Genomic DNA, 115343 nt, shown 5'->3' with positions numbered 1-115343 from the left:
GAACCTGAAGCTCCTGCTGTTCACCGGCGACAGCAGGCGCAACGTCGCCCATGTCGTGGCGCTCGTCGGCATGGACGGGGTCGTCCACAAGGACAACGCCTGCTCGACGCTGATCAGGGCGATCCGCGCCGTCGCGGCCGGTCAGCGCTTCTACGACCCGTTGATCGGCGGCGAGAGCAGTGTGGTGCTCTCCCGGCGTGAGTTCCAGATCCTGGAGCGGATGGCGAAGGGCGACAACAACGGCGAGATCGGCCGGCACCTGGGGCTCACCGCGAACACGGTTAAGTCGTACGTGCAGACGTTGCTGACCAGGCTCGATGCCCGCAATCGGCTGGATGCCGTGCTCAAGGCCCAGCAGGCGGGTCTGCTGTAGGCGTGGGGACCCAGGCCCGCAGCGTGCTCCCGCCCTCCTCGTTCGCGGCGAAGGTCATGCGGCCGCCCACCCGTTCGAGGCGCTCGGCGAGTCCGCTCAGGCCCAGTCCTCGGTCGTCCGGCCCCCGATCGTCCGGGGGCCCCGGGAGGCTGACCGCACCGTCGTCGGCGACCGTGAGGACGACCCCGTCGTCCGTGGCGTACATGCTGACCAGCACGGAATGCGCGCCGGCGTGCTTCTCCACGTTCAGCAACGCCTCCCGCGCCACCTTCAGCAACGCCTCGCTCCGGGCCGTGTCCAGCCGCGGGAGCTCGCCGAGCACCACGAGATCCGCCGCGACGCCTGCCCTGGCGGCGAAGTCGCGGCAGTCGCCCCGGATCGTGATGGCCAGGCCCTTGTCGGCGGGGGTGTCGTAGAGCGACCGGGTCTGTGACCGCAGCTCCGTCGTGGCGTGCTTCGCCTGTTCGACGGCAACGCGCAGACGCTCGCGCGCGGGGCCCTCGGGCAGCAGGGCCTCGACCGACATCAGTGCGGCGCGCAGGCCGAACAGCGTCGCGCCCACCGAGTCGTGCAGGCGGACCGCCAGCCGCTGACGCTCGCTGTAGACCGCGACCTCCGTCATCTCGCGGGCGCCGTCGGCCACCTCCATCGCCACCGCGGTCTGCCGGGCGAGCATCAGGAGCTCCTGACGGTCCCGGTCGGCCCACGGCTCGACCGACCGGCGCGCCGCGTAGAGCACCCCGTACAGCCGATGCGCCCGTACCACCGGCGCGGCCATCACCGCCCGAAGACCCTCGGCGCGGACCGGGTCGTCGAAGTCGTGGGTGATGGCGCGCGACGCGCAGTAGTCCGGCACCGCGACCGTCCGGCGCAGGACCGTGGCCTGCCCGCCGAGGCCGATCTGCGGTGCGACGACCAGGCCGTTGAGCTGCTCGGTGCGTCCGCCCACGACGGCGCGGACCTCGACGGTCTCGTCGTCGCCGACCCGCTCCGCACCCGCGGCCAGATCGGCGCCGAGCCGTCGGTGGACCACCTCCGCGGCGTGCCGCAGCGCCGCCGTGCTGTCGAGCAGCGACAGGACCGTGACGAAGTCCGGGTGGATGTCGCCGGCAGCCATGCGGGCCACGCTCCTTCGTGCGGGAATGCCGCTCGACGCGTGACACTACGCCCTGCACGGTGCCGGTCCGCGGGCCGGACGGTGGGACCGGGCTGCGCCCGAACACCCCGGACTCCCCGGTCGGCCGCACCGCCGGGCCCGGTCCGGCCGCTGTCGACCGGCTGGTTCCGCGGGGCGTGCTGCACAACGGGTCACGCCGACGCCCGGCGCCGGTCGACCCGGGCGCCGGTCGGACCCCGGGATCGCCGGTCCTCGCGTCGGGCCGCCGATGTGTCACGAAGTGACACACGCCACTTCCTCCTCCGATGGCTAGCGTCGGCCGGCGGATGGAACGAGCTCGGAGGTGGGCATGGACGGCCTGATCATGGATCGGCCGCTGCTGATGAAGCAGCTGCTGTGGCGCGCGGAACGGGTGTTCGGGGACAAGCGCATCATCTCCCGGACCGGTGACGGCGAGGATCTCAGCTACACCTACGCCGAGTACGCGGTGCGGGCGCGCAAGCTCGCCCAGGCGTTGACCGCCCTGGGCGTGCAGCCCGGCGACCGGGTCGGGACGCTGGCCTGGAACACCCACCGCCACTACGAGGCCTACTTCGGCGTGCCGTGCATGGGCGCCGTGCTGCACACCGTGAACCTGCGGCTGTTCGACGAGCAGATCGCCTACATCATCAACCACGGCGGCGACCGGGTGTTGCTGATCGACCCGGACCAGATCCCGCTGCTCGAGCGGCTCGCCCCGGACCTGCCCGGCGTGCAGGCCTACGTGGTGCTCGCCGACACGGTGCCCGAGACCACGCTGAGTCCCGTCCACTCCTACGAGGAGCTGCTCGCCGCGCAGGACGGGAAGCTGGAGTTCCCCGACTTCCCCGAGACGACCGCGTCCGCGATGTGCTACACGTCGGGCACGACCGGGGACCCCAAGGGTGTCCTCTACAGCCACCGGAGCGTGGTGCTGCACACCCTGGCGCTGTGCCTGCACGGGTCGATCGGGGTGCGCGAGGAGGCGATCTTCCTCGCGATCAGCCCGATGTTCCACGCCAACAGCTGGGGCATCCCGTTCGCCGCCGCCCTGCAGGGTGCGACGCTGGTGCTGCCCGGTCCGCACCCCGAACCGAAGCACTATCTCGAGCTGATCGACCGGCACAAGGTCACCCACGCCGTCGGCGCAGTGACCATCGGCGTGATGATGCGCGACCTGCTCGAGCGGGACGACCCGCACTACGACGTGTCCTCGCTCGACGTCCTCTGGCTGGGTGGTCAGGCCCCGCCCCGCGGTCTGATGAAGTGGTTCGCCGACACCCACGGCGTGGTGGTGCCGCAGGGCTGGGGGATGACCGAGGCCTCGCCGCTGGTCACGTTCACGGCGTTGAAGAGCAAGCACGACCACGTCCCCGAGGACGACGTGTACGACGTGCGTGGCAAGCAGGGTCTGCCACTGCCGCTGTGCGAGGTCAGGGTGGTCGACGAGGGCGGCGACGACCTGCCGTGGGACGGCAAGGCCGTCGGCGAGTACCACCTGCGATCTCCGTGGATGGCCAGTGCCTACTACGACGACCCGCGCAGCCCGGCCAGCTACGACGCGCAGGGCTGGTTCAAGACCGGCGACGTCGGCGTGATCGACCCGGACGGCTACGTCCAGCTGACCGACCGGTCGAAGGACCTGATCAAGAGCGGCGGGGAGTGGATCTCCTCGGTGGAGCTGGAGAACTCCCTGATGGCGCACCCGGCGGTGGCCGAGGCCTCGGTCGTCGCCGTGCCCCACGACAAGTGGCTGGAACGCCCGCTGGCCTGCGTAGTGACCCGCGCACCGGTCACCTCCGAGGAGCTCACGGCGTACCTGCTGGAGCATTTCGCCCGGTGGTGGATCCCCGAGGAGTTCCTGTTCGTCGACGCCATCCCGAAGACCGGGGTGGGCAAGTTCGACAAGAAGGTCCTGCGGGCCAGGTTCGGCGAGGCCGACGCCCGCGAGCGGTACCGCGCGGAGGCATCGCGATGATCATCGTCGACTACCGGTGCGAAGCATGCGACGGCGTCAGCGAGCACTTCGTGTCCAACCCGGCGCCACCGACGATACAGTGCCCGGCCTGCCGCGCACCCGCCAGGCGCCGGTTCGCCGCCGTGGGGCTCTCCGGTCGGGCGGCACCGCCGAGCGAGCGCAGGCCGGCCGCGTCCGACCGCGCGCTGTGTCTGGACAACCGCGACGTTCCAGGGCTCTGCCACATGACGCCCGACGCCGCACGCACGTGGGTCGCCAGGGCCAGGGGGGACAACCGCAGCCTCGACCGGGAGCTCGAACGCCAGGAGCGCTCCCTGAAGGAGACCGTCGGGCCCGTGGCTGACCCGGTGTCCCACGACCACGGACACGCCCACGGGACAGGGCACGGACACACCCACGCGGCACCCGCGGCAGGTGCCGCCGGCACCGCGTGAGCGCGGCCCGCCGATCGGACCGACAACCGAAGGAGTACGACCATGGGTGACAGGCTTGCCGGCAAGGTTGCGCTGATCAGCGGCGCGGCACGAGGCCAGGGTGCCGCGCACGCGGCACTGCTCGCCGCAGAGGGCGCACGACTGGTGATCGGCGACATCCTCGCCGACGAGCTCGCGGCGGTGGCGGAGACGCTCACCGCGAAGGGCCACGACGTCGTCGCGCACGTGTTCGACGTCCGCGACGAGGACGGCTGGAACGCCGCGGTGGCGCTGGCCGAGGAGCGCTTCGGCCGGCTCGACATCCTGGTCAACAACGCCGGGGTGCTCGACATGGCCGGTGTCGAGGCGACCACCCGGGAGTCCTGGGACCGCATCATCGCGACCAACCAGACCGGCGTCTGGCTCGGGATGAAGGCCGTCGCGGGAGCGATGCGCCGGGCCGGTGGCGGTTCCATCGTCAACACCTCGTCGATCTACGGCCTCATCGGCAGCGGTGGCGCCACTGCCTACCAGGCCACGAAGGGTGCGGTCCGGCTGCTCACCAAGACCGCGGCCATCGAGTTCGCGGGCGCCGGGATCCGGGTCAACTCGGTCCACCCCGGCATCGTCGACACCCCGATGGTGTCCGAGGACGTACCCGAGGAGGTCATCCCGATCATCGTCGGCGCCACGCCGCTGCAGCGGATGGCGCGCCCCGAGGAGATCTCCTACGGCGTGCTGTTCCTGGCTTCCGACGAGGCGTCCTACGTCACCGGCTCCGAGCTCGTGATCGACGGCGGCTACTCCACGCAGTGACCCGACCGGACGCCCAGGCGCCCGGCCCATCAGCGCACGACCAGTGATCGGCTTCGGCCGGAGAACGGAGAACAGCGGTGGCGATCGAAATCGGAGTGTTCCACAACGGAGCCTCGGACCTTCCTGTCAAGAACGTCCAGTACGACGGCGAGGCGGTGGCCGTCAACGACGGTGACCTGCCCGCGACGCACACCTCGGCCCAACGCACCATCGTCAACCAGGTGCGCCAGGGCATCCTCGCCGACCAGCTCGGCTTCGACTACTGGTTCCAGACCGAGCACCACTTCCAGCCCGAGGGTGCCGAGCTCAGCCCGAACCCGCTGCTCGCCGAGGCGGCCATCGCGTCGCGGACGAAGAACATCCGGCTCGGCCAGGCCGCCAATATCGTCACCTGGCACCACCCAATCCGGATCGCCGAGCAGGCTGCGATGCTCGATGTGATCAGCGGCGGGCGGTTGGAGTTCGGGATCGGCCGCGGCTACCAGCCGCGGGAGAACGAGGTGTTCGGCTGGGCCTACGGTTCCACGATCCAGGACCAGGAGCGCAACCGGGCCTACTTCGAGGAGGCCTACGACATCATCATCAAGGCCTGGACCGAGGACTCGATGTCGCATCACGGCGAGTTCATGTCGATCCCGCCGTCCTACACCAAGTGGGGTCACAAGCAGACCCATGCCTACTTCAGCCAGGAGGGCATGGGCCGCACGCTCGAGCAGGTTCTCAAGCTCGGCGCCCCGGACATGTACTCCGCCGGCAACCCCGTGCAGGCCACCACCACCAAGCTGCTGGAGATCCCGGTCTACCCGCAGCCGCTGCAAAAGCCGTACCCGCAGATGTGGGAGCCGCTGACCAGCCCCCGCTCCATCCGGTTCGCCGCCGAGCGGGGCATCAACGGCTACTTCATCGTCGAGCCCAACTCCCGGCTGAAGCAGAACATCGACCTCTACCACGAGGAGGCCGAGAAGGCGGGCTGGCCCGACCGCCAGAACCGCGGCGAGTTCAAGCGCGGCTGGGACGCCGAGCGTCGCCGCGGCGTGGTGACCTGCCGCTACATCCACTGCGTGGACAAGGGTCTCGGCGACATGGACCGCGCCGCCCGCGGGCTGGAGCTGCAGTGGGACTACTACGGCCCGTTCGGTTTCGCCGCTGTGCTCGCCGAGGCGGACGAGCCCTTCTACGACCTCAACACGAAGGTGACCGCGCAGATGCTGCGGGACAAGAAGGTCGCCATCCACGGCTCCAAGCAGTACGTGATCGACTCGATCATGGAGGTCAAGGAGCAGTGCGGCTACGACGACTTCATGTTCCACACCTGGTTCGAGAGCGGCGGCTTCCAGGGTGAGGAGATCGAGGCGCAGATGCAGTACTTCGCCGAGGAGATCATGCCCGTCCTGCACCGCGAGTGCGGCCGGCTCCCCAAGGAGCCCAGCAGCGTCGACCTCGACGTGGCGCCCCGCGTCCCCGTCACCGCCTGACCCGGCAAGGAGACTGAACGATCATGGCTACACCCGGAACGGCCAAGCGGATGTGGGCGCTCGACTCGCCCACCTTCACCGTCGACAAGTCGCTGCTGTTGCTCGGGGCGAGCGGCGAGTGCACCATCCCGATGCCCGCCTACCTGATCGAGCACCCGAAGGGCCTGGTCCTGTTCGACACCGGCCTGGTCCCGGCCGCCGCCACCGATCCCGAGGGGGTCTACGGACCGCTCGCCGAGCACCTCGGGCTGAGCTTCCTGCCCGAACAGACGGTGGACGCGCAGCTCAAGGCGCTCGGGTACAAGCTGTCGGACATCAAGTACGTGATCGCCTCGCACACGCACTTCGACCACACCGGCGGGCTCTACCTCTTCCCGGACGCCCAGTTCTACGTGGGCGAGGGCGATATGAGGTTCGGGTTCTGGCCCGACCCGGCCGGGGCGGGGTTCTTCCGGCAGGCCGACATCGAGCCGCTGCGCGGCCGTAACGTGCTTGAGGTGCCCGGTGTCGACCACGACGTGTTCGGCGACGGGAGCATCGTCATCCTGTTCACCCCGGGCCACACCCCGGGTGAGCTGAGCCTGCTGGTTCGCCTGCCGGGTCGCAACTTCATCCTCACCGGCGACACGGTGCACCTGCGGGACGCGCTGACCACGATCGCCCCGATGCCCCACGATGCGGACACGGTCCAGTCACTGCGATCGATCCGCCGGCTCAACCTGCTCCGCGACTCCGCCGACGCCACCATCTGGATCAGCCACGACCCGGAGGACTGGGCCGAGTTCAAGCACGCCCCGAACTGCTTCGAATGATCGTCCGCCGGAATCCGTGTCCCGGAAAGGGACACGGATTCCGGCCGCAATCGGTATAATCTTTCCGCGCAGTACCGGTGACGGACGCCCGCTGGACGCCCGATGGACGCGGAGAGTGATCGATGACGATCCTTCAGCACGCGGTGGCCCACGAGCGTGAGGCGTTCCTCGAGGGCCGCACCCCCTGCACGATGCGTCCGGAGATCGCCGTGTCCTGGCGTCGCTGTTCCTACCTCGACGTGCCGGTGGACACCATGACGCCACGCTACGCCCCTGACTTCGATCACGAGGCACCCCTGGTGCGTGCCGCCCGTCCCGTGCTCGACCACGTCAACGAGCGGCTCGGGGACCTCGGCATCTCCTTCCTGCTCACCGACGCCTCGGCGCGCATCCTCGACCGCACCTCGTCGAACGCACACCTGCTCGGCCGCCTCGACGCCGTGTCGGCGGCCGAGGGATTCGTCTTCGCGGAGGGCGAGGTCGGCACCAACGGGGTCGGCACCGCGCTCGAACTCGGCCGGACGGTCCGGGTCGACGGCCACGAGCACTACGCGGAGGACCTGCACGAGTTCACCTGCGTCGGCGTCCCGATCCGGAGCGCCGACCGCAGGCTGCACGGCCTGCTCGACGTCACCTGCGCCGCCGACCACGACAACTCGCTCGTGGTGTACATCGCCGAACAGACCGCACAGCAGATCGAGCAACGGCTGTGGGCGCAGCAGTCGGGAGCGGAACGGGCACTGCTCGACCGGTTCGTGGCGGCCTCCCGACGCGTTCGTCACGACTTCTTCGTGATCAGCGAGCGGTTGCTGATCAGCTCACCCCGTGCGGCCCAGCTGCTCGACGGAAGCGAGCAGGCACTGGTCTGGGATCAGGTCAGCCGGCTGCTCCGGTCGCCCGAGGAGTCCGAGGCCGAGCTGGAGCTGCCGGACGGTCGGATGATCGTGATGCACGGCGAGTCCATGCGCGACGGTGGCGACGAGATCGGCGCGATCGTCGAGATCCGTGAGGCGCCCCGCACCGAGCCGGGTTCCACGGGCGACCGGAACCGGCCGGCCTCCCTTCCCGGCCTCGTCGGCGCCGACGCGGCGTGGCTTCGAGCGTGTCACGAAATCGCCGCACGCGCGCGCGAGCGGGTCGTCGTCGTGTCCGGCGAACCGGGCGTCGGGAAGACGGCGGTGGCCGAGGCGGTTGATCGCCACCTTGGTGGCGGCGGTCCACTGGTCGTCAAGGACGCCGAATCGATGACGGTGGACGGCCCGTCGGCCTGGATGGCGAGTCTGCGGTCGGATCTCGACAGCATGCCGGGCACCATCGTGGTGAGGCACGTCGACGGGCTCTCGCCCGCGGCGTTGCGCGCCCTGACATCGCTCTTGCACAGGGGGCACGCGCAGGGATGGCGTTGCCTGGCGACCGCCGGCACCCAGACCCCTCCGATGACGGCCGGCCACGATGACCGCCGGTGTGCTGTGGTCGCGCTGCCGCCACTGCGCAACCGGACGAACGACATCCCGGCACTTGCCCGGTCGTTCGCCGCGCCGGCGCGGTTGGCACCCGAAGTCGTCTCACTGCTCATCCGGACCCCGTGGCCCGGCAATACGCGCGCCCTGCGCCACGCGGTCGACCAGGCGCTGACCGTCGCGCGGGGGAGCGAGGTGCACGTCGGCGACCTTCCCGACGATCTGCGTGCCCGGGCGTACCGCCGCCGCATGAGCCGGTTCGAGCAGGCCGAACTCAGCGCGATCATGGACGCGTTGAGCGAGGCGGCCGGGAACAAGAAGGCCGCGGCGTCGCTGCTGGGGATCTCCCGCTCGACGCTCTACCGGAAGCTGGATGCGGCGGGACTCGATCTCACCTAGGTCTCGCGGATCACAGCGGGATCGCCAGGTCCGTCGCGCAACCGAGCAGCCGACTCTTTAAGCTGACGGCGGGTACAGGATGGACGGCGTGTTCCTCCTCGTTGCGGTCCTGTCCCGCTTACGGCAGGGACGGAGTTGAGTGTGGACGGCTTGGATCCATCGGCCACCCGCGGTGTTGCGAGCGAGGCCCCGATGTACGGTCGTCGACAGCCGAGGCTGCCCAAGGCGTCGGACGTGCTGGCAGATCGGTTGCGCGGGCAGATCCTCGGCAATGAGATGCGGCCGGGCGAGCCCCTGCGGTCCGAGGCCACCCTCATCGCCGAAACAGGGTTCAGCCGGGGGACCGTGCGCGAGGCGTTGCGGCTCCTCGAATCCGACGGACTGATCGAGATCCGGCGTGGCCCACACGGCGGCATCCGGGTCGCAGAGCCCGACCTGAGTCAGGTCACCCGCTCGCTCGCCCTGCTGTTGACGCTGTCCGGAACGACGATGCGGGCGTTCTCCGAGTTCCGCCAGCTCGTCGAACCCGCGGCGGCGGCCGCCGCAGCGCGCACGGCGACCGAGGAGCAGCGCGGGTGGCTGCTCGCGCTCGCGAACGCGGGATCGCCGCGCAACGGTTCGTGGGAGCCGTCGATCGAGTTCCACGAGGCACTCGGGGTGTGCAGCAACAACGAGATCGTCCGTCTGGTCATCGCGGCGTTCGGACAGGAGCTGACCTGGCACGTTCCCGGAGAGCAGCTCTCCCTGCGGGACATGGAGGAAACGCGCCGCGCTCACCGGAGCATCGCGCAGGCAGTGGCGGCAGGCGACGCCGACCGCGCATCGAAGGCGATGGTCCGTCATCTGCAACAGTTCGAGCGCGTGCTGGCCGCGAACGGCCGGCTGGACCAGCCCGTCCTACCCCCGGAGCGGTGGCTGTCGACCTGAGCTCGACCGAGAGGGGCCCCGCCGGTGGCCCCTTTGCCGCGGGCGAGGTTAGCGACGGCTCACGTATAGGCTTCCTGGGTCACGGATCCGAGGAGTCGCAAGTGGGGGCCTGCACATGCCTGTCGTGAACGGGAGCGAAGGCAGCCTGTCGCTACGGAAGTCCGCGTTGCTCCAGGCGGCGGCCGACCTGTTCGCCGCCAGGGGTTACCACGCGGTCAGCACCGATGACATCGGCCGTGCTGTCGGGATCTCGGGTCCGGGCGTGTACCGCCACTTCGCGAGCAAGGTCGAGTTGCTGACGACGCTCTGCGACGCGGCGATGGACCACCTCCTCGACGGATCTCGGGCGATCGTCGAGTGTGATGGCGCCCGCCCAGCAGCAATCGCGCGGCTCGTCGAGTTCCACGTCCAGTTCGCGGCGAACGAGCGAGCACTGCTCGCGGTCTACCTCCGTGAACAGCGGGAGCTGCCGGTCCGAGAGCTGCGACAGCTACGTCGCCGCCAGCGGGAGTACGAAGCTGTCTGGCGCAGGGCCATCTCAGCGGAACGTGCCGACCTGGCCGAGCCTGACGTCCGCGCAGTGGTCAAGGTGATGCTGTCGATGCTGAACGGAACGGCGCACATCAGGGACAGCATTCCGCGGGCGCGCCTCGTCAGACTACTGGAGCAACTCGCTGCAGGTGCGCTCGGCGGTGTCGGGATCGACATCGGCAGTGGGCTCGCGGCCGGCTGAACCATCTGTCCGTCCGCCCTCGGGCGGCAGGCCGAGCTCGTCGAGGATCCGGTCGTTGTGCTCGCCGAGTGCGGGGACGGCGCCCATCGGCAGCTCGATGTCGCGGAAGGTCATCGGTGGCAGCAGACCGCGGATGTCGCCGGCCTCGGTCGCCACGGTGCGCCAGCGGTCCCGTTCGCGCAGCTGCGGGTGCTCGACCATCTGCGCGGTGGTGTTGATCTGGGCGGCCGGGATCCCGGCGGCGGCGAGGCGCTCCTCGAGCGCGGCGGTGGTCCATCCGGCGGTGTGCGCGGCGAGGGCGGCGTCGCACTGGGCACGGTGCCGGACCCGGTCGATGTTGGTGGCGAAGCGGGGGTCGTCGGCGAGGGCGGGGGAGCCGAGGACATCGCAGACCAAGGCGCGCCAGCCCCGGTCGTTCTGGACGCCGATGAGGATCTCGCCGTCGGCTGTCGGGTAGGCGTCATAGGGGGTGATCGCGGCGTGCGTGGCTCAGGCCCATGCGCGGGATCTGGCGGCCGCCGTAGAGCTGCATGTACATCGGGTGGCCCATCCGCTCGACCGCGGAGTCGAACATCGACACGTCGATCACGGCGCCTTCCCCCGTCCGCTCGCGTCGGAGCAGCGCGGCCAGGACCGAGGTGGTCGCGTAGAGGCCGGCGGCGATGTCGGCGCTGGGGACGCCGGTCTTGGTCGCGGTCTCGGGGGTGCCGGTGACGGCGGCCATCCCGGACTCGGTCTGGACGAGCATGTCGTAGGCCTTGCGGTCCTTGCGCGGGCCGCTGGTGCCGTAGCCGGAGATGTTGACGACGATCAGGCGCGGGTCGGCGGCCCGGAGCGTCTCGGCGTCGAGCCCGAGCCGGTCGACGACGCCGGGGGCGGTGTTGTGCAGGAACACCTCGGCACGGGCGACGAGCTGCCGCACGACGTCGCGGCCACGTCCGGACTTGAGGTCGACGGCCAGCGACTCCTTGCCGCGGTTGAGCCAGACGAAGTGCGTGGCCAGCCCGTGCACGGCGTCGTCGTAGCGGCGGGCGAAGTCGCCCTCCCCGGGACGTTCGATCTTGACGACGCGGGCGCCGAGGTCGGCCAGGTGCCGGGTCGCGATCGGCCCGGCGACGGCCTGCTCGAGCGCGACGACGGTGACGCCGGCCAGGGGCAGCTCCGGTGGGAGGGTCACGACAGGGCCAGCGCCTGCCGGACCAGGCCGCCGCCGATGATAAGGCGCTGGATCTCGCTGGTGCCCTCGTAGAGCCGCAGCAGGCGGACGTCGCGGTAGATCCGCTCGACCGGGATCTCCTTCATGTACCCGGCCCCGCCATGCACCTGCACGGCGAGGTCGGCGACCTTCCCGACCATCTCGGTGCAGAACAGCTTCGCCGCGGACGGGGCGATCCGCCGGTCGGTGCCGTCGACGTAGGCGCGGGCGGCCTCGCGGACCATCGCCCGCCCGGCCATCACACCGGTCTGCATGTCCGCGAGCATCGCCTGGACCAGCTGGAAGTCCCCGATGCGCTGCCCGCCCTGGGTGTTCTGCGCGGCGTAGGCGACCGACTCGTCGAGGGCGCGCTGTGCCGTCCCCACGGCGAGCGCGGCGATGTGCACCCGGCCGCGGGCCAGCGAGGTCATCGCGGCCTTGTAACCGGCCGCCTCGTCCCCGCCGACGAGGGCGTCGGCGGGGACCCGTACGCCGGTGAACGCGACGTCAGACGTCGTCGAGCCCTCCTGGCCCATCTTGGCGTCCTTCGGGCCGACGGTGACGCCGGGCGCGTCCGCGGGCACGAGGAACACGGCGATGCCGGGGGAGCCGGGCGCCGCGTCGGCGTGGCGGGCGAAGACGACGAACAGGCCCGCCGAGGACGCGTTGGTGATGTACTGCTTCTGCCCGTCGATCACCCAGTGGTCCCCGTCGCGGCGGGCCCGGGTGCGCAGGCCGGCGGGGTTCGAGCCGGCGCCGGGGTTCGGTGAGGGGCGAAGGAGGCGACGACCTCACCGGAGGCGATCCGGGCGAGCCACTCCTTTTTCTGCGCTTCGGTGCCGAAGCCGACAAGGACCTGCCCGGCGATGCCGTTGTTGGTGCCGAACATCGAGCGCAGCGAGAGCGACGTGTACCCGAACTCCATCGCGAGCTCGACGTCCTGGGCCAGGTCCAGGCCGATGCCGCCCCACTCGGACGGGATCGCGTAGCCGAACAACTCCATCTCGGCCGCGGCCCGGCGGAGATCGTCGGGGATCCGGTCCTCGCGCATGATCTCGTTCTCGCGCGGGACCACCGCCGATCGGACGAAGTCGCGGACCTGCTCGTGGATGTAGGCGAAGTCCTCGGCGGACACCTCGGAGGTCGACGGCGCTGGCTGGCTCATGCGTCGATGATCGTCCGGAATCCGCTGCGTGTCCAAGACCAGTGTGGGGACTATTGTTTCAGATGTCGCATCAACGATAGGTGTGTGAGATGGACGCGCAGAAGCTGCAGGTCTTCGTCGCGGTCGCCGAGGAGCTGCATTTCGGTCGTGCGGCGGATCGGCTGCATCTGGCGCAGCCCTACCTGAGTCGTAGCGTCCGGGCATTGGAGGCCGAGCTCGGCGCGGACCTCTTCCGGCGGACCACCCGTAAGGTCGAGCTGACGCCGGCCGGAACGGCGCTGTTGCCGCACGCGCGTGCGCTGTTGGCCCGCACCGACGAGGCGCGCGGGGCGGTGGCGGCCGCCCGGGACGGCCGCAGCGGCCGGGTCCGGATCTCCTTCGCGGGACCGTCGGCCCACGTGGTGGTCGGCCAGCTGCTCGCGCGGTGCGCGAGCAGCACCCACTGATCGACCTCGACCTCCGGCCCGGCCGCTACGGCACAGCGGCCGTGGCCGAGCTGTTCGACAACGAGTCGGACCTGGCGCTGACCCGCTTCGCCGAACCTCCGCTCGGGGTCGCCAGCCGCAGCGTTGCGCGTGATCGGTGCGTCGTCGCCGTCCCCGTCCGGCACCGGCTGGCCGACGCCGGCGAGGTGCGGATCGCCGACTTCCGTGACGAGCCGTTCGTCGCCTTTCCCGAGTCGTTCGGGTCCGTCGTTCGCGCGACGCTCGTCGAGCGCTGCCAGGCGGCCGGATTCGCCCCGCGGTTCGCGCAGCCCGCACCGGACTCGTGGACGGCCACCGCACTCGTGTCCGCCGGGTCGGCCTGCACTTCACGACGGCCAGCGCGGTCGTGCACCTCCCGCTCGACGGCGTCCGCGTGCGCGAGATCGCCGACCCGCTGCCCCCGGTCGACGTGTACCTCATTTGGCGCCGCGACGACGACTCATCTGTCCTACGCCGGGTCCTGCGGACCTCGGAGGAGATACTTCCCGGACACTGATGCCGCTTCCGCAATAGTCGGCCGGCAAGTGGTCTTGGATCTGGATCGCCCAATCGTGGGCACGATGGGCCGAGGCCGACCCGCTCGTCGCTGCCGCCGCCGATCCTGAACCTGGACCCGGACGTACCTCACGCCGCCTTCCACCACTACGCCGACCTGCTGACCGACGAGAAGAAGAACGCGGCCCTGCGTCGCCTGCGGGCCTTCCTCGCCACCGACGTCGCGCCGGTCGTCGAGCGGGCCTGGGAGGCCGCCGAGAGTTCCCGACGGAGATCGTCGCCAGCTTCGCCGGGCTCGACCTGGCCGGCGCCGCCTTACACCGGCCCTGTCTGGTCAGCGCCCGCTCTTCGCTCTCGTGACCGCTGATGACCGCTTCGAGATGCTCGGGGCAGACGATGAACTCGACTTGCCGGCTGCGCAACTTCGACGTAGCGAACTCGGATCGGGGCTGGCTGCAGTGCAGTTCCTGGCACGGCTTGTGCTGGAGAGCCTCCTCGATCTCGTCGAGGGTCATGGCGAACCCGGGTCGCACCCTCACGACGTATGCGGCTGCAAGCCTCATGGTCAGTCGCCGGTGGGGATCCGGTAGGTCTGCAGCTTGCGGTACAGCGTTGTCCGGCCGATGCCGAGTGCCGCAGCCGCCTGCGTCCGGTTGCCGCCGAAGCGGTGCAGGGCGCTGACGATCGCGTCACGCTCCGCGGTCTCGATCATGCCGAACCCGCGCAGCGGAGCCTGCTGCATGCGCGGTGGCAGGTCGGCCGAGCTGATGCTGCGGCCGGCCCGGCGGCGCGCCAACTGTTCTACGGTCCGCCGTAGCTCGGCGAGGTTGCCGGGCCACGGCCAGCGCATGAGGACTTGCAGCGCGTCCGAGGTGAACCGGGTCTCCCGCTGGCCGGGTGGGAGGCCCGCCACGATCTGGAGGACGATGCGCGGCACTTCGGCGGACATCTCCGGTAGCGAGGGCAGCCGAACCGTCGTGCACAGCGCCGCGACCACGGCCGCGACGTCGTGGTGGGCGGTGTCCAGGTCGACGGTGAGCGCGACCGGCACGCTCGAGTCCTCGATGGCGGTCCTGATGCGGCGCAGATGCTCGGCCGGCGCGTCGTGGACATGGTGGAGCACGACGGCGGGGGCGCCGGTCTCGGCGAGGGACTCCGGGCAATCGGTCCGGGCAAGGTCGACGACGACCGGCGGCGCCCCGGTCGCCCCGGTCGCCCCGGCCAACGCCGCCATCGCCGCGGTGAGCTTCCCGCTGCCCGCGGGACCATCGACGGCCAGGACCTCCCGGAAACCGACCGCGCTCCTGAGTTGGTCGGAGATGTCGGGAACCGGATGCAGGGGCGCCTGCGGCGCCGCCCTGCGGTGTCGCCGCCGATGGTCGGAGGGCCGGTCGGGTTCGGGGCTGCGCGGTGATTGGAGCAGTCGCACGCAGAAGGCCGGGCCGGTCGGACCGACACCGTCGACGCGCTCCACGAGGGCGTCAGCCCGGCCGCCCGCCAGCCGGATCACGCGCCGGTGCCGGCCCGCGCGCAGTCCGGACTCGGCGAGGTCGCACCAGAGCAGGGCGTGGGTCTCGGGCGTGACGTGAACGAGCCCGGCGGTGTTGGCAAAGGCCGTGTTCTCGGTGACGACGATGACCGGCTGCCGATCGGTGCGTGTGGCGAGCAGGAAGGCCTGGATCAGCGTGCGTTCGTGAGCGCCCAGCATCGCGGTGAGGTTGCCCTCGATCTGGCGCCCGACGTCGGTGGCCATCGCCGGCATCAGCGCGCTGGCGTGATCGGACCGGCAGGCGAGCGCGAAGGTGCCCAGCAGCTGCCCCGTGAACGGCTCGAAGATCGGTGTGCCGGCGCAGGTCAGCGGTCCGAGCAGCTCGCTGTAGTGCTCGGAGCCGTGGACCAGCAGTGGGCGGCGCTCGCGCGCGACCGTGCCCAGGCCGTTGGTGCCGATCGAGGTCTCGGAGAAGTCGAACCCCTCCGCGGCACACGAGTTGTCGAGGATCCGCAGCTGCTGGGGCTCCCCGGCGCGGCGCATGATGATTCGCCCCTGGTCGTCGCTGAGGAACATCGCCACGCGGGCGTCACCGAGGTCGTCGCCGAGGCGGTCGAGTACCGGTGCGGCCGCCGCGTGCAGCCGGGGTGCCATGTCGTGCACGTCGGCGACGTAGGGGATGTCGTGCCGGCCGATCGGCACCTCGGCGCCGACGCAGCGCCGCCAGCTGCGCTCGATGACGTCGCGGACACCGGACTGGGCGACCGGCGTCGCGAGGAGTCCCTGTGCGAGGAGCCGCTCGAGCGCCTGCCGGGTCTGTGCCTGGTCGGGCAGCATCTGTTGGGCTGGCCCGATATCCGCGGTGTTCGGGATCGGTGTCGGTTCATCTGCCACTGCCGCTCCTCGTCGTCGAGTCGGCGGGATCGAGGCATCCGAGGGGTGTCCCGATCTTTCATGATAGCCGGGCCAGTGACGCCGACCACACGGTCGTCGTCACTGGCCCGATCAGGTGGCTCGGCGACCGTCAGGCGGCCGCGGTCTCCTTACTCTTCTGCTCGAAGCCCTCGTAGCCGTTCTCGGCAACCTCGCCGAGTTTCTGTCGGTAGGCGCCAATCCCAGCCATGTAGAACATGACCGAGCTCTTCTTGCCCGGGATGTTCTGGCCGAAGATCCAGGACTCGACCTTCGGGAACAGCGTGAAGTTGGCGATCTCGTTGCAGGTGGCGGTCCAGCCGTCCTCCGCGGCCTGGGTCGGCTCGACGGTCCGGATGCCGTTGCGCTCGGCGTCGCCGATCAGGTCGCCGATCCATTCGACCTGGGCCTCGATGCTCGGCGGCAGGTTGGTGAACGGCCCGTTCGGGCCGAGGATCATGAACATGTTCGGGAAGCCGGACTTCGCCACGCCCAGGTAACTGGTCGGGCCGTCGGTCCAGTGCTCGTCGATGTGCTTGCCGCCGCGGCCGCGCAGGTCCATCGCCCGGTAGTTGCCGTCGACCGCGTCGAACCCGGTGGCGAAGACCAGGACGTCGAGCTCGTGGACGACCCCGTCGGCGGTGCGCACGCCGGCCGGTGTGATCTCCTGGATCGGGTTGTCCGTGATCGAGACCAGCGAGACGTTGTCGCGGTTGTAGGTCTCGTAGTAGCCCTCGTTGCACAGCGGGCGCTTGGCGTACAGGTCGGTCGGGGTGAGCGTGCGGGCGGTCTCCGGGTCCTGCACGATCTCGGCGATCTTCGAGCGGATGAACGCCGCGGCGTGCTCGTTCGCCTCCGGGTTGATGGCGATGTCGGCGAAGGTGCCGAACATGAACCGGAAGCCGTTGCCCTTGTCCCAGTTCTCTTGGAAGACGCGCTGGCGCTCCTCCTCGGAGACGCTCATCGCCTCGACGCCGCTTTCCTGGAAGCCGAAGGCGACCACCGAGCTGCGGACCTGGTCCCAGATCGCGTCGAAGTTCTTCTTCGTCTCGTCGACCTCGCCTTGGTTCACCGGGCCGTTGCCGGACGGCACGCAGTACTGCGGCGAGCGCTGGAACACCGTCAGGTGTCCCGCCGACTTTCCGGCGGCGACGATGAACTGGGTGCCGGTCGAGCCGGTGCCGATGACGCCGACCCGCTTGCCGGTGATGTCCAGGTCCGCGGGCCAGGCATTCGTGTGCACCGCCCGGCCGGCGAAGGTGTCGATGCCCGCGATTTCGGGGATGTTCGTCTTGGCCAGCAGGCCGAGCGCGTTGACGACGTAGCGGCTGGTGACGGTTGCGCCGTCGGCGGTGGTCACCGTCCACAGGTCGGTGTCTTCGTCGAAGGTGGCCCCGGTGACCTCGGTGTTGAGCCGGATGTCGCGGCGCAGGTCGAATCGGTCCACGACGTGGTTGAGGTACTTCTCGATGGCCTCCTGCTCGAGGTAGCGGGTGGTCCAGTCCCATTCCTGCAGGAGGTCCTTGTCGAAGGAGTACCGGTAGACGAAGCCCTCGGTGTCGGACTTGGCGCCGGGGTAGCGGTTGAAGAACCAGGTGCCGCCGACGCCGCCGCCCTTCTCGAAGGCCTTCACGGTCAGGCCGAGCTCGTTGCGCAGCTTGTGCAGCATGTAGATGCCGCCGAAACCGGCGCCGATGACGACGGCGTCGATGTCTGGGGTAGTGGTGGTGCTCATGAGGTGCTCCTGGGGATGCCGGTGAGTGTGGTGACAGGCGTGGTCGCGCTCAGCTGCGGTACCACGCGGCGATCGCGGCGATCTCGGCGTCGGCCTCGGGCGCGGTCCCGGCCAGGAACAGGTAGACGTGCTGCATGCCCTCGGCGACGGTCAGGGTGACGTCGACCCCGGCGGCCTTGGCCCGCTCGGCGAGCCGAGTGGCGTTGTCCAGCAGGGCCTCCGCTCCACCGGCGTTGATGTAGAGCCGGGGGAAGCCGGTGAAGTCGGCGTGCAGCGGGTTGGCCAGCGGCGTCGTCGCGGGCACGGCGCCGCCCGCGAGCACGCCGGCGATCATGCCTTCGAGCAGCGGAACGGTGATCAGAGCGTCGCTGGCGCCGTTGGTCACCAGGGTCTCGCCCTTGTTCTCCATGTCCAACCACGGGGAGAACGCGATTACCCGGCCGGGCAGCGGCCTGCCCTGCTCGCGCAGCGACAGTGCGATGGCGACGGCCAGGTTGCCGCCCGCCGAGTCGCCGATCGTGGTGATGTCGGCCGGTGCGATGCCGCGCTCGATCAGCGCGGTGAAGGCCGCGACGCCGTCCTGCACCTGCGCGGGGTGCGGGTGCTCGGGGGCGCGGCGGTAGTCCAGGACGAAGGTGGTGACACCGAGCGCCTTGGCCACGTGCGCCGCGAGCTTGCGGTGGCTCGACGCGGAGCCGACGGCGAACCCGCCGCCGTGGGTGTAGAGCAGCACCTGGGTGGTGTCCGCCCCGGCGGGCAGCGCCCAGATCCCCGGGACGCCGCCGACGGTGTCCTCGCGGTAGGTCACGTCCTCGGGCTCGCGGGTGGACTGGTGCCACTCGTCGAAGATGCTGCGGAACAGTCGCATGGTCAGATCGGGCGTGGTGGCGATGATGTTCGACCAGTCCGCGTAGAGCGCCCGCAGCGCCTCGGACTCGGGAGAGGTGGACGTCGGCCGAACCGACGGAGCCGCTGTCATGTGGTCCTCCTTGACCTTCGGCGCGAGCCCACTCGTGCTTGAGTAGGGCTCACATTGTGACTTCTGGCTCATACTGTGGCGACCGTCCCGCCGCCGCAGTTGTTCCAATGTGGAACGCTGCGCTGCGCTGCTGCGCTGCGCTGCGCCGATCCGAGCGGTCTCCGTCGGTCACGTGCGCCTGTGAGGCGACGGCGTTACGTATGCCATCCGCAGCGGCAGAGGTGCCCGGAAGGGCTCCCAACGCTCGGCCGGGTGGGCGAGCGGGTCGGCAATCCCCCAGATCACTGCCGGGTGGTGCACGAGGCCGAGATGGGTGGTGTAGACCCCGATGTTCTCGGTGCCGGGCGCCAGCCGATCCAGGCAGGTGCCCCACACGTCGATGCCATTAGGCGGCGAGTAGATCGACGTCGCCGGCATTGGCAATGCGTCGAGGACACCCTCGAAGGGAGGTCCCATCGCTCGACGTGGCGGCGGACATAGCGGTCGAACAGTGCGTGGGCCGGCCCTGCTCGGCGCGGGCCAGCCGGAACGGGCTTCCCACGCCCGTCGGCGATCCAGCGGAGGACCTCGACCTGCCGGGCGTTGAGGGGTTCGGTGCGTCGCACCACGACTTCGTACCGGAGCCCCGGCCCGCGCCAGCACCGTGCTCGCCGGAGGGCCGGTAGGACCGGCATCGCTGTGGCCATGATCGGGCGGCCGGTGAGCTGCCGCCTTGATCGCTCACGCGCTCGGACGATCGAGATGTCCGTTTGCGCGCCCGCCGGGGCGCTGCGGTCGGGCACCCCTCCTCCGTACGCTGGCCGCCGGATCGATCGAGGTAATGGGGTGGCGATGGGGCGGTTGTTGACGAAGCGCGGCGCGGCACGGATCGGCGGGCACGGTCGCGGTTCAGCGTCGTGGCTCCGGGTGTCGACGACGTGACCGCCACCGGTCGGCTCGATGGGCCGGCTGCCGCCGCGCAGCGCGAGAACCGGGTTCCGTCGGTGGTGCTGGGGGCGGCGCGCGCGGGCTCGGTCCTCGGCCTCGGGGCTGCGGGCAGGGTGGACGTCGAGCGGGGCTGCGTTGCGTCCGCGCAGGTGCCCTACCGGGTCGGGTCGATCACCAAGACCTTCACCGCCGCCGTCGTTCTCGGCCTGGTGCAGGACGGCGTGCTTGCGCTGGATGCCCCGGTGAGCACGTATCTCGCGGGAACGCCGTTCGGTGAGGTGCCGCTGCGGGCGTTGCTGGCGCACCGGGGTGGTGTCCAGCGGGAGGCGCCAGGGGACATGTGGGAGTCGATGCGGGGTCCAGATGCCTCGACGCTGCGCCGGGCGCTGCCGCGCGCGGAGCTGGTGGACCGGCCCGGCGCCCGGTGGCACTACTCGAACCTCGGCTACGCGTTGCTCGGGCTGGTCGTCGAGGAGGTCACCGGCGACTCCTGCGCGGCGCTGATCAACCGGCGGCTCCTCGCGCCGCTCGGGCTGTCGGCAACGGTGTGGGCTCGGCCAGAGGGTGCGGCGTGCGGGTACCGCGTCGATCCCTACGCCGACGTGGTGCATCGCGAGCCGGACATGGACCAGGGCGCGGTCGGTGTCGGCGGGCAGCTCTGGTCGAACGCCGCCGACCTGCTGACCTGGGGGGACGCGCTGGCCGGTGGCAGGCCGGACGTGGTCGCCCCGGCGGTGGTGGAGGCGATGCACACGCTCGAGGTGATGGTCGACCGCACGGCGTGGACGTCGGGCTGGGGGCTCGGTTTGATCCTGGAGCGCCGCGGTGATCGGGTACTGGCCGGGCACACGGGCGCGATGCCGGGGTTCCTGGCTTCGCTGTCGCTGGACCGGGCCACGCGGTCGGTGGCGGTGGCGCTGTCGAACGCGACCCGGGGCGCGGCGGTGGGAGCGCTGTCGGCCGATCTCGTGGACGCGGTCATCGACGGCCGGGTGGGCGCGGAGCCGGAAGGCGATGCGGCGCCGTGGGTCCCGTTGCCCGAGGTGCCGGCCGAGCTGGACGGGATGCTCGGTCGTTGGTGGTCGGAGGCGGCGGAGACGGTGTTCACCTGGCGTGCCGACGGGCTGCACGCGCTGATGGTCGGCGCTCCGGTCACCAGCGAGACGCGGTTCGAGCGGCTCGACCGCGACATCTACCGCGCTGTTGCGGGCCGCTTCACGGGCGAGCGACTCACCGTGCGCCGGGATCCGGCGGGGGAGGTGGCGGCGCTGGAGTGGGCGACCTACCCGTTCACGCGGACGCCGCGCTGAGCAGGCGGAGCCTGTCGAGGGCGTCGGTGGTCGCCGCCGAGCGTGGCAGCTCGCCGAGGCGGAGTCCGATCGCGGCGAAGCGGCGCAGCACCCTCGGGGTCACCCCGGTCGCGGTGTCCGTGGCGGCTGCGAGGTCGGCGCAGGCCTGATCGATCTCGCCGAGGCGCAACAGCGCGTCGATGCGGTCGAGACGCCAGATGACGCGGTTGCGCACGAACTGGTGGGGGGAGGTCCGTTCCTGCTCGGCCAGCGGTGCCAGGGCCCGGTCGGGCTGGTCCAGGTCGAGCAGGCACGAGCCCCGGTGCCCGTCGAGCGCGGCCCGGTCGAACACCGACAGCCAGCGGTGGGCGTCGGGGTCGTGCCCGTCGGGGTCGTGCCGCTCCAGTTGGGTGCTGGCCTGGTCGAGCAGGTCCAGGCACAGGTCGGTCTCGCCGAGGCGGGCGTGGGCCCGTGCTCCGATCGCCATGGCGAAGCCGGTGAGGCGGTGGTTGCCGCTGCGCCGGGCCCAGCCGATCGCGCCGTAGGCCCGCTCGACGCCGAGGGCGGGGTCGCCTCCGTAGGTGGCGACGAAGGACAGGTTCGGTCCCAGGACGAACGCGGCGAGGGCCGGGTCCGTGGCGCGCTCGACCCAGCCGCGGGCGGTGCCCAGGAGTCGTTCGGCCTGGCGTGGGCGGCCGTGGTCGAAGCTCATCCATCCTGCGAGCTGGTGAGCTTCGGCGATCGAGGAGTACAGCGGCGTCCGCGCGTCACGCCCGACACCGGGCAGAACGCGTTCCGCGGCGAGGGCGTGGGAGACGAGCGTTCCAGGGTCGGCGCGGTCGTTCATGGCGTGGTCGCCGTTGCGGACGGTGTCGATCACCTGCCGTAGCCGGGCCGGTGCGTCGTCGGGTGACAGGACAGGCGCAGCCGACGCGGGACGGCCGCCGTGGTCGTCCTCGTTCACGACCCCGCGGCCGAGGCGTTCGATGGCGCCCTCGGCCTCCAGCGCACGGTCCAGCTGCGTGACGAGGTCGGCCTGCGGCCGCCGGTCCGCCTTCTCGATCTTGCCGATGAGGTCTCCGCTGACGTGGACCAGCCTGCCCACCGCGGCCAGCGACAGGGAGCGCCGCTGCCGCAGAGCGCGCAGTTCGGCTCCGAACAGCGCCGCCGGGGACGCCTGCGGGTCGAGTGCCCGCGGCCGGTTCGCCACTGCAGCCCACCTCCCGCCGCTTGCCACGCTCCATACCGGCGTCGACACCGTACGCGACGGACGACGAGGGAATGGCGTGTTCGCGCAAACGCGTATCGCAGGGCGGTCGCGGGCCCGGGGCCCTGGTCAGGTGCCCGTGTTCGCGGCCCAGGTCGTGCGCAGGGGCCACCGGGGACCGGTTCTGGGGTCGTGGTGCCAGACATGGGTGCCCGCGGCGGTGGCGGTCACGCCGAAGTCTGTCCATTCCGGGCGCCCGAGGTCGTTGTACAGCTCGCCAGCCGCATCGAGCGCGTGTACGAGCGGGGTCGGGCCTGCCTCCCGCGTGTCGTGACGGCCGTGTCGGTGGGACGCGTGCGCGATCTCCGCCCACGAGCCGTCCGGAGCCTGCAGGTAGGTGGCGGCGCCCGTATCGGTGGAGCGCACCGCGCGGGTCGTGCCGCGCGGCAGGTGCAGCTGCGCGAGCAGGACCAGCGGGTCGTCGTCGTTGGCAAGCAAGGTCGGGGCGACCGGGGTGCTGCCCGAGGCTACGAGCCCGCCGGTCGGGCCGGCCGGCCGCCGGACGGCGCGACGGGTCGCCGCCACCCGCCGTGCGGGGAGGGGGCCGGTCCAGGCGAGGAAGCGTCCCACCAGCGACGGTTCCGCGGACGGTGCCCCTGGATCGGTGCTCGGGCGGTCGAACAGGATGTGCCCGCCGCCGCCCAACCCTCCAGTGAGGCGGGCCAGCAGCCGCCCGCCCGGCCGGACGTGGTGCACCCACACGGCAGGGACGTCGTCGGACTCGTAGCCGACGAGCACGCGGTCGAACGGTGCGCCGTCTCCGGAGAGCGGGACGGGCAGGCTGCCGTCACCCGGGCGTACTGCCACGTCCAGGTCGCGCTCCTCGAACCGGCGGGCCGCGGCCCGGAGCAGGTCCGGGTCGATCTCGACGCCGACGACCCGCCCTGGGCCGAGCCAGTGCGCGGCGAGCGCGGTCGTGTAGCCGCAGCCCACGCCCAGCTGCAGAAGCCGGTCGCCGTCGTCGACCCCGAGGGCCTGCAGACTGCGCACGGTCAGCTCCGGCGGCGGGGAGGCCGCGACCGGGTGCTGGTCGCCCCACACGTCGAGTTCGGACAGCGCGATGGTCAGCCCGGCGTCGGAGTACACCCGGCCCAGCCAGCCCGGCGCCTCGGGTTCGGTGCCGGGGTCGTTGGGTTGCCAGTGCCCACCCCTCGCGGGGCGGGTGTAGTGCGCGGGCACGAAGTGATGCCGCGGCACGTCGAGCAGCGCGGCACGCCAGCGGTCGTCGCGCAGCGCCCCTCGACGGACCAGGCCGTCGACGAGACGCTCGGCGTAGCGACGCCACTCTGCATCGGTGGGGCCGTTCATGCCGAGGCTCCGGTCGACGCCGGCAGGTGGATCTCGCCGTGGTCCCCGGCGCCGGTAGACACGTTCACGGCGACGAGACGGGCATGGCCGGGTGGGCGGGCAGAGCACCAGTGCCAGTTGGCGAGGTACTCGGCGATGGCCTCGCAAGTCGGGGGACGGTCGAACAGGCGGTCCAAGTCGCGGAAGGCGAGCCGGTCGGCGATGTGCCGCTCGATCTCGGTGCGCATGTCGTCGTCGACGACGACGCCCGGGTAGACCAGCGTCGTGCTTTCGAACACCAGCTCCGCGGTGAAGTCGTGGCCGTGCGGTCGCCCGGCGGGGTTGCCGGACTCCAGCCCGCGCAGCGAGAGGGCCGCCGGGAACGACACGCGCACACGTCCCCGGAATCGGGGAGCCGTGTCCACGGCTGGGCCCTCGTCGCGGCTGGGAGTCGAGCCGCCGATCAACCTCACGCGGCCCGCCTTCCCCGATCGCGATCCGCGACCGCGCGGAGTGTCGGCATCTGGCGTGACGAGAGTGTTTCCGCCGGCCGAAGGCGGTCGACCATGGTGTACGTCGGCGTCGTCTGGCCCGGCTCCCACCGCACCTCGAAGATCCACGTCATCAGGCCGTCGGCCAGGAACGTCGTGGCGACCTCCTTCGCTGAGTCGAGCGATTCCCGTTCCGCGCGCCGCGCCTCGTCCCTGACGATCACCCCCTTGTCCCTCTCGACGACCCGGCCCTGGATCTCGTAGCGTTGCTCCACGGCACTCAACTCCCATCACCCGACCGGCTCCTGTGTGGCTGGTCCCGTGCCAGTGAGCCCGGCGGCACGGTGGAGGTCCATAGGGCGGGCCCGGACAGCGACAATGTCCGATTGCGGCACTGAATCGGTCTGCGTGAGCCCGCTTCCCGCCGGTCGTGAGGGCCCGACATCCGCCAGCGCGTGGGCCGTACAAGGGGGCACGAGGGGCAACAGTGATGCCCGCCGATCTGCCCCCTCCGGTCAGCCTGGCACCAGGGCGAACAGGGCGCCGGCGAGCAGGAACGGTCCCATCGGCATCGTGCCGGGGCGACGTCCGAGGATGCGTAGGACGAGCAGGACGGCTGCTGCTCCCAGCCACCCGACCGCGGTCCCGGTCACGACGGCCGACCATCCCTGCCACCCCATCGCCATGCCGAGCAGGCCGCCGAACTTGACGTCGCCCGAGCCGAGACCGCCGCGCGACGCGAGTGCGACGAGGAGGTAGGCCAGCGCCACCAGGAGGGCGGCGGCGAGCGCGGTGAGGAGGTTGCTCCAGCGTTCGGTGACGGCCGCTTCGAGGACGAGCAGGCCGCCCAGTACGCCGTAGCTCGGAAGGACGAGACGCCCGGGCAGCCGTCGCTCGAGGAGGTCGATCGCGGCCAGGACGACACCGACGCCGGCGAGGAAGCCGAACGCGACGAGTTCGATCCCATCGAAGCGCACGGCGAGGATCCCAGCGGCGAGTCCGGCTGCCGCAGAGCAGCCGCTCACCGACCGCCAACGGGGAGATGATTCGCGGTGTGCAAGCAGGCGCGGGATCGCCACCGCGGCGATCGTTCCGCCTAGCAGAGCCCCGGCGAGGGCCCAGCCCGCGATTCCCCAGGACACGAGGGGCACTGCCTCCTCGGCGAGGACGAGCGAGTCGCTGTGCAGCATGCCTCTGGTCCTATCGGGTGAACATCGTCGCTGACCCCTTCCGGACCGTGAAGTCCGTGTTCACGCACTTCGTCGTCCGTGCAGGTCATGGGTGTACACGTGGTCAGTATCGCCCGATGATCGGTGTTCGAGGTGGCCCGCGGGGAGGTGCTCGATGGTCGGCAGATCCAGGTCCGTCCTGGTGGTAGCTCTCGCCCTGGTGGCCGGGTGCTCGATGGGCACGCCGCCCGACGTCACCACTCCGTCCTCGACGCCGCCGGCGGCGCCGCCTCCGCGGGCGTCGCCCACGCCGTCGGCCGACGAACTCGCGGGGCAGGAGGCGCTCGCGGCGTACCGCGGGATGTGGGAGGACTTCGTCGTCGCCGGGACCACCTCGGATTGGCAGTCCGCGGAGCTTGGGCGGCACGCCACCGGCGTCGCGCTGACGAACCTGTCGCGTGGTCTCTACGCGGACAGCGCGAACGGTCTGGTGACCCGTGGCGAACCGTTGCTGTCCCCGGAGGTGTCGTCGGTCGAGCCCGTCGACGCTCCGGTCCGGGTCGTCGTGACCGACTGCGGCGACTCGACGAACTGGCTGAAGTACCGGGAGGAGGACGACTCGCTCGCCACGGAGGGTCCCGGCGGGCGACGGCTGATCAACGCCGTGGTGGAGCGGCAGTCGGACGGCTCGTGGAAGGTCTCCGACTACGGCGTCCAGGAACTCGGATCATGCTGACGGCCCCGACCGCGATCGCCGCGCTGGCCGCTGTGGTCGGCATTCTCGCTCAGCCGGCGCCGGAACCGCCGCCGTCGGGCGACGGCTGGGGTTCGGTGTCGTGCTCGGAGACCCCGTCCCCGGCCTGCGATCTCGACGCCGGCTCCGGCGGGGGGTCAGCGCCGTCCCCCCGATCCGATCGGGACGGTCCCGGGGGATCCGGCCCACGGGACGGCGGGGGCGCGGGCGGCGCGACCCAGCCCGTGGACGGGGTGCGCTGCTCGTATGTGATCAGCGACTACGAACCGCCCGGAGGCGGGCTGGTGCCCGCGTCGTTGCGCTCGTCGGAGCGACGGCCGCCGGCGGTGGTCGTCGTGCCGGTGGTTGCCGCGTGGCGTGAGCAGCAGCCCGAGCCCGGTGAGGAGGGCGCCTGGTACCTGTGGCGGTGTTCGGGGGACGGATTCCGGGACTCGCTGTACCGGCCGCCGGTGTGGATCCCGGACGGCGAGCAGGCGCCGGGTGTGGCAGGACCGTCACCTGCCGAGCTGGCCGCGCAGGCCCGGGAGCGTCTGCGGTTGCCTGGTCCGGCGGTAGCGGCGAGTCCGTTGGGCGACCAGTTGGTGAACCTGCCGACGTGGCTGTGGCTCGACGGCGACTGGGCGGCGATCGAGGCGACGGCCTCGGTCCCGGGGGTGTCGGTGACGGCGCGGGCGGTGCCGGAGTCGGCGACCTGGGTCATGGGGGACGGCAGCGAGGTCGTCTGCCGGGGCCCTGGTACCCCGTACGCCCCGGGGGTCGACGCGGCGTCGCCGTCGCCGGACTGCGGGCACACCTACCGGCTCTCGTCGGCCGGCGAGCCCGGCGAGGTGTTCACGGCGTCGGTCACGGTGAGCTGGACGGTCACATGGGCGGGCGCCGGGGACGGCGGCACGTTCCCCGACCTGACCACCACGGGGGAGGCCGCGTTCCGCGTCGCGGAGTCCCAGGCCCTGGTCACCGGCGGCGGTTGACCTCGGACAGCACGGCAAGTGGACGGCAGTACAGCAAGCGACAGCAGTAGCCATATCGCGACGACACGACGCACCGGACGGGCGGGTGGTGCGGCGGTCCGGCGCGCCCTCGTCACGACCGGTCAGGAGGTCCGGAGATGCGAACGACCCTTCCTCCTCGCGAGCCCCGCGAGGACGCGCCGCACGCCGGTGAGTATCCGGGGCCCGACCCGTGGTCCTCGACATCCCGTCCGGCTGCGCCGGCCGGGCGGCGCAGCGTGCCGCACCTACTGCTGGGGGTACTGCTCGTGCTGGCCTGCGCGGTCGGTGCGCTCGCTCTGACGCTGCAGTTCGGCGGCAGCCGGCCGGTGCTCGCCACCGCGCGAGCGGTGACCATCGGGCAGGCCCTGACGGCCGCGGACCTGCGGCAGGTCTCCCTGCCCGCGGACTCCGACGTCCGCGCGGTCGACGCGGACTCCGCGGCGTCGCTCATCGGGCGACCGGTCGCGGTGTCGCTCCCCGCGGGCGCGTTGCTGACGCCGGAGTCGTTCGGCGGAGCCGGCGCTCCGCCGCCGGGCCAGGCGATCGTCGCGGTCGCGCTCGATCCCGGCCGGCTGCCGCTGGAGGTGGCGTCCGGTGACCGGGTCTCGGTGGTCGCCGCACCGACCGCGGCGAACGGTGGAACGGAATCCGAGCGGGCCGTGCCGCGGTCGTGGCCGGGCGTGGTCGCGAGCGTCGAGCCGTCGGACACCGGCCAGCTCACCGTCGTGTCGGTGCAGCTGCCCGAGGGGCCCGCCCGCGAGATCGCCGCAACGCCGGCGGGCCAGCTGGCCGTCGTGCTGATGGCGGCGGGTGGGTGATCGGGGTGCTGGTCGCGGTGGCGAGTGTGAAGGGGTCGCCCGGGGTGACGACCCTGTGCGTCGCGCTGGCGGCGTGCTGGCCCGACCCGGCCGGAGCGGTCGTCGTCGAGGCCGACCCCGCGGGGGGAGATGTCGCGATGCGCTTCGGCCTGGCGCAGTCGCCAGGGCTGCTCAGCCTCGCCGCCGCCGCTCGTGGCGGGGTAGCCGGAGGGCGCGGCGAGGACGCGCAGCTGCTCTGGCGGCACGCCCAGGCCCTGCCCGGGAACGTGCTGGTGGTCGCGTCCCCGCCGGACGCCGCTCGCGCCCGTGGCGCGCTCGCCGTACTCGCGGCCCCCGACCCGGCCGGCGGGCTGGGTCCGCTGCTCGCCGCCGCCGCGCACCCGGGCGCGGTGGTGGTGGCCGACTGCGGCCGGGCCGACCCGGGATCGCCGGTGATGCCGCTGCTGCGGTCGGCGGACGTGATGGTCCTGCTGACCGGCGCGCATGCCGACGAGCTGGCGCATCTCGCCCGTCGAATCCCGGAGATCGGGGCGTGGTCGCGGCATCCGGTCCTGCTCCTCGCGGACCGGGACAAGGACCGGGGCCACTCGATCGCCGCAGTGGCCCGCGAGCTGGGCGTCGCGCCGCTGGCCCGGGTCCCGTTCGACCCGCGGGGCGCAGCGGTGCTGTCCGGGCGACGCAGCGTGCTGCGCTGGCACCACAGCGGGCCCGGCCGGTCCCTGCTGGGCCGGTCCGCGCGGGAGATCGCGGACCTTCTGGCGCCCGGCGCCCCCGCTCCGACGACCGTCGGGCGGCCGGAGCGAGCCAGGCGGCGTGCGGCCGCGCGCCGCCAGAACGACTCGAACGTGGCTGGGAGGGCGTCATGACCGACAGCGGCGAGACCCGGCGGTCGAACCCGGCGGGACGCAGCGACCATGCGGAGCCGGGGGCGGTGGTGCCGCTGCGCGATCGCGGCGAGCGCCGGAGCGGACTGGTGCCGTTCGCCAGCGGCACGTTCGACGACGCGCGGGAGTCACGGGGGCCGGCCGAGGCGGCGGAGCGGCGGCTGCGGGAACACGTCCGCTCGGTCCTGGCCGCCCAGCTCCCGGGCCGGGTGGAGGAGCAGCGGCGACGCACCGGCGTCCGCACGACACCGGAGGGGCACCGGGCCCTGGCGCGGGAGATCGTCGACGGCGCGGTGAACGCGTTCGCGGAGCGTGAGCTGACCGCCAACCGGCCGCTGGTGTCGCCCGAGAGTGAGCGGCGGGTCGTCGCCGAGGTGGTCGACGAGCTGTTCGGAATGGCCGGGCTGCAGCCGCTCCTCGACGACCCGCGGATCGAGACGATCAACGCCAATCGGTTCGACCGCGTCTTTGTCCAGTACGCGGACGGGCTGCGCAAGCGGGTGGGCCCGATCGCGCGGTCCAACGACGAGCTGACCGAGCTGGTGCGGCTGCTCGCGGCCCGCGCGTCGAGCCAGGAACGGCGGTTCGACCACGGCAGCCCGTCGGTCAACCTGCAGCTTCCCGGTGGGGAGCGGCTGTTCGCGGTGATGGCGGTGACGGCGGGCGGCGTCACCTCGCTGTCGATCCGCCGACACCGCTTCCCGCGCGTCACGCTCGACGAGCTGCGTAGGCGCGGCACCGTCGACGAGGTCCTGATCCGGTACCTGCGGGCGTGTGTGGGCGCGCGGAAGAACCTGGTCATCGTCGGCGGCACCGGCGAGGGAAAGACCACCCTGCTCCGCGCCCTGGCCGCGGAGATGGACCCGATGGAACGCATCGTGACCATCGAGGACGCCTTCGAGCTCGGCCTGGACACCGACCCGGACGTGCACGCCGACGTGACCGCGTTCCAGGCCCGCGAGGCCAACGTCGAGGGCGAGGGCGCGGTGACCCAGGCCGACCTGGTGCGGTGGGCGCTGCGGATGTCGCCGGACCGGGTCATCGTCGGGGAGATCCGCGGGCCCGAGGTCATCCCGATGTGCAACGCGATGAGCCAGGGCAACGACGGCAGCATGGCCACGCTGCACGCCTCCAGCTCGGCGATCGCGTTCACCCGCCTCGCCTCCTACGCCGCGCAGGGCCCGGAGCGGCTGCCGCTGGAGGCGACCAACCTGCTCGTCGCCGGGGCGGTGCACTTCGTCGTCCACCTCGCCCGCGTCCCCGGCAGCCGCGGCACACGAGTGGTCTCGTCGATCCGTGAGGTGGTCGGCGCCGACGGCCCACAAGTCGTGTCCAACGAGATCTTTCGCCCGGACTCCGAGCGCCGTGCTCGTCCGGTCGCCGGGGCGATCCGCTCGGACACGCTCGATGACCTCGCGGACGCCGGGTTCGACCCGATGCTGCTCACCCGAGTCAGGGACGGGTGGCCGTCATGAACATCTCAACGCAGCTCACGCTGCTGTCCCTCGACCTACCGACCGCCGGTGTGGTCGCGAACCCGGGCCGGACCGCGGTGCTCGCCCTGCTCGGCGCCGGGGTCGGGCTGGGCCTGTTCCTGGTGTTCCTCGGCATGATCCCTCGGCAGCCCGTCCCTTCTGCTGGTGCCGCGTTCGCCACTTGGCTGCGCGACCGCGGGTGGAACCGCCGCGAGGTGGTCGCGCGGGCCGGGAGCGCGGTGCTCGCCGCTGTCGTCACGGCGGTGCTCACCGGGTGGGTCGTCGGGGCGGTGCTCGTCGCCGCGGGGTGCTGGTTCCTGCCGCGGGTGCTCGGGCCCGACGTCGGGCACGCGCAGCGGGTCGCCCGCATCGAGGCTGTCGCCACCTGGACCGAGATGATCCGCGACACCCTGTCTGCGGCGGCCGGGCTGGAACAGGCGATCCTCTCGACGGCCCCGCTCGCGCCCACACCGATCCGCGAGGAGGTCGCCGCGCTGGCGACGCGCCTGGACCGCGGCGTGCGGCTCGTGCCGGCGCTGCGGCTGTTGGCCCGCGACCTCGCCGACCCGACGGCGGATCTCGTCGTCGCGGCGCTGGTGATCGCCGCCGAGCAGCAGGCCCGCCAGCTCACCGACCTCCTCGGGGCGCTCGCCGCGACCGCGCGGGAACGGGCGTCGATGCGGATGCGGGTGGAGGCCGGTCGGGCCCGGTCCCGTACGTCGGTCCGGGTCGTCGTCGGCACCACCACGGCGTTCGCGGTGGCCGTGGTGCTACTTAACCGGCCCTACCTCGCCGCGTACGACTCGGTGACCGGCCAGGCCGTCCTGCTCATGGTCGGCCTGCTCTTCGCGGCCGGGTTCGGATGGCTCAGATCGATCGCGGTCGTCCCCGAGGCTGGAAGGTTGATCTCGGACGACGGCGACGAACCGGGTGGCCCCGCATCGCGCGATCCTGTCGGATCCGGACGGGCCACTGGGCGCGAGTTGGAAGGCAGGCCCGGATCATGACCGGCTGGGGGAGCCCGTCCGGTTCGACGGCGCTGGGCTCGACGCTGCTGGGCACGACGACGCTGTGGGCGGTCCTGCTCGGAGCCGGGTTCGGCGCTGGTCTGTGGGCGCTCGCGGTCTGGGCCCATCCGCCGCGGCCGACGTTGGGTCAGCTACTGGCGCGCACCCTTGACGCCCCGGCAGAGCCCGAGAACATCGGGTCGCCAGGTGGCCGTTTCGCCCGACTCCTCGGCCCGCTGATCGTGGCGCAGCATCGCGCGGGGTTACCCGGTGCGCGCGTAGCCGCGGATCTGCGTATCACCGGCACACCCGTCGCGGAGCACCTCGCGCGCAAGGCGCTCCTGTCGCTGGCCGGGTTCGTGACCCCGACGATCGTCCAGCTCCTGCTCGCGGCGGCCGGCATCCCGTTCGGCGCCGAGCTGCCGCTGATCGGCGGGGTCGTGTTCGCCGCGCTCGGATTCCTGTGGCCGGAACTGCGGGCCCGCGGGCGCGCCGCGGAGATGCGCGCGGACTTCCGGCACGCCCTGTCCGCCTACCTCGACCTCGTGTGGATAACCCTGGCCGGTGGCGCCGGGGTCGACAGCGCGCTCACCGGATCGGTGACGATCGGGCAGGGCTGGGCCTTCGATCGGCTGGCCGGCGCGCTGTCGACCGCCCACCTGACCCGGGTGACCGCGTGGACGGCGTTGCGGCGTCTGGGCGAGGAGATCGGCGTCGACGAACTCGCCGAGCTGGCCGGTTCTGTGAGCCTCGCGGGGACCGAGGGCGCCCGGGTCCGGGCCAGCCTCGCCGCCCGGGCGGGTTCTTTCCGGGCGCACCAGATCACCGACGCGGAGGCCAGGGCGCAGTCGGCCACCGAGCGCATGTCACTGCCGGTGATGCTGCTGTTCCTCGGCTTCCTGACCTTCATCACCTACCCGGCGATCGGCCAGATCCTCAACGGGCTCTGAACAACCGCCACGGCTCTACGACAGGAGGACGACCATGAACGAGAAGCCGGACCAGGAGCCGCGCCACCTGGCCCCGGAACGAGTGGCGGCGCGCTGGTGGGACGCGTTGCTCGTCGACCTGCGCGGGCGGTGGGCGGCGGTGCGGCGGGACCCCGACGCCGGGTACTCGACCGAGACGGTCGTGGTCACCGGGCTGCTCGTCGTCGCGGCCCTGATCGTCATCGCGATCATCATCGCCAAGGTCACCGAGGCGGCCAACGGGATCAGCCTGGTCGGCGGATGACGACGGCGGGTGGTGTGCGACAGCGGCTCCGACAGGTCGTGGACGATGACCGGGGCTCGGCCACCGCGGAGCTTGCGGTGGCGACGCCGTTGCTGCTGCTGATGTTGATGCTGATCGTGCAGTTCGCGCTCTGGTCACACGCCTCGCACGTCGCCCAGGCCGCCGCCGCGCAGGGGCTCGGTGCCGCCCGCACGGTGGCGGGTACCGGTGCGGACGGGACCCGGGAGGCGAGCGAACTGCTCGCGCAGCTCGCCGGCGGGCCGCTGGCCGCACCCCTCGTCGAGACCACCCGCGACGCCACGTCGGTGACCGTCACCGTGAGCGGCACGGTCACCCCGGTCGTGCCGTTCCTCGTCCTCCCTGTTCGGGCCGTCGCCGTCGGACCGGTCGAACGGTTCACCTCCGACGAGCGGCCGATCGCGTGAGGTCGCAGCCGCAGCGCCCGGGAACCGCATGGACACGGGGGTGGACAGGGTGGTGGCGCGCCGACCGCGGCTCGGCGGCCACCGAGCTGACGCTGCTGGCCCCCGTGCTGGTGATGGTTCTGGTCCTCGTCGCCGTGGTCGCCCACCGGGTCGTCGACGCCCGGCTGCGCCTGGACTCCGCCGCGCACCAGGCCGCCCGCGCGGCCAGTATCGAACGGAGCGCGGCCGGCGCCGAGCGTGCGGCCGACGACCTCGCCGCGTCAGCGCTCGGCTCGGCCGGACCGAGCTGCGCCGACCTGAACGTCGCGACCGACACCTCGGGCTTCCGCGCCGGTGGCACGGTCACCGTCACCGTGTCCTGTTCGGTCGATCTCACCGGCGGGCTCCTGCTCGGGGTCCCCGGACGCACCGAGGTCACCGCGGCAGCCACCGAGCCCGTCGACTCCTTCCGATCAGCGGTCGCACCATGAGTCCCAGGTCGCGGCTCCGTCCGTGCGGCACCGTCTGGTGGCGAGCCGACGACGGGCGCGTCACCGCGTTCGTCGTGGTGCTGATGACCGGGGTCCTCGCGCTGGCGGGTCTCGGTCTCGACGGTGGACTCGCCCTCGCTGCCAAGGTCCGCGCCGTCGGGCAGGCCGAGGCGGCGGCCCGCGCGGGTGCGCAGGCCATCGATCTCGGCACCTACCGCGCCACCGGGCGACTCGTCCTCGTTCCGGACCTCGCGGTCGCCGCCGCCCGCACCCAGCTCGCCGCCGCGGGTGCCGAGGGCGAGGTCTCGCTGCGCGACGGCGGTGTGGTTGTCCGGGTCACCGCGACCCATGTCCCGCGCCTGCTCGGGCTGGCCGGGGTCACCGAGCTGACCGTGTCCGGAGAGGCACGGGCCGTACCGCAGGGCGGCGTGGGCGTCGCGGACCCGTGACCGTCCGGGCTGCCTGATCCCCGCGCCAGACCGAGATCCGACCAGTCGAGAGGAGCACACGATGGCCCGACCGTCACGGCCCGAGAGCCGACCCCGCACGCGCCGGCGAGCCGGTCGCGTGATTCGCGGTGCGTCGGCCGCCGTACTGCTCGCCGTCCTGGTGGCCGGGGTGCCCTGGGCGCTGGCCCGCTACGTCGGCTGGCCGTTGCCCGAACGGCTGCCCACCGGCACCGAACTGGAACTGCACCTGTTCGGCCCGTTGAGCAGCGGCCTGCTCCTGGACATCCTCGCCTGCGCCTGTTGGCTGGCGTGGGCGGCGTTCACCCTCGACGTGGTCCGCTGCACCGCCGCGTTGCTGACCCGCGGCACCGGGTACGTCCGGGTGCCGAGCCGGGTGCGCCTGTCGCCCACGCACGCCCTGGCCGCCGTACTCGTCGGCGCGGTCGTCCTGTCGATCCTCGGCAACCGGCTTCCTCTGCGTGACGCCCGCTCGGCCGCCGTCGCGTGGCCCGTCGCGCTGACGGCCGGACCCGCCCGGCCGGAGGCCGGGCCGCTGATGCCGGTCGCGTTCACGGTGCCTGACCGGACCAGCACCGAACACACAGACGCCGCGCACACGGGCAAGGACGCTGAGCCGGAGTCGGCGCACTCGGTGGTCGTCCGCGTCCCGGACCCCGTCACCGGCGTCCACGACTCCCTGTGGCGGATCGCCGACCGCACGCTGGGCAGCGGGGCCCGGTGGCCGGAGATCTTCGAGATCAACCGCGGCAAACCCCAGCCCGGCGGTGGCACCTTCACCCGCCCCAGCCTGATCTTCCCGGGCGAGGAGCTCGTCCTGCCGCCCGGAGAGGTCGACGGGCTTCCCGACGAGCGACCTCCGGCAGGCCCGGATGTTCCACCCACGACACCGACCCCCACCCAGGAACCGATGCAACCGCTGCCGACCGGGCCGTCGATCCCCGGGCCGTCGATCCCGGAGACGGGGAGCCCCGTCCGCCCGCCGGCGGGCGGAGACGAGCACGCCGATACCCGCGGCGGCGCTCCGGCGCTGATCTGGGATCCCGTCGCGTTCGCCGGACTCGGGCTGGCCGCGGCGGTCAGCGCGGCCCTAATGGCGGCCCGGCGCCGACACCGGCGCCGCTACCGTCCGGGCAGCGGGCGGCGCGACGACCTCCCGGCCGCACCGGTGGTCTACCAGCTCCGGCTGGCCCACCTCCGCGCCGACCAACCGGATCCCGACGAGCCGGACCCGGAAGGTGATCCCGGTCCTGACGACGACCCCGACCCCGGACGCGACGAGGACGACCAGCTCGCGAGCACCGACACCAGGTCCGGCCCGGCCACGCCCGCGGCCGGGGGAGCGACGCCGGGCGAGGACGCCCAGCGGATCGCGCTGGCGGCGGCAGGCACCCGCGGCCTCGGTCTGGCCGGCCCCGGTGCCCCCGACGCGCTCCGGGCGCTGCTGCTGACTCTGATCGCCGGAGTCCTCGACGGGGCGGTGGACCAGCGCCCGGACCTCGACGAGGGCGGCCCCGTCGTCCGCCTCCTCGTTCCGCGCGAGGACTCTATCGGCGTCCTCGGCTCGACAGGGGACCTTCCTTCCGGGATCGAGGTCCACGACACGCTGGACGGCGCGCTCGACGTCCTGGAGTCCGAGTCCGTCGCCCGTGCGGCACACCCGCCGACTGACCACACCATGCCCGTCCTCGTCCTGGTCGCGCGCATCGCCGGTGACAACGCCCGGCTGCAGGCCGTCCTCGACAACGGCTCCGACTTCGGGATCAGCGCGCTCTTGCTGGGCCAGTGGCGATCGGGCAGCACGGTGCACGTCCGACGCGACGGCACCGTCACAGCGACCGGCCCGGGCCCGTGTGCCGCGTTGCGCGGCACACGTCTGCTCACCCTCGACCGCGATGCCGCCGTCCGCATCGTCGAGCTGTTCCATGACACCGCGTCCGGCACCGCCGCGCCGGACCGGAGCGCCATCGGCGCGAAGGTGGCGGATTCTCTCGAGATCGGTCCGCCGTCCATCGAGGAGCGCAACGATCCGCCTTCCTCGACCGAACATGCGCCACTCCGCGCTCCGGCCCACGTCGCCCGCTCGACGGACGAGCCGACGTTCGGCGTACTCCCGCTCCGGCTCGTGGTCCTCGGCCCGCCCCGACTGCACTGGCGTCCCCGTCGCGATCCGGACAGTTCTGACCCAGCCGGCTACGGCTCGCACGAGGTCGAGGCGGAGGTGGAGATCACCGGCCGCCTGCAGCCTCGGGCACGGGAGCTGCTCGTGCACCTGGCCCTGCACCCCGACGGAGTCGGCCGTGAGTCCGTCGCGGCCGCGCTGTGGCCCGGCAGCTCGCCCGGCCGCACAACCAACTCACTCAACACCGCACTCACCCGGCTGCGTCAGACCCTGACCCAGGTCACCGGCGAAGAGGTCGGCGACATCGTCCGCAACAGCGACGGCCGCTTCTGCCTAGACCCCGATCTGGTGGACGTCGACTACTGGCGCTTCGACGCCGCGGTGACCGCCCGACGCGCCGCCGGCACCGACGAGGAGCGCATCGACGCCGACCAGCTCGTCGTCGAGACCTACGGCGGCGAGCTCGCCGAGGGAACGCCCTACCCCTGGATCGAGATCGCTCGCGAGGCGGTCCGGCGCGACGCCATCGACTCCGCCGCGGCGCTCGCGCGAGCGCTCGTCCCGCGCGACCCGCAGCGCACTCTCGACCTCCTGGAGATCGCCAGGGCCTTCGACCCCATCAACGAGATGATCTACCGCGACATCATGCGGCTGCAGAGCCGACTCGGGCGGCTGGATGCCATCTCCCGGACGCTGGCGCTGCTGACGGCCCGGCTCGGCGAGATCGGCGATCAGCCGGACGCCGACACGATCGACCTCGCTCGGCGTCTCCAGTCGCGGGGCGCCGCCGAACAGCACGTTCCCCGGGGCGCCGACGACAGTGGCAGCGTGCCCCCGGGCGGTACGGCTCGTGCCGGTTGAACCCCGCTACACGATGCGGAGCTCAACCACTCGCGGGAAGATCACACACCTCATGGTCGCAGCCGTCCGGCTCCCCGGTCTGGAGACGGTGGAACTCCTGCGCGTTCGCCACCACGTGCGCGTTGTGTTCCGACCAGCCCACCACCTGCCGCACCCTGTCGAGGAAGTCGGCCGCCTCGGGGAGCAACTCGTACCGCACATGTCGCGGGAAGACGTCCGGCAGTTCCTGACGGGCGACGAGTCCCTCGGCCACCATCTTGTGCAGCGTCCTGCTCAGGATGCGGTCGTGCAGGACCGTCGCCTTTCCCCGCCAGTTCTCGTCGATCGCGTAGGAGTTGACCGTTGTGAGGATCTTCGACCTGCGCATCGGGCCGCCGGCCAGCGCGACCATCACCGGTATCGTCCACTTGTCGCCGAAGATGTGCTTGACGGCAGCCGCGTCCCGCAGGAAACATCTGTCATCGGGTTTCATCGTTCCTCCGTTGCCTCGCCTCGCCGTCCCCTTCGTGGGTCTTCCCGGTACCGGCCCGAACGGATGTCGGCCGTTCGGCCCGAAGGGATCACCGTTCCTGGCGGGGTGCGTCGCCGTGGGCGAACGGACAAGGTTCACTCGAACAGACCAGCGCGGGACGGTTGCTGCTCCGTCGAGAGTGGACGGACGCTGGAGATCAACACCGATCGTCGTGGCCGCCGTTGGGGGTTCACCTGGGGGATCCGCTAAGGGATCAGTTCGTGGTGGAGGCCAGGACTGATCCCGTCCGTGGTGCACCTCGGGCATGTCAGGACGTCCACAGACGGATCACCTGGTGTCCCAGACTCGCCTCCCCTCAGGAGTAACTTCACATCGGGTCGGGCTGCTTCGTTCTCTTTATATCTTCATATCTGCCTCTCCCTCATTTCTTTCTTATTCTCCCTCCTCAAATCTCCTGCTTCCTACTACTGCTTCTCTCGCTATTCTTCCTCTGTCGATGTCATGTCGGACTGGTCGCCGCGGTCGGGCTGCATTCATACCTTCCCATTGGTCGCCGGCGTTCCCGGTGAAGATGGGCTGTTCCGCAGGGCCTGGATTGAATTCGCGGATATCCTTAAAGAGTCTTGAAATGGCGCGGAAAAGTGTTGAAGAGTGGGCGCGGCAGAGCTATATTTAGGTCGTCGCAGAGGCAGCCCCCGACCCTGGGGAATGCGTCGACCGTCGTAGGATCGACGAGTTTCGACCCGATCGCCTCGGTTTCTGCGCCTCACCGGAAACGCGAAAGGACTCGTGCCGTGCCCACACCCGCCGAAGCCCCCGCCCCAACCACCGCACCGACCGGGCGCCCCGGCCGCCTGCCCAACGGCGAGCTGCGCCGTCAGGTGGCGGTCCACCTCGACGAGGCGCCCACCGACACGTTCACGGCCGGGGAGGTCGCCCGGGCGTTGAGTCGGTCGTCCGGGGCCGTCGCGAACGCGCTCACCGTGCTCGCCGCGCACGGCGAGGCCGAGCTGGTCTCCGAGCGGCCCGCCCGCTACCGCGGCACCCCGGGCACCGGGCGCCTCGCCTCCGTGCCGCCCGCCCCGGCCCGCCCGGCCGCACCCCGCCCGTCCACCCCGGCCCCGACCCCGGCCCCCGCCCCGACGGCGGGACCCGCCGCAACCACCACTGGGGCTGTCGCGACGCCCGACGACGCGCCCGTGACGGGGCCGGTGGCGCGTCCGAACGGGCAGCTCTACCACCCGCGGACGGTGGCGGGGGTGCCGGACGTGACGGCGCTGCGGAAGTTGCGCGCGGCCGGGGTGCCCGCCCTGCTCTACGGCCCGCCCGGGACCGGAAAGACCTCGGTGGTCGAGGCGGCCTTCGGTGACCTGATCACGGTGCCCGGTGACGGTGACACCACTGTCGCGGACATCGTGGGCGAGTACACCCAGACCCCGGAGGGCCGTTACGTGTTCGTGCACGGCCCGCTGATCCGGGCCATGCGCGAGGGCCGCCCGCTGTTCGTCGACGACGCCACCCTGATCCCCCCGAACGTCCTCGCGACGCTGTACCCGGCGATGGACGGGCGCCGTCAGGTGATCGTGAAGGCCAACGGGGGCGAGGTCGTCGATGCCGCCGAGGGGTTCTACGTGGTGGCCGGGCACAACCCGGGGGTCCACGGCGCGGTCCTCACCGACGCCCTGTCGTCACGGTTCTCCGCGCAGATCCAGGTGTCGTCGGACTATGACCTCGCCGTAGCGCTGAAGGTCGACCGGCGGGCCGTGCGCGCGGCCCGGAACCTCGCAACCCGGCAACGGCGAGGCGAGGTCGGGTGGGCCCCGCAACTGCGGGAGCTGATCGCGTTCGACCGCATCGCGAAGGTCCTCGGTGTCGAGGCGGCCGCCGGGAACATCGTCGGGGTCGCCCCGGAGGAGGACCGCGAGATCGTCGCCACCGTGGTCCGCGACGCGTTCGGCGTCGAGTACGCGCCGCTCGCCCTCGGCACCCGCATCTGACCGACCACACCCGAACCCCCGGAGGAGCCCGTCATGAGCGCCCACCTGATCACCGACCCGACCACCGACCCCGACACCCCGGCCGTCGCCGTCACCGACCCGGCCTGGCTCGTCCTGTCGGCCGCCATGACCGACGAGGTCCCGGTCATCGCCGACCGCGACGACCTGCTGGTCACCATCGCCCCCGGTGCCGGGCGGGGCGCCCCGGCATGTTTCCTGCCGACCCTGGCGCGGATCGAGGTCAACGGCCACCACCTCGGCGGGGTCGACCCCGCGACGGTCACCCCACACCGGCTTGGGGACCGGGCCCGGTACGGGCCCGCATGGGGCCTGCTGGTGCACGAGTGCGCGCACGCCGCGCACTCGGTCTGGGAACCACCCCCGGGCGCGCCCCCGGGCGCGGCGGCGGCGGCCGAGGAGCTCGAGGAGTCCCGCATCGAGGCCGTGCAGGTCGCACGCCGCCCGGACGACCGGCGCTGGTTGCGTGCTTCGGCCACCCACCTGATCCTCGACGAGTCCGGGCTGACCGACCCCACCCGCACCCTCGGCGTGAGCCGCGCGGACGCCGGACGGGCCGCCGCGCTCCTGCTCGCCCGGGTCGACGCCGGGATCCTCAACCCGGACGAGGTCGAGTCGGTCGCCCGAGTCGTCACCGACGTCCTCGGCGAGGACACCCTCGCCACCCTCCGCGAGATATGGACGGCCGCGCACGCCACCCCGGACGACGACGCCGAGGCGATGATCGACCTCGGCCGCCGGTGGTGCGACGCCCTCGGCGTCGACCCCGACGCCGGGACCGACACGGCCCCCGGGACACCGGACGGTGCCCCCGGGACCGGAGACGGGACGGGCCCGGCCGTCGGGCCGTCGCCGATGAGCGGCGCGATCTCCGACGCGCTGCGCCGTATCGATGCGGCCGTCGCCTACGAGCCGGTCCCCGGTGCCGCCGACGGCACCCCCGCAACGTCCAGCGCCCCTGCCACCGGCCCGGCGGGTGACCCGGCCGCCGGGGCCGCCGCAGCCCGGGTGTTCGGCCCCGCCACCGACGACGGGACCGGAGCGGCGACCACCGGCGCCCCCGGCGGTGGGGCCCGGGACGTCATCGCGGGCACCCGCGCGCCCACCGCCGACGAGCGCCGCGCCGCGCGTCAGGTCGGCCGGGTGCTGGACACCGCCGGGGTCCGGGACCGGGTCGCGACGCGCACCACCTCGGCGATGCCGCCCGGGCGGCTGCGGATGCGCGGGGCGCTCGCCGCCGACGCCCAGCGCGCGGCCGGGGCGATGCCGACCGCGGAGCCGTTCACCCGCACCACCCGCCGCGCCGTGCCGACCCCGCCGCTGCGGCTGGGCATCGCGTGCGACGTGTCCAGCTCGATGCGCGAGTTCGCGCGACCGGTCACCTCGGCGGCGTGGATCCTCGCGAACGCCGCCGCCCACACCCGGGTCCCTGCCACCACGGCCACGGTCGCCTTCGGCGAGGCGGTGCACGCGATCACCCGCCCAGGTGCAGTACCGGACCGGGTGACCCGGTTCCGCGCCCCGGACGGGTACGAGGTCATCGACGAGGCCATCGCCGCCCTCGACGGCGCCCTCGGGCTGGCCTCCCCGGGCGCGGCGCGGCTGCTGGTCGTCGTGTCCGACGGCATCTTCTGTCCGACCCCCCGCGCGGCCGCGCAGGCCCGGGTCGACCGGCTCCGCGCGGCCGGGTGCGGGGTGCTCTGGCTCGCCCCGCGCGGACCCGTCGAGCCGCTGAACGGTGCCACCGTCCTCCCGCTCACGGACCCGGCAACCACCGCGCGAGAGATCGCCCGCGCAGCCACGGCTGCCCTCCGCGCGACCCGCTGACCGTTCCCGGTGCCGGACCGCCCGACGGGGGTCCGGCACCCCGTACCTCCGACAACCGAACCCGGCCGACCCGGGCGCCACCGGTTGGCACCGCCGCACACCTGCGGCACCTCCGCGCCCGGATGGCCCGGGACGTGGCGGTTCATGTTGGGCGTGCCCGCCGCCCGCGTGGTCGTCACCGACGACCCCGCCGCCGTTACGGCCGGACACGCCTGGCACCTGCTCGCCGTCCGTGACCCCGACGACCCCGCCACCATCTAGCGTTCATCCCCGAGGTCGGGCTGGGTGGGCTTCCTTTCTCCTCGACGAATGCCCCGACTGCACTGCGCCCGGGTGCCCATGACGACGGTGGCCGGGCTGGTCGACCTCGGCCGGTACCCGCCCCGTCCCGCCCGGGGAGGCGGACCCCGACGACGAGGGCGACCGTCCGGACCTGCCGGAGGATTTCTTCGGCGACCCCGGGCACGGCCCACACTGCGAGATCGGCCGGTCTCATCGGTGACTGAACGCCCGCACGGACCACGCCTCGACCCGGACCAGCTGGAACGGTGGTCCGGGTCGGAGCGTCGGGCGTCGCCGGGTCCCGACGGCGACTCGGAGCTGGACACGTCGACGACGTGGGCGTGCCTCTCGTGCAACCGGTCTCCCCGGTCGGGGTGACGCCGATCAGGCCGGGACCGGAGTGAACCTCAGGGTCGTAGCGCCTTTCGCGGTCACCGACAGCTCGAGCCGGCCTTCCACCGCGATCGCGGTTGCGCGAGTCGTCTCGGGGGACTGACCAGCTTCCAAGGTGTCGAACCAGCGGATGAACTCCGGGATCGTGCCGATGCGCGCGACGCGCTGGTGCAGTGCCGTCTGCTCGTGACCGCGTACGAACTCGCCGACATAGATCTCGGCTCCGCACCCGCACCCGCAGAGCCACCCGCCGACCGTCACGTCGAGATAGGTCACGGGGTTGCGGACGCGCGCCGACTCGGGCTGGGGCTGGCCGACGAAGGCTTCGTAGACCGGGTGGCCCGGCTGGAGCAGAGCACCCTCGATGATCTTCTTGCCGGGCTTGTCCGTGGCCTCCACGATGTCATCGATCTCGGCCGCCATGACGATCTCCCGATCGTCGACGAACGAGAACAGGACGTACCTCTCACCCCTGGCGCGCTGGCCGAGCACCCAGTGGCCCCGGTTGGCCGCCCAGTTGGTTTCCGCGGTCGCATCCGGGTCCCAGCCGAAGTAGGTGCGGCCCAGCACGTCCGTGGGGTCATCGATGCGGGTCTTCCTGGTGAGCGTGATGTGGATAGGCATGTGGTGTACCTTCCTCAACTAGCGGGCCCGGCTATCCGGGTACCGGACCACCCTCGCATCGCGCGCACGGCCTGTCAACTAGTCAGTCCATCTATGAGGTTATCGTCTGCATGTCGCCGACCGTCTGGTCTGCACGAGGTCGGGTCGAGCAGTCGCGCGAGGCCGTCGACACGCCGCCAGCCGTCGTCCTACGCGCGCATGCCGAGTAGCGGTGAGCCTGGACGCCGCGTGGAGGCCGAGCCTCCAGCGGCGGCCAGCAACGAGGCCGCGTCCGAGTGCAGGGGAAGAGTGGCAGGCGGACACCGACGGTTTGCTGCCGTCGGTGCCCGCCCGTTGCGACCGGCTCGAGTAGTCGATTCGGCTACGCGCCGTCCTCCCCGGCGGTGTCGAGGTCGGTGGCTGCGGCCGTTGCCAGGGCGTACCGCTTCGGTCGGTCCTTCGTTCGTACCGCGTAGCCCGCCTTCACGAGGCGCTCGAGGGCGTTGCCGACCGCGCCGGTGGAGCGGCCGAGTTCGTGGCCGATCTTCGTCGGGCCGAACTCCTCGTCGGGGTGATCGCGCAGGTAGTCCTCGACCATGCCGTGCAGGGCACCGGGTGCGAGCCGGGGTCCGCGGACTGCCGCCGCGACAGCCGGGTTCGCGTCGTCGGGCTCGGCGCCCTCCGTTGGGTTCTCCTCGGTGTCTGCCGTGTCGAAGGTGGGCGTATCCGTCGTCCCGTCGTCGTGCACGCCCGTCGCGGGCGTGGATGGGGCGTCGGCTGCCACCTCCGAACCGACTTCGGTACCGATGGCCGGGTCGGTCGCTGTACCCGTCACGCCGGTCACCGCTTCGGCGGGGTCCTCGGCACCGCACGGAGCGGCATCCGCATCGCCCACACCGTCCGTGGCCGTGTCGCCGACGCCCTCCGGCGTGTTGGTGATGCGGCCGGTGTGCGGGTCGCTGGCGTCCTTCGCGCTGCCGTTCGTGTTGTCGGGCAGGTAGGCGTCGGCGGACGCGGGAACGGCGAAGCGGGAGGCGGAACGCTTCCCCTCCGTCGGGATCCGGACCGCGGTGCCGTCGGTGACCCAGCGGGCGAGGATCTTCGCGGCGGTCGACCGACCGATCCCGGCGTCGGTGGACAGCTCCTCAGCGGTACCGCCGGGACGGGCGTGCAGCGCGGCCCACAGATGATCGGCTGCGGTGGCGGTGCGGTCGGTGGCGGGCCGGTCGTCGCCGTCGGGGCGCACGTCGCCGTGCTCGGTGGTGCTGGCGTTGTCGGGCAGGGTGGTGTTGGTGGACATGACGGGCTCCGTGTCGTCGGTGGTGCGAAGCGGTGGTCATGCCCCGGCCGGAGCGTGTGGCCCCCGGTGCGCTGCCGGTGGTGCGGGCTACGGACCTATGGACGCTTCCTTCGTCGGGGATGTCAAGCGGAGCGTGCGCACCTCGTGGAGCAGCGCAAACGACTCCGGGCACCGCTCAGGAGGGGACTCCGGCGGGTCGGCTGGCGCCTGCGTAGTCGTCGCCGTTCCACCGGTAGGGCTCGACCTGGACGGGTTCGCCGAAGCGGGGTGCGTTGATCATCTGTCCGCCGCCGAGGTAGAGCGCGACGTGGTGGATGCGGGCCGTGACGGTCGTGCCGGGCGTGCCGTAGAAGACCAGGTCGCCGGGGAGCAGCGGGGCGCCCTCGGGGACGGCCGGGCCGGCGAGGTACTGGGTCTGGGCGGTGCGGGGGAGGGTGATCCCGGCGGCGGCGTAGGCGGCGGTGGTGAGGCCGGAGCAGTCGAACCCGGCCTCGCCGTTGTCGGGGCCGTCACCGCCCCAGAGGTAGGGCAGGCCGCGCTGGCCGCAGGCGTAGTTGATCGCGGCGAGAGTGGCCGGGCCGGTGGCGGCGATGGCGTTGCAGTCCCCGGTCCCGGTGGGTTGCGTCGCGGCGTAGGCGCGGGCCTGGTCGAGGACCTTGCGGACGTACCAGCCGGCGCGGTTGTAGGCGAAGAGGGCGGCGTTGAGGTCGCCGGTGCTCGCGCCGCTGTCGCAGAGGTAGTGGGCGGCGGCGTGCACGGCGTCGTGCGGGTCGTAGCGCGAGGGTGGCCGGGCGCCGCCGGCCGGGAGCGGGTGGCGGGCGACGACCTCGGCGAAGGTGGGTGCGAGGAACTGCATGGGCCCGCCGGCGCCGGCGGCGTTCTCGCCGTCGCGGACCCCGGGTAGTGGGGAGCGGCCGTGGTCGGTCTCGACCTTGCCGACCGCGGCGAGGACCGACCAGTCGAGCCCGGGGCAGGTCGGGGCGGCCTGCCGGTAGAGCGCGAGGTAGTCGGCGGGGATGTCGGCCAGCGCGTTCGAGCTGGGGCTGCTCGCGCCGAACATGGAGGTGACGGCGCTCTGCACGGCGGCGAGGACGAGGATCGGGAGCAGGACGACGACCGCGAGGAGCGCGGCCCCGATCCGCGCACTCACGGCGCCGGGGTGGTTGTGCCGCGTGGCGAGGGGGCGGGTGGCATGGGGAACGGGGCGGGGAGCCGGTGGGGTCCGGTGCCGCTGTCGGTCATGCCGGTGGGGCCTGCCTGCACGGGGGCTGCGTCGAGGGGATCTGGGCCGTTGGGGTGGGGGCCGTCGAGGTGGGGCCAGGCGTCGGGGAGGCGGTGCAGGGGCAGGCGGGCGCCGTCCCGGCCGGTGCCGGTGGCGTGCAGGGGGAGCCAGACGGGGTCGGCCGGGCTGGGATTCGGCGCGTGGGGGTCGAGCAGCCCGGCGGCGGCGGTCGCGACAGGGACGGCGGTGGGCCGGTCGAGGTGGCGCCAGGCGCGGTGCAGGGCGGTGCGGGCCCCGGCCTCGCGGCGGGGGGTGGGGAGCCAGACGAGCAGCGGTGTGGTGATGCCGGTGGCGGCGGCGAGGGCGGCGTAGCCGGCGAGCTTCGCCGCGACCCGGCTCAGGGCCTCGGTGCCGAGGTCGAACTCGAGGAAGAACTCGATGCGGCGACCGCTGGTGGTCCAGCGGCCGTAGCCGTCTGGGCGGACGAGGTCGCCGAACAGGCGCGTGCACCGGGTCTCCGACCACCAGGTCTCCAGTGCCGTCGGCGCAGTTCCGGTGCTGTGACGGGCGGCGGAGACGAGGGAGGCGAACCATTCGGCGACGCCGATGGTGTGCGCGAGTTGCAGGCTGTGGGCGATGGCGAGGGTGCGGTCGTGGCGGTAGCCCAGCTCACGCGGTTCGAGGCCGTGCGTGGCGGCCAGGACCGCGGCTCCGGCGGGGGCGAGGACGTAGTGCATGGGGGCGCTGCCGACGGTGGCGAAGGGCTGGAACCGGTCGACGACCGACCACTGGTGGAGCTCGCGGAGCCGCTGGCGTCCGGCCCGGAACGAGGGGAAGGCCATGCCGGTGATCTGGGTGGCGGTCAGGACGCGGTGCTCGGCGAGCATGGCGACAATCCAGTGGTCGCGCGGGGTGAGCCGCCACGCGAGTGCGGCCTGGTGTTCGGCGCTGTCGCGGACGCGCCCGCCGGGCCGCGCGGTCGGGTGACTCGGGAGGACTCCACGCAAAGTTCGCTGTTGGATCGGGTTGGTGATCATCGTGCGGCCTTCCGTTCCGTAGGTGGTGGTGCCGGGTCAGCCACGGCGGCGCGGGTCGACCGCGTCCGTCGTGGGCCGGTCCGGCGGGGCAGCAGTGGTCGCCGTCGCGCGGCCGTTCGCGGCCCGTTCGCGGGCGGCATGGGCGCGCGCCGCGTCGGCCGTCCGGGCCGCGGCCCGGATCTCGCGGGACCGGCCGGGCACCGGTGCCGGGAGGGGCCGGGTGCGCAGCGTGAACGCGGGGGCCTGCTCGCCGTGCAGGACGAGGCGGGCGGCGGCGTGGTAGGCGCCGAGGTGGGTCAGGTCGTGGTCGGTCAGGTGCGGGGCGGTGTGGCGGGCGAGGTCGCGGGCGTCCTCCGGGCCGGCGTTGAAGTAGATCTTCGAGCGGGCGTTGGTCGAGAAGCCCTCGCGCAGCTCGCGGGGGAGCTGTCCGAGGTGCTGGTGGGCGAGGGTCATGGCAACGCGGAACCCGCGGGCCTCGGCGAGCATGTCCTCGATGGGGTAGGGCAGGTTGAGGAAGTTGTGGCACTCGTCGATGACGAGCGAGGCGTCGGCGCGGTCGCGTTGGGGGGTGCGGGCGCGGGCGGTGGTGGCCTGCCAGGCGGCGGCGACGGCAAGCGACCCGACCAGGCGAGTGGTCTCCTCGCCGAGCGAGCCCTTGGGGATACGGACGAGGCAGATGCCGCCGTCGAGAACGGTGGTCATGTCGATGGTGGAGGGCCCGGCGGCGATGGCCTCGCGGACGAAGGGGCGCAGCAGGAACGCACGGAGCTTGTTGAGCAGTGGCGCGACGACCTGGGCGCGGGAGGCGTCGGACAGTTGGGTGTACCAGTCCCAGAACCCGGCCAGGACGGGGTCGGTGACCGCGGCGGTGAGCCGTTCCCGGCGGGCGGGGTCGGCGAGCAGGCCGGGGAGCTGGGCGAGCGTCGGGGTGTCGGGCTGCAGAGCCAGGGTGAGGCAGGCGGCGCGCATGACGTCGTCGGTGCGGGGTCCCCAGTAGGCGGCGTAGACCCGCCGGAACACCGACACGAGGTTGTCCACGGCCAGGTCGCTCGCCGGGGTGCCGGGTCCGGTGCTGGTGGTGTCGAGGGGGTTGAGGCAGGGCGGGCGGGAGCGGGCGTCGGCGTCGAGGAGCACGACGCGGTCGGCGCAGCGCCGGGGTAGCCGGGACAGGACGTCGGTGACGAGGTCGCCCTTGGGGTCGACGAGCAGGATCCCGCGGCCGGCGTCGGCGTCGGCGAGGATCATGTTGCCGAGCAGGGTCGACTTGCCCGAGCCGGTGGCGCCGATGACGTGCAGGTGCTGCCGGGCGTCGGGCACGAGCAACGCGACCGGACGTTCGTGCCCGGTGTCGGTGGTCCCGAGAGGCTTGGCGTCCGGGCTCGGGGTGGCGATGCCCGGCGGAGGGGCGACGGCGCGGGCTCCGGCGCGGAGCAGGCCGGGTACGTGGTCGTCGGTGGGCAGGTGCGCGAGGGCGGCGAGCTCGCGCACCGACAGCACGTCGCCGTCACGCCCCCACGGTCCCCTTCCCCATAGGCGCGGCCGGCGGGTGAGGCGGCGCGCGGCGAGGGCGTCCGCGGGGTGCCGCAGCCGGTGGCGGCCGTAGCGGTTGTGCTCGGTGTAGGAGGCGAACGAGGCGGCCAGCGCGTGGGCGCGGCCGCGTACGAGGTCGTGCGCCTTCGCTACCGGATCGTCCTCGGAGTGCTTCCGCGCCAGGTCGACAGGCAGGTCGATCGCGGCGGCGTAACGGACGACGGTCTCGTACTGGGAGCCACGCTGCTTCTCGACCACCGCCCGGGCCTGGGCCGACAGGTCGAGTGCGGTCTGCCGGTCCTGGCCCGGCCCGCTACGCGCTCCCCTCACCGGGGGAGCGCCAGTGCGGCGGGCAGGGCGCAGGGGGCGCGGGGTGACCAGGTCGAGAATCTCGGACAGCACCCCGGCCAGGAGACCGGCGGGTGATCCGTTCGTGCCATGCAGGTGTCGGGCGCTGCGCCGGGCTCGAGCCGCGCGGCGTCCGGTGACCGGGCGGGCGATCACCTGGACGCAGGCGGTCTCGTGGTGCCCGAGTCCGACGGCGGCGCCGAGCAGGGCGCGGACCGGGTCGGCGTCGAACCGGGTCCGCAGCGGTAGGGCCTCGGGGCGGGCGAGGCGCAGCTCGCCGCCGGTGACCACCCGCCGTCGCCCGGGCTCGACGGCCGGCAGGGGCGCGGCGGCGGGTTCGGTGCGGCTGTGCGATCCGGGCCAGGCCGCCTCGACGGCCCGCTCGACCAGTCCGGGTGGGACGGCGCCGGGCACCCACAGCCGGATCGTTGCCCCGGTGCTGGTGAAGACGTACTCGTAGACCAGGTGCGGCTGGCCGGCGAGCAGGCGACGCCAGGTCGGGCGGAGCAGGCCGACCAGGTTCGCCCACAGGGCCTCGCCGCCGGCCGGGTCGACCGTGGGCGGGGCGAGCACGGTGACCTGCCGGGCGTCGGCGAGGAGCCGGTCGTCGCGGCGGCGCGTGAACCGCCGCCACCCGAGCGCGGTCACCGTGCCGACGACCGCGAGGAGCACCAGCGTGATCGGCCAGTGCGTGACGAGCACGGACACGACCGGCCCGAGCGTGTCGGCGAACCACCGCCCGAGCGTGTCACTCGGGTCACGCAGGAGGTCGCCGAGCGGGCCGCCGACGGGGGTCGTTCGCGAGGTTGTGACAAGAGTGGGCGTGGGCACGGCATGGCCTCCGGGCCGAGTGGGGTGATGGGGGTTGGTCCAGCTGGATCGGCTCGGCCGGGGTCAGGACGGGTCGAGGACGACGTAGGCGGAGTCGCGTTCGCGGCGTCGCCGATCCGGAGGTCGAGACTTGTCGAGGTCGATCCAGCCGTCTCCGTCGCCGCCCGGCGCGGTGTCCTCCTCGTCGTCACCGCGGCCTGCGTCGATGTCCTGCCCAGCGAGGTTCTGCGCTGCGAGCTGGGCCGGGCTGGACGTGCAGAGCGTGTCCTCCAGCTCGGAGGCGACGCCCTGGAACGCGACGCGGGTGGTGCCCGTGGACAGCAGTCCCTGGCCGCGGTCGGCGGAGAGCAGGAACTGGCGTTCCCCGGCGGAGAGGTCGAACACACGGGTGACCTCGTCGATGGCCTGGGTGGACTGGCGGAGCAGTACCTGGGTGGCGGCGTTCGCGACGACCGCACGGCCGAGGTCGGTGCCCAGGACGTCGGCGGTGTCCTGGGTGGCGACGGTCAGCCCGGCCCAGTGCTTGCGCGACGCCTTGGCCATCCGGAAGAGGAACTCGGCCCCGGCGCGGTCCTGCATCAGCAGCCACGCCTCGTCGACGACGACGAGGCGTGGGCGGCGCAGGGCGGGGTTGGTGACGTGGCGCCAGATCGCGTCGAGGGTGAGCAGGGTGCCGGTGGCCTTGAGCTCGTCGGGCAGGTCGCGCAGGCTGAACACGACGAGGTGGCCCTCGGGGCGGGTGGTGGTCGGGCCGTCGAAGAGCCGGTTGAAGCTGCCGTCGACGAAGGGGTGCAGCCGGTCGGCCAGTTCCCTCGCGGCGGCGGGTCCGTCCGGGTCGGCGAGGGTGTCGCGCAGGTCGCGCAGCAGCGGAGCGGGCCTCGTCCACGTGCCGGGGTCGTCGGCAACGATGCCGGCGGCGGTGTAGGTGGCGGTGATCGCGCGGTCGAGCGCCGCTCTCGCGCTCGGGTCGGGGCGCTCGCCGAGCAGCACCGCTACCGCGGTGTGCAGGAACAGGCTGCGCCGGGCGAAGGCGTCGCGCGGGGCGTGGCGGCGCCCGTCGGGGCCGGTGTGGATCGGGAGGTCGAAGGGGTTGAGCCGGATCCCGGGCGCGCCGAGATCGATCCGGGTGCCGCCGACGGCGTCGGACAGGCGGGTGTACTCGTCCTCCGGGTCAATGACGACGGTCTCGACGCCGCGGTGCAGCGACCGCAGCAGTTCCAGCTTGACCAGGTAGGACTTGCCCGCGCCGGACCGTCCGAGGACGACGGCGTTGTGGTTGTGCATGTGGGCGGCGAAGCGGTCGACGTGCACGAGACCCTGGGAGCCGAGGTTGTAGCCGTAGAGCACCCCGTCCGCGACGGCGGCGCTCGCGGGGTCGGGCGCGGGCAGGTCCGGGCTGGTGAACGGGAACGCCGCGGACAGCGCCGAGGTGTCGAAGGTGCGGCGCATCCCCACCGGGTCGAGCCCCATCGGGAGGGTGGTGACCCAGCCCTGCAGGGCGCGGAAGGTGATGTGGCGGGCGTCGAGAAGCAGGCTCGCGCACAGCGCGCGGACCGCGGCTACCTCGTCGGCCAGCTCCGTGGCGCCTGCGGCGTGCACGGTGAGGTAGAGCCCGACCCGGAACAGGCGGCCCTCGCCGCGGGCGACCCGGCTCGACAGGTCGTAGGCGTCCTCCGTGGCCGCCTCGACGTGCGGGTCGTGCAGCCGGCCGTGCTCGGCGGTGGAGCGCCGGCCACTCTCGAGCTTCGCGAGCTGGGAGCGCAGCCTGCTCGCAGCGGTGACCGGGTCGACGGGTTCGACGTGCACGGCGACGTCGATCCGGCCGGGGTGGGTGAGCAGCGGGTCGAGCCAGCCGGGGTGCACCTCGCGGGGGAACCCGACGACTGCCAGCGACGCGACGTGCTCGCCGTCGCCGATCTCCAGGTGTCGGGTGCCGACGGTGAGGGTGTCGGGCACGAACACGGACGCCGCCGTGCCCGCCGTGCGCGGCCTGCGCCGGTCCCGCCTCATCGCTGCCCTCCGCGGGCGAGAGGCGCGTGACGCCGACGACTCCGATCCCGTTTCAGCGCCTCGGGTTCGGGGGCTGTTCGCCTCGCCCGTCCGCCCCGGGCCGCCGCGTTCGGCGAAGCACCGGCTCCCCCGTCCCACGCGACGTCGTCCGCGTCGTCGGGCCAGTCCTCGTACTCCCAGTCCTCGTCGTCGTCCGGTGCGGTGGGTTCGGGGTCGTCCCAGTCGCCGTACCCCTGGTCGGTGTCGTAGCCGTCGTCCGGGTCGTCGCCCTCCCAGTAGGTCGGACCGGGCGCGGCGTGGACGACCTCGTCGGTTCCGGCACGTCGCGGTGTCGGTGGGAGGAGCGGGTCGGGGTTGCACGTGGCGGCGAGCACTGCGGTGGTGCGGGCGGCGTCGAGCGGGGTGACGGTGATCCCGGCCGGGGCGAGCAGCTCCATCGCCTCGCCCAGCCGCCGGACGAGGCGGGCCTCGGCGGCCCGGCGCGCGCCACTACCGGGCGGGCGCGCGGGGTGGCGCCTGCCGGTCAGCGACGCCAGACCGGCACGAGCCGCCGCCAGCGGTGAGGGCCCACCGAGCCCGTCCACCGGTCCAACGGGGCCGAGCGGTTCCCGCAGTATGAGCAGCACTTGGCGGCGCAGGAGCACGGCGTGCCCGCCGAGACGGGTGAGGTAGTCGGCGTGCTCGCGCGCTGCGGCCCGCAGCGCCGGGTGTGGCAGATCGGCGGCGCGGGTGCGCAGGTCGGCGACCTGCCCGGTGAGATCGAGCGGTTGCGCCCGGACGAGGACCTGTACCGGCGCAGTCAGGCTGTGCAGGTAGCGGCCGAAGACGGCGACGAGGGACTGCTGCTCGGCCGGGGTGCGCAGCGCGAAGTTGACCGTGGACGCGACCGCGACCGTGGCCAGCCCGTCGGTGCCGAGGTCAACCACCCCGACGTCGGTCCCGCTGTTCCCGGCGGTGACCGAGCGGGCGGGAAGACGCAGGACCCCTCGCCGTCCGCGGACGGCGGGCTCCTCGGCGGGACGGCCGCGGGCGTCGAGCCAGGCCGGGGCCCTTCCGTCATGACTGCCACCAGGTCCGGTGTCGACGTGGTGGGCGGTGCGGGTTCGGGGGGCGAGGCGGTGGCGGATCGCGGCAACGAACAGGCGGTCCATCGACACGCCGTCACGGCGCCCGAGCGCCAGGACCACCGCGGTCACCGCGACCGGAACCGCGAGGGCGAGGAACGCCGCGGTCGGCACGGCGACCCGGGTCGCGTCCCAGGCCGCGTAGAGGACGAGGCCGGTCAGACCGAGGATCGTGACCTGGCGGGCGGTGAACGAGCCGATCACACGGTCGGCCATGTCGACGTCGGCGGGGATCCGGACGGGCGATGTCATGACGTTCCTCCGGTGGGGTCTGCGGGTCGGGACCGGCGCGGGCGGCGGGCCGGGGGTGGTGTGCGGCGCGCGGGCGGGGTGGCGGAGGCGGGCGGTGGACCCGGCTCGTCGCGAGCCGGTGCGGCGGCTCCGGGTCGGGGAGCGGGGGTGGTGCCGGTCGCCCCGCCGCGGCGGCGGGCGGGTGGACGCGGCGCCGGAGCTGCTGGTGCTGGGGTTGCCGCTGGCCGGATCGGTGTGGGGAGGCCGATCGGGAGGCGTAGCTGCTGACCGCCTGATCGCGGGGCGGCCGGTCGCACCGGAGCCGGTGCCGGTGGCACTGCCGGTGTTGGGCTCGCAGTTGTTGCGGGGCGGCGGGGGACGCGGCGGAGGTCGTCGAGCGGGAGGGGGTACTGGCCGGCTCGGTCGGGACGGTTGTCCCGGTAGGGGTCGAAGGGAAGCTCGAGCTGTCGCGGTCGCGGGCCACTTGTCCGGCGCGGTGGCGCCGGTGGAGTCGGGGCCGGGGCACGGCGGACCCGGTGCACGCCGTCGAGCGGAAGCGGGTACTGGCCGTCGCGGCCGGGCCGGTTGCCCTGGTAAGGGTCGAGTGGCAGCTCGAGCTGAACGCCCGATCGTCGTCGCCGTGGCGCGGGTCCCGGCGTTGCCGAGCTCCGATCCGGAGTTCCCGGTGGCGTGGACGGGGTGCGGGCTCGGCGAGGCACGTCGATGGGCAGGCGGTACTGGCCGTCGCGGCCGAGGACCGGCCGGTTCTCGGGCCAGTCCTCGCCGAGCGGCAGCGCGAGCTGCCGGCCCTGCCCGGCCCCGCCTGCCTGCGGTGCTGGCGGGGTGTCGCCGCTCGGACGGCGGGCGGCGCGGACCCGGCGCAGCCCGCTCAGCGGGAGCATGTACTGGCCTTCGGAGTCGGCGCGCACGTTCGCGTAGGCGTCGCCGGAACCGTCACCGGTCCCGCCTCCGCCCGCCCGGCCGCCGCGTCCCCGCCCGCCCCGGTTCGCCGCCGGGCCTCCGCCGCCCTTGCCGCCGCGGCCCGACAGCAGGCCGAAGGTCTTGTAGGCGATGAACCCGCGTACCAGCGACCCGATCAGCGACCGTCCCCCGCCCCCGCCGCGGATCGAGCCGAGCACCCAGAACGGGATCTTGTACAGCACATACATCAGCGCGCACGCGACGAGCAGGTTGACCAGCCCGTTCTCGGTCGTCCCGAACAGGGTGAACCCGCCGGGGGCCAGCAGCACCCGCATCGCTGTGATCAGCGTGAGGCTCTGCACGACCTGGATCGCCAGGCACCCGCCGAGCGCCTTCCACCACCAGTAGGCGATGTGCTCGGTCTGGGGCAGCGCGTGGAACATCAGCGCGAGCGGCGCGCCGGCGACGAGGATGACGGTGAGCGCGACGCGGATGACGTAGCCGACGAGCAGCGCGAGCAGCATCCCGATCAGGAACACCCCGACGAACAGCACGAAGATGCCGTCGTTGAGCGAGCCGAGGGTGATGTCGCGCAACGCCTGCCCCGCGTCCGCCGGGTCGACCCCGCCGGCCATGACCGCCCGGGACAGGCCGTTGGTGACCTCCACGGCGCGGGTCGCGACCCACAGGCTCAGCGCCCCGGCCAGGAAGCCGACCACGATCCGCGGGGCGATCTCCTTGGCGGTGTAGCGGGTCTGCAGGCTCTCGAACGACATGATGACGATGGCGGCCACCAGGACGAGCAGGCCGTAGCAGGCGAGCAGGATCTGCCAGGAGTTGCTCCACAGCTCCGCGAGCCCGGGCAACGTGTCCAACTCAGGTGTGGTGAGCAGCGTGTTCGACAGCAGGTCCAGCAGCGGGTTGAGCGCCGCGGTCACCACGCCGCGGAAGAAGGCGTTGATCGCGTTGCTGACGCAGCCACCGAGGTCGGTGAACCCGCACGGCTCCTCCGCCGCCTCGGCGCCCGGAGCGGGACCGCCCACCGCGCCCGGGTCGACGCCGGGTGCGGGTACGTCGGGAAGGCACCCGAAGCCCTCGCACGGAGCTGGGACCGGATCGCCCGTCGGCGCAGGCGCCACGTCCGGGGGCAGGAAGGTCGGTACCGGTGCGGGGGTGGGGGCCAGGCACTCGACGACCGGCAGGCCGTCCTCACAGAACGGCACCGGTACCGGGGTGGTGTCCGGTGGTTGCGCGACGGCGTGCTGGGCCACTGGCGCGGGTTGGGAGGACCCGGTCGCCAGCCCGACGGCGCCGAGCATGAAGACCGCAGCGAGCAGGATCGGTGCGCGCAGGAGCAGACGCCACCCCCTCGCGGCGTGCTCTGCTCGTCGCGATCGTCCGACGTCGGGCGACACGGTCGCGGATGCGGGTGATGCGGCTCGCCGGCAGGGTGTGGTCGGTGAGGTCGGGAGGGGCATCGGTCAGGCTCCGACGATGCCCTGCAGCACCGTGACGACCAGTGGTGCGAGGATCGCCAGGGCGTAACCGACGCACGCGCTGCGGAAGGCGACCTTGGCCTTCTCGATCTCCCCAGGATCGCCGCTGCCCAGGATGTAGCGGACCCCACCGATGGTCAGGAACACCGTGGCCAGCAACGCCAGGATCCCGACGACCCAGCCGCGCACGTTCTCCAGCACCTGCTCGACCGACTCGGCCTGAGCCAGCACCAGCACCCCGGCCTCGGCCGCGTTCGCTGCGGCGACTGTCGTGAGCAGGCTTACGGCGACGAGGGCGCCGACCACCAGCAGACGACGCACGCGGTGCCCTCCGCCGTGAGGAGGGCTGGTGTGTCGGTTCACGCGCATCGCGGTTCCTCCGTGCTCGGTCGCGGGGTGCGGCCCGGCGTCTCGACCGGCCCAGAGCTCGTGCTGCCCTCGGGCCCGCCGACCGGCTGTTGCGGTCGGTCGCGGCGGGCGTCGTCGCCGGACGCCGGGCGGTGGGGAACCCGGCCGTGGACGGGCTGGTCCCGTCCGCGCACCTGAACTCCGCCGTGCTGTGCGTCCGGGGACATCCGGCGGCGCACGCGGCGCCGGTGCGTTCCCGACACCACCTCGACGGTCACCCTGCGTGTCCGACGGGAGTCGGTGGCGGTCATCGCGTCGAGGTCGAGCTGGTCGTCGTCGGGCTCGGCCTGGCGCTCGCGGACGAACGCGACGAGCCGGTGCTCGGCGCGCTGGCGGGCCTTCTTCGCGGCCTCGTATCCGGTGCCGCGCCGGGTGGCGGCCTCAGCCAGCGACACCTCCTCCAGCCGGGTGCTGCCGATCAGTTCGGCCTCGACCGGCGTGATGACGCCCGCGGTGACCGCCCGGGCCATCACCAGATCCGGGTGCCCGGCCGGTGCGGGTGGGGCGGCGGAATGGAACGCCCGCGCGGACGGGGTGGGCGCGTCGAGGGACTCCCGTAGGCAGGTGTGCCCGGCGCGGTAGGCGGCCCACCGCAGCCGCAGCATGATCCGCGGCCGGGCCAGATCGATCACCGGCAGCTCGGCCAGGAACCCGGCCAGGACCGCGGCGTGGATGTCGCGCGGGTCGCCCACGAAGCGGGAGGTGAGCCTCGCGGCGATGCCGGTGAGCGCGGGCAGCGCGACCCCGACGCACCCGACCGTCCACGCCCCGGCCCCCGCCTCCGTCTGCGCTGCCCGGGACCGCACGACGAGGTGGGCCCACACCGCGTCGCGCACCGGCTGTGGGCAGCGGCGGCGCAACAGCCGGTACCGCACCTCGTCGAGCGGCACCGCCCGGTCGGGCAACCCGGCGAACTCGCGCCCGTCCACCGACAGCGGCTCGGGCCCGGTGACCAGCCACCCGAACGCCGAGCGCGCGGCGTCGAGCGGCATGTCGGTCGGGCCGAAAGCGGCCCTCGGAATCGTGTTCCTGTCCTGCATCGGTCGGCTCCTCGCCTCGCTCGGTGAATCAGCGAGGAAAGGACGCCACAGCAGGTGGTACCGAACCGTTCCCGATCGCATACCGGAGAGGTACGAAACGCTTACCGTCGATCACTTGGACGGCCTGGACCGCATGAGGTTCGGGGCTCGAAGCGCGTGGTCTGGTCCGGCGATCGCCTCCAACGATCATGCTTTGAGCTGCGTGAACCTCTCGCCGTACCCGCTCGGTACCTCATCGGTAAGCGTCCGGTACCCGTTTGGTACCCGGTCGTTCGGCCGCGCGACATGCCGCGCGCGCCAGCCACCTAATTCAGCCCGTCCGCGCTCTGCGCGCTTTCCGCCCGGTCGCCGCCGGGTGTCGCGACGGGCACGGCGAGTGGGGCGGGCTGCGCGATTCAAGGGGTACTGGCGGCGAATGCCGGCATGTCCCCGCCGGGCCTCGAAGACGGAGTTCAGGGGCGTCCTCGGCTGCGCCCGGAGCGCGGCCCGCCCCCGACCTCAGGAGCGTCCCTGTGCCGTCCGACGATTACCCAGCCCGCGACGAACAGAAGCCCGATACCCCCGGCGCCGCCGTGTCGAGCCAGGCACGCCGAGCCCGAACGGTCGTGGACTTCCGGCCCTACCCGACCGCGCCGACCCGCACGCGGCGGAGCCCGGCGAACTCCGCGCGCCGTCACACCCGGCGCGGCAACCACCCGACCCCGTCCACCATCTGGTTCACCCCGACCCGGCACGAGGCGGGCCCCGTTATCACCGACCCTCCCTGCCTGTCGGGGCGGGGAGGGGCGCCGGAGACCGAGCCGGCGGGCGTGGTCTGGCCGCTGCCCGTGCTCGCCCGCGCCGTCACCTCGTTCACAGAACCCGACGCCACCGTCCTGCTCCTACCCTGGCCCGCCGCCGCACGAGACGGACTCGGAGAACCGGTTCCACTCGGCGTGGTGGCAGCGGTTGCCGAACTCGGCCGCCGCCCGCATACCGGAGATCTCCCCGACGGCGCCGCTGGGAACGATGCCGGTCCTCCCCGGCCCGACGTCGCGGACGACCGGGTCGATCTGCTGGTCACTGTGATGCCTGCTAGACACGACGCGGCCGAGCACGCCGACACTGTCGCCCGGCTCGCCGCCCGAACACTCCGGCTCGGCGGGGTCCTCGCCGTACTCACCCACTGTGACCGCAGCGACGGCGTCCTCGTCGACCCGAGCGGCCCGATGGTGACCGCAGGGCAGAACGCCGACCTGCTCTACCTCCAGCACGTCGTCGCCGTGCACCTCCCACCCGCCCGGCTGCGCCCGCATCCCGCCCACCGGGCGGACGGCCGGACGCCCGCGGCGCACCGGCGCGTGCACAGCGACGTCCTAGTCTTCGCCCAGCCCCACGACGACGGCGCCCGCCCCGCCTCCGCCCGTTCAGCACGGCAGTGATCCACACGTCCGCTGGCCACCCCATGTCCGTCGACCCGGAAGGCAACGCGATGCCCGACACCGCCCACCCCGAACGGCTCCCGGTCGACCTCGACATCGAGGAACTGCCGCTGTCGGTATGGACCACCGCGCAGCATCCCCCCGCGAGCCAGCGCCGCGACCGCTACACCCCGGACTCGACCGCGCACCCGGCGAAGATGCTGCCCGCCGTCGCCGCCCACGCCATCGCCCACTACACCCGCCCCGGGGACCTCGTCCTGGACCCGATGTGCGGGATCGGCACCACCCTCGTCGAGGCCGTCCACCTCGGCCGCCGCGCCGTCGGCGTCGAGTACGAGCCGCACTGGGTCGACGTCGCCCGCGCCAACCTCGACCTCGCCCGCGACCACGACGGCGTAGACCCGGCAGTCCTCGACGGCTCTCAGGTGCTCCACGGCGACGCCCGCCAGCTGACCACGCTCCTGCCGCCGGACCTCGTGGGGCAGGCCGCGCTTGTGGTCACCTCCCCGCCCTACGGGCCCTCCACCCACGGGCAGGTGTCTGTCATCCCCGGCGGCGGTGTGCAGAAGTACCACCACCTCTACGGCAACCTGCTCGACCGCGGGAACCTCGCCAACATCGGCCACCACCGCCTCCTGGCCGGGTTCCAGCGCATCCTCGCCGCCCTCGCGGCGGTTCTCCGCCCGGGCGCGCACGTCGCGATCACCGTCCGGCCGTGGCGCGAGCACGCGGAGCTGATCGACCTGCCCTCCCAGATCCTCGCCTGCGGCACCCGCGCCGGCCTCGTCCCCGTCGAACGCTGCGTCGCCCTGCTGGGTCGCGTCGCCGACGACGGCCTCGTCGCCCGAGGCTCGTTCTTCCAGCGCGACTTCATCCGCAAGCAGCGCGAAGCCGGTCTCCCCCTCCACCTGATCGCTCACGAGGACGTCCAGGTGTTCCGCGCGGAGTCCGGCAGGAGGCACACGGGCCCGGAGCAGCGGGCCGATCGCGCTTCAGCGCTCCTCGAAGCCGCGTGACCGGCCACGCCACGCCACGCCACCGCGGCACGGCGTTCGAGGCTTTGACGCGGCCGATCACGATCGGATCGCTGTGCTCGGGGGTCGGCGGACTCGAGCTCGGGGTCATGGCGGCGTTGTCCGGCTGCCAGCTGAGCTGGTGCTCGGACATCGACTCGCAGGCCGTCAAGGTCCTGAGCGCCCGTTTCGCGGACGTCCCGAACCTCGGTGACATACGAGCGCTCGACTGGACCCGGCTGTGCCGGGTCGAGGTGCTGACGACGGGTTTTCCCTGTCAGGACATTTCCGCAGCCGGCTGCAGAGCCGGTGTCGAGAACGGGGACCGGAGTGGACTGTGGGACGTGCTGGGTGTGGTTCGCGTGGTTCGACCCCGGCTGCTGGTCGTGGAGAACGTCGCCGCCCTCCGATGGCGGGGCGGCGGCCTCGGCCGAGTACTCGGCGACCTGGCCGCGACAGGGTACGACTCGTCGTGGCGCAGCGTCTGCGCCGACGACGTCGGGGCGCCGCACCGGCGCGAGCGGGTGTTCCTGCTCGCCTGGCCGCGTTCCGAGGGCCCTGCTGAGCTTGCTGCCGACGCCGACCGCGCACGACGGCACATCAAACGGCCGGAGCGCGTCGAGCAGAACCGGTGGGCCCTCCCTACTGGATCTGATCCTCGATCTGGCGGATGCGCAGGACTACCAGCTGAGCGAATGATCGGGAAGGAAAGTGCGCGGTGCGGCACAGCCGACTTCCGGTGGGGAGTGCACGGTGCCGCGCTTGCCCGGTGGGAGCGGGCGCTCGGTCGGCGTGCCCCGCGGCCGCTGCTGGCCGGCAGGCGTGGGCAACCGGTCCTGGCCCCGGAGTTCGTCGAGTTCCTGATGGGCCTGCCGGTCGGGTGGGTCACCGGGCTTGCCATCTCGCGTACCGCGCAGCTGCGTCTGCTCGGCAACGGCGTGGTTCCGGCCCAGGCGGCGCACGCCGTCGCCCTCCTGCTGCGGGAGGCGACGTCGATCAGCTCGGCTGCCGAAGTGCACGCTGGCGCTTCGAGCCGCAAGGGTGCTGGATGGGACGTACGTGCCGCCGCCCGGTCAGGGCACGGCCTGATCGGGCGGGGGGTGGCGTGATCGTGACCAACGGCCCCGTCGAGCCCCGCGGCGGTGCGCGCAGGCTCCGGGAGCAACATGACCACGCTGTGGAGCGCCGTATCGACTCCAACCCGCCTGTTTCGGATCCCCCAGGAGACGGAACGAGGTTCGACGCCGAATGTGACGACCGGACGGATGGCCGTCTACCGCAACGGCGCAACCGCTACGAGTCCGGAAACCTGGCCGCAGCGACGCCTGACGGCCACGGTGCTGGTGCGTGGGTTCGCGTTGTGGTCCCGAATGAGGCGCCGCTCCTGACACAGGCGGCGGCTCGCGGGCTGCTACGAATAGTGCTGGCCGCAACGCGGACCGACGAGCGCGACGTGGTGGATCGGGAGGCGGCGTGACGATCAGGTTCGCGTTCTACGGCCGGGTCTCGACCGAGGATCAGCAGGATCCGGAAGCGTCGCGCAACTGGCAGATGAGCCGTGCGCGGGCGCTCGCCGACCGTCACGGCGCCATCGTGGCGGAGTACTTCGACATCGGGCAGTCGCGGTCGATTCCCTGGAAGCGGCGGCCACAGGCCTCGGCCCTCTTGGTGGCCCTGAAGCGTCCCGATCGGGACTTCGACGCGGTGGTCGTCGGCGAGCCCCAGCGCGCCTTCTACGGCAACCAGTACAGCCTGACCTTCCCGGTGCTTGCGCACTACGGCGTGAGCCTCTGGGTTCCCGAGGTCGGCGGGGCGGTCGATCCGGAGTCCGAGGCCCACGACCTGATCATGTCGGTGTTCGGTGGCATGTCCAAGGGGGAGCGGACCCGGATCAGGATCCGGGTCCGGACCGCGATGGCCGCCCAAGCCCAGGTCGAGGGCCGCTTCCTCGGCGGCCGCCCGCCCTACGGGTACCGCCTCCTCGACGCCGGTCCGCACGCGAACCCTGCGAAGGCCGCCGACGGGCGCCGCCTGCACGTGCTGGAGCCCGATCCGCTGGCGGGCCCGATCGTGAAGCGCATCTTCTCCGAGTACCTCGGAGGCCTGGGCATCTTCGCGATAGCCGAGGGGCTCACCGGTGACGGGGTCCTGTCCCCGTCGGCGTACGACCGCGCCCGCAACCGCCACAGGACCGGTGTCGCCTGGTCCAAGGGGGCGATCCGGGTGATCCTGACCAACCCCCGCTACACGGGTCGGCAGGTGTGGAACAAGCAGCGCAAGGACGAGGTCCTGCTCGACGTCGAGGATGTCGCGCTCGGTCACGAGACCAAGCTTCGGTGGAACGACCGCGACGACTGGGTGTGGTCCACCGACGTGGTCCACGAGCCGCTGGTCGACGTCGAGTCGTTCGAGCGGGCCCAGGCGCTGATGACCGGGCACGGTCGAGGCAGGTCGCGGACCCGGACGCGGGTGCGGCGGGATTACGTCCTGCGCGGGTTGGTGCACTGCGGGGTGTGCGAACGGAAGATGCAGGGGCAGTGGAACCACGAGCGGCCGTACTACCGCTGCCGGTACCCGCGGGAGTACGGGCTGGCCAACAGGGTGGAGCACCCGTCGAACGTCTACATCGCCGAGCACGACGTCCTGCCGGTGCTCGACGGCTGGTTGGCGGGGTTGTTCGCCCCGGCGGAGCTGGACCGGACCGTGGCGGCCATGTGGGAGGCGCAGGTTGACGACCCGGTCGACCCGGCCGCCGCACGCGCGGAACAGGTGGTCCAGGAGTGCGACACGAAGCTGGCACGGTATCGGGCGGCGCTGGAGGCGGGCACGGATCCGGCGCTCGTCGCGGGCTGGACGGCACAGGTGCAGTCCGAACGGGCCGCGGCCCTGGGCGCGGTCCGCGCGCCGGTCACGAGACCCCGGATGAGCCGGGACGAGATCCGCGCCGTCGTCGACGCCCTGCAGAACGTGCACGACGTCCTAGTAGCCGCGGACACTGCCGACAAGGCTGCTGTGTACCGCCAGCTCGGGCTCCGGCTGACCTACCGGCCGGAGGAGCGCACGGTGCGCGCCGACGTTCACGTGGGCGCACAACCGTGGGGTTATGGTGAGTGTCCGAGGGGGGACTTGAACCCCCACCCCCTACTCGGGGACTAGCACCTCAAGCTAGCGCGTCTGCCATTCCGCCACTCGGACCTGCACCGCTCCGGGCCCTGCCCGGTGCGACGGGTGAAGCATAGCGGAGGCCTTCCGGGCACTGTGCAGGGGCAGGGGTGCGGGCCCGAGATGGTAGGAACATCGACATGACCGGCCCGCTCAGCGCGGTGGACGAGGTGGTCGAGCTCTGCTCGGACCTCATCCGCATCGACACGTCCAACACCGGGGACCCGGACACCGTCACGGGGGAGAAGGAGGCGGCGGAGTACGTCGCCGGGAAGCTCACCGAGGTCGGCCTCGAGGTCGAGGTGCTCGACTCCGGGGCGCCCCGCCGCACGAACGTGTTCTGCCGGTTGCCGGGGGCGGACCCCGAGCGCGGCGCGCTGCTGGTGCACGGGCACCTGGACGTCGTGCCCGCCGAGCCGAGCGAGTGGTCGGTGCACCCGTTCTCCGGCGCGGTGCAGGACGGCTACGTGTGGGGCCGCGGCGCGGTCGACATGAAGGACATGGTCGCGATGACCATCGCCGTCGCGCGGCAGTTCACGCGGGAGGGCTTCGTCCCGCCCCGGGACATCGTGTTCGCCTTCCTGGCGGACGAGGAGGCCGGCGGCTCGTACGGGTCGCACTGGCTGGCGAGGAACCGGCCGGACCTGTTCGAGGGCTGCACCGAGGCCGTCGGCGAGGTCGGCGGGTTCTCGCTCACCCTCGGCCAGGACCGGCGGGTCTACCTCATCGAGTCGGCCGAGAAGGGCATGGCCTGGATGCGCCTGCGCGCCAGGGGCAAGCCCGGCCACGGCTCCTTCCTGCACGACGACAACGCCGTGACGGTGCTCGCCGAGGCCGTCGCCCGGCTGGGCAACCACCGCTTCCCGCTGGTCATGACGGACACCGTGCGTGCCTTCGCCGAGCAGATCCGCGAGCTGACCGGCATGGAGTTCCCCGACGAGGACATCGAGGGCGCCTTCGCCAAGCTCGGCCCGGTGGCCCGGATGGTCGGTGCCACGGTCCGCGACACGGCGAACCCCACGATGCTCAGCGCCGGCTACAAGGCCAACGTGATCCCGTCGACGGCCGAGGCGACGGTCGACTGCCGGGTCCTGCCGGGCCGCCGCGACGCCTTCCTGCGGGAGGTCGACGAGCTCCTGGGGCCGGACGTCGAGCGCGAGTGGATCCAGGACCTCCCCGCGCTGGAGACCGAGTTCTCCGGCGCGTTGGTCGACGCGATGGCCGCGGCGCTGCGTACGGAGGACCCGGAGGCGCGGACGGTGCCCTACATGCTCTCCGGCGGCACGGACGCGAAGGCCTTCACCGACCTGGGCATGCGCTGCTTCGGGTTCGCGCCCCTGCGGCTGCCCCCGGACCTCGACTTCGCCTCGCTCTTCCACGGGATCGACGAGCGGGTGCCGGTCGACGCTCTGAAGTTCGGCGCCACGGTGCTCGAACGCTTCCTCCGGACGGCGTGAGCATGATCATGCGAGAGAGCCTGCGGAGCGGCTGATGGACCTCACCGACAAGGTCGCCCTCGTCACCGGCGGGGGATCGGGCATCGGCGCGGCCGCCTCCCGGCGCCTGGCCGCGGCGGGCGCGCACGTGGTCGTGGCGGACCGGGACGGCGACGCCGCCGAGCTGGTCGCCGGCGAGATCGGCGGCACGGCGCGGATCGCGGACGTCACCGACCCCGAGGCCGTCGCGGCGCTGGTCGCCGCGGCGGAGCAGGTGCGGGGGCACCTCGACGTGGTGCTGCTCAACGCGGGCACGACCTCGGGCCAGTCCGGGATCGCGGACCTCGACCTGGCCGGCTACCGGGCGATCATGGGCGTGAACCTCGACCACGTGGTGTTCGGACTGGCCGCCGCGGTCCCCGCGCTGCGGCGGGCCGGTGGCGGGCGGATCGTGGCCACCGCCTCGCTCGCCGGCCTGGTCCCGATGCCGGGCGACGCCCTGTACACGGCCTCCAAGCACGCCGTCGTCGGCTACGTCCGCTCGGCCGCCCCGGTGCTGGCACCCGAGGGCATCGTCGTCAACGCCGTGTGCCCCGGCTTCGCCGACACGCCGCTGATCGCCCGGGCCAAGCCGCAGTTCGGCGACTTCCCGCTGCTCACGGCCGAGGACGTGGCCGCGGCGGTCGAGGCCGTCCTGGAGCGTGGGGAGCCGGGCGAGTGCTGGTTCGTCCAGCCCGGACGCGAGCCCGCGCCCTACGGCTTCCGCGGCGTGCCCGGGCCGAAGGGCGCCGGCGCCCCGCCACCGGTGGACTGGGAGACCGGCCGGGGCTGAAGGACTGCGGAGGCCGGCCCCGGTTCGGGCGAGGTCGACCGACGATCAGTACGACAGCTCCGGCAACATCTGCCCGGTGCGCCGGCGGCGCAGCCAGACCTTGCGCACCCCGCCGGGGTAGAGGCGGACCCGGGACAGCTCCCAGCCCGCGTACTCGGCCTGGATCGCGAGGCGCACCGCGGCCGTCAGCCGGGGCACGTCGCCGTCGATCCGGAGGGGGCGGTACTCCCAGTCCCCCTCCACGTGGGGATTCCCGTCGGTGTCGACTGCCTCCACCGCACCGGTACCTGCCACCGGTCACCTCCTGCCGTGCTCGCGACCCCCGGTGAACCAGGGGTTACGCGCCCACCATACGAGGGTGTCGCGGGCCCGTGCCAGGGTTCTCGGCGACCGACGCCGGAACCGTCAGGGCGCGACGCTGACGTCGTCGAGCGCGGCCCTGATCTCCGGCGGGAGCGACACCGCCTCGGTGGCCAGCGACGCGGAGAGCTGCGCGGCGTCGCGCGCCCCCACCACCGCGGCCGCCACGCCGGGCCGGTCCCGCACCCAGGCCAGCGCGACGGCCAGCGGCGACGTCCCCAGCCCGTCCGCGGCGGTGAGGACGGACTGCACGATCCGGGCGCTGCGCTCGTTGCGCCGCGCCTCGACGTAGGCCGCCAGCACCGGGGAGGTGGCACGCGAGTCCGCGGGCGTGCCGTCGGTGTACTTGCCGGTCAGCACCCCGCGCCCGAGCGGGGCCCAGGCGAGCAGACCCAGGCCGTGGTGCCGGGCCGCCGGCAGCAGCTCGGCCTCGGGGGCGCGGTGCAGCAGCGAGTACTCCGCCTGCGCCGACACCGGGACCACCACGTTGCCGAGGGCACGGGCCCGCTCCGCGACGGTGGCGAGCTGCCAGCCCGCCGGCGCGACCAGCCCGGCATAGCGGACCTTCCCGCTCAGCACCGCGACCTGCACCGCCGACAGCGTCTCCTCCAGCGGGACCTGCGGGTCCCAGCCGGGCAGCTGCCACAGGTCGAGCCGGTCGGTGCGCAGCCGGCGCAGGGTGGCGTCGAGGCCCTGGAGCAGGGCTCCGCGCGCGGCCTGCCGGCCCAGGGCTCCGCCGGGCGGGGCGCCGCGGGCGGCGATCACGAGGTCGTCCCGGTCGACCAGGCCGGACTCGAGGTGTACGCCGAGGACCTCCTGGGCGGTGCCGTCGCCGTAGACGTCGGCGGTCTCGACGAGCGTGCCACCGCCCTCGACGAAGGCGAGGAGCTGCTCGCCCGCCCCCTCGGCGTCCGTGTCCTCGCCCCAGGTCATCGTGCCCAGACCGATCCGGGACACCTGCAGGCCCGACCCCCCGACCCTCCTGTGCAGCACCGGTCGAGACTGCCATCCGGGGGTGGGCCCGCGGCGTGCGGCCCCGGGCTCGCTACGGTGACGCCCCGTGACCGCCATCCGGGACGACATCCGATGAGCTGGCTCGAGGTCGTGGTGCTCGGCCTGGTCCAGGGGCTCACCGAGTTCCTGCCGATCTCCTCGTCGGGCCACCTCCGGATCGTCTCGGGGCTGTTCTTCGGCCACGACCCGGGCGCCGCGTTCACCGCGGTGACCCAGATCGGCACCGAGCTGGCCGTGCTGATCTACTTCGCCAAGGACATCGGCAACCTCGTGGCGACGTGGTTCCGCGGGCTCCGCGACCCCGAGGTCCGGGCGAGCCAGGACTACCGGATGGCCTGGATGGTCATCCTCGGGAGCATCCCGATCGGCGTGCTCGGCGTGCTGTTCAAGGACCAGATCGAGACGGTCGCGCGCAACCTGTGGCTGATCGCGACCACCCTGGTCGTGTTCGGCATCCTGCTGGGCCTCGCCGAGCGCTACGGCCGGCAGGACCGTCCGCTGGACAGGCTGACCCTGCGCGACGGCATCATCCTCGGCTTCGCGCAGGCGATGGCCCTGGTCCCGGGCGTGTCCCGATCCGGCGGCACCATCACGGTCGGGCTGTTCCTCGGCCTGGAACGGGCCGCCGCGGTCCGCTTCTCGTTCCTGCTCGCCATCCCCGCGGTGTTCGCGTCGGGCCTGTTCACGCTGCCGGACGTGCTCGCGGGCGACGGGCCTGGCCCCGGCCAGATGGTCGTGGCCGTGCTGATCGCGGGGGTGGTCGGCTACGCCGTGATCGCGTGGCTGCTGAGGTTCGTCGAGAAGAACAGCGTCTACGTGTTCGTCGCGTACCGCATCGCCCTCGGCGTGGCGCTGATGGCGGCGCTCGCCATCGGCGCCGTGTCCGCAACCTGACCCGGCACGTAGGCTCGGCGGTCGTGACCACGCTCATCCTGCTCCGGCACGGCCGGTCGACGTCCAACACCTCCGGCGTGCTCGCCGGGCGGACGCCCGGCGTCGAGCTGGACGACAAGGGCCGCGAGCAGGCGGCGGCGGTGGTCGACCGGCTGGCGCCGCTCCCGCTCGCCGAGATCGTCACGTCCCCGATGCTGCGCTGCCGGCAGACGGTGACGCCCCTCGCCGAGGTCCGCGGGCTGGAACCGGTCGTCGAGGAGGACCTGGCCGAGGTCGACTACGGCGACTGGACCGGAGGCACGCTCTCCGAGCTCGCCAAGGAGGACCTCTGGAAGGTCGTCCAGGCCCACCCGTCGGCTGCGGTGTTCCCCGGCGGGGAGGGCCTCGCCGGGATGCAGGCCCGCGCGGTCGCCGCGGTCCGGCACCACGAGCGGCGGATCGCGGCGGCGCACGGGCCGAACGCCATCTGGGTCGCCTGCAGCCACGGCGACGTCATCAAGGCGGTGCTGGCCGACGCGTTGGCCACCCACCTCGACAACTTCCAGCGGATCGTCGTCGACACCTCCTCGATGTCGGTGGTCACCTACACGAGGACGCGGCCGTTCGTCGCCCGGGTCAACGACGTCGGCGGTGACGTGGCCTCGCTGGTCCCGCCGCCGCCCGAGGAGGGCGAGGAGGGGCAGGGGGACGGGGTCCCCGAGCCCGCAGCCGAACCGTCGTCGGACGCCGTGGTCGGGGGCTCGACCGGGGCCTGACCGAACCGACCCCACCGCGCCCGACTCCACCGCGCCCGACTCCACAGGGGCCTGATCGGGGAGTGTGGCGAGCCGGTCCGGCACACCGGGGTGCCCCGCTCGCGGGGTTGGCCTACTCTGGGTTTCGCCATGTCACGCGTCATCCACGTCTTCCGCCAGCCCGAGCGCTTCGTCGCGGGCACCGTCGGCGAGCCCGGCGACCGCGCCTTCTACCTCCAGGCCATCGAGGACGCGCGGACGATCAGCGTCCTGCTGGAGAAGCAGCAGGTCTCGGTGCTCGCGGAACGGATCGAGGCGCTGCTCGCCGAGATCGCCCGGCGCTTCGGCACCGAGGTCGACACCGGGCAGGACGTGGAGTCCGCGGACACCGACCCGTTGGCCGTCCCGCTGGAGGAGGAGTTCCGGGTCGGCACGATGGGGCTGGGCTGGGACGCCGACTCGAAGTCCATCGTGGTCGAGCTGCTCGCCGTGACGGAGGAGGAGATCGACGAGTCCGTCGTCCTCGACGACACCGAGGAGGGGCCCGACGCCCTGCGCGTGTTCCTGTCCCCGATGCAGGCCCGCGAGTTCGCCGACCGGGCCGAGAAGGTGGTGTCCGCCGGACGCGCCCCGTGCCCGTTGTGCGCGGAGCCGCTGGACCCGCAGGGGCACGTGTGCGTGCGGCTCAACGGCTACCACCAGCGCTCCCCGATCGGGGACGTCTCCGGCGCGGGCGAGTAAGCGCGGTTGACCGGTCCGGACCTGCGCGATCCCGCGGTGCTCGACGTCCTGCGCAGGGGACGCCTCGAGGTCACCGGCCGGATGGTCGACGCCTCCAACGCCACCCTCGTCGGCACCGTCACGGCCGACGGCTGCACCCTGCGGTGCGTCTACAAACCGGTGCGCGGTGAGCGCCCGCTGTGGGACTTCCCCGACGGCACCCTGGCGGGCCGCGAGGTCGCCAGCTACCTGATCTCGGAGGCCGCGGGCTGGCACGTCGTGCCGCCGACGGTGTTCCGGGAGGGCCCGTTCGGCCCGGGCATGGTGCAGGCCTGGGTGGAGACGGAGACCACCGGGGACCTGGTCGACATCTGCTCGCCGAAGGAGGTCCCCCGGGGCTGGCGGGGCGTGCTGCGGGCCCGGGGCGGCGACGGCGCGCCCGCGGTGCTGGTGCACGCCGACGACCCGCGACTGCGGGCCATGGCCGTGTTCGACGTCGTCGTCAACAACGCCGACCGCAAGGGCGGGCACGTGCTGGCCGGCGACGACGGCCGGATCTACGGCGTCGACCACGGGCTCACGATGCACGTCGAGGACAAGCTCCGGACAGTGCTGTGGGGCTGGGTCGGCGAGGAGCTCGGCGACGGGGAGATCGAGGCCCTGTCGAAGCTGCGCGCCGAGCTGGCCGGCACCCTCGGCGAGGAGCTGGGCCCGCACGTGACCCTGTCCGAGATCCGGGCGCTGACCGACCGCGTCGACCTCGTGCTGGCGGTGCCGCTGTTCCCCGAGCCCTCCGGTTACGGGCCCGCCATCCCCTGGCCCGCGTTCTGAAGGGGGCGTCTGATGGATCATCCGCCGCGGTCTCGGCGCCCGGACGACCCCTGGCTGCGTTGTCGCCGGGCCCGAATACGCCCGGTATGAGGGCCCGGCTCCGCCTTGCCAGAAGCCGCCCGGATGACCGAGCCCATCGACGGTGATCCACCAGACGCCCCCCGGGGCCGTCCGGTCCACAGGGTCGGCGAGCCGGTCGTGGAGCACGGTTGTCTACGCAGGGTTGTGTACGCACCCCCGCGTATGGCCCGCAGGCCCGGCGCTCGCCACGCTGTGTGACGAGGAGGTGGGCCGCGTGGATCCGGGGACGGGCGTACGCCGCGCTCTGCCGTACGCGCCGGGGGAGTGGACCCGGCTGGTCTCCTCGGTGGTGACGGGGCTCGCGACCGTGGCCGGAGCCGCCCGCGGGACCTCGCTGCCCCGGGGCCTGGCGCTGGAGTGCGGTCGCCACCTGGTCGCCGCGCTCGGCCCCGCCTGCCGTCCGGCCCGGCCCGGGGAGCGGTACGTCAGCCCGCACCTCGTGTACCTGACGGTCGACTTCGGCGACGTCGCGGTGCTCGGCGCCGGCGCGCGTGACCTGGGGGCGCGGCTGCTGCCACCCGGCGTGCCCGGTCCGGCCGGCCCCTCACCCGTGCTGGACCCGCCGGTCACCGGGACGGGGGTGGCCCTGCCCGTGCTGGTTCCGGACATGACCCTGGTGCACGTGCTGCTCGACACCGACCACGGCACGGACGCCGACGTCGTGCGCCGCTGGGGGGCTGACGGGCCCGTGTTCGGCACACCGCCGCCCGAGGCGCTCGCCGCCCACCACCGCATCGCCGCCCGCGTGCTCACCCTCTGGCGCGCGGGTCTGGCCGGCGACGTGCCCGCCGAGTAGCGGATCACACCTCCCCGGGGCGGTCGCGGGTCGCCCCGGCCCGGCCCCGGGGGCAGGATGGGCCCCCGGACGCGGGCGCCGCGGATCACACCGCCGCCCGCGGGCCGCAGCAGCGAGCAGCGACGGGCGACACCACACCGAGGGAGCGAGCGCATGGCGGAGAAGAGCCGGATCGGCGTCACCGGGCTGGCGGTGATGGGCGCCAACCTGGCCCGGAACATCGCGAGCCGCGGCGTTCCGGTCGCTGTGCACAACCGCACCGCCGCGAAGACCGAGCAGTTCATGGCCGAGCACGGGAGCGAGGGCGCGTTCACCGCCACCGAGTCCGTCGAGGACTTCGTCGACGCGCTGGAGCGGCCGCGGCGGATCATCGTGATGGTCAAGGCGGGCAAGCCCGTCGACGCCGTGATCGCCGAGCTCACCCCGTTGCTCGACGAGGGCGACATCATCATCGACGCGGGCAACTCGCACTTCCCGGACACCGTGCGCCGCGCCGAGGAGTGCGCCGCGAACGGCATCCGGTTCATGGGTGTCGGCGTGTCCGGCGGCGAGGAGGGCGCGCTGCTCGGGCCGAGCATCATGCCCGGCGGCGACCCGGAGGCCTACGCGGAGGTCGAGGAGATCTTCACCGCGATCTCGGCGAAGGTCGACGACACCCCGTGCTGCGTGCACGTCGGCCCGGGCGGCGCCGGGCACTACGTGAAGATGGTGCACAACGGCATCGAGTACGCCGACATCCAGCTCATCGCCGAGGCGTACGACCTGCTCACGCACGTCGCCGGGTTCGACGCCCCGGCGATCGGGAAGATCTTCGAGGAGTGGAACACCGGGGACCTCGAGTCCTTCCTCATCGAGATCACCGGCAAGGTCCTGGCGAAGACGGACGAGCGGACCGGCCGCCCGCTCGTCGACGTCATCGTCGACCAGGCGGGCCAGAAGGGCACCGGCACCTGGACGGCGATCGACGCCCTGCAGCTCGGCATCCCGCTGACCGGCATCACCGAGGCCGTGTTCGCCCGCGGGCTCTCGGCGTTGCGCACCGAGCGGGCCGAGGCGGCGAAGACGCTCGCCGGCCCGACCCCGGCCAAGGGCGCGGACGAGGGCCTGGTCGACGACATCCGCCAGGCGCTCTACGCGTCCAAGGTCGTGGCGTACGCGCAGGGCTTCGCCCAGATGCGCGCGGCGTCGGTGGAGAACGGCTGGGACCTCGAGCTGGGCGAGATGGCCACCATCTGGCGCGGCGGCTGCATCATCCGGGCGCAGTTCCTCAACCGGATCCGCGAGGCCTACGACGAGCATCCCGACCTGGACAACCTGCTCATGGTCCCGTACTTCACCGAGGCCGTCGCGAACGCGCAGGACGCGTGGCGGCGGGTGGTGACCCGGGCGACCGAGCAGGGCGTCGCGATCCCGGCCTTCTCGTCGTCGTTGAGCTACTACGACGGCTACCGCCGGGAGCGCGGTCCGGCCAACCTCATCCAGGGCCTGCGGGACTACTTCGGCGCCCACACCTACCGCCGGATCGACGCGGAAGGCTCCTTCCACACGCGCTGGGCGCAGGACGGCTCGGAGGTCCGCACCGACTGAGCCCCCGGGCCCCGGGATCCGCACGAACGGCACTCTCGTGCAGACCTACCGCACGAGAGTGCCGTTCGTGCGATCGAGGCGCGAGGTCCTCGCCGGTGCGCCGCGGTCCGGGCGACTGCGGTCAGGTCGAGCCGCGACCCGCCCGTCACCAGGGGCCTCCCGAAGCCCGGGAGGGACTAGGGTCTGGCGTCGTGTCCAGGCGCGACGAGGCCGCGGCGACCCGGCGGGCGGTGCTGCGGGCGGCCGCGCTGCTCCCGCTGGCCGCCGCCTGCTCCCGCGTGCCCTCGGTCCCTTCCGCCCCTCCGACGTCGACCGAGGGATCCTCGACCCCTGCGCCCGCGGCGACGTCACCGGCACGCCCGCCCACCGGCGAGGTCGAGCACGCGTCGACCGGTCGCCCGGAGGTCGCGCTCACCTTCCACGGGGCCGGGGACCTCGACCTGGCCCGGCAGGTCCTCGGAACGCTGCACGACCGGGGCGCCGGCGTGACGGTCCTGGCCGTCGGGACGTGGCTGCAGCAGTACCCGGACGCGGTGCGGGTCGTCACCGACCTCGGGCACGAGCTGGGCAACCACACCTGGTCGCACCGGGACGTCGACGGGCTGAGCGAGGCCGCCGCGCGCACCGAGATCGAGCGCTGCCGTGACCTGATCGCGGCGGCGACCGGCGGACCGGGGGCGTTCTTCCGGCCCTCGCAGGCCCGGCACGCCACGCCCGCGGTGCGCGCCCTGGCCGCCGCGGCGGGCTATCCGACCGTGCTGTCGTACGACGTGGACTCGCGGGACTTCATCGATCCCGGGCCCGCCGCGATCCGGCGTGCGGCCGGCGCCGCGACCGCGGGCAGCGTCGTCAGCATGCATCTGGGCCATCCGGAGACCCTGGCCGCGCTGCCGGGGCTCCTCGACGACCTCACCGCCCGTGGCCTGCGCCCGGTCACGGCGAGCAGGCTGTTCGGCTGAACGATCCGGATGCCCGAGGGGGACACGTGACAGGTGGACGACGACGGCTGGCACTGGCGGCCGTGGCGGGGGCGGCGGCGTTGCTCGCGGCCTGCAGCGGCGGGGGGACGAGCTCGGTACCGGCGACCGACGCGTCGCCCGCGCCGAGGCCCTCCCCGGCGGCGGCCGGCGACGCTCTGCCCGGCATGCCGCCGGTCACCGACCCGCACGACGTCTACGCCGATGCCGGGGCGAACATGCTCTCGGACGCCGCGAAGGCCGCGAAGCCCCTGGTCTACGTGCCGCACACGAAGTCGGGGGAGGTCCGGGTGATCGACCCGACCACGTTCGCCGTCGTCGGGACCTACCGGCTCGGCGGGGAGCTGCAGCACGTCGTGCCCTCGTGGGACATGCGCACGCTCTACGCCACGGACGACATCCTCAACAAGGTCGTTCCCTTCGATCCGGTGACCGGGGAGCCGGGCCCGGCGATCCCGGTGCAGGATCCCTACAACATGTACTTCACCCCGGACGGCAGCACGGCGATCTCGGTCGCCGAGGCGCAGAAGCGGCTCGTGTTCTACGACCCGCACACCTGGGCGCAGCAGGGCGACCTGCCGATCCCGGACTGCGCCGGCATCGACCACGCCGACTTCACCCCGGACGGCCGCACCGCGGTGTTCACCTGCGAGTTCGCCGGACGGGTGGCGGTGGTCGACGTCGCGAACCGCACTCTGCTGCGCACGATCGACATGCCGACCCGCAACACCCACATGGGCCCGCAGGACATCAAGCTCGCCCCGGACGGCTCGGTCTTCTACGTCGCCGACCACGACCAGAACGGCCTCTGGGTGCTCGACGGCGCGGCCACCCGCGTCCTCCGCGAGATCCCGACCGGGCACGGCGCCCACGGTCTCTACCTCTCCCGGGACGCCACCCGGCTGTTCGTCACGAATCGGCACGAGGGCTCGATCAGCGTCCTCGACGCCTACACCGGCGCGCTGATCACGACCTGGCACATCCCGGGCGGCGGCAGCCCGGACATGGGCAACGTGACCGCGGACGGCAGCCAGCTGTGGCTCTCGGGCCGCTACGACCGGGAGGTCTACGTCCTCTCGACGACCGACGGCAGCCTGATCCGGAAGATCGACGTCGGCAACGGCCCGCACGGGCTGTGCGTGTGGCCCCAGCCCGGCCGGTACTCGCTCGGGCACACCGGGATCACCCGGTGACCCACGAGATGCCGTGAGCGGCGAGGAGCGGGACACCGTCGCCGGGTCCCGCGCGGCAGGCCGCACCGAGCGGTTGTTCCGGATCGCGCTGCTCGTCAAGGGCATCGACGGGGTGACGGAGCTGGTCGGGGCGGTGGTGCTGATCGCGGTGTCCGGTGCGGCCGTGCACCGCCTCGTCGCCGAGGTCCTCGCCCACGACCTGCTCGGCCCGCCCGACGGCACCCTCGCCCGGCACTTCGTCGCCGGGACCACCGAGTTCGTGTCCGGTGACCGCACGTTCGCCGTGCTCTACCTGGCCCTGCACGGGGTGGTGAAGCTGGCGCTGGTGGTGGCGCTGCTGCGCAAGTGGCTGCCGGCCTACCCGGTCGCGATCGCCGTCCTGCTGGTGTTCGTGGGGTACGAGGTGGCCCGGGCGGTCCACACGGGGTCGCTCGTGCTGCCCTTCCTCGCCGTCCTCGACCTCGCGATCACGGTGCTGGTGATCCGCGAGTACCGGATGCTGCGAAGGGAGCGGCGCGCAGGCTAGGCGGCGGCCTTCGTCCGCAGGTGCTGCACGATCTCGCGCGCCGCCGCCCGGCCCGCCCGGTTGGCGCCGATGGTGCTGGCCGACGGCCCGTAGCCGACGAGGTGCACCCGCGGATCGGCCACGGCGCGGGTGCCGTCGAGCGCGATCCCGCCCTGCGGCGAGCGCAGGTGCAGCGGGGCGAGGTGCCCGATCGCCGGCCGCCAGCCGGTGGCCCAGAGGAGGACGTCGGCGGGCTCGGTGGTGCCGTCCGCCCAGGCCACGCCGACGGGCGTGATGCGGGAGAACATCGGGCGACGGTCGAGCACGCCGCTCTCGATCCCCTCGCGGTACGCCGGGCTCAGCGGCAGGCCGGTCACGCTCACCACCGGCCGCGGCGGCAGGCCCGCCCGCACCCGCTGCTCGACGAGCGCGACCGCCTCGCGCCCGGCGACGTCGTCGAACGGGCCCTCGCGCCAGCGCGGCGGTGTGCGGGTGACCCAGGTGGTCGCGGCAGCGACCGGCGCGATCTGCAGCAGGAACTGCACGGCCGAGGTCCCGCCCCCGATCACGACCACGCGCTGCCCCGCGAACGCCTCCGGGCCGGGGAAGTCCACGGCGTGCAGCTGGCGGCCGCGGAACTCCCGGGCGCCGGGGTAGGTGGGGACGAACGGGCGGGTCCAGGTGCCGGTGGCGTTGATCAGAGCCTGCGCGGTCCAGGTCCGGGCGTCCGCGTCGACACCGACGGTCGGCTCCGCCTCCACGACGAGATCCGGGCCCACCGAGCGCACCGCCGCGACCCGCACCGGCCGCCGGACCTGCAGGTCGAACTCCCGTTCGTACGCCGCGAAGTACTCGGGCACCACCCGGTTGGCCGGGCGGTCGGGCTCTGCGGGGGCGAACTCGAGCCCGGGGAGGGAGTGGATGCGGTGCGCGGAGAAGGCGTCGCCGGCCACGCGGAGGGTGTCCCACCGGTGCCGCCACGCCCCGCCCGGCGCCTCGTCGGCGTCGAGCACGACGAAGCCGGCGCCGGGCTCGAGCCCGGCGCGGCGCAGCCCCCAGGCGGCGGAGAGTCCGGCCTGCCCCGCGCCGATCACCACGACCTGGGTGTCCACGCTCGCCTACAACGCGCGAGCGGCGGCGATCAGTCCCGCACGGCGAACCGCTCGGTCCAGATCCGGACGTCGGCGAAGGTCGCGTTGCCGCCGCACACCACCAGCCCGAGCCGCGCACCCGGCCCGACCCGGTCGAGGATCCGGCGGGCGGCCGGGACCAGGCACCCCGCGGCCGGTTCCGTCCAGAGTTTGGCGTGTGCGGCGAGGTCGAGCGTGCCGCGCACGGCCTCGGCGTCGGGCACCACGACGACGTCCGTGACCAGGGCCGTGACGTGCTCGTACGTCAGTCGGGACGCCGAGGGAGCACTCAGCGAGGTGACGATCGACGAGAGCGTGACCGGCGTGGGCCCGCCCGCGGTGATCGCCGCGGACATGGCTTCGGCGCCGGTCGTCTCCACGCCCCAGACCCGGACGCCGGGCCGCCGGGCGTGCAGCGCCGCGGCGACGCCCGAGATCAGCCCGCCGCCCCCGATGCTGACCAGGACGTCGGTGAGCTCACCGGCGTCCTCGGCCAGCTCGAGCCCGACGGTGCCCTGCGCCGCGACGACCACCGGGTCGTCGAACGGGTGCACCATCGTCCGGCCGGCCTCCTGCAGCTCCGCGGCCAGCACGAACGCCCCGGCGATGTCCGGGGTGAGCCGCACGTCCGACCCGGTGGCCCGGCAGGCCGCGACCGTGCGCGACGACGCCGACTCCGGCATCACGACCGCCGCGTCGATCCCGAGCGCGGCGGCCATCTCGGCGACGGCGATGCCGTGGTTGCCGCCGCTCACCGCGACGACGCCCGCGGCCCGCTCCTCGGGCGTGAGCGACAGCAGCTTCGCCGTCGCCCCGCGCGCCTTGAACGACCCGGTGCGTTGCAGCAGCTCCAGCTTCGCCGTGACCGGCACCCCGAGCAGCGCCGACAGGCCCGGGCTCTCCACCGTCGGCGTCCGGACGACGTGTCCGGTGATGCGCTCGGCGGCAGCGGTGATCTCCGGGAGGCCGATCAGGGAGCTGCTGAGTGTCACTCCTAGATCGTGCCCTGCTCGGTGGTGCCGGCGGGGATCGGCGTGAAGGTCTTCACGTCGAGCGGGGCGGCGAGCCGGCCCTCCAGGGCGGCACGGGCCTCGGCGAGGGCCGGCGCGGCGCCGTGGGTCTCGAGCGCCTCGGCCGACTCCCAGCGCTCGACGAACACCAGGTCGGTCGAGTCGTCGGTGCTCTCGTGCAGGGCGTACTTCCCGCAGCCCGGCTCGTCGTGCACCTTCGGGATGGCGGCGAGGAGGGCCTCGCGGACGGCCTGCTCCTCGCCGGGCTTGGGCGAGACGGTGGCGACGACGATCACGGGGCTCATCGGGGATGCTCCTTCAGCGGTTGAGGATGCGGTTGAGGGCGGGGGCGACGTCGCGGTGGGTGTGCACCGGGTGCAGGGTGCCGTGGCCGAGGCGGGCGAGGTCACGGCCCAGTGGCAGGTCGTGCTCGCCGTCGGTCTCGAGCAGGACGTGCAGCTCACCGAAGCGGCGGGCCAGCTCCCGGGGGTCGGGGCCGGCGTTGTGCACGGCGTCGGTGAGCAGGATCGCGGTGCGCCGCCGCGCGGCGGAGCGGGCGAGCTCGGCGTGGGCGACCGAGAGCCCGAACCCGACGTTGGTCAGCCCGCGGGCCGGGATCCGCAGCAGCTGGTCCAGCAGCGTCGAGGGCGTGGCCGGGGTGGTGAGCGGCTTGAGCACGGCCGCATCGGACCAGAAGGCGACGAGCGCGAGCTGGTCCGAGGCCCCGGACAGGTCCGCGGACAGGGCGGCGACGGTGGCCGCGGCGATGCGGACCTTCTCCCCCCGCATCGACCCGGAGACGTCGACGATCAGCACCGCGGCGCGGCGACTGCTCATCCGCTCGCGCACGATGATGTCGGTGTCCTCCGGCCGGGGCCGTTCGGCGAGCATCTCGATGGTCTTGTCCAGGTCGATGTCGTCGGAGCGGTAGGCGTAGGGCGCCGAGGCCAGGGCGCCGGTGCCGCGCTCGGCGCGGGCGTCGCGCGGACGCCGGCGCACCGAGAGCCGCCGGGCGATGGCCTGGGCCATCGACGCGACCGCGGGATCGGGCGGTGTGTCCTCGAGCAGTTCGCCGAGCTCCCGCTGCTGTGCCGTCTGCGAGGTCACGAGCACGCCCTGCCCGCCGGCCGGCAGCTCGTCCTGCCCGCCGGACCGGTCCGGGTTCAGCTCGGCGACGACGGGCGCGCCCTTGCCCTTCGAGAACAGCTCGGGCGCGGTGTCGAGGCGCTTGGGCTTGCGCCGCAACGGGGCCAGGTTCCGTCGCTCACCGGGCTCGGCGGTGGGCAGCGCGACGGCGTTGTCCAGGTTCAGGCGGTGCGGGCCCGGCGCTGCCCGCCGGGGGCGGAGAAAAAATGGTTCTCCCAGATCTCGGTGATGACCCGCTCCGGGGTGGCGTCGGAGGCCTCGTCGACCCCGACCCGCGCGGACAGCGCCAGCAGTGCGGCGTCGAGCACGACCCGGGTGTGCTCCGCGCTCGGGTCGATGCGCTGCAGCTCCATCGCGATCGCGACCAGGTCGATCGCGCCCCGCACGGAGGAGCCGCGGCGCAGCTCGGGGTGGGTGCGGGTGTCCCGGGTCAGGGCCACGCCGTCGCCGATCAGGGCGCGGTCCTCGCAGCCGGTGCGCCGGGCGACGATGTCGCCCTCCTCCTCGGCGGACTGGTAGCCCACGGCGAGGCGGCACCAGCGGTCGTAGACCGAGTCGGAGATCCGGGCGGTGCCGACGTTGTCGAACGGGTTCATCGAGGCCAGCACCCGGAACGTCGGGCCCGCGGAGATCGTGCCGACGCGGGGCACGGTGACCGCGCGCTCGGCCATCGCGCCGAGCAGCACGTTGAGCGTGTCCTCGGGGGCGCGGTTGAGCTCCTCGATGTAGAGGAACCCGCCGCGCTGCATGGCCTCGACCAGCGGGCCGGGCACGAAGTTCTCCGCGGAGTAGTCCTCCTGCAGCACCCGGGCGGGATTGTGGTGCCCGACCAGCCGCGCGGGGGTGAGCTCGGCGTTGCCCTCCACCAGCACGAACGGCACGTCCCAGTGCTCGGTGATGGCCCGCAGCATCGTCGACTTCGATGTCCCGGGCGGGCCCTCGAGCAGGATGTCGCGGCCCGCGGCCACCGCCGCCAGTACGAGGGTCAGCTCGCGGTCGCGGCCGACCACGGCCTGCGCGATGGCGTCCCGCGCGGCGCCGTCGACCGTCGGGCTCGTCGTTGATGCACTCACATCACCATCCGACAGGCCTGGCGATCGTTCGTCAACCGGCTCTCGGGACGACCGGCGGTGGGTGGGTCGACGCTGTGGTGCGGATCACAGCGCGGTGGCCCGCTCCCGCTCAACCGCCCTCCAGGATCTCCTTCAGCCGCCGCAGGTCGGCCTCGTTCGCCCGACGCATCGCGGCGGCCACGGCCGGGGCGGCCACGGCCCGGAAACCGTGCGGTTCGCCCCGGTTGCGCAGGGTCATCGTGGTGCCGCCCCCGCCCGCCGGTTCCCAGGTGTAGGTCGTCTCCATCGGGAACGGGCCCTGGGCGGTGCGCATGGTCACGCGCTCGCCCGGCACGAGGTCCACGATCTCGTAGGTGTAGGCGAGGGTTCTGCCCAGGAACCGCGCCACGAAGGCGATCTCGCTGCCCCTCGCCAGCGGCGGCGGCGTGCGCCACTCCACCGAGCGGATGTTCGCGTACCAGCGCGGGGCGGTGTCCGGGTCGGAGGCGAACGCGGCGACCTCCTCGACGGGGCGCGCGATGGTCGTGCGGGTGACGACGTCGACGGCCACGGTCAGCCCATCGTCCTCGCGCCGTCGATCGCCTCGCGGATGATGTCGGCGTGGCCCGCGTGCTGCGAGGTCTCGGCGATCACGTGCAGCAGCACCCGGCGCACCGACCACACCGCGCCCGGCTCGAACCAGGGGGCGCGGGGCAGCGGCCGGGTGGCATCGAGGTCCGCGGTGGCCACGACCTCGTCCGTGGCCGCGGCGACCCGGTCGTACTGCTCGAGCAGGGCGGGCAGCGTGTCCTCCTCGGCGAGCACGAACCGGGTGTCCACGAACTCGCCGGACTCCGTCGCGGCCCGCATCGCGGCCTCGTCGAGGTCGGCGTCGCCGCCCATCGCGTCCGGCTTGCCCCGGGCGAAGTCGATCCAGCCCTGCTCCGTGTCCGCGACGTGCTTGATCAGCGACGCCAGGGTCAGCTCGCTGACGGTGCTGCGGGTGCGGGCCTGCTCCTCGGTGACGCCGACGACGGTCTGCCGCAGGAACCCACGGTGCCGGCGCAGCGACTCCAGCAGGTCCGCGCGCTCACGGGTGAGGGTGGTGGTCATGGCGGCCTCCTCGCGTCCGGCAGCAGGTCGGGTGGGCACCTCGAGCGCACATCATGGTTCCACGACGCGACAGGACACGACCGGAAGGCGCGTCGTGGAACCATGATGTGCACGGACGGTCAGCTGACGGGCACCACGTCGGGTGCGCCCATCCGGGCGGAGTCCGCGGTGGCGTCGTCGGGCATGGTCTGGCTCTCCCGCTCGGCGGCGACCCGGCCGCGGTAGTGCTCGACCTCCTTGGCCTTCTGCTCCTCGGTCCAGCCCAGCACCGGGGCGATCAGTTCCGCGGCCTCCTGCGCGGCGCCGAGGCCGCGGTCGAAGGTCTCGATGCTGATGCGGGTGCGCCGGGTGAGGACGTCGTCGAGGTGCATCGCGCCCTCGTTCCCGGCGGCGTAGACGATCTCGGCGCGGATGTGGTCCGGCGCCCCGGCCAGCGGCTCCCCGAGGGTCTTGTCCTCGGCGACGAGGTCCAGGACCTCGTCGATCAGCGAGCCGTACCGCCCCAGCAGGCTCTCGATCCGGGCCGGGTGCAGCCCCGAGCGCTCCGCGATGACGTGCACCGAGTTCTTCAGCGCCTCGTACCCCTCGGCGCCGAGCAGCGGTACGTCCTTGGTGACGGACTCGGGCACCTTGGCGTCGAGGCCGTGCACGGCGGCGTCGACGGCGTCCTTGGCCATCACCCGGTAGGTCGTGTACTTCCCGCCCGCGACGACGACCAGCCCCGGCACCGGGGTGGCGACGGCGTGCTCGCGGGAGAGCTTCGACGTGGTGTCCGACTCGCCGGCCAGCAGCGGCCGCAGCCCCGCGTAGACGCCCTCGACGTCCTCGTGGGTCAGCGGCTGCTCCAGCACGGAGTTGACCTGCCCGAGCAGGTAGTCGATGTCCGCCTTCGAGGCGGCCGGGTGGGCCTTGTCGAGGTCCCAGTCGGTGTCGGTGGTGCCGATGATCCAGTGCCGGCCCCACGGGATCACGAACAGCACGGACGTCTCGGTGCGCAGGATCAGCCCGGAGTCCGAGCGGATCCGGTCCCGCGGCACCACCAGGTGGATGCCCTTGGACGCACGGACGTGGAACCGGCCGCGCTCGCCGGCCAGGCCCTGGGTCTCGTCCGTCCACACGCCGGTGGCGTTGATGACCTGCTTGGTCCGCAGCGTGACGGTGTCGCCGGTCTCGAGGTCGTGGACCTCGGCACCGATGACGCGGCCGGACTCCTTGAGGAGCCCGACGACGCGCGCGCGGGTGGCGACGTGCGCCCCGTAGGCCGCGGCGGTCCGGGCGACGAACATGGTGTGCCGCGCGTCGTCGACCTGGCCGTCGTAGTACTGCAGGGCGCCGACCAGGGCGTCCTTGCGCAGCGACGGCACGATCCTGCGTGCGCCGCGGCGGGTGAGGTGCCGGTGGTGCGGCACGCCGCGGGACTCCCCGGACAGGAGGCCGAGGGTGTCGTAGAGCGCCACGCCGGTGCCGGCGTACAGCCGCTCCCAGAGATGGTGCTTGAGCGGGTAGATGAACGGCACCGGGTGGACCAGGTGCGGGGCGAGCTTCTGGATCAGCAGCCCCCGCTCCTGCAGCGCCTCGGCGACGAGCCGGAAGTCCAGCATCTCCAGGTAGCGCAGACCGCCGTGGATGAGCTTGGAGCTGCGGCTCGACGTCCCGGCGGCGAAGTCACGGGCCTCCACGAGGCCGACGCGCAGGCCGCGGGTGGCGGCGTCGAGGGCAGCCCCGCTCCCCACGACGCCGCCGCCGACGACGAGAACGTCGAGCTCCTCCCGGGCCATGTCCTCCAGCGCCCGGGTGCGGGCGGCGGGGGAGAGCGCGACGGATCTCATGATCAGTTCAGTCCTTTCCAGCAGGTGGTCGAGGCGGTGTGGCCCCGACTCGACCGGACGGGTCGACTCAGTCGACCTCTACCCAGTCCAACGTCCGTTGGACCGCCTTCTTCCACTGGGCGTAGCCGGCCTCGCGCTGTTCCGCCGACCACTGCGGGTCCCAGTGCTTGGACTCGTTCCAGTTCTCGCGGAGCTCGTCGGTGTCCTTCCAGAACCCGACGGCCAGCCCCGCGGCGTAGGCCGCGCCGAGCGCCGTCGTCTCGGCGACGACGGGCCGCGAGACCTGGACGCCCAGGACGTCGGCCTGGATCTGCATGCACAGCTCGTTGGCGGTGACCCCGCCGTCGACCTTGAGGACCTCGAGGTGCACCCCCGAGTCCTTCTCCATCGCGTCGGCGACGTCCCTGCTCTGGTAGCAGATCGCCTCGAGGGTGGCCCGGGCCAGGTGGGCGTTGGTGTTGTACCGGGACAGCCCGACGATCGCGCCGCGGGCGTCGGAACGCCAGTACGGGGCGAACAGGCCGGAGAAGGCCGGCACGAAGTACACCCCGCCGTTGTCCTCGACCTGGCGGGCCAGGGACTCGGACTGCGCGGCGCCGGAGATGATGCCGAGCTGGTCGCGCAGCCACTGCACCGCCGACCCGGTGACGGCGATCGAGCCCTCCAGGGCGTAGACCGCCGGCTCGTCGCCGAACCGGTAGCAGACGGTGGTCAGCAGGCCCGAGTCCGAGCGGACGAGCTCGGTCCCGGTGTTGAGCAGCATGAAGTTGCCGGTGCCGTAGGTGTTCTTGGCCTCGCCGGGCGACAGGCACACCTGCCCGACCATCGCGGCCTGCTGGTCGCCGAGGATGCCGGTGATCGGGACCTCACCACCGAGCGGCCCGTTCGCCAGAGTCCTGCCGTACGGCTCGGGGGAGCTCGACGAGCAGATCCTCGGCAGCATCGACCGCGGGATCCCGAAGAGGGCGAGCAGCTCGTCGTCCCAGTCGAGGGTCTCCAGGTCCATGAGCATGGTCCGGCTGGCGTTGGTCACGTCCGTGATGTGCACGCCGCCGTTCGGCCCGCCGGTGAGGTTCCAGACCACCCAGCTGTCGGTGTTGCCGAAGATCGCGTCGCCGCGCTCGGCGGCCTCGCGGGCACCGTCGACGTTCTCCAGGATCCACTGGATCTTGCCGCCGGAGAAGTAGGTCGCGGGCGGCAGGCCGGCCTTGCGCCGGATCGTGTCGCCGTGGCCGTCGCGCTCCAGCTTGGAGGCGATCCGGTCGGTGCGGGTGTCCTGCCAGACGATCGCGTTGTAGAGCGGCCGCCCGGTGTTCTTGTCCCACACGACCGTCGTCTCGCGCTGGTTGGTGATCCCGAGCGCCCCGAGGTCCTTCGCGGACAGCCCGGTCTTGTTCAGGCCCGTCTGGACGACCGAGGAGGTGCGCTCCCAGATCTCGACGGGGTTGTGCTCGACCCAGCCCGCCTCGGGGAGGATCTGTTCGTGTTCGAGCTGGTGGCGGCCCACCTCGTTGCCGGCGTGGTCGAAGATCATGAACCGGGTGCTCGTCGTCCCCTGGTCGACGGCGCCGATGTACTCGGGCATCTGCTCCTCCTCGGTGACTCGGCGGTGGGTCAGGCCTCGCGGCCCTGGGCCTCGACCGGCTCGCGGCCGACCGGCTGGGGGCCTTCGTCGGCCGTCAGGTAGCGGCCGATCAGGATCTTGAAGAACGCGCCGCCCACCAGGCCGCCGACGATCGGTGCCACGATGGGCAACCACCAGTACTGGGCGCCGCCCGGCTCGATCCAGGCCGTGTCGTACCCGGTGATCCAGGAGGCGAACCGCGGGCCGAAGTCGCGGGCCGGGTTGATGGCGTAGCCGGCGTTGGCGCCCCACGCCATGCCGATGGCCACGACGATGAACCCGATCACGACGGGCGCGAGGTTGGCCAGGGGCGGGTTGTTCCGGACGTTGACCAGTGCGAAGACCAGGAAGACCAGGATCGCGGTACCGACCACCTGGTCGAGGAACGCCGTCGGGATGGAGACGCCGCCCCCGCCGTTGCCCGGCAGCGTCGAGAACACGATCTGGGTCGCGAACGTGTGGTCGGGATCGGCCCGGTTGATCAGGTCGGAGTAGGTGACCCGGACGATCAGCGCCGCCACGAAGGCGCCGAGGACCTGGGCGACGATGTAGGGGGCGACCTTGCGCCAGGGGAAGCCCTGGTAGGCGGCGAAGGCGATGGTGACGGCGGGATTGATGTGGGCGCCGGAGATCCGGGCCGCGGTGTACACGCCGAGCGTGACCCCCAGTCCCCAGGCCCAGGCGATCGAGTCGTGGTTGCCGAGCGGGCTGTCCGCAGGTGCCGTGACCACCTGTGCCACGACACCCGTGCCGAACAAGATCAGGATCATCGTCCCGGCGAACTCGGCACTGAGTTCACCGAGGGTGGAGTTCCGCATCGAACTCTCCTTCCGGTCGTGACGGCCCCCGTCCGGGCGTGGTGCGCCGAGCGGGGGCCGAACGGGGACAGACGCTAGGAACGCGCCCGCGGCGCGACAACGGCCGTCGTTCGACAATGCCGAACTGCTCCTGTCGACGGGGTCACACCACCCCGTAGGCTCCCATCCGTGCCGGGACCGATCCAGTCCGTCGAGCGCGCCGCGGCGATCCTGCGTCTGCTCGGTGGCGCCGGTCGGCCGCTGGCCCTCGCCGAACTGGCGGCGGCGCTGGACCTGCCCCGACCGACCGTGCACGGGATCGTCCGCACCCTGCGCGACGAGGGCCTGGTCGACCAGGACCGGACCACCGCGCTGTACCGGCCGGGTACCGGGCTGCGCCGGCTCGGCGGCGGGTGGGACCGGCACGACCTGCGGGCGCACGCGATGAACTGGGCGGACGCCCTGGCCGGAGGGACAGGGTGCGCGGTGTTCCTCGCGGTGCCGGCCGGCCCGGTCGCGGGTCTGGTGCACCACGTCTTCCGGCCGGACGGCTCGCCGCAGACCCTGCGCACCAACACCGAACAACCACTGCACGCCACGGCCTGGGGGAAGTGCCTGCTGGCATTCGCCCCGGTCGCGACGCCGCCCGCCCGCGAGCTGGAGCTGCGCCGCTACACCGGCCGCACGGCGACCACGGTGGCGATGCTGGAGGCCCATCTCGCCGCGACCCGGGCCCGCGGCCTGGCGACGGACGTGGGCGAGTTCGAGACGGGGTCCGGCGGGGCGGCCGTGCCGCTGCGCTCGGGCGGCGGGCTCACCGTCGCCTCGCTCGGCATCGCCGGACCCGTCGAAGAGCTGTTCGGCGGGGGCGGCGAGCCGCGCCGGCACCTCGCCGAGCAGCTGCAGCACGCCGGCCGGGAGATCTCCGCCTCGCTGGTGACGCCCCGATGAGCGAGCCGCGCACCTCGCCGACGCGCGAGCGGGTGGTCGCGGCCATCGACCAGGGCACCACCTCGACGCGCTGCCTGCTGTTCTCCCGCTCCGGCCGGATGCTCGCCGTGGCCCAGCGGGAGCACCGCCAGCACTACCCCGAGCCGGGACGGGTGGAGCACGACGCCGAGGAGATCTGGCGCAACGTCGCGCGGGTGGTGCCGGAGGCGCTGCGCCGGGCCGGACTGGAGCCGGAGAACATCGTGGCGCTCGGGATCGCCAACCAGCGCGAGACCACGGTGATCCGGAACCGGCACACCGGCGCGCCGCTGGCCCGCGCGATCACCTGGCAGGACACCAGGACCGGCCCGATCGTCGCCCGGCTGGTCGAGGAAGGGCTCGGTCCGCTCTACGCGGCGACGAGCGGGTTCGGCCCCGCGACCTACTTCGCCGGCCCGCGGCTGCGCTGGCTGCTCGACCACGTGCCGGGCGCCCGGGCGGGGGCCGAGGCGGGCGACGTGCTGTTCGGGACCATGGAGAGCTGGCTGATCTGGCGGCTCACCGGTGGACCCGCGGGCGGCGTGCACGTCACGGACGTCACCAACGCGAGCCGCACCATGCTGATGGACCTGCGGACCCTCGAGTGGTCGCCGAAGCTGCTCGGGGCGCTGCGCGTCCCCGAGCGGATGCTGCCGGAGATCCGGTCCAACGCCGAGGTCTACGGGGTGTGCTCGGAGGTGCTGCCCGGGGTGCCGGTGGCCGGGGCGCTGGGGGACCAGCAGGCCGCGCTCGTCGGGCAGACCTGTTTCGCGCCCGGCGAGGTCAAGTGCACCTACGGCACCGGGGCCTTCCTGCTCAAGAACACCGGCGCGCGGATCGGCGGCTCGGCGCAGGGGCTGATCCCGACGGTCGGCTACCTGGTGGGGGAGCGGCCCGTCTACGCGTTGGAGGGCTCGATCGCCGTCACCGGCTCGCTGGTGCAGTGGTTCCGGGACTCGCTCGGGATGATCGGCACGGCCGCGCAGATCGAGACGCTGGCGATGACGGTGCCGGACAACGGCGGCTGCTACGTCGTGCCCGCCTTCTCCGGGCTCTACGCCCCGCACTGGCAGGCGAACGCCCGCGGCGTCATCGTCGGTCTGACCAGCTACATCACCCGCGGGCACCTGGCCAGGGCGGTGCTGGAGGCCACCGCGTGGCAGACCCGCGAGGTGGTCGACGCGATGAACGCCGAGTCCGGCCTCCCGGTCACCCGGCTCAGGGCCGACGGCGGGATGACGGCCGACCACCTGCTCATGCAGTACGTCGCCGACGTGCTCGACGTGCCGGTGGAGCGCCCGCTCGGTTCCGAGGCCGTCTCGCTCGGGGCGGCCTACGCCGCGGGGCTGGCGGTGGGGCACTGGCCGGACCTCGAGGTGCTGCGCGCCAACTGGCACCGCGCGGCGATGTGGGAGCCGGCCATGGACCCGCGGGTGCGCGAGCGCGAGCGCGAGAACTGGGCCCGCGCGGTGGCCCGCAGCTACGACTGGGTGCGCTGACCGAACGGTCACGCCCTCAGCCCGCCACCTCCGCGCCGTGGCGCACCACCGCCCACACGACGAGGGCGGACACGACCAGGATGACGGTGGCCCCCACGGGGTAGGCGACGAGGAAGGCCAGCTGGACGACTCCGTTGAAGCCCGCCACCAGGACCGCCACCACCCGTGCCCACCCGGCTCCGCGGAGCAGGGCCGGCGCGGCCGCGAGCTCCACCACCCCGAGGGCCAGCAGGACCCAGCCCCACGTGGTGGCCTCCAGCAGAAGGACCCGGTCGGCGTCGGCGACCACGAACCCGCCCCGGGCGAGCGCACTGATCCCGTCCCAGACGTTCCAGCACCCGAGCAGGAACAGCAGCACCGCGGCCAGTCGCACGACCACGACCCAGCGCGTCCGCCGGGGGACGCGCGGCTGTCCGGCGGTGACGTCTCCGGTCACGTCGGTCCTCCTCCGTCGGTGGGGCCGTGTCCGGGCAGGGTGGCTCGGCCGTCGGGGCCGGGTCGTCATCTGCTGCGGGTGAACGACGGCCGCACGGGCAGGGTGGTTGTCTGCCGGGGTCATGGGCGGCGCCGGCCGGGGCTCGGCAGCGTGGCGTCGCGTCGCGTGGCGTTCACCTGCTCGATCGGCGGGTCGGGAGCGCTCCGGCCGGACGCGAACCGGTTCGCCGTCGACCGTTCGGTGGTCTCCGTCGATCGAGGGCGTCGAGGGGAGCGGGGATCGGCAGCCGGCCGGGCGGAGTGCGCGGCGTTCCGGGGCAGAGCGGAAACCCCGCGAGGAGCGCTGGGCCGAGCTCATCGAGGTCGCCACCCAGGTGTTCTACGAGAAGGGCTACGACGGCGCGTCCCTGCAGGACCTCGCCGACCGGCTGGGGATGCTCAAGGGCAGCCTCTACTACTACATCCAGTCCAAGGAGGACCTGCTCTTCGACGTGATCAGCGCCGTCCACACGGAGGGCCTGGCCGTCGTGCGGTCCCGGACGGAGGTGGCCGGCAGCCCGCTGGACCGGCTGGAGAGCGTGATCCGCGGGCACGTCGAGCACACCTGCCGCAACCTGGTCCCACCGCGGTGTTCCTGCACGAGCTCTCGGCGCTCCCGCCGGAGCGGCGGCAGGACATCCTGGGCTCCGAGCACGCCGAGGTCTGCGGATCACTCGGCGGTGGTCCCCGCGGTCAGTGCGGCGACGAGCGCCCAGTCCGGCGCGGCGGGGTGCAGGCTCTGGAGCTCCTGGGCCGAACGGGCGGCGGGCCCGTCGGCGACCCGCGCGGCCAGCAGATCGGCGGCGGGCGCTCCCGGGAGCTCGCCGACCTGCACGAGCCCGGTGTCGAGCCGGGACCAGGCGACGGCGTACCGGTCACCCGCCTCGGCCAGCGCGGCCAGGGCGGAGCGGTGGGCGGCGACGGCACGGCACGGCTTGCCGGCCGCCCGTTCGACGGCGGCGACCTCCTGCCACGCGGCGGCGACCTCGGCGGGCAGGCCGAGGGTCCGGTAGAGCGCCAGCGCGGCGTGCAGGTCGGCGAGCGCCGCGGCCGGCCGGCCGCGGCGGCGGGCGAGGTGTGCGCGGTCGGTGAGCGCGTGGGCGTGGGCGGCGTCGTCGCGGCTTGCGAGCAGCTCGACCGCCAGGTCGAGGGCGATGCGGGCCTCCCGCACCGCCCTGCCCGTTCCGTCCCCGCCCGGTCCGGCCTCGCGCGGCGGGGCCCCGCCCGGTCCGGCCTCGCTCGATCCGGTCGCACCGGGCTCGGTCGCGTTCGCTCCGGTCCCGTCCGGGTCGGGGTCCTCGGCGAGGACCGCGGCCAGGCGGTGCGCGGCCCGGCCCAGCAGCAGCGGGTCCCCGGTGCGGTCCGCGAGGTCGAGGGCGGCGGAGGCGGCGGCGAGGGCGGCGGTGCCGTCGGCGCGCACGGCTCGCCCGGTGGCGAGACGGACCAGCACGTCGGCGGCCGCGACGGGGTCCGCGTGCCCGGCGGGATGGTCGGACCTCGGGAGGCAGGCCCGGGGATCGACCGGCGGAGCGGCCGCGGGACACGCGCCGCCGCCCGGTCGAGCCGCCCCAGGGGCCGCGCCGGGATCGAGCTCGGGGCCGACCCCGGCATCGGCCCCCGGATCGATGTCCCGATCGGCGCGGGCACCCCGGACGTCGCCGGGATCCGCCTCCGTGGGAAGTGCCTCGACGACGGCGGTGGGGATCGCGCACCACGGCCCGTCGCCCGGCCCCGGCCGCGGGCTCAGCAGCCCTTTCCGGAGCAGCGCCCGCAGCAGCGCGCCGACCGGCACGCCGTCGCCGAGCAGCGCCCCGCACCGGGCGGGGTCGACAAGTGACAGCCCGGTGGCCAGCGCGGCCTCCAGCACCTCCCGCTCGGCCGCGGACAGGGCGGCGAGGGCGATGCGGGCCGCGGCCCGGGCGGCCGATGCCGCGTCGTGCGGGGCCGGCTGCACTCGGCGGAACTCCCGGAGGGCCGCCGCGGGGCCGGCGCCGGCGAGGAGGCGGGCGGCGAGAGGCGAGCCCTGGCACGCGGCGAGCAACGTCCCGGGCGTGACGGTGGGCGGCACCCCGGCCGCCGGCGGAGCGGGCGGCTCCGCCCCGGACGACGACGGCTCCGCGGACCGCGCGACGGACGGCTCCGGCGCCGCCTCGCACGGCTCGCCCGGTCCCGCAGGGCAGAGCAGCGGCGGCGGCCCCGAGGCCGGTCCGCAGTGGTGGGACCCCGGCGGCGGGAGAACCCCGGACGCCGCGTGCGGTCCGAGTGCGGCCACGGGGACCACGGCCAGCCCGTCGAGGCGCAGCTCGTCGAGCGGGTTCGCGGCCGTGACCAGCGCCGCGGACCCGCTGCCGGGCAGCAGCGCGCGGACCTGTGCCGCCGAGCGGGCGCCGTCGAGCACGAGGAGGGTGGGCGCGGCGGCGAGCACCGCCCGCAGCAGCGCTGCCCTGCGCGGCGTCGAGGCCGGGATGTCCCCGGCGCTCACCCCGAGGTCGCGCAGCAGCTCCCGCAGCGCCGGTCCGGGATCGGGGCCGGCCAGGGGGACGAACCGGACCCCGCCCCCGTACCGCGCGGACAGGCGGGCGGCGGCGGCGAGGGCCAGGGCCGTGGTCCCGAGCCCGGGTTCTCCGGCGAGCACGACGCCGGGGCGCCCGGCGGCGACCGCCTGCAGCACCGCCGTCAGCTCGTCCTCGCGGCCGGCGGGGGTGTCCGCCTCGACCGGGGGCGCCGGCGCGGGTTCGAGTACCAGCCGCCCCACCTGCACGACGGTCCCGACCGGTCCGGTCACCCGCAGGTCCAGCTCCGGCTCGCTCACCTGCGACCCCGGTGGTCCGGCCGGCCGAGGGTGAGGCCGCCGCGCAGCTCACGGGCCTGGACGACGGACCCGACCTGGCCGCCGTCGGCGATCTCGATGCGCATCCCCGCGGGGCGCTGCCCGGGCGGCTCCGGCCCGCTGCGTCCCGTCCCGACCGTGCGGTCCGCGGCGGCCGGCAGCGGACCGCCGGTGTGCAGCCAGGCGTGTCCGGAGAACATCTTCGCCGGCTCGACCACGAACACCCGCCGGAAGTCGCGCTCCCGCACCACCCCGCGCAGTTCGCCGAAGAGCGGGTCGGACAGCGCCAGCGCGAGATCGACGGCCGGCCGGCCGGCCAGGTCGGCGCGCAGCGCGCGCGACCCGAGGAACCGGCAGGTCCGCACCACGCCGCCGCCCGCGAAGCCGTTGCGGGCGGGGCGGCCGGGACCGTGGTGGGCGGCCGCGCGCAGCCGCAGCCGCTCCTGCGGCGTGGTCCGGTTGAGGTCCGCCAGCCCGCGGCGCAGCGCCCCCAGCATCGTGACGACGGCGGCGGGTTCCGCAGCGAGATCCAGCAGAGCCACCTCGCCGTCGCCGTTGGGCTGGCGCAGCGGGGCCGTCCCCGCCGCCCGCCACGCGGCGTCGAGCAGCGTGGCGAGGGCGTCCTGGGCCCGTTCCTGCGCCGCGTCCGAGCGCCTGCCGTAGCCCTCCAGGTCGATCGCGACGCACAACCGGTGCCCCGCCGGCCCCCGGCGTCCGACCACGCGTCCCCCCGTATCCCCGTTCCCCCGCCGCTCGGGAGCCTACGGGCCGAGGGCGTCCGGCAGGTAGGTTCGGCGTGCGGGCCACCCGGTCCGCACGGCGCTGGGAGGTGACGGGTCGGTGACGACCCAGGAGCGGACGGACGGGGCGTACGGCCCGCGTCCCCCCGGGTCCGAACCTGCCCTGGATCCCGCGCTGTGGGAGGCGCTGCGCGGCCTCGGGCACCCCGCGGAGTTCGCCTCCGGCGCCACGATCCTCTTCCAGGGTTCCCCGTCGGAGTCGATGCTGCTGCTGGAGGAGGGTCTGGCCGCGGTCAGCGTGACGGCGGCCGACGGTGTCGAGGTGTTCCTCGGTTTCCGTGGGCCCGGCGCCCTGCTCGGGGAGTTCGGCTACGTCGACCGCAGGCCGCGTTCCGCGATGGTCCGCGCGGCCGCGCCCACCCGGTGCCGGGTCCTGCCCCGCCCGGCGCTCGACCGCTTCCTCGGTGCCGACCCGGAGGCGCAGCGGGCGGTCGCGGCCGCCGTGGTCGCCAAGATGCGGGCGATGACCGATCGGCGCGTCCGGTACACGCAGGGCCGCGTCGGCACCCGGATCGGCCGGGTCCTGCTCGACCACGCCCGCGACTTCGGCGTGCCGGGCCCCGGCGGCACCGTGATGCTCGACGTGCCGCTGGCCCAGCCCCGGATCGCCGACCTGGTCGGCGCCAAGCCGCGGATCGTCGGCCTGGAGCTGGCCCGGCTGCAGGAGGCCGGGCTGGTCGACACCGGCTACCGGTCCTCGCCGCGGAAGCTGCGCGTGCTCGATCCAGGCGGCCTGGCGTGCCGGCTGGGCGAGTCGGGGACCTGATCCCCGCAGGTGGCACGGGTGCGACATCATCAGGCCCGATCCCGGCGATCATCGCCGTCCGACGACCGGCGAGGGGAAGGACCCGCGGTGAGCTCTGAACCGGAACCCGAGGACGGAGTCGTGCCGGCCCCCTCCGGGTTCGCCGTGGACGAGGACATGCTCGCGCTGCTCGGGCACGACGGCGCGGCCCTGCCGACGGAGCTCCCGCTCGGCTCCTGGTGACCCACGACGGCGAGCCAGCGGCGCGCCCGCGCCTCGGCCGCCCGGTCCCCGGCGGCCACCGCGGCCCGCAGCGCCGCCGCCAGCTCGACCGTCGCCGCGCTCGCCCGCCCCGCTGCGGCGAGGGCCTCGCCCAGACCCTGCCGCAGGCCCGCCGGCTCCGGTACGCCCCGCTCCCCGGACACCGCGCCGCCGCGGCGGTACGCCTCGACCGCCCCGGCGAGGTCCCCCGCGAGCCGGCGCGCCTCGCCGATGCCGTGCCAGGTCGCGGCCTGCCCCGCGGCGTGGTCCAGCACCCGGAACCGCTCCAGCGCCCCGGCCAGGCACTGCAGCGCGCGGTCGCCCGGGCCGCGTTGCGAGGCGACGACGCCCAGCCCGTGCAGGGCCCAGGCGGCGGTCTCCAAGGCCTCGGCCCCCCGGTGCGTGCGCAGCAACCCGATGACGCGGAGGTAGAGCAGTTCGGCCCGGCCCGGCTCCCCGAGCTCGTGGTGGACGTCGGCGCGCGCCCGCACCGCCCCGGCCGCCCCGACCGGGTCCCCGGCGGCGAGGAAGCGCTGCTCGGCCCCGTCGAGGAGGGCCAGCGCCAGATCACGGCGGCCCCGCCCGCGCTGGGCGGCGGCGATCCGCACCTGCAGTTCCGCCCGCCGCTCGGGTGGCCCCTCCGTCTCCGCCCGCCGCAGCGCCGCCGCCTGCACCCGGTGCCAGTGGGGCCAGGGTCCCCGCAGCGCGTGCCGGTCGGCGAGGACGTCGGCGAGCTGGTCCAGGCCGGGGCGGTCGTACCGCTCGAGGTCCTCGGCCACCACCACGAGGTTGTCCCACTCGGCCGCGAACCAGCCGTGGTCCGGGGCGCGCCCCGGCGTGGGGCGTGCCCGGTCGAGGGCCCGGGCGTAGTGGTGCGCGACCCGCTCCCGGGCCCCGGTCGACAGCCGCTCGCCGCCGGTGTCGCGCAGCGCCTCCTCCGCGAACCGCCGGGCGGGGCCGCGCAGCGCGTAGCGGGCGCCCGGCAGCCGGTCGACGAGGTGGGCCGCGACCAGCACGGCGAGCGCCGGTTCGACGTACTCGGGGTCCAGGCCGGCGAGCGCCGCGGCGGTGGCGGGCGTGACGTCGGCGAGCGGGAGGACCCCGAGGCCGCGCAGGACCCGGCGCTCGGTCGGCCCGAGGTGGGCATAGGCCGCGGCGAGCGACGCGCGCAGCGTCCGGTCGCCGATCTGCAGCCCGGCGAGCATGCGGTGCCGGCCGAGGAGTGCGGCGGCGAGCCGGTCCGGCGTCAGCCCGGGCTCGGCGGCGAGCCGCGCCGCGGCGATCCGCAGCGCGAGCGGCAGGCCGTCGCACACCGCGGCGAGCTCGTCGACGCCCGGGCCGGGGCCGCCGAGCAGGGCGCGGGCGTCGTCGAGACCCAGGTCGCCCACCTCGACGCGGACCGCCGCGTCGTCGGGCAGCGCGAGCGGGCCCTCCGCGGTCAGCAGGGCGAACGACCCGGTCCGGGCAGGCAGGAGCCCGACGACGACCGCGGCGTCGGCGACGTCGTCGAGCAGGAGCAGGACGCGTCGCTCGGCCAGGGCGGCCCGCAGCGCCGCACGGGCCTCGTCGGCCGCGGCGGGGACGGGCAGGCCCAACCCCGCGAGCAGCCGGGTCGCCGGTGCCTCCGGGCCCGGGAGGCGGTCGCGGAGGTCCTCGGTGAGGACCCCGTCGGGGAACAGCGGGGCGAGGCGATGGGCGGCCTCGACGGCCAGCGACGTGGTCCCGGAGCCGGGACGACCGGACAGCACCGCCGCCCGCACCGGCCCCCGGACCGCGCGGGTGATCTCCGCGAGCTCGCGGTGCCGCCCGAGGAACCCGGCCGGGCGCGGCGGCAGGCCGGCTCCCGGCGCCGGGGCCCCGCCCAGCGGGACGGCGAGGGTCCCGATCTGCACGGCGGCGCCGACCGGGGCGTCGAGGTGCAGCGTCAGGCGCGAGGGACCCGCCACCCCGTGCTCACCTCCCGCCGTGCGTCGTGATCAGTCTCGTCGATCACCACATGGTCCGGGACCGGGCCGCGTCCCGTGGCCGCGCCCCGGGCAGGTGTCATCAACGGCAACATTGCAGCAAGCCGACCAGGGCGGGCGACAGCGAGCGGCTGACAGCGAGCGGAAGGAGGCGGCGGCGATGCCGCAGAAGGGGCTGGACCCCCTGCAGGAGGACCTTCCCGAGCCGGTCCGCGCCGTCGTCACGGCTCTGCGAGCCTTGTACACCGACGGGCCCTTCGACCGGCTGCGCCAGGTCGAGGAGGCGATCGTGCGCGCCCGCACCGAGCATCCCGGCCTGGTCACCGTCTCCTCCGCCACCTGCTCCCGGATGCTGGGCCCGCGCCGCACGTCCGACGGGCGCACCGCGCTGCCGCGCTGGCCCTCGGTACGGGCCTTCCTGGTCGTGCACGGCGTGGACCCGGACCCGTTCGAGGGGCGCTGGGCCGCGGCGCGGGAGGCCTGGGCCGCCGGCGACGAGCCGGAGGAGCGTGCGGCCACGGCGGACCCCGCCGGGGAGCCCGCCGCGAGCGCGGCCGAAGGAAGCGGCGGAGCTCGCCCCGGAACGGCCGGGGGACCTGCCGGGGACCCGCCCGCCCCGGCCGCGGCGCGGTCCCGCCGCTCCCGGGTCGTGGGGCTCGTCCTCGCCAGCCTCGCCCTGTTCGGCGCCGGGACCGCGTTCGGGCTGGTCCTCGGTCGCGGGTCCGCCGGGGAGCAGGCCGTGGCGGTCTCCCCGCTCGCGTTGCCCGGTGCGACCGAGAGCAGCGTGACGGCCGGCCCCACCGGGGTGAACTGCGACGTCGGCGGCGACGGCGGCGACGTACGAGACGTCCGACTCGTCTCCGTCGCCTCCGACGACGGGGAGCCGGGGATCCCGATCCGGATCCGCGTCGACCTCGAGATCGTCCGGCCCGCCGACCCGGGCCACACCTACTGGCTGATGCTGCGGCTGTTCACCGAGGGCATGCCGTTCTTCGCGAAGGCGCCGGTGCGGACCGACTCCGGCCCGGCCTCGTTCGTGCTGACCTTCGATTCCCCGATCGGATCGGTCCGCGACCTGTTCGTGGTGGACGCGGACGCCGGCGCGGGAGACCGGCTCCGGGAGAGCTACGAGCACGACGGGGACAGCGGCTGGGCGCAGAAGCGCGGCGCGCTCCCGCCGGGCACGGACGTGGTGTCGGGCACCTGTCGGGTCGAGCGGACCCGGTGAGCGCGGTGGCGGAGTGGCCCGCGCCGTTTTCGTCCTGATACGGGCGAAGGGTCCCGGCTCTCGGTAGCGTGCCCCGGTACGTCGGGTCGGCGGGTAGCGCGGACCACCACCGCGGAGGAGGACGGGTGCTCGAGGTGAGCGGGCTGGCGTGGGGCGTGACGATCGGCGCGGTCGTCCTGCTGCTCGCGCTGGACCTCGTGGTGGCGGCCCTGAAGCCGCACCGCGTCGGGTTCCGCGAGGCGGTCGCGTGGTCGGTCTTCTACATCGCCGTGGCGGTGCTCTTCGGCGTCGTGTTCTGGTACTTCGCCGGCAGCCAGTACGGCATCGAGTACTTCAGCGGCTACCTCGTCGAGAAGAGCCTCTCGGTCGACAACCTGTTCGTCTTCGTGATCATCATGACGACGTTCGCGGTCCCCGAGGAGCACCAGCACAAGGCTCTGACCTTCGGGATCGTGCTCGCGCTGATCATGCGCGGCATCTTCATCGCGGTCGGCGCCACGCTGCTCAACGCGTTCTCGTTCATGTTCCTGGTGTTCGGGCTGCTGCTGCTCTACACCGCCGTCCAGCTCTTCCGGCACCGCGACGAGGACCCGGACGTCGAGGACAACGCCGTGGTCAAGGGTGCGCGGCGGCTCTTCCCGGTCACCGACGACTACCACGGCGGCAGGCTGTTCGCGAAGGTCGACGGCAAGCGGCTGGCCACCCCGCTGTTCATCGTGCTGGTGGCGATCGGCGGCATCGACCTGCTGTTCGCGCTCGACTCCATCCCCGCGGTGTTCGGCGTGACCAACGAGGCCTACATCGTCTTCGCCGCCAACGCCTTCGCCCTGCTCGGCCTGCGCGCGCTGTTCTTCCTGGTCAAGGGTCTGCTCGATCGGCTGGTCTACCTGTCGACGGGGCTGGCGGTCATCCTCGCGTTCATCGGCGTGAAGCTGATCCTGCACTGGCTCCACGTGGACATCAGCCCGTCCGTCCCGGAGATCCCGACCACGCTGAGCCTCGCCGTGATCATCGGCATCCTGGCGATCGTCACGGTCGCGAGCCTGATCAGGACGCGCAACGAGCCCGGCCGGCGGGCGCACGCCGGCTCCCTGCGGGCCAGCAAGAAGGCCCCGGGTGCGGTCGGGACGGCCGAGCAGGAGCGGGACCGCTAGCATGGTGGCGTGCGCCACGCGGGACGGGCACGGTCGGGCTGACCCTGCCGCTGGCGGGGCAGGAGGCCGAGCTGCTGGTCGCACGCCTGCACCGCCTGCCCGCCGTCCGGCACGCGACGGCGGGTGAGCCGGGCTCACACGTCACGTCAGCCCGGGCCCGCCGACGGGGGTGAGCTCGATGTACTCCGGCGGGCCCGCGAGCAACGCCAGCACCGCGCCCAGGCCGGCCTCGCCGAGGTCGCGCTCGAGCGCGGCCTCCGACGCCGCCTCGTCCGTCCACACCTCGGTGACCCAGACGGCGTCCTCCTCGTCCGGGGCGCGGTTGACGATGTAGAGCTCGCACCCGGGCGCGGAGCGCATGCCCTCGGCGACCCGGAGCATGCCCGCGGCCAACGCGGCCCCCTCCCCGGGGGTCGCCATCATCCGGACGTACCTGCCGACGCGGCCGCTCATGCGGCGACCGTAGCCGCGCCCGGGTCAGGCGGCGGTGACCGGGTCCGCGGTCGTGTCGACCGACGGCGTGCCGAAACGCCGCGGCGCCCGGCCGTCGGCCGTGAAGGACGGCCAGCCCGGGGCGCCGGTCCGGGCGAACCCGGTCCAGGCGGTGACCATCTCCTCGGCCAGTGCGCGCGGTGGATCCTCGCCGGCGAGCGCGTCGGGCCCCGCCGCACGCTCCGGTGTGCCGAACACGAACGGCAGCCTCCGGTCTACCGGATCACGCGAGCGGAAGCACGAGGATGCGGTCGTCGTCCGGCCCGGGCTCGCCCCGGCCGTCCCGGTTGCTGGTGGTGAACCACAACGCGCGTCCGTCCGGCGTGGCGGCGACCGTGCGGATGCGACCGTAGGTGCCCTCGAACATCGCCTGCGGCTCGCCCAGCGAACCGTTCGGGTTCACCGGGTAGCGGAAGAGCCGCTCGCCGCGTAGCGCACCGGCGTAGAGCGCGCCGTCCGCGTAGGCCAGGCCGCTCCACGAGGCCTCGTCGGTACTCTGCTGGGCGAGCGGGTCGACGTAGCCGGTCCGGCCCTCGCGGCCCTCCACCTCCGGCCAGCCGTAGTTCGCGCCCGGGGTGATCAGGTTGATCTCGTCCCAGGTGTTCTGGCCGAACTCCGCGGAGTACAGCCGCCCGGCGGGGTCCCAGGCCAGGCCCTGCGGGTTGCGGTGGCCGAGGCTGTAGACGGCCGTGCCGGACGGGTTGCCGGGCGCCGGACGGCCCTCCTTCGTCAGGCGGAGGATCTTCCCGCCCAGGTCGTCCGGGTCCTGGGCCGGCTCGCCGCGGCCCGCCTCGCCGGTCGCGACGTAGAGCAGGCCGTCGGGGCCGAACGCGATCCGGCCGCCGTCGTGGTTGCCGCCCTTCGGGATGCCGGTGAGGATCTCCTGCTGCCGCGCGCCGTCGATCGTGCCGTCCGGGTTCGTGGTCAACCGGACCACCCGGTTGTCCTCGGAGGTCGTGAACATGACGTAGACGCCGCGGTCGGTCGCATAGTCCGGGGACAGGGTGATGCCGAGCAGGCCGCCCTCGCCGGTCGGCGTGACGCCCTCGACCGTGCCCAGCCGCGTCACCGCGCCGTCCGGGGCGACCCGCGAGATCGTCGCCGGGATCCGCTCGGTGACCAGCGCGGAGCCGTCGGGGAGGAAGGCGACGCCCCACGGCACCTCGAGGCCGGAGGCCAGCACGCGCGGCTCGCCCGGGGCGGGCGCGCTCTGCGCGGAGGCGGACGGCGTGCCCGACGGGGTGGCCGCCGTGGGTGTCGGGGCGGGCCCGGCGCAGGCCGTGGTGACGGCCAGGGCGCCGGCGAGGAGCAGCGCCGCGCCGGTCCGGAGGGGGAGGGCGGTGAGGGAGCGCACGGGGGCGAACCTAGTGGTGGGCACCGGGGCCGGCGCGGCGAACCCGGCGGACCGGGAGGAATGCGACAGGGTGGGGCCAGCACCCGGACGGACCGGTGGGTGGCCCCGCTCCGCCGGTCCGGGCCGTCGGGCACCCTGGAGCCATGACCGTGGACCACGTCCTGCTGGCGATCCCGCCACTGGCGGTGTACCTGCTCGTCGGGCTCGTGGTGGGCGTCGAGAGCCTCGGGATCCCGTTGCCGGGGGAGATCGTCCTCGTCGGCGCGGCGTTGCTGGCGTCGCACCACGAGGTGGCGGTCGACCCGGTCGGCGTCGGAGTGGCCGCGATCGTCGGGGCCGTGGTCGGCGACACGATCGGCTACCTGATCGGGCGCCGCTTCGGCCTGCCCCTGTTCGACCGGCTCGGCCGGCGCTTCCCGACGCACTTCGGTCCGCGGCACGTGGCGCTCGCCGAGCGGATCTTCGGTCGGTGGGGCGTGTGGGCGGTGTTCTTCGGCCGGTTCGTCGCGTTGCTGCGGATCTTCGCCGGTCCGCTCGCCGGGGCGTTGCGGATGCACTACCCGCGGTTCCTCGCCGCCAACGTCGGCGGGGCGGTCGCGTGGGCCGGGGGTACCACCGCGGCCGTCTACTACCTGGGGGTCGTCGCCGAGAAGTGGCTGTCCCGGTTCTCCTGGCTCGGGCTCGGCGTCGCGGTCCTGGTCGGCCTCGCCGTCGCGCTGGTGGTGCGCCGCCGCACCCGGCGCATGCTCGACGAGGTCGCCGTGGGCCGGGACGTGCCGGATCAGGCGGCTCCTGTGCCGGCGGCCGGGTCGACGGTGGCGGAGTCGACGGTGGCGGGGTCGACGGTGGCGGGGTCGACGGTGGAGGGGACGGCGGGCTCCACGGCCCCCACCTCCGCTCCGTGACCCAGCACCGGTACGTGGCCGGCGGCCTCGAGCTCCGCGGAGGCGACACCCAGCGCCCGGAGCGCGGCGGCGACCACGGCCGGCACCGGCCGGGCCGAGCCGTCCAGGACCGTCACCGCGAGGGCCCGCCCGTCCGGCAGGGCGGCGGCGAACACGCCCTCCGCCCCGTCCTTCGCGACCAGGCCGGGCACGGCCCGCAGGAGGCGCGCCACCGGGCGGCCCGGCCCGCCGACCCACTCCGGGTGGGCCCGGATCGCCGCGGCGACCCGGCCCTCCGGGCTGTCCGGCGCGGCCGTCGCGATCGTGGAGAAGGCCCGGGCCAGGCCCGCGACGGTGCAGGAGAACAGCGGCGCGCCGCAGCCGTCGACCGCCACGTGGCGCACCTCGTCGCCGGTGAGGGCCTCGACGTGGCGGCGGATCGCCCGCTGCAGCGGGTGCGCGGGGTCGCGGTAGGACGCCGTGTCCCAGCCCGCGGCCACGCAGGTCGCGAGCATGGCGGCGTGCTTGCCGGAGCAGTTCTGGGCGACCGCCTCCGGCGGGTGGCCGGCGGCGCGCCAGGCCGCGGCGGTGTCGGCGTCGAGCGGCAGGTCCGGGGTGTTGTCCAGCGCCGCCACGCCGAGCCCGGCCGCGGCGAGGATGCCCGCCGCCCCGTCCCGGTGCATCGGCAGGCCGGAGTGGCTCGCGGCGGCGAGCGCGAGCAGCCGGCCGTCGAGGTCCAGCCCGGCCCGCAGCATCGCCGCCGCCTGCACCGGCTTGAGGGCCGAGCGCGGGAAGAAGGTGGTGCCGGGCCGGCCGACCTGCGGGCCGCCGAGGGTCGCCAGGTGCCCCAGGTGCACCGACTCGACCACACCGGACCGGACGACGGTGGCCAGGACCCCCGCGCCTGTCGCGACACTGCTCGTTCCCACTGCACCCACGGACGGCGACGGTAGCGGCCGCCCCCCCCGCCGCCGGGCTCACGGCCGCCGGTAGCGCGCCGGGGCCGGCCTCACGCCGCAGCCGGGACCGCCAGGATCCCCGGATCCAGCGCCGGCGGGTTCGGCCCGTACGCGTTGCCGCGGGCGGCCCGCGCCCGGAGCCCGGGCAGCGCGAAGACCCACCGCAGGGCGGCGGGCGGGGCGATCGTGCGCTCGCGCTCGCGGGCCTTCACCACGCGCCGCTCCGTGCGGACCTGCTGGGCCTGCACCGTCCGGATCGCCGGCTCCCGGTCGGCCTGCACCGCGATGAGGTCGCTCTCGTGGACCCCGCCCGCACGCAGGGCCGGGACCAGCCGGTTCGCCGCGGCGACGGCGTCCTGCAGGGCCATGAGGATGCCGTTGCCGCCGACCGGGGAGATCACGTGCGCGGCGTCGCCGATCAGCAACAGGCCCGGCCGCCACCAGCGCTCCACCCGGGCGATGTCGACGGACAGCAGCGTCGTCTCGCGGATGTCCGTGAGCAGCTCCGCCCGATCGGCCAGCCACGGGACGTGCTCCCGGAGGAAGGCCCGGATCGGCTCGACGCCCGCCTCCCGGGCCGCCGGGAACCCGCCCTTGGGCAGTGACCAGCCGACCTGCCAGTCCTCCGGCCCGCCGAGCAGCCCGACGTAGTGGTCCGCGCCGAAGTAGAGATCGACGTCGGCCTCCGGCGGGTCGTCGGGCCGGCGGGGCAGGGTGAACCACAGGATGTCCGTCTGCGCGCCGAGCGACCGCGCCGGCAGCCCGGTCAGCGTCCGGACCTTGGAGAACCGGCCGTCGGCGCCGACGACCAGGCTCGCCGGGAGCTCCTCGCCGCCGACCCGCACACCCGTCACGACCCCGTGCTCCTCGACGACCCCGGAGACCCGGGCGGAGGTGCGCAGCTCGAAGGTGGGCAGCTCGGCGGCCTTCGCGGCGAGGAAGTCGAGGAAGCGGGCCTGCGGCATCAGCGCGACGAACGGGAAGGGGCTGTCGAGTGCCCCGTAGTCGGCCGGGGTGAGCGTGCCGGCGGGGGTGTGGAAGCGGAAGTACCGGGCGGGGAAGTGGGGCAGCCGGAGCAGCTCGTCGGCCAGCCCCAGGTCGTCGAGCAGCTCGAGTGTCCACGGGTGCAGCGAGTCGCCGCGGAACCGGCGGTCGAAGTCGCGGTGGGCCTCCAGCAGCGTCACCGGGATCCCGGCCCGGGCGAGCAGGTAGGCGAGCATCATCCCGCCGGGCCCGCCCCCGACGACCCGGACGGGCTTCATCGCGGGTCCAGCCGGAACACGACGATCGTCCCGAGGTGCGCCGTGATCTCCGCGAGCGAGGCGTCCGGGCCGACGGGGAAGGCCCGCAACGCCCACGGGACCCGCACGGCCCGCAGGTACGCCGACACGCACGGCGCCGCCTCGGACGCGGGTGCGCGGAGGGCCGTGACGGCCTCGGTGCCGTCGGCCGAGGCGATCTCGGCCGCCGGTCCGGCGTCGAGGTTGCGGACCCAGGCCCGCATCGGGTCGGGGGAGACCAGGTAGGACCGTCCGCCGAGGCGCACGACGCCGAGGGGTGTCTCACGGACACGGCCGGTGCGTCGGCCGGTGCTGCGGAGCACCCGCAGGGCGTAGCCGCCCTCGGCGAGGGGCTGCGCGGGCTCGTCGAGGATCCGGGCGGTCATGGCGGCGTTCATCGCGGCGAGGTCGGGAGCGGTCACGGGCCCGAGGCTACTCCCTCGATCGCCAATCGTCTCGACGATCGAGAGATATGGGTCGCCGTCCCGGCGGGCCCGTGGCCTGGCACGATGCGCGACATGGTCACCCCGCGGCGGGCGAGGGTCGAGGCGGTCGGCGAGGGCGCGGCCGTCACCACCCTGGAGCTCTTCTTCGACCTCGTGTTCGTGTTCGCCCTCACCCGCGTCACGGACTGGATGGCCGACGACCCGACCGCCGAGGTCGTGCTCCGCGGGATGCTGATCCTCGTCGTCATGTGGTGGTCGTGGGTCGGCTACTCGTGGCTGGGCAACGTCGCGAAGGCCGACGAGGGCGTGATCCGGGTCGGGATGCTGATCGCGATGGCCGGGGTGTTCCTCGCCTCGATCGCGATCCCGGAGGCGTTCGACGACCTGCCGGGCGGGCTGTCGGGGCCCGTCGTCTTCGCCGTCGCGTACTTCGTCGTGCGGATCGTGCACCTGGCGATGTTCTGGATCTGCAGCCGGGAGGACCCGCAGCTGCGCGGGCAGATCGTGCGATGGATCCCGTCGGTGCTCCTGGGAACGGTGCTGCTGCTCCTCGCCTCGCAGGCCGAGGGCTGGCTGCAGACCCTGCTGTGGGCGGCCGCCCTGCTCGGGGACTACGTGGGCACCGCACTGGCCGGTGCCTCCTGGCGGCTCAACTCGGCGCGCCACTTCGCCGAGCGGCACGGCCTCATCATCATCGTGGCCCTCGGCGAGTCGATCGTGTCCATCGGGATCGGCGTGGCCGCTTTGCTGGTCTCGTGGCCGATCATCGCGGGCTGCGTGCTCGGCCTGGCGGTCGCCGGTGCCATGTGGTGGGCCTACTTCGACGTGACCGCGCTGCGCACCGAACACGCCCTCGCCGAGGCGACCGGCGAGCGGCAGATCAGGCTGGCCCGGGGCGGCTACACCTTCCTGCATCTGCCGATGATGATCGGCGTCATCCTCATGTCGCTCGGGCTCAAGAAGGCGCTGCTCTACTCCGGCGGGGGCGACGCGCACACGCTCGCCGACCCGCTCTACGGCATTCCGCTCGCCGCGCTCTACGGCGGCGCCGCGCTCTACCTCCTCGCGCACGTGTGGTTCACGCGCTACCTGGTCGGCACCCTGAAGGTCGAGCGCCTCGTCGTCGGCGTGGTGCTGGTGGCGATCACGCCGCTGGTCGGGCTGCTCCCTGCCCTGGTCGCACTGCTCGTCCTGGCCGTGGTCCTCTGCGCGCTCGTCGCCTACGAGACGCACCGGTTCCGGGAGCTGCGGCACGAGGTGAGGCACGGGCGGGCCGCGGGGTCTTGAGCGGCCCCGCCGTCGTGCCGGGGCTCAGGTGGGCGGGCGGCTGCGCGCCGCGTCGCGAGCCGGCTCGGGGGACCCGTCATGCCCGCCCGCGCGGACACCGTTGCCGCCGTCGGCCGGGACCACCGGCTCGGTGTGGGCCGGCTCGGTGTGGGCCGGCTCGGTGTCGGCCGGATCCGAGCGGCCGGGTTCGGCGCGGACCGGGCCGTGGCGCGAGGCGATCGCGGCCGCCGCGATCGGGGCGCCCACCCGCGCCGGCTCCTGGCGCAGGCCGGCGAGCACCGCGAAGACCATGACGAAGGTCATCACGAAGATCGGCAGCCCGATGACCGTGATGACCTCCTGCAGCGCGGTGAGCCCCGCCGTTCCGCCCAGCACGATCAGCGACGCGGCCAGGGCGCCCTCGGAGATGCCCCAGAACACGCGCTGCCGCACCGGACCGGCGTCGCCCGTACCGGCGCACAGCATGTCCACGACCAGGGAGGCCGAGTCGGAGGAGGTCGCGAAGAACAGTGCCACCACGACCACGGCGATGCCCGAGACCAGCGTGGCGGCCGGGAACTGGGCGAAGAACTCGAACATGGCCAGCGGGACGCTCTCGGCGACCGCCGCGGAGATGCTCCCGCCGGTGCCGCCGATGCCGTCGATCTCCATCGCCGACCAGCCGAAGATCACGAACCAGACCAGGGTGAACGCCGCGGGGGCGACCAGGACCCCGCCGATGAACTGGCGGATCGTCCGGCCCCGGGAGATGCGGGCGAGGAACACCCCCATGAACGGCGCCCAGGTCACCGTCCACGCCCAGTAGAAGACGGTCCAGCCGCCCTGCCAGCCCCAGCCGCCGTCCTTGGTGAACTGGGCCATGGCGTCGTTCCAGAACGACAGGGGCACGAGGTCCTGCGCGTAGATGCCGATGCTCTCGATCATCGAGCGGAGCAGGAAGACGGTGTCGCCCGCGATCAGCACGAAGATCATCAGACCCACGGCCATCAGGATGTTCAGGTTCGACAGCCGCTTCACGCCCTTGTCCAGGCCCACGACGATCGACGCCGTCGCCACCATGGTCAGGACGGTGATGATGACGACCTTGGGCCACACGGCGTCGGGGATGCCGGTGAGGGCGGTGAGCCCGGCGTTGATCTGCGAGGTGCCCAGGCCGAGCGAGACCGCGAGGCCGAAGAGCGTACCGAGCACGGCGAAGACGTCGATCGTCTTGCCGATCGGCCCGTGGATGCGCTCCTTGAGGAAGGGCCAGAACACCGACGAGACCCGCATCGGGAGGTCGTGGCGGTAGATGAAGTAGCCGAACGCGAGGCCGGGCAGGGTGAAGATGGCCCAGGTGTGCAGGCCGAGGTGGTACAGCGAGATGCCCATCGCGTCCCGGGCCGCCTCCACGCTGTAGGGCTCGACGCCGGCGACGGGCGGGGTCGTGAAGTGCGAGATCGGCTCCGCCACGCCCCAGAACATCAGCACGGTGCCGATCCCGCCCGCGAAGAGCATGGCGAACCAGGACAGGTTCGAGTAGGCGGGCCGGTCGGAGTCCTTGCCCAGCCGCAACCGGCCGTGCTTGCTGACCGCCAGCCAGACGAGGAAGATCAGCCAGCTCGTCACGCCGAGGATGAAGAACCAACCCAGGTTCGTCACGATCCACTCGCGACCCGCGCCGAAGGCTCTGCCGATCGGGTCCTGGAAGGTCAGCAGCACCACCAGGAAGGTCACCATCAACCCGGCCGACCAGAAGAAGATGTGCGCGTTGGTCCGCAGCCCGAGCCTGTTCGCGAGCTTCTCCACGTTCCCTGCTCCCTCCCGCGGCACGCGCCGCTGTCGGTGGCGTCCTCGGGGGCCGGCCGGGACCGGCACCCTGTGCGTGGGTGAACGAGCTTCGCGAAGGTTGCCGCCGTTGTCCAACGCTGGGTCGCCCAGGCGAAGTGTCCGGATCATGCCGGCAGCGGGGAAGGACGGCCCCGGACACGAGACCGGCGGCCCTCCGCAGTGGGAGAGCCTTCGCGGTGGAACTCGACAGCAGCCGCGCGCGGTTCCCCGCAGGAGTCGAGGCCTGCCGCCGGCTGTGGAGCGAGACCCACGTCGTGATCGACGCCGGGTTCCACCGCTTCCGTCCGATCACCACAACACACCCGTGACCCGCGTGCTGGTCCGTTCGGCCTCGGAGGGTGTGGGCCAACGCCGCACGACCACCAGGTCCCCGTCCACCCTCGCGCCCGGCAGGCCCGCCGCGGCCAGCTCGGCGACCAGGCGGGCGGGGAGTGGACCCACCAGTCGTACTCGGCGGTCGCCCGGTGCAGGACCTCGTCGCCCCGCCGCGTCGCGTACTCCATGCGCCAGCGCACCGAGTCCTCGCCGGTCGCGACCGCGCTGCCGGTTCCGCCTGATCAGTGACACCGACATCGCGTTCGTCGTCGCGACGGCCAGCACCCGGCCGGGCAAGAACACCAAGCTCGACCGGGCCGAGGAGGTGACCAGCCGATTCCCGGACCGCTGCTTGGCCTTCGACCAGTTCGGGCCGCTATCGATCCGGCCCTGCCACGGGTCGACCTGGGCGCGGGAGTCGAGACCGTACCGTCTGCCGGCGACCTACACCCGCACGCACGGCATCCGCTACTTCCACGGCTGCTACAGCCTCGGCGACGACCAGCTGTGGGGCGTGACCCGGCGTCGCAAGGGCGGCGATCACACCCTGGCCGCGCCCGGGAGCATCCGGGCGGAGCGTCCGGACGGCGCGTCCGGACGGCGCACCGCTCTGCGTCATCGTGGACGACCTCTCGGCGAACAAGACCCCGAAGATCCGCGCCCGGGCGCGCGCCCACAACGTCGAGCGGTGCTTCACCCCGACCTATGCGTCCTGGGCCAACCCGATCGAGGCCCAGTTCGGACCGCTGCGCCGGTTGGTGATGGGCGCGTCGAACCACCCCCACCACCCGACACGCGCCCGGCGACTGCAGGCCTACCTGCGCTGGCGCGACGCCAACGCCCGCCATCCCGACGTCCTCGCGGCCCAACGCCGCGAACGCGCCCGAGTCCGCAGCGAACACCACCGCCGCTGGGGCAGACCCGCCGCCGCATGACCCGGTGAACCTCTGTGGTCACCGCACCAGGGTGCCGGCGGTCCGCCGACGTCTGCGCGCAGCAGCGGCTCGCCGGTGACGCGCGAACCCGACCTGTTGAGGATCACAAGGCGAGGCGAGCTCGGCCGATGGCCGCTCCGCCTGCGCTCCGCGGGGCCGAGTGGTCCGGTGGTCGTTCACCGCGGCGGCGGTCGTGGTTCCGTCGGGCTTCGGGTCGACGTCGGCGGCGCCCTCTCGACCAAGGCGCGCACCCGGCGACGTCGACCACGCCGTGATCGTCACCGTCGAACCGGGCACGGCGTCTCCCGACGCCCGGATCGTCGGTGCGGGACGGAGCAGGTCGCGACACGAACGACGCTGCTCCTGAGGAGCGGTGGACGAGCCGCGACGAGTGGTCCCGGCCGCGTCGACGAGCCGTCGGGGGCAGTGCGCGATGACGCGGTGAACAGCCTCTGAGCTGCGACGATCGACCATTGTTCGAACATCAGTTCGAGTATGATGGGGGCGTGAACACCGGCTCCGTCGACACCGCGCGCGACCGCCTCCGCGAGGCGACCGCGCAGCTGTGCGCGGCCGCCGGGCCGGGGGCGGCGGCGGACGAGGTGATCGCCGCCCTCAGCGCGTGCGAGGAGGCCCGGCGCAGCATGGACCGGGCGATGGTCGGCATGGTCGCCGACCTCCGGCGTCGCGGGGTGTTCGCCGAACGCGGGTACCGCTCACCCGCCGGAGCGTTGGGTGATCTGTTGCGGTGGGAGCGCTTCGAGGCCCGACGGCGAGTGGTCGCGGCCGAGTCCGTCTGCGAGCAGATCGGCCTCGATGGCGAGGCGCTTCCCGCCCGGCTGCCCGCCACCGCGACGGCCTTCGCGGCCGGTGAGGCGGGCCTGCGGCACGTCGAGGTGATCGCCCGCGTGCTCGACAGTGCTGCGGCGCGGCGGCTCGACCCGGAGACCTGGGCGGGCGCGGAGGTCCAGCTCGCTGCCAAGGCCCCGCTCTACACCCCCAGCGAGCTGTACAGCTGGGGCACCCAGCTCGTGGAGATCCTCGACCAGGACGGCGCCGAGCCGGACGACTCGCCGCGCCCGCAGATCAACGAGCTGCGGCTCACCCGCTTCCGCACCCGCCCCGGCGGCAAGCTCACCGGCCGCTACGACGATGCGGCGATGTTCGACGCGCTCGCCGCGGTCATCGACGCCGGCGCCGCACCCCGCGACCCGGACGACCAACGCTCGATCCCTGAGCGGCAGGCCGAAGCGCTCGCCGAGGCCTGCGATCAGGTCCTGTCCCGCGGCCGGCTCCCTGAGACCGGGGGCCGCCGCCCGCAGCTGGTCGTCACGGTGCGGCTGGAGGACCTGGAACGGCGCGCTGCGGCCGCCGCCCTGGAGTTCGGCGGCCAGCTCACCGCCCAGACCCTGCGCCAGCTCGCCTGCGACGCCGCGGTGGTCCCGGTCGTGCTCGACGGCAAGGGCGTCCCGCTCGACGTCGGCCGGATCAAGCGCACCGTGCCGGACGGCCTGCGCCGCGCGGTCCTCACCCGCGACGGGGGCTGTGCCTTCCCCGGCTGCCGCCGCCGGCCCTCGTGGTGCGAAGTGCACCACGTCAAGGAGTGGCAGCGCGGGGGTCCGACCGCCCTGGGCAACCTCGTGGCGCTCTGCGCCATGCACCATCGACTCGTCCACCACTCCCTCTGGGAGGTGCGGATGGTCGACGGGCTGCCCGAGTTCGTCCCGCCCAGCTGGATCGACCGCGAGCGAAGACCCCGAAGACGACCATCTCCGGTCGTGCAGCCGGTCGGCTGAGGAACTCGCGGGCCCACGTCGGACACGAAGCCCGGCCGGCGGCGTCGTCGGCCGCCTGCAGCGACGCCAGCCGCGCCTCGCCGTCGACCACCATCGTCCGGAACTTGACCATCCGGAACTGTCCGCCGCCCCGTCCGACCCGGGTCTGCCGGTCGTCGCGGTGGTGGTCGGGACGCCGAGGGCCGTGACGGGCCGGGGCGCTCTCCACGACCCGGGACTCGTACCCACTTCTGATGACCTCGGCCACCGAGGTCATGTGATGTTGATAGCGCCGGCTGAGAGCAACCATGATCCGTCCGGCTGTGGATCATGACTCCGAGCAGCAGCCTCCGCTAGACCGAAAGCAGTACCGCGCGAAGCCGGACGAGCACGAAGCGCTCCGCGAGAAGGACTTACCGGACACATCCCCGCCGTAACGCCCACTCACAGGACCGCGAAAGGGTGATGCACGGAGAGCGCACCACCACGCTCCGTGCGCGGGGGCGCGCCGGCACGACCAGCACGAGCGATCCCACCCGGTACCTGAGAACGAGATGGGATCAGCCGTGGCGAGTCCAGTCGGGGAGCAGGAGCGCGTCCGCGTCTTCAGCGAGATCTCCGGCCCGATCACCGAGCCGGAGGAGCCCTACCGGGTCCGGTTCCGGGGCGTGCACAAGTCCGACGGCTCCCGCCGCTACGCAGGGTCGCTGGCGATCGTGCTCCTCAACGTCGTCGTCGAGATCGGGTTCGTGCTCTGGCTGCTGCACCCCAGCCACCGCCCCGAGGTGGACGGCAGCGGTCTCGCCCAGGCCGCCAACGTCTTCGTCATCGCCTCGATCGCGCTGGTCGAGGCCTTGCGCCTGGTCAACGTCGTGTCGTTGTCCCTGGCCTCGATCCTCGCCCGGGACCCGGTCCCGGTCCGCCCGGACCGCGGCCTGCGGGTGGCCTTCCTGACCACGATCGTCCCCGGCAAGGAGCCGATCGAGATGGTCCGGACCACGCTCGAGGCGGCCCGGCGCATCCGCCACGACGGCCGGTTCGACGTCTGGCTCCTCGACGAGGGCGACGACCCGCTGGTGAAACGGATGTGCCGCGACACAGGGGTGCACCACTTCTCCCGCAAGGGCGTCGAGGCCTACAACCAGCCCCGCGGCTTCTTCAAGGCGAAGACCAAGCACGGCAACTACAACGCCTGGGTCGACGCCCACGGCTACCGCTACGACGTCTTCCTCTCCGTCGACCCCGACCACGTCCCGCTGCCGAACTACGCGGAGCGGATGCTCGGCTACTTCCGCGACCCGGATGTCGCGTTCGTGGTCGGCCCGCAGTGCTACGCCAACGTCGACAACTTCGTGACCAAGGCCGCCGAGTCGCAGCAGTTCCCCTTCCACAGCGTGATCCAGCGGGCGGCGAACGCCTACGGCATCCCGATGCTGGTCGGCACGAACAACGCCGTCCGCATCGACGCGCTGATGTGCATCGGCGGGCTCGCCGACTCGATCACCGAGGACATGGCGACCGGGCTGGCGCTGCACACCCGTCGCAACCCCGCGACCGGCCGGCGGTGGCGCTCGGTCTACACGCCCGACGTCGTCGCCGTGGGGGAGGGGCCCTCCTCCTGGACCGACTACTTCAGCCAGCAGCTGCGCTGGTCCCGCGGCACGTTCGAGATCCTCTCCGGCGCCTTCTGGCGGCGCTTCCTGCGCCTGTCGCCGCCCCGGATGCTGCACTACCTGCTGATCACCACGTTCTACCCGTCGATGGCGATCGGCTGGGTGCTCGGCGCCGTCAACGCCACGCTCTACCTGGCCTTCGGCGTGGCCGGCATCGTGGTCCCGCCCGAGCTGTGGCTCGCCCTGTACGTCGACGCGACGCTGTTCCAGGCGTGGGTCTACGTGCGCAACCGCCGCTACAACGTCAGCCCCTACGAGGCGGCCGGCAGCGCCGGGCTGCGCGGGATGGCGATGTCGGTGCTCTCCGCGCCGATCTACGCCAGCGCGCTGACCGCCACGGTGCTGCGCCGGCCCGCGAAGTTCGTGGTGACCCCGAAGGCCGACGCGTCGTCGCCGGACCGGCTGCGCACCTTCCGCCGGCACCTGCAGTGGTCCGCCCTGCTGGCCGCCGCGCTCACCGCCTCGGTGGTCCTCGGCCACGCCAACGTCGACGTGATGATGTGGCCCGCCGTCGCGCTGCTGGTCAGCCTCGGCCCGCTGGCCATCTGGTTCCTCGAGCGCGACGACGAGTCCGCCCGCGCCCCGTCCCCGGGCGACCTGGTCGGGACCACCGCCCCCGTGCGGCCCCTGCACCCGCAGCCGCACATCCCGGCCCAGCCCGGCCTGTTGCGTCCGGGTGCCGTCCCCGCTCCCCGCCCGAGCTCCGGCACCCCGACCCCCGGCCCCCCGATCCCTGCCGCCCGCCCGACCCCCGCTCCCCGCCCGACCCCCGCTCCCCGCCCGACCCCCGCTCCCCGCCCGACCCCCGCTCCCCGCCCGACCGACGACGAGATCGGAGCCATCGCGTGAAGCGCGCCCTGCGTGCCCTGCTGAGGGGGGTGGTCCGGCACCGCAAGCTGGCCACCCTCGTGACGGTCCCCGGCGTCCTGCTCGCCGTGAACGTGCCGCCCGCGGTGGCGTTCGTGACCGAGTACCAGCACGACAAGCTGATCAACAGTGCCGAGTACAAGGCGCAGTTCGGCAAGTGGGACGTCATCGACCTGCCCTCCGACCTGCGCGTCAACGCCATCCACGCGGCGCTGCTGCCCACCGGCAGGCTGCTGATCGTGGCCGGCTCGGGCAACGACCAGGCCCAGTTCGACGCCGGCACCTTCAAGTCGCTGGTCTACGACCCCGCCACCGGGCAGGGCCGGATCGTGCTCACCCCGGACGACATGTTCTGCGCCGGGCACGCCTTCCTCACCGACGGCAAGCTCCTCGTCGCCGGCGGCACGCAGCGCTACGAGATCCTCGAGGGCGCCGTGACGAAGGCGGCCGGCCAGCTCGTGGTCAAGAACGAGAACCCCGACGCCGGCCGGGACTTCCCGAAGGGCACCGAGTTCGTCGCGCCGGACGGTCGGCGCTACCTCGCCACCAACCCCTTCACCGTCAAGCCCGCCGTGAAGACCCCGATCGACGGGCGCGGCAACGTCACGGTCACCGCGAGCGAGACGGCGGTGTGGGTGGAGTCCGTGGACACCGGCCCCGCCGGCGTCACCGTCGTGCCCGCGCAGTACGGCATCACCGGGCTGGCCGGCCCCGACGCGGACAACATCTACGGCCTCGGCCAGAAGATGACCCTGGACAAGCAGGACTACCAGGGCATCGAGCAGTCCTACGAGTTCGACCCCTTCACCGAGGAGTACGTGCGGGTGGGGGACATGAACCACAAGCGCTGGTACCCCACGCTGACCGGGCTGCCCGACGGCACCGTGCTCACCACCTCGGGCCTCGACGGCAGCGGCGTGATCCTGCCCGGCCAGAACGAGATCTACGACCCGGCGACGAAGACCTGGACCGAGCGTCCGGACCTGTTCCGCTACTTCCCGACCTACCCGGCGATCTTCCAGACGGCGAAGGAGGGCACGCTGTTCTACACCGGCTCCAACGCCGGCTACGGCCCCGCCGACCAAGGCCGGGTCCCGGGCTTCTGGAACCTCGGCGACAACTCGTTCCAGCCCGTCGCCGGGCTGCGCGACGCCGACCAGATGGAGACGAGCGGCTCGGCCTGGGCCGGCCCCGTCCAGGACCAGAAGATGATCGTGGTCGGGGGCGGCGGCGTCGGCGAGTCCCCGCTGTCCACCCGGCGGATCGACGTCATCGACCTGAAGCAGGGCCCCGCGGCCGCGTTCACACCCGGCCCGGACCTGCCGGAGCCGACCCGCTACCCGAACGTCGTGCAGCTGCCCGACGACTCGCTGCTGATCTCCAACGGCTCGCGCGACTACCGTGGCAAGGGCGCGAGCGACAATCTGGTCGCGAGCCTCTACCACCCGCAGTCGAACACGCTCTCGGCCGCCGCCGACCCGTTCGTCGGCCGCGACTACCACTCCGAGGGCATCCTGCTGCCCACCGGCCAGGTCCTGACCCTCGGCGGCAACTCCCTGTTCTCCGACGAGGCGAACACCAAGACCGCGCCGTTCGAGCAGCGCCTGGAGATCTACACGCCGCCGTACCTGTTCCACGGGCCGCAGCCGACGATCACCACCGCGCCCGACGCGGCCACCCTCGGCTCCACGATCACCGTCGCCTCGCCCGAGGCCGGGCAGATCGCCAAGGCGCGGCTGATCCGGCCTTCGGCGGCCACGCACGCCACGGACGTCGAGCAGCGCACCGTGGCCCTGGACGTCGCGCGGAACCCCGACGGCACGCTGAACCTGACGATCCCCGGGGAGCCGACCCTGGTCCCGCCCGGCTACTGGATGCTCTTCCTGGTCGACGGCGCGGGCACGCCGTCGAAGGCCCATTGGGTGCACGTCACGTGAGCCCGGAGACCGCTCTGCGAGAATCCGTCGACGTGGCTCGACGTCGTCTCTCCCGCCTGTTGGGCAGCCTGCTGTCCGGCGGCGTGCTCGCGGCCTCCGTGCTCGCCTGCTCCTCGAGCGACCCGGTGCCGACGGCGGTATCCACCCCCCAGGAGTCGGTGATCGCCTCGCCGACCGGCTACTTCGTCGACCCGACGACGGCCGCCGCCGCGCAGGTCGCGACGTGGGAGCAGGAGGGGCGCACCGACGACGCCGAGCAGATCCGCAAGATCGCCGAGCAGCCGGTCCCGCTGTGGGTCTCGGCCGACCCCGCGGCCGTCGAGCCCGAGACCCGGGCGTACGTGGAGCGCGCGCAGCGGGCCGGCCAGACGCCGCTGCTGGTGGGCTACAACATCCCGCACCGTGACTGTGGCAGCTTCTCCGGCGGCGGCGCGGCCGACGGCACCCAGTACCGCCAGTGGGTCACGGGCCTGGCCGCGGCCCTCGACGGCGCCGGCGCCACGGTGGTCCTCGAGCCCGACGCGGTGCCCCACGAGATCTCCGGCTGCGTGGACGGCGCCCTGCGCGACGAGCGCTACGAGCTCCTCGGCGAGGCGATCGACCAGCTCAAGGGCGCGGGCGCGCGGGTGTACCTCGACGCCGGCAACCCCGGCTTCATCACCGACACCGGCGCGATCGCCGCGGCGCTGGAGCGTTCGGGGGTGGAGCGGGCGGACGGCTTCTCGCTCAACGTCGCCAACTTCTGGAGCACCGAGGACAACATCGCCTACGGCACTCGGATCTCCGCGGCGCTGGGTGGCGCACACTTCGTCATCGACACCAGTCGCAACGGGGCGGGGCGGGTGGAGTCGGACCAGATCGACGGCGCCCCGAGCTTCTGCAACCCGCCCGGGCGTGCCTTGGGCACGCCGCCTACTTCTGAGACCGGCAACTCGCTGGTCGACGAGCTGCTGTGGGTGAAGAGGCCGGGGGAGTCGGACGGGGCGTGCAGGCCGGGGGAGCCGGCGGCGGGGGTGTGGTACCCGGACTATGCGTTGGGGCTGGCGGAGAGGGCGGCGTAAACGAGGTCGACATTCCCGTGATCCGCGATCCTGCGCCTGCCGCAGGATTCATGCAGAAGCCTGTGATCGCCGAGACGACGCCCCCGCTGTCGTCTGCTTCAACTCGGCCGGCTCGATCCACGTGACGGTCGAGGCTCTGGGCCTGATGTGCGCGTAGCGGTTGCCGCCTCGACGAAGGTCGTCGAAGCGCTTGCCCCAACCCGTGACGGGCGGACCGCCCCGGTCGTGAAGGTGGTTCAAGATCTCTGCCGCGGAGTAGCGGACGTGGTCGACGATCAGGTTCCGGTCCAGGTCCTGGGTGAGCTCCGAGGAGCGGAAGTCGGCGTCGTCGTAGTTGATGTGCAGGATGCGATGGTGCTGGTTGATCCTCTGGACGGCTTCCCGCACCGCTCGCTGTGAGGCAGCGACGGTCCGGGGGCTGACGCGGAATGCACGGGCCGCCGTCTTCGCGAACAGCTCGCCGTAGGTGACCCACACGATCAAGTGTGTCCCCGCTGCAGCCGCGAGCTCGTGGCGGATCTTGCGGAACACCCCGGCGGGCTCGGCGATGGCCCACACATAGTGTGGCGAACCGTCCGCAAGAACTTCGCGACAGAACTGGATCTTCTCGAGATCATCGTTGTCGCCCAGGAACGAGAATCCTTGGTTTCGCAAGTCATAGCTGCCCCAGTGCAGGGCCTCCGCCAAGGTCGCGACCAAGGGCTCGACATGGCCCCAGACGGCGGAGAGGATGAGGATTCTTGCCGGCTCGAGGATCGGGCGTCGGGGGTCGGGGCGGTCTCGGTCCCGCTCCTCCACGGGCATCTCGAGAAGCAGGTCCGGCCGATCATTGGGGTACGGCCATTCGATGGGGAGCGGGTCTCGCCAGCGCAGTCCCAGGGAGCGCCACAAGCCGTCGGTGATGATCTCGTAGCGGAAGTGGTTCCGCTTGTCCGGGACCGGCCGGCGCTCGATGGCCGCCGTCCTCGGTCGCTGCCGCCCGATCATCTGTTCGACCGGCTGGATCGCTATCCACGAGCGGAGGTGGATCGGCGCACTCGTGCCGCGAACGACGGGCCAGACCGTGATGCGGTAGTCGAGCTTGTGATGCAGGATCCGGTCTGCGACGAGGGCCTCGCCGGCTGTCGACAAGCCGATGTCCGACAACGCTCGCGCCGCCCTCTGTGACGCGATGCGGAACTCTCGCGCCGCGGCCTGGAGCGACATCGACGCCTCCAGTTCGACCGGTAGCACCCCGGCGGTGTGGTAGAGCTGATGCTCGGGGACGCCGAGGATCTCGGACAGGACGGGAACGCAGGCGAGCAGCTCGGCGGTCGCATCCTTCGACGGAGTGCCGAACCATCTGAAGAACGTCGCGCGGCTGATTGGCGGCGATCCGGCGGTCCGAGTCTCGATCTCGGCGTACAGCCTGTTCCTGGTCCAGCCCCCGCCCTCGGTCTCCATGAGCTGAGCGATCTGGTCACGCAGCGCGTTGAAGTCGCTCATCGCGATTCCTCGCCGACTCGCGTGTCTCGTTCGCGGACAGGATCCAACGTCCCTGAGACACGTGTCTCACAGGGGGCCTCATCCGACGGTGGGATGAGACGGCTCGGTCGTCGCTCTCGTGCTGTTATCGAGAACACCGGGACGAGTAGACAGGGGTTTCCGTTGCCGAACACCGACACAGCACTCGACCTTACCTCGCACGCGTTGCTTCTTCCTCTTCTTCTCGCTGGCACCGTGTTCGGGATGTTTTGGCGCGCAGTGCTCCGGACGCTGTTCGGTATCGCGCTCGCGCTGGCACTGGTAGGGCTCGTCGTCGTGCTGACGAACTGAGATGTCGCAAACGTGAGGAAACGAGTCCGAGGGCAGCAGGACTTGCAGAACCGCCTTGATTTGCATGAGTTCTCTGTGTCCGAGCCGTTCGCGCACGAAGGCGTCGGTCGGCAGACTCGCCTCCCGAGGAGGTGGCGATGGAGCTCCGGAAGCTGCGCTACTTCGCCGCCCTGCCCGCCACCTGCACTTCGGAGAGACGCCGCGGAAGCTGCACATGGCGCAGCGGCCCCTGAGCCAGCAGATCATCCGGCTCGAGCACGAGCCGGCAGGTGGACTCACCGACGAGGGCCGCTTGCTGAGCTTCCCCCGCTTTGCCGGAGTGTCTGAAGACTGGTTCCCTCGGGGGAGCCAGGAAGGAAGGCACTGGTGGCTGCACCGAAGAAGTACCCCGATGAGCTGCGTGAACGCGCTGTTCGGCTGTATCGGGAGTCCGACCCTCGTCCGACGTTCCGGATGCTCGCCGAGCAGCTCGGGGTGCATCACGAGGCCCTGCGCAACTGGGTGCGACAGGCCGAGGCCGACAAGGGCGAGCGGCATGATCGGCCGACGACCGACATGGTCGCCGAGAACCGCCGGCTTGCGCGGGAGAACGCCGAGCTGCGGCGGGTCAACGAGGTCCTGCGCGCGGCGAGCGCCTATTTCGCCAGCGAGATCGGCCCGACCCGGAGGTGGTCATGAGCTTCGTCGACGCCCATGATTTCCCCGCCGGTCTCGTACTACGGGTCCTGGGCATCCCCGCCTCGACCTACTACGACTGGCGCGCCCGCCAGGCGAACCCGTCGCAGCGTGAGCTCGACGATGCCGTCCTGCTCGAGCCGAGAACCTGTGGTCCACGATCAAGATCGAGCTGCTCTACTGGCCCGGCACCACGTTCGCGACCCGCCGCGAGGCCGAGCACGCCCTGATCCGCTACCTGGACGGCTGGTACAACCCGCGCCGGATCCAGGCCCGCCTCGGAGGGCTCTCACCCGACGAGTACGAAGACAACTATCGTCGCGCCCAGCGCGACGCAGACAGGTAACCAGCACTCCGGGAAACCGGGGGAAGCTCATGCTCCTGGAAGCGGCGTAGGTTGTGCTCGGCGACCTGGAGCACGTCGAGAACCTCGCTCGCAGCCTGCGCGATGGCACGGCCGGCCGCATGCCTGGACCGACGTCGGCATGTCGGCCCGACCGCTGCGGCAACGAACCGAACCTCGGTCACCAGACCACCCTCTCTCCCTGAGCTTTTGCCAACCTGATCACGCGC

The 115343-nt window shown here is 73.2% G+C and carries 102 protein-coding genes, 1 tRNA gene and 5 pseudogenes (1 of these 108 running past the window's edge); 57 read left to right on the top strand and 51 right to left on the bottom strand.

Going from position 1 to position 115343, the window contains the following annotated elements:
• Positions 1–373, top strand: the 3' portion of a protein-coding gene (locus ACL02T_RS07055; protein WP_412829839.1) for a response regulator transcription factor. It extends 272 nt beyond the left edge of the window; 373 of the gene's 645 nt are visible here — the last part of the coding sequence; its start codon lies beyond the left edge, outside the window; the stop codon is at positions 371–373.
• On the opposite strand, the gene ACL02T_RS07050 is transcribed toward ACL02T_RS07055, so the two are convergent.
• Complete coding sequence (locus ACL02T_RS07050; protein WP_412829838.1) at positions 345–1490, bottom strand: GAF domain-containing sensor histidine kinase; 1146 nt, start codon at positions 1488–1490, stop codon at positions 345–347. The genes ACL02T_RS07055 and ACL02T_RS07050 overlap by 29 nt on opposite strands.
• 349 nt (positions 1491–1839) lie before the next feature.
• Here ACL02T_RS07050 and ACL02T_RS07045 point away from each other — a divergent pair, with 349 nt between their 5' ends.
• From ACL02T_RS07045 to ACL02T_RS07015, 7 genes are all read left to right on the top strand, one after another.
• Positions 1840–3486, top strand: coding sequence for a long-chain fatty acid--CoA ligase (locus ACL02T_RS07045; protein WP_412829837.1), 1647 nt, complete (start codon positions 1840–1842; stop codon positions 3484–3486).
• A gap of 476 nt (positions 3487–3962) precedes the next feature.
• Positions 3963–4715, top strand: a complete 753-nt coding sequence (locus tag ACL02T_RS07040) for an SDR family NAD(P)-dependent oxidoreductase (RefSeq protein WP_412829836.1) — start codon at positions 3963–3965, stop codon at positions 4713–4715.
• Between the two features lie 77 nt (positions 4716–4792).
• Entirely contained in the window at positions 4793–6190 is a 1398-nt protein-coding gene (locus ACL02T_RS07035; RefSeq protein ID WP_412829835.1) for an LLM class flavin-dependent oxidoreductase, read from the top strand.
• Between the two features lie 23 nt (positions 6191–6213).
• The gene (locus ACL02T_RS07030; protein WP_412829834.1) at positions 6214–7002 is read left to right on the top strand and encodes an N-acyl homoserine lactonase family protein; all 789 of its coding nucleotides are present in this window, start codon (positions 6214–6216) and stop codon (positions 7000–7002) included.
• Between the two features lie 122 nt (positions 7003–7124).
• Positions 7125–8861 carry a sigma-54-dependent Fis family transcriptional regulator gene (locus ACL02T_RS07025; RefSeq protein WP_412829833.1) on the top strand — a complete coding sequence of 579 codons (1737 nt, stop codon included), beginning with the start codon at positions 7125–7127 and terminating at the stop codon, positions 8859–8861.
• A 234-nt stretch (positions 8862–9095) separates the two neighbouring features.
• Entirely contained in the window at positions 9096–9788 is a 693-nt protein-coding gene (locus ACL02T_RS07020) for a FadR/GntR family transcriptional regulator (protein ID WP_412829832.1), read from the top strand.
• A gap of 115 nt (positions 9789–9903) precedes the next feature.
• Positions 9904–10521 carry a TetR/AcrR family transcriptional regulator gene (locus ACL02T_RS07015; RefSeq protein WP_218616483.1) on the top strand — a complete coding sequence of 206 codons (618 nt, stop codon included), beginning with the start codon at positions 9904–9906 and terminating at the stop codon, positions 10519–10521.
• Here the strand turns inward: ACL02T_RS07015 and ACL02T_RS07010 are convergent.
• The 3 genes and pseudogenes from ACL02T_RS07010 to ACL02T_RS07000 form a co-directional block, all read right to left on the bottom strand.
• Entirely contained in the window at positions 10447–10950 is a 504-nt protein-coding gene (locus ACL02T_RS07010) for a CoA transferase (protein WP_308280309.1), read from the bottom strand. The genes ACL02T_RS07015 and ACL02T_RS07010 overlap by 75 nt on opposite strands.
• Positions 10951–10981: 31 nt before the next feature.
• Positions 10982–11698 carry a CaiB/BaiF CoA transferase family protein gene (locus tag ACL02T_RS07005; RefSeq protein WP_412829831.1) on the bottom strand — a complete coding sequence of 239 codons (717 nt, stop codon included), beginning with the start codon at positions 11696–11698 and terminating at the stop codon, positions 10982–10984.
• A pseudogene (locus ACL02T_RS07000) lies at positions 11695–12881 on the bottom strand (acyl-CoA dehydrogenase family protein). The gene ACL02T_RS07005 and the pseudogene ACL02T_RS07000 overlap by 4 nt, the downstream one beginning before the upstream one ends.
• Positions 12882–12970: 89 nt before the next feature.
• Between ACL02T_RS07000 and ACL02T_RS06995 the strand changes: the two are divergent.
• The 3 genes and pseudogenes from ACL02T_RS06995 (at position 12971) to ACL02T_RS06985 (ending at position 13862) form a co-directional block, all read left to right on the top strand.
• Positions 12971–13327, top strand: a complete 357-nt coding sequence (locus ACL02T_RS06995) for a LysR family transcriptional regulator (RefSeq protein ID WP_218600972.1) — start codon at positions 12971–12973, stop codon at positions 13325–13327.
• Positions 13306–13623, top strand: a pseudogene (locus ACL02T_RS06990) (LysR substrate-binding domain-containing protein); the annotation flags it as partial. The gene ACL02T_RS06995 and the pseudogene ACL02T_RS06990, both read left to right, overlap by 22 nt.
• 26 nt (positions 13624–13649) lie before the next feature.
• Complete coding sequence (locus ACL02T_RS06985) at positions 13650–13862, top strand: type 2 periplasmic-binding domain-containing protein (RefSeq protein WP_226363988.1); 213 nt, start codon at positions 13650–13652, stop codon at positions 13860–13862.
• 564 nt (positions 13863–14426) lie between these two features.
• Here the strand turns inward: ACL02T_RS06985 and ACL02T_RS06980 are convergent.
• The 4 genes from ACL02T_RS06980 to ACL02T_RS06965 all read right to left on the bottom strand — a co-directional run bounded on the left by ACL02T_RS06980 (position 14427) and on the right by ACL02T_RS06965 (position 19432).
• The gene (locus ACL02T_RS06980; protein WP_412829830.1) at positions 14427–16244 is read right to left on the bottom strand and encodes a sigma-54-dependent Fis family transcriptional regulator; all 1818 of its coding nucleotides are present in this window, start codon (positions 16242–16244) and stop codon (positions 14427–14429) included.
• Between the two features lie 130 nt (positions 16245–16374).
• The gene (locus tag ACL02T_RS06975) at positions 16375–17997 is read right to left on the bottom strand and encodes a flavin-containing monooxygenase (protein ID WP_412829829.1); all 1623 of its coding nucleotides are present in this window, start codon (positions 17995–17997) and stop codon (positions 16375–16377) included.
• 49 nt (positions 17998–18046) lie between these two features.
• Positions 18047–18976, bottom strand: coding sequence for an alpha/beta hydrolase (locus tag ACL02T_RS06970; protein WP_218600968.1), 930 nt, complete (start codon positions 18974–18976; stop codon positions 18047–18049).
• Between the two features lie 168 nt (positions 18977–19144).
• The gene (locus ACL02T_RS06965; protein ID WP_218600967.1) at positions 19145–19432 is read right to left on the bottom strand and encodes a hypothetical protein; all 288 of its coding nucleotides are present in this window, start codon (positions 19430–19432) and stop codon (positions 19145–19147) included.
• A gap of 461 nt (positions 19433–19893) precedes the next feature.
• On the opposite strand from ACL02T_RS06965, the gene ACL02T_RS06960 reads away from it, so the two are divergent.
• On the top strand, positions 19894–21213 hold the full coding sequence (locus ACL02T_RS06960) for a serine hydrolase domain-containing protein (protein WP_218600966.1): 1320 nt from the start codon (positions 19894–19896) through the stop codon (positions 21211–21213).
• On the opposite strand, the gene ACL02T_RS06955 is transcribed toward ACL02T_RS06960, so the two are convergent.
• The 5 genes from ACL02T_RS06955 to ACL02T_RS06935 form a co-directional block, all read right to left on the bottom strand.
• Positions 21194–22402 (bottom strand): helix-turn-helix domain-containing protein, encoded by a 1209-nt coding sequence (locus tag ACL02T_RS06955; protein ID WP_218600965.1) that lies wholly within the window; start codon positions 22400–22402, stop codon positions 21194–21196. The genes ACL02T_RS06960 and ACL02T_RS06955 overlap by 20 nt on opposite strands.
• Positions 22403–22528: 126 nt before the next feature.
• Positions 22529–23767, bottom strand: a complete 1239-nt coding sequence (locus ACL02T_RS06950; RefSeq protein WP_218600964.1) for a protein-L-isoaspartate O-methyltransferase family protein — start codon at positions 23765–23767, stop codon at positions 22529–22531.
• Complete coding sequence (locus tag ACL02T_RS06945) at positions 23764–24135, bottom strand: 6-pyruvoyl trahydropterin synthase family protein (RefSeq protein ID WP_218600963.1); 372 nt, start codon at positions 24133–24135, stop codon at positions 23764–23766. The genes ACL02T_RS06950 and ACL02T_RS06945 overlap by 4 nt, the downstream gene beginning before the upstream one ends.
• 80 nt (positions 24136–24215) lie before the next feature.
• Positions 24216–24512, bottom strand: a complete 297-nt coding sequence (locus ACL02T_RS06940; RefSeq protein WP_218600962.1) for a hypothetical protein — start codon at positions 24510–24512, stop codon at positions 24216–24218.
• Between the two features lie 240 nt (positions 24513–24752).
• Positions 24753–25427: a prepilin peptidase gene (locus ACL02T_RS06935; protein ID WP_218600961.1), complete on the bottom strand. Its 675-nt coding sequence runs from the start codon at positions 25425–25427 to the stop codon at positions 24753–24755.
• A 181-nt stretch (positions 25428–25608) separates the two neighbouring features.
• Here ACL02T_RS06935 and ACL02T_RS06930 point away from each other — a divergent pair, with 181 nt between their 5' ends.
• From ACL02T_RS06930 to ACL02T_RS06875, 12 genes are all read left to right on the top strand, one after another.
• Positions 25609–26142, top strand: a complete 534-nt coding sequence (locus ACL02T_RS06930; protein WP_226363639.1) for a hypothetical protein — start codon at positions 25609–25611, stop codon at positions 26140–26142.
• A gap of 266 nt (positions 26143–26408) precedes the next feature.
• On the top strand, positions 26409–27131 hold the full coding sequence (locus ACL02T_RS06925; RefSeq protein ID WP_225924734.1) for a hypothetical protein: 723 nt from the start codon (positions 26409–26411) through the stop codon (positions 27129–27131).
• A 257-nt stretch (positions 27132–27388) separates the two neighbouring features.
• Positions 27389–27970, top strand: a complete 582-nt coding sequence (locus ACL02T_RS06920) for an SAF domain-containing protein (protein ID WP_218600960.1) — start codon at positions 27389–27391, stop codon at positions 27968–27970.
• A gap of 17 nt (positions 27971–27987) precedes the next feature.
• Complete coding sequence (locus ACL02T_RS06915; RefSeq protein WP_412829828.1) at positions 27988–28836, top strand: MinD/ParA family ATP-binding protein; 849 nt, start codon at positions 27988–27990, stop codon at positions 28834–28836.
• The gene (locus tag ACL02T_RS06910) at positions 28833–30329 is read left to right on the top strand and encodes a TadA family conjugal transfer-associated ATPase (protein ID WP_218600958.1); all 1497 of its coding nucleotides are present in this window, start codon (positions 28833–28835) and stop codon (positions 30327–30329) included. Before ACL02T_RS06915 ends, ACL02T_RS06910 begins: the two co-directional genes overlap by 4 nt.
• A complete protein-coding gene (locus tag ACL02T_RS06905) occupies positions 30326–31336 on the top strand; it encodes a type II secretion system F family protein (protein ID WP_218600957.1) in 1011 nt (336 codons plus the stop codon). Before ACL02T_RS06910 ends, ACL02T_RS06905 begins: the two co-directional genes overlap by 4 nt.
• The gene (locus tag ACL02T_RS06900; protein ID WP_218600956.1) at positions 31333–32286 is read left to right on the top strand and encodes a type II secretion system F family protein; all 954 of its coding nucleotides are present in this window, start codon (positions 31333–31335) and stop codon (positions 32284–32286) included. Before ACL02T_RS06905 ends, ACL02T_RS06900 begins: the two co-directional genes overlap by 4 nt.
• Before the next feature lie 34 nt (positions 32287–32320).
• A complete protein-coding gene (locus ACL02T_RS06895) occupies positions 32321–32569 on the top strand; it encodes a hypothetical protein (RefSeq protein WP_218600991.1) in 249 nt (82 codons plus the stop codon).
• Positions 32566–32994 carry a TadE/TadG family type IV pilus assembly protein gene (locus tag ACL02T_RS06890; protein ID WP_218600955.1) on the top strand — a complete coding sequence of 143 codons (429 nt, stop codon included), beginning with the start codon at positions 32566–32568 and terminating at the stop codon, positions 32992–32994. The genes ACL02T_RS06895 and ACL02T_RS06890 overlap by 4 nt, the downstream gene beginning before the upstream one ends.
• The gene (locus ACL02T_RS06885; RefSeq protein WP_226363640.1) at positions 32991–33464 is read left to right on the top strand and encodes a TadE/TadG family type IV pilus assembly protein; all 474 of its coding nucleotides are present in this window, start codon (positions 32991–32993) and stop codon (positions 33462–33464) included. Before ACL02T_RS06890 ends, ACL02T_RS06885 begins: the two co-directional genes overlap by 4 nt.
• Complete coding sequence (locus tag ACL02T_RS06880) at positions 33461–33913, top strand: pilus assembly protein TadG-related protein (RefSeq protein ID WP_225924735.1); 453 nt, start codon at positions 33461–33463, stop codon at positions 33911–33913. Before ACL02T_RS06885 ends, ACL02T_RS06880 begins: the two co-directional genes overlap by 4 nt.
• A gap of 118 nt (positions 33914–34031) precedes the next feature.
• Complete coding sequence (locus tag ACL02T_RS06875; RefSeq protein ID WP_218600954.1) at positions 34032–36914, top strand: BTAD domain-containing putative transcriptional regulator; 2883 nt, start codon at positions 34032–34034, stop codon at positions 36912–36914.
• 22 nt (positions 36915–36936) lie between these two features.
• Here ACL02T_RS06875 and ACL02T_RS06870 read toward each other — a convergent pair whose 3' ends face one another.
• Positions 36937–37386, bottom strand: a complete 450-nt coding sequence (locus ACL02T_RS06870) for a winged helix-turn-helix transcriptional regulator (protein WP_218600953.1) — start codon at positions 37384–37386, stop codon at positions 36937–36939.
• A 794-nt stretch (positions 37387–38180) separates the two neighbouring features.
• Between ACL02T_RS06870 and ACL02T_RS06865 the strand changes: the two genes are divergently transcribed.
• Together ACL02T_RS06865 and ACL02T_RS06860 are read left to right on the top strand one after the other, a co-directional pair.
• Positions 38181–39383 (top strand): AAA family ATPase, encoded by a 1203-nt coding sequence (locus ACL02T_RS06865; RefSeq protein WP_218616484.1) that lies wholly within the window; start codon positions 38181–38183, stop codon positions 39381–39383.
• A gap of 33 nt (positions 39384–39416) precedes the next feature.
• Positions 39417–41228 carry a VWA domain-containing protein gene (locus ACL02T_RS06860; protein ID WP_218606189.1) on the top strand — a complete coding sequence of 604 codons (1812 nt, stop codon included), beginning with the start codon at positions 39417–39419 and terminating at the stop codon, positions 41226–41228.
• 666 nt (positions 41229–41894) lie between these two features.
• Here the strand turns inward: ACL02T_RS06860 and ACL02T_RS06855 are convergent.
• The 11 genes from ACL02T_RS06855 to ACL02T_RS06805 all read right to left on the bottom strand — a co-directional run bounded on the left by ACL02T_RS06855 (position 41895) and on the right by ACL02T_RS06805 (position 57086).
• On the bottom strand, positions 41895–42473 hold the full coding sequence (locus ACL02T_RS06855; protein ID WP_412829827.1) for a hypothetical protein: 579 nt from the start codon (positions 42471–42473) through the stop codon (positions 41895–41897).
• A gap of 415 nt (positions 42474–42888) precedes the next feature.
• Positions 42889–43806 carry a hypothetical protein gene (locus ACL02T_RS06850; RefSeq protein WP_218606086.1) on the bottom strand — a complete coding sequence of 306 codons (918 nt, stop codon included), beginning with the start codon at positions 43804–43806 and terminating at the stop codon, positions 42889–42891.
• Positions 43807–43981: 175 nt separating this feature from the next.
• Entirely contained in the window at positions 43982–44956 is a 975-nt protein-coding gene (locus tag ACL02T_RS06845; protein WP_226363641.1) for a bifunctional lysozyme/C40 family peptidase, read from the bottom strand.
• Complete coding sequence (locus ACL02T_RS06840; protein ID WP_218616485.1) at positions 44953–46065, bottom strand: replication-relaxation family protein; 1113 nt, start codon at positions 46063–46065, stop codon at positions 44953–44955. Before ACL02T_RS06840 ends, ACL02T_RS06845 begins: the two co-directional genes overlap by 4 nt.
• Before the next feature lie 36 nt (positions 46066–46101).
• Positions 46102–48774: a type IV secretory system conjugative DNA transfer family protein gene (locus ACL02T_RS06835; protein WP_370467235.1), complete on the bottom strand. Its 2673-nt coding sequence runs from the start codon at positions 48772–48774 to the stop codon at positions 46102–46104.
• Positions 48775–48837: 63 nt separating this feature from the next.
• Positions 48838–50784: a VirB4 family type IV secretion system protein gene (locus ACL02T_RS06830; protein WP_218605680.1), complete on the bottom strand. Its 1947-nt coding sequence runs from the start codon at positions 50782–50784 to the stop codon at positions 48838–48840.
• Entirely contained in the window at positions 50781–52160 is a 1380-nt protein-coding gene (locus ACL02T_RS06825; RefSeq protein WP_218616486.1) for a PrgI family protein, read from the bottom strand. Before ACL02T_RS06825 ends, ACL02T_RS06830 begins: the two co-directional genes overlap by 4 nt.
• Positions 52157–54475 carry a TrbL/VirB6 family protein gene (locus tag ACL02T_RS06820; protein ID WP_412829826.1) on the bottom strand — a complete coding sequence of 773 codons (2319 nt, stop codon included), beginning with the start codon at positions 54473–54475 and terminating at the stop codon, positions 52157–52159. The genes ACL02T_RS06825 and ACL02T_RS06820 overlap by 4 nt, the downstream gene beginning before the upstream one ends.
• 66 nt (positions 54476–54541) lie before the next feature.
• Positions 54542–54877, bottom strand: coding sequence for a pilin (locus ACL02T_RS06815; protein ID WP_218605856.1), 336 nt, complete (start codon positions 54875–54877; stop codon positions 54542–54544).
• Between the two features lie 38 nt (positions 54878–54915).
• The gene (locus ACL02T_RS06810; RefSeq protein ID WP_344252436.1) at positions 54916–56004 is read right to left on the bottom strand and encodes a hypothetical protein; all 1089 of its coding nucleotides are present in this window, start codon (positions 56002–56004) and stop codon (positions 54916–54918) included.
• 881 nt (positions 56005–56885) lie between these two features.
• Positions 56886–57086, bottom strand: a complete 201-nt coding sequence (locus ACL02T_RS06805; protein WP_412829825.1) for a hypothetical protein — start codon at positions 57084–57086, stop codon at positions 56886–56888.
• On the opposite strand from ACL02T_RS06805, the gene ACL02T_RS06800 reads away from it, so the two are divergent.
• The 4 genes from ACL02T_RS06800 to ACL02T_RS06785 all read left to right on the top strand — a co-directional run bounded on the left by ACL02T_RS06800 (position 57072) and on the right by ACL02T_RS06785 (position 61594).
• The gene (locus ACL02T_RS06800; protein ID WP_218616488.1) at positions 57072–57425 is read left to right on the top strand and encodes a hypothetical protein; all 354 of its coding nucleotides are present in this window, start codon (positions 57072–57074) and stop codon (positions 57423–57425) included. The genes ACL02T_RS06805 and ACL02T_RS06800 overlap by 15 nt on opposite strands.
• A gap of 50 nt (positions 57426–57475) precedes the next feature.
• Positions 57476–58441: a TRM11 family SAM-dependent methyltransferase gene (locus tag ACL02T_RS06795; protein ID WP_225926447.1), complete on the top strand. Its 966-nt coding sequence runs from the start codon at positions 57476–57478 to the stop codon at positions 58439–58441.
• Positions 58438–59547, top strand: a complete 1110-nt coding sequence (locus tag ACL02T_RS06790) for a DNA cytosine methyltransferase (RefSeq protein ID WP_226363644.1) — start codon at positions 58438–58440, stop codon at positions 59545–59547. Before ACL02T_RS06795 ends, ACL02T_RS06790 begins: the two co-directional genes overlap by 4 nt.
• 364 nt (positions 59548–59911) lie before the next feature.
• Complete coding sequence (locus tag ACL02T_RS06785) at positions 59912–61594, top strand: recombinase family protein (RefSeq protein ID WP_412829972.1); 1683 nt, start codon at positions 59912–59914, stop codon at positions 61592–61594.
• Here the strand turns inward: ACL02T_RS06785 and ACL02T_RS06780 are convergent.
• A tRNA-Leu gene (locus tag ACL02T_RS06780) sits at positions 61550–61633 on the bottom strand. The genes ACL02T_RS06785 and ACL02T_RS06780 overlap by 45 nt on opposite strands.
• A 107-nt stretch (positions 61634–61740) precedes the next feature.
• On the opposite strand from ACL02T_RS06780, the gene ACL02T_RS06775 reads away from it, so the two are divergent.
• Positions 61741–63057, top strand: a complete 1317-nt coding sequence (locus ACL02T_RS06775) for a M20/M25/M40 family metallo-hydrolase (protein WP_412829824.1) — start codon at positions 61741–61743, stop codon at positions 63055–63057.
• 34 nt (positions 63058–63091) lie between these two features.
• Positions 63092–63868: an SDR family NAD(P)-dependent oxidoreductase gene (locus ACL02T_RS06770; RefSeq protein ID WP_412829823.1), complete on the top strand. Its 777-nt coding sequence runs from the start codon at positions 63092–63094 to the stop codon at positions 63866–63868.
• 45 nt (positions 63869–63913) lie between these two features.
• On the opposite strand, the gene ACL02T_RS06765 is transcribed toward ACL02T_RS06770, so the two are convergent.
• Both ACL02T_RS06765 and ACL02T_RS06760 read right to left on the bottom strand, forming a co-directional pair.
• Positions 63914–64162, bottom strand: coding sequence for a DUF5703 family protein (locus ACL02T_RS06765; protein WP_412829822.1), 249 nt, complete (start codon positions 64160–64162; stop codon positions 63914–63916).
• A gap of 111 nt (positions 64163–64273) precedes the next feature.
• Positions 64274–65221, bottom strand: coding sequence for an aldo/keto reductase (locus ACL02T_RS06760; RefSeq protein WP_412829821.1), 948 nt, complete (start codon positions 65219–65221; stop codon positions 64274–64276).
• Between the two features lie 93 nt (positions 65222–65314).
• Between ACL02T_RS06760 and ACL02T_RS06755 the strand changes: the two genes are divergently transcribed.
• The 9 genes from ACL02T_RS06755 to ACL02T_RS06715 all read left to right on the top strand — a co-directional run bounded on the left by ACL02T_RS06755 (position 65315) and on the right by ACL02T_RS06715 (position 73581).
• A complete protein-coding gene (locus ACL02T_RS06755) occupies positions 65315–66136 on the top strand; it encodes an undecaprenyl-diphosphate phosphatase (RefSeq protein ID WP_412829820.1) in 822 nt (273 codons plus the stop codon).
• A gap of 23 nt (positions 66137–66159) precedes the next feature.
• Positions 66160–66891: a histidine phosphatase family protein gene (locus tag ACL02T_RS06750; protein ID WP_412829819.1), complete on the top strand. Its 732-nt coding sequence runs from the start codon at positions 66160–66162 to the stop codon at positions 66889–66891.
• Positions 66892–67020: 129 nt separating this feature from the next.
• Positions 67021–67611 (top strand): DUF3090 domain-containing protein, encoded by a 591-nt coding sequence (locus ACL02T_RS06745; protein WP_412829818.1) that lies wholly within the window; start codon positions 67021–67023, stop codon positions 67609–67611.
• 6 nt (positions 67612–67617) lie between these two features.
• Positions 67618–68421: an SCO1664 family protein gene (locus tag ACL02T_RS06740; protein ID WP_412829817.1), complete on the top strand. Its 804-nt coding sequence runs from the start codon at positions 67618–67620 to the stop codon at positions 68419–68421.
• 295 nt (positions 68422–68716) lie between these two features.
• Positions 68717–69298 (top strand): hypothetical protein, encoded by a 582-nt coding sequence (locus ACL02T_RS06735; protein WP_412829816.1) that lies wholly within the window; start codon positions 68717–68719, stop codon positions 69296–69298.
• A gap of 153 nt (positions 69299–69451) precedes the next feature.
• Positions 69452–70885: an NADP-dependent phosphogluconate dehydrogenase gene (gene gnd, locus ACL02T_RS06730; protein WP_412829815.1), complete on the top strand. Its 1434-nt coding sequence runs from the start codon at positions 69452–69454 to the stop codon at positions 70883–70885.
• Positions 70886–71076: 191 nt separating this feature from the next.
• Entirely contained in the window at positions 71077–71844 is a 768-nt protein-coding gene (locus tag ACL02T_RS06725) for a polysaccharide deacetylase family protein (RefSeq protein ID WP_412829814.1), read from the top strand.
• A gap of 26 nt (positions 71845–71870) precedes the next feature.
• A complete protein-coding gene (locus tag ACL02T_RS06720) occupies positions 71871–73055 on the top strand; it encodes a YncE family protein (RefSeq protein WP_412829813.1) in 1185 nt (394 codons plus the stop codon).
• 13 nt (positions 73056–73068) lie between these two features.
• The gene (locus tag ACL02T_RS06715) at positions 73069–73581 is read left to right on the top strand and encodes a DUF2127 domain-containing protein (protein WP_412829812.1); all 513 of its coding nucleotides are present in this window, start codon (positions 73069–73071) and stop codon (positions 73579–73581) included.
• On the opposite strand, the gene ACL02T_RS06710 is transcribed toward ACL02T_RS06715, so the two are convergent.
• The 10 genes from ACL02T_RS06710 to ACL02T_RS06665 all read right to left on the bottom strand — a co-directional run bounded on the left by ACL02T_RS06710 (position 73578) and on the right by ACL02T_RS06665 (position 83282).
• Entirely contained in the window at positions 73578–74672 is a 1095-nt protein-coding gene (locus ACL02T_RS06710; RefSeq protein WP_412829811.1) for an FAD-dependent oxidoreductase, read from the bottom strand. The two genes, ACL02T_RS06715 and ACL02T_RS06710, sit on opposite strands and share 4 nt — an antisense overlap.
• A 29-nt stretch (positions 74673–74701) precedes the next feature.
• On the bottom strand, positions 74702–75682 hold the full coding sequence (locus tag ACL02T_RS06705; protein WP_412829810.1) for a threonine ammonia-lyase: 981 nt from the start codon (positions 75680–75682) through the stop codon (positions 74702–74704).
• Positions 75683–75684: 2 nt separating this feature from the next.
• Positions 75685–76005 (bottom strand): putative quinol monooxygenase, encoded by a 321-nt coding sequence (locus tag ACL02T_RS06700; RefSeq protein ID WP_412829809.1) that lies wholly within the window; start codon positions 76003–76005, stop codon positions 75685–75687.
• A gap of 13 nt (positions 76006–76018) precedes the next feature.
• Positions 76019–76945, bottom strand: coding sequence for a vWA domain-containing protein (locus tag ACL02T_RS06695; RefSeq protein ID WP_412829808.1), 927 nt, complete (start codon positions 76943–76945; stop codon positions 76019–76021).
• A gap of 62 nt (positions 76946–77007) precedes the next feature.
• Entirely contained in the window at positions 77008–77919 is a 912-nt protein-coding gene (locus tag ACL02T_RS06690) for an AAA family ATPase (protein ID WP_412829807.1), read from the bottom strand.
• A 109-nt stretch (positions 77920–78028) separates the two neighbouring features.
• Positions 78029–78469 carry an SRPBCC family protein gene (locus tag ACL02T_RS06685; protein WP_412829806.1) on the bottom strand — a complete coding sequence of 147 codons (441 nt, stop codon included), beginning with the start codon at positions 78467–78469 and terminating at the stop codon, positions 78029–78031.
• Between the two features lie 2 nt (positions 78470–78471).
• Positions 78472–79011, bottom strand: a complete 540-nt coding sequence (locus tag ACL02T_RS06680) for a DinB family protein (protein ID WP_412829805.1) — start codon at positions 79009–79011, stop codon at positions 78472–78474.
• A 119-nt stretch (positions 79012–79130) separates the two neighbouring features.
• Positions 79131–80840, bottom strand: coding sequence for a glycerol-3-phosphate dehydrogenase/oxidase (locus ACL02T_RS06675; RefSeq protein ID WP_412829804.1), 1710 nt, complete (start codon positions 80838–80840; stop codon positions 79131–79133).
• 67 nt (positions 80841–80907) lie between these two features.
• The gene (gene glpK / locus ACL02T_RS06670; protein WP_412829803.1) at positions 80908–82425 is read right to left on the bottom strand and encodes a glycerol kinase GlpK; all 1518 of its coding nucleotides are present in this window, start codon (positions 82423–82425) and stop codon (positions 80908–80910) included.
• A gap of 29 nt (positions 82426–82454) precedes the next feature.
• Complete coding sequence (locus tag ACL02T_RS06665; RefSeq protein WP_412829802.1) at positions 82455–83282, bottom strand: MIP/aquaporin family protein; 828 nt, start codon at positions 83280–83282, stop codon at positions 82455–82457.
• 168 nt (positions 83283–83450) lie between these two features.
• Here ACL02T_RS06665 and ACL02T_RS06660 point away from each other — a divergent pair, with 168 nt between their 5' ends.
• Together ACL02T_RS06660 and glpK (ACL02T_RS06655) are read left to right on the top strand one after the other, a co-directional pair.
• Positions 83451–84212 carry an IclR family transcriptional regulator gene (locus ACL02T_RS06660; protein ID WP_412829801.1) on the top strand — a complete coding sequence of 254 codons (762 nt, stop codon included), beginning with the start codon at positions 83451–83453 and terminating at the stop codon, positions 84210–84212.
• Positions 84209–85729, top strand: coding sequence for a glycerol kinase GlpK (glpK, locus tag ACL02T_RS06655; protein ID WP_412829800.1), 1521 nt, complete (start codon positions 84209–84211; stop codon positions 85727–85729). Before ACL02T_RS06660 ends, glpK (ACL02T_RS06655) begins: the two co-directional genes overlap by 4 nt.
• Positions 85730–85745: 16 nt before the next feature.
• On the opposite strand, the gene ACL02T_RS06650 is transcribed toward glpK (ACL02T_RS06655), so the two are convergent.
• Positions 85746–86165, bottom strand: coding sequence for a DUF7144 family membrane protein (locus tag ACL02T_RS06650; protein ID WP_412829799.1), 420 nt, complete (start codon positions 86163–86165; stop codon positions 85746–85748).
• A gap of 121 nt (positions 86166–86286) precedes the next feature.
• On the opposite strand from ACL02T_RS06650, the pseudogene ACL02T_RS06645 reads away from it, so the two are divergent.
• A pseudogene (locus ACL02T_RS06645) lies at positions 86287–86643 on the top strand (TetR/AcrR family transcriptional regulator); the annotation flags it as partial.
• Positions 86644–86873: 230 nt separating this feature from the next.
• Here ACL02T_RS06645 and ACL02T_RS06640 read toward each other — a convergent pair.
• The gene (locus ACL02T_RS06640) at positions 86874–89015 is read right to left on the bottom strand and encodes a hypothetical protein (RefSeq protein ID WP_412829798.1); all 2142 of its coding nucleotides are present in this window, start codon (positions 89013–89015) and stop codon (positions 86874–86876) included.
• Positions 89012–89755, bottom strand: coding sequence for a hypothetical protein (locus tag ACL02T_RS06635; RefSeq protein ID WP_412829797.1), 744 nt, complete (start codon positions 89753–89755; stop codon positions 89012–89014). Before ACL02T_RS06635 ends, ACL02T_RS06640 begins: the two co-directional genes overlap by 4 nt.
• 118 nt (positions 89756–89873) lie before the next feature.
• On the opposite strand from ACL02T_RS06635, the gene ACL02T_RS06630 reads away from it, so the two are divergent.
• Entirely contained in the window at positions 89874–90599 is a 726-nt protein-coding gene (locus tag ACL02T_RS06630) for a Crp/Fnr family transcriptional regulator (RefSeq protein ID WP_412829796.1), read from the top strand.
• A 29-nt stretch (positions 90600–90628) separates the two neighbouring features.
• Here the strand turns inward: ACL02T_RS06630 and ACL02T_RS06625 are convergent, their stop codons facing one another.
• The gene (locus ACL02T_RS06625; RefSeq protein WP_412829795.1) at positions 90629–92785 is read right to left on the bottom strand and encodes a tetratricopeptide repeat protein; all 2157 of its coding nucleotides are present in this window, start codon (positions 92783–92785) and stop codon (positions 90629–90631) included.
• Positions 92786–92963: 178 nt separating this feature from the next.
• Between ACL02T_RS06625 and ACL02T_RS06620 the strand changes: the two genes are divergently transcribed.
• A complete protein-coding gene (locus ACL02T_RS06620; RefSeq protein WP_412829794.1) occupies positions 92964–94031 on the top strand; it encodes a hypothetical protein in 1068 nt (355 codons plus the stop codon).
• Positions 94032–94156: 125 nt separating this feature from the next.
• A complete protein-coding gene (locus tag ACL02T_RS06615; protein WP_412829793.1) occupies positions 94157–95185 on the top strand; it encodes a TerC family protein in 1029 nt (342 codons plus the stop codon).
• A gap of 141 nt (positions 95186–95326) precedes the next feature.
• On the opposite strand, the gene ACL02T_RS06610 is transcribed toward ACL02T_RS06615, so the two are convergent.
• Genes ACL02T_RS06610 through ACL02T_RS06600 form a run of 3 tightly spaced genes read right to left on the bottom strand, consistent with a single transcriptional unit; the run spans position 95327 to position 97031 of the window.
• Entirely contained in the window at positions 95327–95638 is a 312-nt protein-coding gene (locus ACL02T_RS06610) for a putative quinol monooxygenase (RefSeq protein ID WP_412829792.1), read from the bottom strand.
• A gap of 24 nt (positions 95639–95662) precedes the next feature.
• A complete protein-coding gene (locus ACL02T_RS06605; RefSeq protein ID WP_412829791.1) occupies positions 95663–95875 on the bottom strand; it encodes a hypothetical protein in 213 nt (70 codons plus the stop codon).
• 25 nt (positions 95876–95900) lie between these two features.
• Positions 95901–97031 carry a PQQ-dependent sugar dehydrogenase gene (locus ACL02T_RS06600; RefSeq protein WP_412829790.1) on the bottom strand — a complete coding sequence of 377 codons (1131 nt, stop codon included), beginning with the start codon at positions 97029–97031 and terminating at the stop codon, positions 95901–95903.
• A gap of 143 nt (positions 97032–97174) precedes the next feature.
• Between ACL02T_RS06600 and ACL02T_RS06595 the strand changes: the two genes are divergently transcribed.
• Positions 97175–97936, top strand: a complete 762-nt coding sequence (locus ACL02T_RS06595) for a DedA family protein (protein WP_412829789.1) — start codon at positions 97175–97177, stop codon at positions 97934–97936.
• Positions 97937–97968: 32 nt separating this feature from the next.
• On the opposite strand, the pseudogene ACL02T_RS06590 reads toward ACL02T_RS06595, so the two are convergent.
• The 3 genes and pseudogenes from ACL02T_RS06590 to ACL02T_RS06580 all read right to left on the bottom strand — a co-directional run.
• Positions 97969–98772: pseudogene (locus ACL02T_RS06590) on the bottom strand (asparaginase); the annotation flags it as partial.
• 152 nt (positions 98773–98924) lie between these two features.
• On the bottom strand, positions 98925–100136 hold the full coding sequence (locus ACL02T_RS06585; protein WP_412829788.1) for an FAD-dependent oxidoreductase: 1212 nt from the start codon (positions 100134–100136) through the stop codon (positions 98925–98927).
• A complete protein-coding gene (locus ACL02T_RS06580; RefSeq protein WP_412829787.1) occupies positions 100133–100576 on the bottom strand; it encodes a nitroreductase/quinone reductase family protein in 444 nt (147 codons plus the stop codon). The genes ACL02T_RS06585 and ACL02T_RS06580 overlap by 4 nt, the downstream gene beginning before the upstream one ends.
• Before the next feature lie 96 nt (positions 100577–100672).
• On the opposite strand from ACL02T_RS06580, the gene ACL02T_RS06575 reads away from it, so the two are divergent.
• Positions 100673–101887, top strand: coding sequence for a low temperature requirement protein A (locus tag ACL02T_RS06575; RefSeq protein ID WP_412829786.1), 1215 nt, complete (start codon positions 100673–100675; stop codon positions 101885–101887).
• A gap of 24 nt (positions 101888–101911) precedes the next feature.
• Here ACL02T_RS06575 and ACL02T_RS06570 read toward each other — a convergent pair whose 3' ends face one another.
• Entirely contained in the window at positions 101912–103675 is a 1764-nt protein-coding gene (locus tag ACL02T_RS06570) for a BCCT family transporter (RefSeq protein ID WP_412829785.1), read from the bottom strand.
• A gap of 330 nt (positions 103676–104005) precedes the next feature.
• The gene (locus ACL02T_RS06565; RefSeq protein WP_412829784.1) at positions 104006–104158 is read right to left on the bottom strand and encodes a hypothetical protein; all 153 of its coding nucleotides are present in this window, start codon (positions 104156–104158) and stop codon (positions 104006–104008) included.
• A gap of 494 nt (positions 104159–104652) precedes the next feature.
• Here ACL02T_RS06565 and ACL02T_RS06560 point away from each other — a divergent pair, with 494 nt between their 5' ends.
• The 5 genes from ACL02T_RS06560 to ACL02T_RS06535 all read left to right on the top strand — a co-directional run bounded on the left by ACL02T_RS06560 (position 104653) and on the right by ACL02T_RS06535 (position 112280).
• Positions 104653–104967 (top strand): hypothetical protein, encoded by a 315-nt coding sequence (locus tag ACL02T_RS06560; protein WP_412829783.1) that lies wholly within the window; start codon positions 104653–104655, stop codon positions 104965–104967.
• Between the two features lie 506 nt (positions 104968–105473).
• Positions 105474–106763, top strand: coding sequence for an HNH endonuclease signature motif containing protein (locus ACL02T_RS06555; protein WP_412829782.1), 1290 nt, complete (start codon positions 105474–105476; stop codon positions 106761–106763).
• A gap of 545 nt (positions 106764–107308) precedes the next feature.
• Entirely contained in the window at positions 107309–109264 is a 1956-nt protein-coding gene (locus tag ACL02T_RS06545) for a glycosyltransferase family 2 protein (RefSeq protein ID WP_412829781.1), read from the top strand.
• Positions 109261–111219, top strand: coding sequence for a radical copper oxidase GlxA (gene glxA, locus ACL02T_RS06540; RefSeq protein ID WP_412829780.1), 1959 nt, complete (start codon positions 109261–109263; stop codon positions 111217–111219). Before ACL02T_RS06545 ends, glxA begins: the two co-directional genes overlap by 4 nt.
• Positions 111220–111251: 32 nt before the next feature.
• A complete protein-coding gene (locus ACL02T_RS06535) occupies positions 111252–112280 on the top strand; it encodes a glycoside hydrolase family 6 protein (RefSeq protein ID WP_412829779.1) in 1029 nt (342 codons plus the stop codon).
• A gap of 48 nt (positions 112281–112328) precedes the next feature.
• Here ACL02T_RS06535 and ACL02T_RS06530 read toward each other — a convergent pair whose 3' ends face one another.
• Positions 112329–113765, bottom strand: coding sequence for a hypothetical protein (locus tag ACL02T_RS06530; protein ID WP_412829778.1), 1437 nt, complete (start codon positions 113763–113765; stop codon positions 112329–112331).
• A 162-nt stretch (positions 113766–113927) separates the two neighbouring features.
• On the opposite strand from ACL02T_RS06530, the gene ACL02T_RS06525 reads away from it, so the two are divergent.
• The 3 genes and pseudogenes from ACL02T_RS06525 (at position 113928) to ACL02T_RS06515 (ending at position 115116) form a co-directional block, all read left to right on the top strand.
• On the top strand, positions 113928–114095 hold the full coding sequence (locus tag ACL02T_RS06525) for a hypothetical protein (protein ID WP_412829777.1): 168 nt from the start codon (positions 113928–113930) through the stop codon (positions 114093–114095).
• A 366-nt stretch (positions 114096–114461) separates the two neighbouring features.
• Positions 114462–114740 (top strand): annotated as a pseudogene (locus ACL02T_RS06520) (transposase); the annotation flags it as partial.
• Positions 114741–114918: 178 nt separating this feature from the next.
• Complete coding sequence (locus ACL02T_RS06515; protein ID WP_412829971.1) at positions 114919–115116, top strand: IS3 family transposase; 198 nt, start codon at positions 114919–114921, stop codon at positions 115114–115116.
• Positions 115117–115343 lie beyond the last annotated feature (227 nt).

It is taken from the genome of Pseudonocardia oceanicola (genome assembly GCF_047200735.1).
Taxonomy (GTDB): domain Bacteria; phylum Actinomycetota; class Actinomycetes; order Mycobacteriales; family Pseudonocardiaceae; genus Pseudonocardia.
The sequence above is the reverse complement of the archived record's forward strand: the minus strand, read 5'-3'. Positions and strand labels throughout refer to the sequence as shown.

Excerpts from the sequence above, each read along its gene's own strand:
- ACL02T_RS06620 (WP_412829794.1), top strand. The coding sequence starts at position 92,964 with ATGCCGCAGAAGGGGCTGGACCCCCTGCAGGAGGACCTTCCCGAGCCG.
- ACL02T_RS06775 (WP_412829824.1), top strand. The coding sequence starts at position 61,741 with ATGACCGGCCCGCTCAGCGCGGTGGACGAGGTGGTCGAGCTCTGCTCG.
- ACL02T_RS06850 (WP_218606086.1), bottom strand. The coding sequence starts at position 43,806 with ATGTCCACCAACACCACCCTGCCCGACAACGCCAGCACCACCGAGCAC.
- ACL02T_RS06675 (WP_412829804.1), bottom strand. The coding sequence starts at position 80,840 with ATGAGATCCGTCGCGCTCTCCCCCGCCGCCCGCACCCGGGCGCTGGAG.
- ACL02T_RS06900 (WP_218600956.1), top strand. The coding sequence starts at position 31,333 with ATGACCGGCTGGGGGAGCCCGTCCGGTTCGACGGCGCTGGGCTCGACG.
- glpK (WP_412829803.1), bottom strand. The coding sequence starts at position 82,425 with ATGCCCGAGTACATCGGCGCCGTCGACCAGGGGACGACGAGCACCCGG.
- ACL02T_RS06810 (WP_344252436.1), bottom strand. The coding sequence starts at position 56,004 with ATGCAGGACAGGAACACGATTCCGAGGGCCGCTTTCGGCCCGACCGAC.
- ACL02T_RS06910 (WP_218600958.1), top strand. The coding sequence starts at position 28,833 with ATGACCGACAGCGGCGAGACCCGGCGGTCGAACCCGGCGGGACGCAGC.
- ACL02T_RS07040 (WP_412829836.1), top strand. The coding sequence starts at position 3,963 with ATGGGTGACAGGCTTGCCGGCAAGGTTGCGCTGATCAGCGGCGCGGCA.
- ACL02T_RS07045 (WP_412829837.1), top strand. The coding sequence starts at position 1,840 with ATGGACGGCCTGATCATGGATCGGCCGCTGCTGATGAAGCAGCTGCTG.
- ACL02T_RS06950 (WP_218600964.1), bottom strand. The coding sequence starts at position 23,767 with ATGAACGGCCCCACCGATGCAGAGTGGCGTCGCTACGCCGAGCGTCTC.
- ACL02T_RS06665 (WP_412829802.1), bottom strand. The coding sequence starts at position 83,282 with ATGCGGAACTCCACCCTCGGTGAACTCAGTGCCGAGTTCGCCGGGACG.
- ACL02T_RS06840 (WP_218616485.1), bottom strand. The coding sequence starts at position 46,065 with ATGATCACCAACCCGATCCAACAGCGAACTTTGCGTGGAGTCCTCCCG.
- ACL02T_RS06970 (WP_218600968.1), bottom strand. The coding sequence starts at position 18,976 with ATGACAGCGGCTCCGTCGGTTCGGCCGACGTCCACCTCTCCCGAGTCC.
- ACL02T_RS06700 (WP_412829809.1), bottom strand. The coding sequence starts at position 76,005 with ATGAGCCCCGTGATCGTCGTCGCCACCGTCTCGCCCAAGCCCGGCGAG.
- ACL02T_RS06680 (WP_412829805.1), bottom strand. The coding sequence starts at position 79,011 with ATGACCACCACCCTCACCCGTGAGCGCGCGGACCTGCTGGAGTCGCTG.
- ACL02T_RS06575 (WP_412829786.1), top strand. The coding sequence starts at position 100,673 with ATGGTCACCCCGCGGCGGGCGAGGGTCGAGGCGGTCGGCGAGGGCGCG.
- ACL02T_RS06995 (WP_218600972.1), top strand. The coding sequence starts at position 12,971 with ATGGACGCGCAGAAGCTGCAGGTCTTCGTCGCGGTCGCCGAGGAGCTG.
- ACL02T_RS06530 (WP_412829778.1), bottom strand. The coding sequence starts at position 113,765 with ATGAGCGACTTCAACGCGCTGCGTGACCAGATCGCTCAGCTCATGGAG.
- glpK (WP_412829800.1), top strand. The coding sequence starts at position 84,209 with ATGAGCGAGCCGCGCACCTCGCCGACGCGCGAGCGGGTGGTCGCGGCC.
- ACL02T_RS06935 (WP_218600961.1), bottom strand. The coding sequence starts at position 25,427 with ATGCTGCACAGCGACTCGCTCGTCCTCGCCGAGGAGGCAGTGCCCCTC.
- ACL02T_RS06795 (WP_225926447.1), top strand. The coding sequence starts at position 57,476 with ATGCCCGACACCGCCCACCCCGAACGGCTCCCGGTCGACCTCGACATC.
- ACL02T_RS06755 (WP_412829820.1), top strand. The coding sequence starts at position 65,315 with ATGAGCTGGCTCGAGGTCGTGGTGCTCGGCCTGGTCCAGGGGCTCACC.
- ACL02T_RS07015 (WP_218616483.1), top strand. The coding sequence starts at position 9,904 with ATGCCTGTCGTGAACGGGAGCGAAGGCAGCCTGTCGCTACGGAAGTCC.
- ACL02T_RS06770 (WP_412829823.1), top strand. The coding sequence starts at position 63,092 with ATGGACCTCACCGACAAGGTCGCCCTCGTCACCGGCGGGGGATCGGGC.
- ACL02T_RS06860 (WP_218606189.1), top strand. The coding sequence starts at position 39,417 with ATGAGCGCCCACCTGATCACCGACCCGACCACCGACCCCGACACCCCG.
- ACL02T_RS06610 (WP_412829792.1), bottom strand. The coding sequence starts at position 95,638 with ATGAGCGGCCGCGTCGGCAGGTACGTCCGGATGATGGCGACCCCCGGG.
- ACL02T_RS07025 (WP_412829833.1), top strand. The coding sequence starts at position 7,125 with ATGACGATCCTTCAGCACGCGGTGGCCCACGAGCGTGAGGCGTTCCTC.
- ACL02T_RS06965 (WP_218600967.1), bottom strand. The coding sequence starts at position 19,432 with ATGGGACCTCCCTTCGAGGGTGTCCTCGACGCATTGCCAATGCCGGCG.
- ACL02T_RS06895 (WP_218600991.1), top strand. The coding sequence starts at position 32,321 with ATGAACGAGAAGCCGGACCAGGAGCCGCGCCACCTGGCCCCGGAACGA.
- ACL02T_RS06870 (WP_218600953.1), bottom strand. The coding sequence starts at position 37,386 with ATGAAACCCGATGACAGATGTTTCCTGCGGGACGCGGCTGCCGTCAAG.
- ACL02T_RS06975 (WP_412829829.1), bottom strand. The coding sequence starts at position 17,997 with ATGAGCACCACCACTACCCCAGACATCGACGCCGTCGTCATCGGCGCC.
- ACL02T_RS06595 (WP_412829789.1), top strand. The coding sequence starts at position 97,175 with ATGACCGTGGACCACGTCCTGCTGGCGATCCCGCCACTGGCGGTGTAC.
- ACL02T_RS06830 (WP_218605680.1), bottom strand. The coding sequence starts at position 50,784 with ATGAGGCGGGACCGGCGCAGGCCGCGCACGGCGGGCACGGCGGCGTCC.
- ACL02T_RS07030 (WP_412829834.1), top strand. The coding sequence starts at position 6,214 with ATGGCTACACCCGGAACGGCCAAGCGGATGTGGGCGCTCGACTCGCCC.
- ACL02T_RS06890 (WP_218600955.1), top strand. The coding sequence starts at position 32,566 with ATGACGACGGCGGGTGGTGTGCGACAGCGGCTCCGACAGGTCGTGGAC.
- ACL02T_RS07050 (WP_412829838.1), bottom strand. The coding sequence starts at position 1,490 with ATGGCTGCCGGCGACATCCACCCGGACTTCGTCACGGTCCTGTCGCTG.
- ACL02T_RS06880 (WP_225924735.1), top strand. The coding sequence starts at position 33,461 with ATGAGTCCCAGGTCGCGGCTCCGTCCGTGCGGCACCGTCTGGTGGCGA.
- ACL02T_RS06905 (WP_218600957.1), top strand. The coding sequence starts at position 30,326 with ATGAACATCTCAACGCAGCTCACGCTGCTGTCCCTCGACCTACCGACC.
- ACL02T_RS06825 (WP_218616486.1), bottom strand. The coding sequence starts at position 52,160 with ATGACATCGCCCGTCCGGATCCCCGCCGACGTCGACATGGCCGACCGT.
- ACL02T_RS06585 (WP_412829788.1), bottom strand. The coding sequence starts at position 100,136 with ATGAAGCCCGTCCGGGTCGTCGGGGGCGGGCCCGGCGGGATGATGCTC.
- ACL02T_RS06800 (WP_218616488.1), top strand. The coding sequence starts at position 57,072 with ATGCCTGCTAGACACGACGCGGCCGAGCACGCCGACACTGTCGCCCGG.
- ACL02T_RS06745 (WP_412829818.1), top strand. The coding sequence starts at position 67,021 with ATGTCACGCGTCATCCACGTCTTCCGCCAGCCCGAGCGCTTCGTCGCG.
- gnd (WP_412829815.1), top strand. The coding sequence starts at position 69,452 with ATGGCGGAGAAGAGCCGGATCGGCGTCACCGGGCTGGCGGTGATGGGC.